Below are 115343 nucleotides of genomic sequence, written 5' to 3'. Positions count from 1 at the left end.
CTAACATCTTATTATTAAAACCGGTATCCCGTAAAAACTCTGAACGTCCTCGTTCAAAAAACTCAAGATAACGCGCATGATAAACTACACCGGAAAAATCTGTATCCGCAACATAAACGCGGACCTGAAAATTATGAAAAGCGTTTGTATGATTGCTCTTAAAAGGTGTTATTTCTGTCATCGACTTCATATCCCATAAAATCATCTAATATAGCAAATTATCTATCAATCAAAAGATTGAACACATTTTTGTGTTGAAGTTGTGAAAAGCAAAAAATTTTTAATAGTGCCAAACCTTTTTAGCCAGAATATGCTAAAAGAAGGCACGTCTCTTGTATTTTATGACCTTGCTATAAAATATTCACATAGTTTCTTTTAATAAAGAGAATGTCTTAATCATCTTCCCCATCCCATAAAGATGTCTGAAATGATGAATTCTCTTGAGCCTCAGAAAGTTGAGAACGCCTTTGTATAGACGTTGTAGAGGCTGGAGCAGAAAGCCCTAAATGGCTCCAAGCCTTTTCAGTTAGAATGCGTCCACGAGCGGTTCTATGAATAAACCCTTGTTGGAGCAAATACGGTTCAACAATATCTTCAATGGCATCGCGTGGTTCTGATAAAGCAGCAGCAATTGTTTCAATCCCCACCGGTCCCCCTAAAAAAGTTTCCGCAATCAGGAGCAAGTAGCGACGATCAAGCGGATCAAGACCAAGATGATCAACCTCAAGGCGCGAAAGCGCTTCATCGGCGATTTTTTGGTCAATTTGTTTTGCTTGTTTAACCAAAGCAAAATCACAAACACGCCGTAAAAGCCGTCCGGCAATACGAGGGGTCCCCCGTGCTCGGCGTGCAATTTCATGAGCACCATCATCACTGATCTTGACGGCAAAAAGTCGTGCATTACGCTGCACAATATATTCCAATTCTTCTATAGTATAAAAATTGAGACGAATTGGGATGCCAAAACGGTCTCTCAGCGGCGTGGTCAAAAGCCCCAAACGTGTGGTTGCCGCTACCAAAGTAAATTTAGCCAGATCAATTTTCACCGAGCGTGCGGCCGGCCCCTCCCCAATGATCAAATCAAGTTGATAATCTTCCATGGCTGGATAAAGAATTTCCTCAATCGCCGGATTTAAGCGATGAATTTCATCAATAAACAAGACATCACGTTCTTCAAGATTGGTCAAGAGAGCGGCTAAATCCCCTGCTTTAGCGATGACCGGCCCTGAAGTAGAGCGAAAATTAACGCCTAATTCTTTTGCCATAATCTGTGAAAGCGTTGTTTTTCCTAACCCCGGTGGTCCTACAAACAAAACGTGATCCAGCGCTTCTTGCCGTGTTTTTGCTGCTTCAATAAATATTTTTAAATTAGCCCGTGCCGCTTCTTGACCAATAAAGTCATCGAGAACTTGTGGCCTCAAGGAACGATCTGGATCGTTAGGAAGGGGGGCGGAACCCAGAAGGCGTTTATCTTCATCTTTATGCATTGTTACCTTGATTTTAAGTAGGAGAAGAAAGCAATTTGAGACTATGGCGGATCAGCAGGGCAGAAGAAACAGTTTCCCCCTCAAGAGCATTCATCGCAAGAGCAAGAGCACGGGATGCATGTTCTCGTTCAAACCCTAGCTTCATCAACGCGGAAAGCGCATCATGCGCAGGTTGATTGATCATATCACGCTGAGGCACCGAAACAGTCTTGACCACTTGTTCAAAGGGGAGTGTTTTACTTTTCAGTTCACCCACAATTCTTTCACTGACTTTTTTACCAACGCCTGGCGCTCGACTAATCATCGCAACATCATTTAAAGCAATAGCCTGTGCAAGTTCATCTGGCGATAAAGTACCCAAGATTGCCAAAGCAACCTTTGCCCCTACTCCAGGAACATTTTGTAGAAGACAAAACCACTCCTGTTCAGCTCTTGTAGCAAAACCAAAAAGGCGGATTGCATCTTCCCGAACATGCGTTTCAATAAAAAGGCTTAACGCCTCCCCAACCGAGGGTAAAGAAGGACGCAGACGATTTGACACAAAAACAACATACCCCACACCGTGAACATCAAGAAGGATATGATCATCAAAGATATGTTCAAGGGTGCCCTTTAATTTGCCAATCATGCTTTCACCCCAATCATATCGCCATCCTTGCCTGATAAGATCGGTCAACACTCTTACGATGCATACTATGACAAAGAGCAAGAGCAAGAGCATCAGCTGCATCACTGCTATCAAATTCAGCCCGTGGGAGGAGAACTTTGACCATCATATGGATTTGTTCTTTAGCCCCATGTCCAACACCAATAACCGATTTTTTCACTTTGTTGGGCGCATATTCAAAAACAGGAAGAGTTGCTTGCGCAGGAACCAGCAATGCAATTGCACGCGCTTGCCCAAGTTTTAAAGTTGCTGTAGCATCTTTGTTGACAAACACATGTTCTACAGCAGCTTCATGGGGCATAAATTGATGCACAACCTCTGAAAGACCTTTGTGGATCTGACATAGCCTGGAAGCCAGCTCACACTGTACATCAGAAGAAACCGTCCCTGCTGCAATAAACTGAAGACGATTACCCACAACATCGATAACGCCCCACCCTGTACGCCGTAATCCGGGATCAATGCCTATAATACGAATCGTCTCTGCCATAAACTACAGTCTATACACTTTTCCCCCTTGTGAATAAAGACAAGACCACAAAGAAAACAACAACCCAAGACAAAACCAGTAAAAAGATAATCATCCCCCCAAATTTATACAATTATAACACACAACGAACAGCATCTTTATGGAACACACTTTATGAAGCATAACTGAAATCAATCAAAACCATTCACACATTACAAGCAAGCACCCTCTAAAGCATAAAAATTCCCTTTCTATATCATACTAATGCCATAACGGTTAAACATCGCAAGCGAGCAAATAGAGAGTGCTGGATTGTACATTCATAAGTGTAAAGAGGCTATGCAATGGATGGTACACACTTTGCGAAAACTTTTTACATTATAGCATGACGCTACCATTATAAATCAACGCATTGATTTATAATGATAATTAATTATTTTGTATGTTGCATAAGAATCCAGAATATCCTAAGATTTTCTCATTACAAATCTGTTTATCTTGAATCAATCAAAACCATTCGCTTACATATGAAACGTGGGATTGCCGTATAGAGTGAAACTGTACAAGAAAGGACTAAAAATGCCTCTAATGAATTGTCTCAAGTGCCAAAGGCTGTTGCAACATTGGGGACTGGCAAAGATGATGATAGTGCCGGCTTTTTCCTTTGCAAGCGTAAAAATGAGAGAGGCTCAACGGATGTGAATAAGAACTGAGAGGTGTTTTTGAATATACTCATCACACCACAATGACATTACGTAAAGAGGAACATTGCATAGAGAGGGACATTGCATGGGGGCGCAAGGAACCCATGGGACATTCATTATATGGCACTTTGATTTTGGATATTTTATTTTACGCGAGGGAAATAACTTCCATTCAAAACAAAAGAAGCCCCAAAACTGCAACAATGTGTATTATCCTCATTAACACACATTTTACAGCAACTTTATAGGCATAAATTATAGAGCATAAATAAATTGATGTACAAGCCCCTGCTCTATCTAGCGTCTAATCATTATCAGAGCCAAAACAAAATCACACGATAGATCAACAGAAAGTGTTCTAGCTGCAATCAACCAAAGTCGATTTCCCACAAAGACCAACCATACCCTATTCCATGCCATAATTCAAAATCAATACCTATCCCTCTCTCAGCTATAAACTCAAGATATTTCCTACGCTCAAATAGAAATTAGGCAGAAAAAAGCACTCTAGATTGGTTTTAGTTGTGAAATTTTGGTTGTAAAAAATGGATATACTGCTCTAAATATCGCAAGAAAGAAGCAAGGCGCTATTCTTCTCAGAACGCCCAAAAGCTGTTTTCAGTAATTCGATTTATTTTCCCACTGGATTATCATCGTTCAAAATATAGCCGCCGCTTATTGACCAAAGCGCTTAAACTACAGCAGCATCTCTAAATGAAACAAAATGCACGCTTCTAAACGTAATGAATGAGAACAAATTGACGGAAAGTTTCTGGCAATTCATGCCAATGAGGGGGTTCAAGTTCCAATGTCGGTGTATGAAGTGACACTTTTACAATTTCTTTTTTTTATTTGTTCTGATGATATTTCCCCTTCGCACAAAACAAGGGGAGTACCTCTAAGAACGCGCAAAGGCTGTTTTGAGCAATTCGATTTGTTTTCCTACAGGGTTATCATCTTCTAGAGCACAGGAGTCCGTAGTTTCCCACCCAGCACGCATATACTGTATCCGCGCTTCTAAACGCAATGAATGAGAAACAAATTGGCGAAAAATTTCTGGCAATTCATGCCAATGAGGGGTTTCAAGTTCCAATGTCGGTGTATGAAGTGACACTTTTACAATTTCTTTTTTTATTTGTTCTGATGACATTTCCCCTTCACGCTCTGCGCGAAGAAGAAGGAGTTGAGAAGCGATTTGCATAAGTCGTGTACTTAAATACATAGCCTCTTTCGCATAGACTGCAGAAACCTCTGCCGAAAGAGAGCGTGCCACTAATTTCCCTTCTGAGTCAATATACGCTGCGGTTTTTTCAATCAGCGCCATTGTTTCTTCGTAGAGACGATTAAAAGCATTTTCAAAAGCATTATGCTCAATCATGATAATAGGTTCATCATATGGACGTTTATGTACACTCACGCTTTTATACTCCAAGTATCAGCACAAAATCATACCCCTCAACGAACAGAGTATTAAAAAGTTTCTTTTGTTGCTGTATAGAACGCTTTTTTTTAAAACTGCTACCTCTTTTAATTTTTTTGCGCAACGCACTTTTTATACTAAGGTTAACGTGCCCAACAAACACTATAGGAATGTTTTTTATAAACGGATCATTTTCCTTGAAAAGGACCACTGCCAAGATTGCCGTTTTTCACAATAATAAGCGACTCCAAATTGCAAAGCAATACCCGTTATTATTAAGAAGGTATCGGAAAAAACCGTTTCTGTCATCACTGTTTTTATAATTTGTCCAAACATCGCAAAAATGGTTCCCGTTACAAAGACCGGTAAACTATGTTTTCCTAAAATTGCTAAAGGATGTTTCTGAGAAACATAAAACCATTTATTGATGCGTGGCAAAGAAAGAATGAGAAAGGCTAATGCAAGAACATGGAGTAAACGTGGCAAGCTTAAAAAGGTTTTATTAAAGTTCACCAACGGGGAAGACCAGCCAAGCCACCCCAAAATGCCCCACCAGTTTAAGCGAACCCATAACAGCGCCAACAAGAGATACGCTGCCGCACAAACAATCCAAAAAGACTGAAAAGCGATTGTTTTTCCTTGTTTAAGCGCTAAAGTACTGGTCAATCCTATGACGAATAAGAATTGCCAAGACAAAGGGTTTAAAAACCACTTTCCTTCTAAAGGATAAGAAGGAGGAGCAATTTTATAAAATCCGCAGATAAGATACAGCGTAAACGAACCCAAAAGCAGCCACTTTGTCTGTTTACAACTCAAATAAAGGATAAAAGGCGCAAAAAACATCAAAACGATATAAAGAGGAAGAATATTATTATATCCCAATTGATGCCCAAAGCTTAAGGTACTCAAAAATGCGATACCAGGCTCTTTAAAAAAGAGTCCCACATTATTCATCGATAAAAGTTTTTCTGTTCGCCATAATAAAAAGGCAGCAAAAAAAAGGCTTAACGTGACAAAAGTAGTAAAAAGATATGCGCCATAGAGCTGCAGAGCTCTGTACCACAGTTTTCGGATGATAAAAGCAAAGGATTTTTGCTGTAACCGTCCATGAAAGCTTAACCCAAGAGCAATCCCTGAAAGCAAAACAAACACTTCTGCACAATCAGAAAAACCGAAATTTCTATGGGTAAAAGACTCATAGATCGTTCTGGGAATATGGTTGATGAAAATCGTCAATAAGGCTAAAGAACGAAAAACATCAATGCGTGTATCACGATGAGAAGGTTGAGTATTATGCTCAAGAATACCTTGGTATTTCATCAGTGGACTCCCACACGTTGCAACCCCCTTGAAGTCCCATAAAATGGTGCTTACCCTTATTGCCAACAAGCATGAACAGGATGAAATTTTAATTTTTAAGTATCAAGTTTCATTTTAAGCGTTTATTTTTTAAAAGGCAAAAGTTTTTTAAAGGCAAAAGAACGAAAAGCATCCATACGTGTATCACAGCAAAAAGGCGACATATTATGCTTAAAAACACTTTCATTTCTCATAAGCAGGCTCCCACACACCCACAAATCCTTTAAATTACGTGAAAATGGTAGTCACTTTCATCGCAAATAAGCATAATAGAATGAAACTTTAATTTTTAAGCGTTATTTTTTCTAAGAAACAGGGATTTGACATGACAGAACAAAAAAATAAACCAATTGATCCACCTCTTTTCCCTCAGTTGATTTTAACACTCGATGTTCGGCGCAACACCCCACACGCATTATTGCAGCAAATTTTGCAAACAAAGTCTTTTGCATGCGTCATCCTCTATGATTCTGAAAAGTTGAAAGATGATAGCTCTTTTTTACAACAACAAGCGCAAACTTACGCAGAAGATATTCAACATCATGACGCAGCCCTTCTCATCGCTGATGACAGCCGCATTGCTGGGCGCATAAAGGCTGATGGATTGCACATAGAAGATGATCTTAACGCTCTTGAAAGCTTCAAAAATCAGCAAAAGGAACAAAAAATTATAGGCTTTGGCAATCTACGCAATCGCCATAGTGCTATGCTTGCAGCGGAAACAGGTGTTGATTACCTGTTCTTTGGAAAACTCGGTGCTGATAAAAAAACCCAAGCGCACCCCCGCAATCTCCAGTTAGCAACATGGTGGGCAGAAATTATGGAAATCCCTGCTGTTGTGCAAGCAGGAAGCGATTTTTCAACCTTTGATGAAGTCTTAAAGACTGGATGTGAATTCATTGCTGTAGAAGAAGTCATTTTGGGAAACGACAACCCCTTAATACTGCTTAAAACAATGCAAGAAAAATGTGAAAACACCCCCTTGTAATACAGGAGGAGAATTTATAAATAAAGCGTTAATAAAAATCCAAATACTCACCACTATATTACTTATATAGAACACACAATAACAGATAAAGAGGATACCTCGAAACTCAATAAAATTGCTTAATAATTCAATCAAATTGATGAAAAATCTATCGTCTTGTTTTCATATAATATATAGAAAAAAGGATCATAAAAACTTTCTCGTTCGATGTCTTATAAAGACAAAGCATTATGATTGGGGAAAATGGTCATTTTCAATATTGGTACTGAATACCAATAGCTGACGATACAAATATGCAGGGGACATAAAAATGCAATATAGCGGAACACTTGAAGATCTTACAAACATAATTTGCAAAGCTGGATATCAAATCATAGAAAGTAAATTACTAAAACATGATTCCCCTGAAATATATCAGATCAAAACCTCCGAAGGAGGCATTATTAATTGGTATAAAAGCACAAGAAAACTTCAAGTTCAAGGCAAAGAAAACATAAAACAAAAGTTAATAGAAGATTTAGCAAAGCATCTAGAAGAAACATCAACGATTCCTTCCTCAAAAACTGCCTCCAATACCTCAAATAAAAAAATCTTTATCGTTCATGGTCATGATTGTTATGCCTTAAAGGAGCTTGAAAATGCTCTTCTCAAGCTTGATCTCGAACCATACATTTTACAAAATACGAGTGGTAATGGTTTAACCATCATTCAAACTTTGAAAAAAGAAATTTGTAACGGTTCTATAAAATTTGGTATTGTACTCCTCACGCATGATGACATGGGTTATGCTATATCTCAAGATGAAGAAAAAATTCAACCCCGTGCACGACAAAAGGTTGAAGAAAAAATTCAACCCCGTGCACGACAAAACGTTATTTTCGAAATGGGCATGTTAGCTGCCGCGCTTCCTCTTGAGAGGATTGCTATTCTACAAAAAGAAGGCATTGAAATGCCTTCAGATGTTGGTGGAGTTTACTACCTTTCTTTTAAAGAGCAGGTAAAAGAAACATTTCCCAAACTTATTAAGCGCTTACAAGAAGCTGATTTCTCTTTTAATATAAATGAAATTACTCATGCATTAAATTAAATTTGAATAATGCTTCCCTTTAACTTTTAAAGCGCACGCCCAAAACCAAAAGACACCCCACCACATTCCACAGACACACACATCCTATAGGCTCAAAGAAACGATCCACCCCCCACCCTTCTTCAAACAGCAAGCGATTGTGCAAATTTTAGTGAAGAGACCGCGTGTGTATTCATTACCGTGAAAGAAATCATTTTAGTCCCTTTAATAAACACGGGGATGTTGTCATGATTTTGGTAATCGTTCCAGAAAGGTTTAAGAGGCAGATAGCCTCTGATTAGATTAAAGAAAAATAGGAAATTCACGTCGGGCATGTACTACAGCTACAATTTCGATTTGATTTGCAGCTACTCGATACAATATAAGGTAATTTGGATGCGCTACAATTTCTCGTAATCCTAATACCTTCTCACTCTGTCTGTATAAATATGGATGTTCAGCCAATGGCAGTACGGATGCTTCCAAAAACCTTTTCATTCGGCGCGCAGCAGATGGATTTTCGCGAGCAATATAGGTAACATCTGACGCAAATTGTCGCGCGCCGAAGACAACCAAACAACCGGAAGCATCACTTGTCCTGTTCAGCTTCAAGCTGACTGATTATAACTTCCATTTCAGCCATAACCTCATCATGCGGAATAGGAGGATATGGATTTGCAAGACTGCTCGCTACCTTATCGCGCAGCCATGCAGTGTAGCTGCTTCCCTGTTCAACGGTTTCGAACTCTGAAATTAGCGGAGAAAGGGTGGTCTTCATAATATATGTCCTTTCTATTCCTGAATATTGAAGATAATTACTCTTGGCTATGTTGTCAATACTAGCGAATTGAAAATGTTTAACTTTTAAGCGTCCAAAGTTCTTTTGATCTTAAAACTTAAGGCTTTTTAACCCTCTCAAAAAACACGGATCTGATATCATGATTTTGGTAATCGTTCCAGAGAGGTTTAAGAGGCAGATAGCCTCTCATTAAAAAACAAATTTTGTAAGTAAAAAACTATTTTTATTGTAAATTTCCTAAAATTACTTTATGAATTAAAGGATGTTTTGGTCGCATACGCAACGACCAAAAGGGGCCTTGAAAACCCTAGATCCGAGCGTAAAANAGGATGTTTTGGTCGCATACGCAACGACCAAAAGGGGCCTTGAAAACCCTAGATCCGAGCGTAAAAATGAACCCACTTTGTGGGTATCCCGGAATTCCGGGAGTTTTTGCTATGTCCAGGTGCTTTAAGCACTAAAAGCAAAAAGGCTGACTCGGATTCAGTGTTTTCAAGCTCCCGGAATACTCATGCGAGGGCGCTCGCAACCGGCGGGGAAAAATGCAATCTCAAAATCTTAATATTGATCTTTTTATTGGCAAAAAAATTCGTTTGAGACGAAAAATGCTAAAAATGTCTCAAACAACTTTAGGGCACGCTTTAGGCGTCAGCTTCCAACAAATTCAAAAATATGAAAAAGGCTTAAATCGTGTCAGCGCAGGGCGTTTAATGGAAATTTCTGATATCTTGAATGTTCCTATTGCCTTTTTTTACGCGGATATCATTACAAAACACCAGCCCCCATACCACCATGATGAAATTGCATCAAGTACAGAGGAATACCTACTTTTAAAAAGATTTAGAGTTCTAACAACGGTAAAAAAGAAAGCCTTTTTACAGCTGATCTCTGATGAGAATGCAAGCTAACATAACGCGATAGCGTGCGCTATTCAAAGTCCCCTTTGTGAACACTTTATTGCTTGAATGCAAAACATGCCACCCCTCCATTTAAAAAAACGACACGTTAAGAGACACTATTTTAATTTTTATTGTAAATTTCCTAAAATTACTTTATGAATTTAAAGATGTTTTGGTCGCATACGCAACGACCAAGAGGGTCTTGAAAGCCCGAAAATCTAAGCATGAATTTACCCCACTTTGTGGGTATCCCGGAATTCCGGGAGTTTTTGCTATGTCCAGGTGCTTTAAGCACTAAAAGCAAAAAAAGCTGATTAGATTTCAGTACTTTCAAGCTCCCGGAATACTCATGCGAGGGCGCTCGCAACCGGCGGGGAAAAATGCAATCTCAAAATCTTAATATTGATCTTTTTATTGGCAAAAAAATTCGTTTGAGACGAAAAATGCTAAAAATGTCTCAAACAACTTTAGGACACGCTTTAGGTGTTACTTTCCAACAAATCCAGAAATATGAAAACGGCTTAAATCGTGTCAGCGCAGGGCGATTAAAAGAAATTTCTGATATCTTGAATGTTCCACTTTCCTTTTTTTATGCCGATATCTTAACAAAACAACAGCCCGCATACCTTCATGATGAAATCGCATCAAGCACAGAGGAATACCTGCTGCTCAAAAGATTTAGAACTCTCACAACGGTAAAAAAGAAAGCCTTTTTACAGCTGATCTCTGATGAGAATGCAAGCTAACATCACACGGATAGCGCACTATTCATAAGCATTCATACGTATTTTAAAAAGCAACCTCCATTGTAAGCATTTTTTCATTTTAAGAGGAGAAGCCCTTGATATAATAGAAGATAAGCATCTTTATATACGATAACCCTTCATCATTATTATTTTTAACAGAACTATTTTAAACAGTCTGTCTCTCGTCGACATTTATGCTACTTTTTTAACTTACCCAACCCTACCTTGAACCAAGACGAAAAACTGAGAGATAAAAAGTAATATAGAAATGAAATTCTTATACGGCTTGTAATGATGAAAAAAAAATGTGAAAATTCTGATCGGTAATGAGGAGAAAACACCATGATCAAGAGAAGCGTGAAGCTGCTTATCTTAGGCGTGATTGGGCTTGCAAGTTCTGCTGTAAGTTCAGCGGGAAACACTGAAGAAATCTCAAATTCTGAAAGCTCTTTCAATACGATTCAAGAAGCTTCAAACACTCAAGAACCTTTTCAGCCCTTAAAAGCTGGAGACTATGACCAAGCCTATGACTATTACATCCAAGGTTATTATTTAAAAGCTTTTCGTGAAGCACTCCGACGTGCTGAAAAAAATGATCCTTTTGCACAAACTCTTCTTGCCCGAATTTATATGGAAGGATGTGCTGTTCCTATTGACGGTGCGCGTGCTGCTTTATGGTTTGAACGCGCCGCAAAACAGGGGGAACCCCAAGCACAACTACGCTATGGACTTATGTTGTTTGATGGTCACTTTATAAAACAAAATCAAGAACTTGGTGCGCAATTCATTCAAAAAGCTGTCAAAGCAGGCGTCAAGGAAGCCTATTTTTATTATGGACAACTGCTTCTTTATAAAGCCTCACAGGAAAAACAAGCTCTCCCTGGTGTTTCTTCCCAAAGTCGTGAAAATGAAGCAATAGAGCAAGCCTTAAAATGGTACTTAAAAGGTGCTGCTCTTGGGGATGCTGAAGCGGCTTTTTCTGCTGCAAAAATTCTTTCCTTAGGCACATTAAAACGACCAAAAGATGATCACAATGCCCGCAAGCTCATGGAAGTAGCAGCTCAAAACAACCACTTAAAAGCTCAACTTCATTTAGCACAATGGCTTGTACAAGGGCGTGGAGGAGAAACAGATTTTCAGCGTGCTTTTCATTTACTTCACAGAAATGCCGTCAACATGATTGCACCAGCACAGATTTCCCTTGCAAGGCTTTATCGAGATGGCACAGGAACAAAAGGCGATACAATAATGGCAGCGGCATGGTATATGCTTGCAAAGGAGGCAAAAATGCAAGCTCCTGATCTTGAAATAATGCTCCAAGGCATGGACAAGACACAACTAGAAAAAGCGCACAAAGAAGCAATAAAGCTCCTTCCTGTTTTTTAAAATACTCCTCTCTGCTTCAAAAAGATAAAATTTATAGAAATTCCGGGAGATTTTGCTCTGTCCAGGTGCTTTAAGCACTAAAAGCAAAAAGGCTGATTCGGACTCAGTGTTTTTAACTCCCGGAATACCAACGCGAGGGCGCTCGCAACCGGCGGGGGCTTTAAAATGCGAGCCAAAAATCTTGATAACGACATTTTCATTGGCAAAAAAATTCGTTTGAGACGAAAAATGCTAAAAATGTCTCAAAAAACATTAGGTCAACATTTAGGTGTTACTTTCCAACAAATCCAGAAATATGAAACCGGCTTAAATCGTGTCAGCGCAAGGCGTTTAAAAGAAATTGCCGATATCTTAAATGTTCCACTTGTCTTTTTCTATGCGGACACCTCAGCAAAACAACAGCCCCCATACCCTCATGATGAAATCGCATCAAGTACAGAAGAATACCTGCTGCTCAAAAGATTTAGAGTTCTAACCTCGATAAAACAGAAAGCCTTTTTACAGCTGATCTCTGATGAGAATGCAAGCTAACATCACGCGATAGCGTACGCTATTCAAAGCCCCCTTGTGAACACTTTATTGCTTAAATGCAAAACATGCCACCCCTCCATTTTAAGAAACGACACGTTAAGAGACGCTATTTTAATTTTTATTGTAAATTTCCTGAAATTACTTTATGAATTAAAAGATGTTTTGGTCGCATACGCAACGACCAAAAGGGGCCTTGAAAACCCTAAGTTCTAGCGTAAAGATGAACCCACTTTGTGGGTATCCCGGAATTCCGGGAGTTTTTGCTATGTCCAGGTGCTTTAAGCACTAAAAGCAAAAAGGCTGACTAGAACTCAGTATTTTCAAGCTCCCGGAATACCAACGCGAGGGCGCTCGCAACCGGCGGGGGCTTTAAAATGCGAGCCAAAAATCTTGATAATGACATTTTCATTGGCAAAAAGATTCGTTTGAGACGAAAAATGCTAAAAATGTCTCAAAAAACATTAGGTCAACATTTAGGTGTTACTTTCCAACAAATCCAGAAATATGAAAACGGCTTAAATCGTGTCAGCGCAGGGCGTTTAAAAGAAATTGCCGATATCTTAAATGTTCCACTTGTCTTTTTCTATGCGGATATCTTAACAAAACAACAGCCCCCGTACTCTCATGATGAAATCGCATCAAGTACAGAGGAATACCTACTGCTCAAAAGATTTAGAGTTCTAACCTCGATAAAACAAAGAGCCATTTTACAATTACTCTCTGATCAAAATGAAAGCTTTTAACATCATAATATAGGGCGCTACACTCTCTATTCTTGACTTGCCTCCCACCCCTCAAAGGACAGAAGCCCCTTCCCTATCCAGTTGGGAAACAATCCGTCTTCTCAGAACAGAACTCTTTTAGCTTCCCATTTTATGTGGTTCATTTCACAAAATTATCCGGACAAGCTCTCCCTCAAATATTCACCACACACTCTCATAAAAACATCACATGTACAAAATTTGATGCCTTACAAACACCACACCTCAAACGATAGTATTTAAAAAAACAGAATAAACATTCATACGTATTTAAAAAAAGATAGCCCTTAAAAAGCAATGCTTGAAAATTTTTTTGGTCGATCTGGAACAGCACCTAACGCATCATTTTATAATAGTGATCGAGGATATGATCTTAACATGCAAACGCAAAAAATTGCTTTTTTATCATAATCACTAAAAGCAGCTGTTTATTAAAATATACGCCACCAGAAGCACTTCAAGCAGCCTTTACAGCTGAAACCATTATTCATCGATTAATTAACCGATTGATTAGATACCGATATGTTGTTAATGTGCTATAAGTAAAGTTGCTCTTATTTCTGGAAGAGGAGCTTCGCAAATAAAGAGCAACAATAAGTAAGGGGAATTAAAGATGTTAAAATATTTATTGCTGTCACCGGTTGTGTTGGTAGCTGGTTGCGCATCTGTAGGCAATTATTCATCAAATTATGTTGATCAAAGTCTTACAAAGCGTCAGGCACAATTAGTCGCTAACAAATTTATTAGCGGTAACAAAGGGTTTTTACCACCCGCTACAACCACACTTCTTATAAAGAAAAATAATACAGCAGACAACTTTACTCCTTTATTTATCAATCTGTTGCGACGGAATGGATATAATGTGATCTATACAGATCAACCTCAAAAGCAACAAAATATGGGTGTGATTTTGAGTTATAGAATAAGATTAAATAGTAGCACTATAGTGTCTCTTTTTCAGTATAACGTGAATGGAGAGCCGCGTTCTTATATAAATACTCATCCCAGATGAACCCGCTATTTAATGTAAACATTCTCTATATTTTACACGTAAAGACTTAAAAGCTCTTGTGAAAGCCAAAGAGATTTACACCTCAATAAAAAACCTCATTTTTAGCCAGAGTGGATAAATTTTATTATAGATTGTAACAATACAAAATAGTGTAAGTTATAGCTTTAAGATTTAAAGAAAGAAAAATACTAAAAATAATGAAAATGCCCCATACCCTAGCAAATTATTACGCGAAGATATAAATGCAAAACTTGGCTTATCTGTGATTGAAGCGGCTGAATAGCTTTCTATATCCTGTGTAGCATTTTCTAGGGTATTGGTAAAAATCCTTATAACGACATTTTCAATGGCAAATTCATTGGCAAAAAAGTTCGTTTGAGACGAAAAATGCTTAAAATGTCTCAAAAAACATTAGGTCAACATTTAGGTGCCACTTTCCAACAAATCCAGAAATATGAAAACGGCTTAAATCGTGTCAGCATAGGGCGTTTAAAATAAATTGCCGCTATCTCAAATGTTCTACTTTCCTTTTTCTATGCTGATATCTTAACAAAACAACAGCCCCCGTACTCTCATGATGAAATCGCATCAAGTACAGAAAAATACCTGCTGCTCAAAAAATTTAGAGTCCTAACCTCGATAAAACAAAGAGCCATTTTACAGCTCATCTCTGATGAGAATACAAACGAACACCCTGTGACAACACACCACGCTCTATCCCATGAGACACTATAATAAACTCCGTATTCACATATTCATCACATATTCTTAATTAAAAACACCTCATGGTTTTAGGGAACTTATATCATTGCCATCAATTATATTATTGCCATCAATGATGATATTTTACGACACAACGGGATAAATTTCCCCAAAAATTCTAAAAAATTTTTGTGCAAATTTTTAAAAAGCTTGCGTCTGAGCGCTTTTTATGGTCTTGCAAAGAACTGAAAAGCAAAAATACATAAAGGTCCTTTTTTACTTAAGCTTTTCTCTTTGCAAAAAGCAGGAGAAAGCCCATAAAGAGCACACAGGACCATGAGAGAGCAGCAAGGTTAATCAAAGGGATTTTAGCCCGAAAATAACAAAAGAGCTTGACTGTTAAAGGCAGCAAAGAAAAGCGCCATAAAGACAACAAGAGAGTTCTTTTTGCAAGAATAGAATTGGATAGAAACGATGAAAATTAATGGCAATGAAATTCGCCCTGGTAATGTGATCGAACATCAAGGAAGCTTATGGGTTGCTGTTAAATGCAACGCTGTAAAACCAGGAAAAGGTGGTGCATTTAACCAAGTTGAAATGAAAAATTTGATTGATGGTACAAAACTTAATGAGCGATTTCGCGCTGCTGAGACCGTTGAACGCGTGCGCCTTGAACAAAAAGATTTCACATTTCTTTATCAACAAGGGGATGCTTTGGTCTTTATGGATTCAGAATCTTATGAACAACTAGAACTTCAAAAGGATTTTGTTGGTGAACGTGCTGCTTTTCTCCAAGATGGGATGACTGTCACAGTTGAACTTTATCAAGAAAAGCCTATTGGCATCTCACTTCCTGATCAAGTTGCTGTCACAATTGCGGAAGCCGATCCTGCCATCAAAGGACAAACGGTTACCTCCTCTTATAAACCCGCCATTCTTGAAAACGGGATTCGTATTCTTGTTCCCCCCTTTATGAATGCTGGTGAACGTATCATTGTAGACACCAATGAGTTGATTTATTTGCGTCGCGCAAATGAAAAAGATAAATAAAGGAATAAAAAATGGCCCATTCTGCAGTCATGAATGTCATGGTGCAAGCTGCAATGAAAGCAGGACGCTCGTTGGTACGTGATTACGGTGAAGTGCAAAATTTGCAAGTGTCTTTGAAAGGACCAGCAGATTATGTCAGCCAAGCAGATCGCAAAGCGGAAAAAATTATTTTCAATGAATTAAGCAAAGCGCGCCCCAAATTTGGTTTTCTGATGGAAGAGTCAGAAGAAATCATTGGAGAAGATTCACAACACCGTTTTATTGTTGACCCTTTAGATGGCACCACAAATTTTCTCCATGGCATTCCTTTTTTTGCTGTTTCCATTGCCTTAGAAAGCCAAGGAAAAATCGTTGGTGGTGTCATTTACAATCCCGTGAATGATGAACTCTTCACCGCAGAACGCGGGTGTGGTGCTTTTTTCAATGACCGCCGCTGTCGCGTTTCTGCTCGACGCAGACTAGAAGATTGTGTCATTGCCACAGGAATGCCTCATTTTGGTCGCCCAAATCATGGAACCTACCTTATTGAATTACGTAATGTGATGGCAGAGGTTGCCGGACTTCGCCGTTTTGGTGCTGCTGCTCTTGATTTAGCTTATGTGGCTGCTGGAAGAACCGATGGCTTTTGGGAAGATAACCTGCAAATTTGGGATATGGCTGCTGGAATACTGATGGTTCGTGAAGCCGGTGGTTTTGTCACCGATAAAGAAGGCGGCAACAATATATTTCGCAAAAAAAATATCATTGCCGGCAATGAACACATTCGCCTAAAATTAGAAAAAACCCTCAAAAAAGGCATTTAGACCTCAGAAAAGATCTAGCAGATGACCTCAGCCAAGCAGATCGCAAAGCGGAAAAAATTATTTTCAATGAATTAAGCAAAGCGCGCCCCAAATTTGGTTTTCTGATGGAAGAGTCAGAAGAAATCATTGGAGAAGATTCACAACACCGTTTTATTGTTGACCCTTTGAGATGGCACCACAAATTTTCTCCATGGCATTCCTTTTTTTGCTGTTTCCATTGCTTTAGAAAGCCAAGGGAAAGTCGTTGCTGGTGTCATTTACAATCCCGTGAGTGATGAACTCTTCACCGCAGAACGCAGGTATGGTGCTTTTTTCAATAACCGACGCTGTCGCGTTTCTGCTCGACGCAGACTGGAAGATTGTGTCATTGCTACAAGCATGCCTCATTTTGGTCGCCCAGGTCATGGAACCTATCTTATTGAATTACGCAATATAATGATGGAAGTTGCCGGACTTCACCGTTTTGGTGCTGCTGCTCTTGATTTAGCTTATGTTGCTTCTGGCAGAACCGATGGCTTTTGGGAAGATAACCTGCAAATTTGGGATATGGCTGCTGGAATACTGATGGTTCGCAAAAACGGTGGTTTTGTCACCGATAAAGAAAGCGGCAGCGATATATTTCGCAAAAAAAAATATCATCACAACAAAACGCCCCAAGAAGCAACAACGACATCAGAAGCCAACATTCTCCCCTACTTCTCTTAAGAAATCACCGACTACACAGCAAAAAAGATTGACTATAATTTAAAATATCCCCTCTCTGCTAAGGGCTATCACATATGCCTCTCATAGTTTTCACCTCTACATGACAACAGAAATTTTAGCAAATCCATTGATTTATACAGCCATTCCCCCCCTTCATTTAACCATTATCTCAGATAGTCTATGAAATACTCTCGAGATTTATAGTAACAAAAATCTTTGTTTTCCAAAATTGCTTTCTGCATTTCACTTGCAAGCTGCTCTTTATCTTTTTCAACAACCTCTTTCAGCGCCTTTACCTTCTCATTACCGAAGATAATTTTTAATTTTTCTTTTAACTTTTTTTCCTCAACAAGCTTCTCCCAAAAGATCAATCGGTTATCGCATTTCTCATTTGATGATTTCATCCACTCTTTAACGCCTAATTTGTAAGCTTCTTCAAATGTTGGATTCCCTTCAACAATGGAAAGCTTTTTTGCTCTATTTGTGTCATTCTCTTTACAAGTATTGATTACATCTCTAACTGTGACAGAATGGCAACCATTATCAAAGGCAACATAGCCTTTTTTCACTGTTTTAATAAGCTTCTTATAGTAAATGAAAGTTTCTCTTGCCTCCTTATAATCACTGGAAATATCACACAACAACAACAACACATTCTTTTTACAATATAATAATAAAGTACACTCACCAGACCAAGATTCCGAAAGCTTTAGCATTTTCTCTATCTCTTTGTGTTCTATACTTATAGATATGTTGTCCCACAAAGTATCTGTAAATTTTTTCTTTTCATCCTCCCCTGTAAAGTTTTCCTTTTGGTGCTGTTTGCATTCAGCTGTAATCATATCATCAAGAACATATAACCACCAATGAAGTAATAACATCGTAGGTTGACTCCGTTTTTTGTTCGTAAGAGGATCTACAAACTTTTGCAGAGTTATTCCATTCTTGCTCATTAATCGCACTGCTTTTACAAAAAATTTCCTAAAATATGAGGTATCCAAGAGACTACATATTTTTTTGTAATGTTCATAAGTAAGTTTTTTTCCAAGTGCTTGCTTGTACAATAAACGCACTTTGTGATCCCCTCGAACACAAATATCCTTTACCAATGGAAGCCGATCTCCACTGAATTTCATATCTTCCCTAGGATTTTTTATCCCCAGTACGTCTCTTTCCCATAGCCTTACTCCCTCATCCCATTGTTTCAACCATTCCTGCGATATTTTTTGAGTTTTTTTAACAAGCCTTTGTTCCCCTTGTGCAATAATATCTTGATATCCAGCGCAATCTTGCTCTTTTTGCTCAAGTCGTTCAGTCAATTGAAGACACTTCTGTTCCCCTTGTGCAATAATATCTTTATGTCCAGCGCATTCTTGCTCTTTTTGCTCAAGTCGTTCAGTCAATTGAAGACACTTCTGTTCCCATTGTGCAATAATATCTTTATGTCCAGCGCATTCTTGCTCTTTTCGCTCAAGTTGTTCAGTCAATTGAAGACACTTCTGTTCCCATTGTGCAATAATAGCTTGATATCCAGCGCACTCTTGCTCTTTTTGCTCAAGTCGTTCAGTCAATTGAAGACACTTCTGTTCCCCTTGTGCAATAATATCTTTATGTCCAGCACATTCTTGCTCTTTTTGCTCAAGTTGTTTAGTTAAATGCTTGTTCTGATAAATTGCCAATGCAAGCATTAAGCTTCCCCCACAACACACTATCATTGCCAAACCGAACAAAAAATCCACTGAGTATCCCAAATACCACCACTTCCCCATCAATATGATGCAGAAAATCATAACGCCGCATCTTACACTCCCATATTTTTTCCCCCATTTCCAAATGACCTTAATTGTAGCTATTCTGAAAGCTATTGCCAATTTTATGTCTTCTTCCATTCTTGCTCTCTTCTATCCTCACCAACATTTAACGCAGCTCTTTTATCGATCCCTCGATATTGTATCATTATGTGTACATATGATTTAAAAATCACTACATATTATATTTTAATAAAAACAACACACAAAATATAGATATTTTTGTTTGTAAAATAAAACAATTTGTATTTAATAATGCTGTTTTAGTGATTTATGTACTTTAAAGAAAAGCCTTATAAGCCCTCAAAATGCATGATCCATGAAATATTGATTTTCAAAGTAATAAAAACCTTAACTCAACCAAACAGCAAAACAAACTGCGTGCTTTGTTCGCACTGTTTTATAACATCAATAAAAAGCGCCTCTCTGCCTATTTAGCAGTTCTTCTTTAAGTAGCCCAGCACCATCATACTCTTATGCCAGCGCCCCCCGTTGTGATAGCCCTTGAAACTTGAGACGATTCATAAAGAGGACTTATTCTTTCTAAAGTGTTTTATTCACGCGAGCTCTCTCTGCTTGCAGCATGCAAGAGACATGGTTTTGACTAATGCAACATAACCAAATTTGAAACGATAAATTCCATGTAAAATCTCTCATATAAAACAATGAATTATCCTTATAAATCAACGTGACAGTGCTGTTATGAAGAGAACTCCTTGCTCATCTTAATAGTCCATAGCGATTTAACTGGGTATTATTTTATATTTTGTACACAGAAGTGTCTTTATAAAAATACTTCATCTCAGGCAAAAAAAGAACAGCCTATTAAAAAAGAAAATCATCTCAATGCTTGCCTTTCTTTTTTCCATGAGAGTTTCAAATTAATAAGCCTGTCTGAAAAGAGTGCTGTTTACGCCCTTAAAGATACTGCTCTTGTATCAAGATTACTTACTCAGATGAGAATTGCAGTTTAGCCAAATGCGCATAAACATTATTTTTTATAATGAATTGTGTGTTCCTTCTTCCACAAAAGCGCCTTTATCCATCACGAGAATACGATCAGCTTTTAAAATTGTTGCCAAACGATGTGCAATGACCAGGATTTAGGATTTTGTATCAATCCTTCTAAGGTATCTTGCACCAACTTTTCACTGTTTGCATCTAAAGCAAATGTTACTTCATCAAGTAGCAACATTTTGATTTATAATAATAATTCATTGTTTTATATGTTGAATGAGAATCCCGAATACCGTAGGATTCTCTCATTTCAAACCATGTTCCATGGTGAACCAATCAAAACCATGCCTTTTGCACTTTACAAGTGGGGAGAGCTCGCGTGAATAAAAAAACTATTAAGAAAGGACTTAAAATGCCTATAATAAATTATCTCAAGTGCCAAGGGCTGTAGCAACATCCACGAGTTGGCAAATATAATGATGGTGCCGGCTTGCAACAAGAGGGCTGCATTTCTTAAAATCGCCAGTGCAATACCAATGCGTTGTTTTTGCCCCCCAGAAAGCATGGTACCACGTTCTTCTACTTGCGTATTCAAGCCATCTGGTAAAGCTTGAATAAATTCAAATGCATTGGCAGCTTTAGAAGCGGCCAAAATTTCCTCTCCATGGGTATGTTCAGTTCCAAAAAAAGAAGAAAAGTTTACAATTATTTTATTTCAAGTCTTTATACTCTAGGGAAGAAAGGATTTATGCATATATTCAAAATGATTTTTGAATTTAAAAACGCAACCACAATGATTTATAAGTGTTTAAGACCCATCTGTTTATGTCGGATGCGTTTTTGAATTAATATTTAAAGTGCACTCTTTGATAGGATAAAAAATCCATCCATTTGCAATCGATTTGTTTAAAACCTTTGTACCCCATAAAAAGGAGGCTTTTACATGCCAATATTACCAAAGCGATTTTTGAATTTAGAAAGACGACCACCGCGATCTACGAGTGTTTGGGAGCCACCTGTCCATGCCGGATGCGTTCTTGGATCAATATCTAGATTAAGAGTATCGCCTTCTTTTCCCCAAGTAGAGCGCGTCATATATTGGGTTCCATCCGTCATAACAACGGTAATTTTATGATAATTGGGGTGAATATTCGCTTTCATGCGTCAAACCTTTTGCGTTTATAGAATGAAATAGCACTTGCTTGTTTTTTTAAGTGCACTTCCTTTGTCTTTTTGATACATTGATTAAAGTATTTATTCCTATAACTGAGCACGCATCAAAAAACAAGTGTTCAAGATACATCATTGTATCAAGTGTTACAAATCCAATACAGTGAGCAAAATTTTATGACATTACGTTATCGTTCAGAAAAATCGACAAAGTCTTCCCCTAAAAAATCTTCATTCTCTTCGCTTGCAATTTTTGTTCCTTATCTTTTGCGCTATCGTTGGTTGTTTATCTTTGCTTTTCTAGCATTATCTGTTGCTGCTCTTGTCACATTAGCTTTGCCTGTGGCTATCCGCCAAATGTTTGATCATGGGTTTTCTACTTCAAGCCATGGACATATTAATTTTTACTTTGGAATTTTGTTTATCTTAGCCTTGTTTCTCGCATTTGCTTCAGCAGCCCGTTATTACTGTGTTATCACCTTAGGAGAACGGATTGTTGCCGATTTACGGCGTGATGTGTTTGTCCATATTATGAAACTTTCTCCTGCTTTTTTTGATCGATCACATTCAGGAGAGATTGTTTCAAGGCTTCTAACAGATACCACACAAATAAAATTAGCTGTGGGCTCTACCGCCTCTACCGCCTTGCGTCAGCTGATTATCGTGATCGGAGCCGTCGTAATGATGGTGATCACCAATGCTAAATTGTCTTTGTTGGTTTTAGCTGCTATTCCTGTTGTGGCCATTCCCTTGGTAGTCTTTGGACGTAAAGTTCGCTCTCGTACCCGCGCGGCGCAAGATCGTCTCGCAGATGCCAATGCTGTTGCTACAGAGCAGGTAAGTGCTATTCGCACTGTGCAAGCTTTTACCGCTGAAAAACTCGTTACAATACGTTTTTCACAATTGATAGAACGTGCTTTTCAAACAGCACGTGCTTCTGTAATCTTGCGCTCCTTTTTTACGGGGTTTGCAATTTTTTTGGTTTTTAGCAGTGTGGTTGCTGTTTTATGGATTGGATCGCGTGATGTTTTGAATGGAACGATGACAGGGGGAACCTTAGGGCAATTTGTCCTTTATGCGGTTTTTGGAGCTTCTACTTTTGCGCAATTATCGGAACTGGGAGCAGAATTAATCCAAGCAGCAGGCGCTGCTGAACGGCTTGCCGAATTGTTACAAGAACAACCTACTATTGTAGCTCCTAAAAATGCTTTATCATTGGCGCAACCTGTTCGAGGTGAACTTGTTTTTGATCAGGTTGATTTTACCTATCCTTCTAGACCACAAGAGAAAGTTTTACGCTCGCTTTCATTTTCTGTAAAAGCAGGCGAAACGGTTGCTTTTGTTGGGGCTTCCGGAGCAGGAAAAAGCAGTATTTTTTCTTTGATCCTTCGTTTTTATGATCCAATAAGTGGAACAATTCGGTTGGATGGCATGGAAATTAATCGCCTTTCTTTACAAGATTTACGCAGTGCAATTTCCTATGTTCCACAAGATGTCGCCATTTTTGATGGAACATTGCGTGATAATATTATTTTTGGAACTGAAAATACCCATGAAGAGGAAATCCTTGTTGCCGCTAAAGCGGCTAATGCACTTGAATTTATTCAAGCTTTACCAGATGGCTTGAATACGCAAGTAGGAGAACGCGGTACCATGCTTTCTGGGGGACAAAAACAACGCATTGGTATTGCGCGGGCAATTTTAAGAAATGCACCCCTCTTGCTGCTTGATGAAGCAACATCGGCTTTGGATGCAAACAGTGAAAAGTTGGTGCAAGACGCTTTAGAAGGATTGATGCAAAATCGTACAACCTTGGTCATTGCACATCGTTTAGCAACAATTTTAAAAGCAGATCGTATTCTTGTGATGGATAAAGGCGCCCTTGTTGAAGAAGGAACGCATGCTGAACTTGTGGCAAAAAATGGCGTTTACGCTTACCTCGCAAAACTCCAATTTTCACCTGAGTAAGTGATCATGATACAAGAGCCGTATCTTTAAGGGCATAAACAGTGCTCTTTTCAGACAGGCTTATCAATTTAAATCTCTCATGGAAAAAAGAAAGGCAAGCATTGAGATGTTTTTCTTTTTTCTGCGCAAGATAGAGCATTTTTATAAAGACACTTCTGTGTACAGAATGTAAAATGATACCAAGTTAATCTCTATGGACTATTAAGATGAGCAAGGAGTTCTCTTCATAACAGCGCCATAACGGTGATTTATAAGGATAATTCATTGTTTTTCATGAAAGATCATAAATACCATAGGATTTTCTCATGTCAAACCCTCATAGTAAGTCAAACAAAATCTCTTGCTTGCTCATCACAAGCAGAGTTGGCGTGTGAAGTGAAACGGTACAAGAAAGGAATAAAATACCTCTCTTGCCCCTTTACATTCTAAGGGCTGTCAAAACATTGGGGCGCTGACAAAAGAGTATACGCTGGCAAAAAGTATAATAGGTGCTCGCTTGCTTGAGACCCTTATGCGGCTCACACTTGATAGGGTTCTAGGGACACAAGCTCTATCCTAAAGACTGACCACACTCTTTAAAAAAACTGAATATTAAAAATTTGCCCTCTCTCACCGCTCTAAACAATAGTGTTTACCGAAAATCATGACAAATTGTAATTCACAAATACACTTCTCTATTGCAAGAGTATCCTTTTATTCTCTTTCAAAAACACGAACACTTTTTGAATATTGTTTACAGATCCGTCTTATTGAAAAAGAGCAAAGATTTTTTTAGCACTTTTGGGCTTCTTATAACTTTTGTGTGAGAGCACATGAGAAACAGCGTTTATAATAAACTGGCTTTTGGCAAAATCGTAAAATTTTATCAAATTTATTGTTTGTAAATATCACCACGACCACTGTTCTGCTCTTGCAGACACGCAACCTCAAAACGACGTTCTCTTTACTCACAAATCGTCTCTCCAGCTCTCTCTTTCAGTCATAGCCCATAAAAATAAGGATAGAGTACTTCGATTAAACACCATCTTCTCACCCCCTCCAAGAGCCCCATATATTTTACAGCTCTCAATTTTATAGCACCCCCTGTCGTGCTTTAAGAAGGCATTTTAACGATGATAAGAACATGTACAAAGAGGATATATCTTTAGGGTCTTTATGTTTTAAAGCTTGCACTAAATCATAATTTTTTTGTATAGCGAGCTAAGCGTATGCAGAACTGACACCCTAACCATTTCAAACCATTCAGCTGTTTCAGGAACAGATAAGCCAAGTTTTACGATTATATCTTCAACCACGAATTCACCGAAGTACGGAGGATTTTCATCATTTTTTAGCGCTCCCTCTTCAGTGATCCTCTAGATAATTAACTCATTCAGCATCTATACCAGAAAAGCGAAATATTACATGCTAATTTTCCTTTACATTCATTAGCCAAGCCCCCTCAAAATAACCTTTTAGTGAATAGAGCTAAAAGGATAAGTCTTCAAAACCATTTGGTGATATAGCTATATCAAGAGCACCTAAAATACGACTTAGTTGCTCAATATAGGCGATTTTCCCCTTTTTATCGTATCAGTCTTGTAGAAGACTTTAAGTCTTTTATGCTTAAATCAAAAAATTATAATTGGATTATATTGCATAAAGATGCTTTTTCTCATTTTTCCATTTAACGCACGATAAGTTACCATTTAGGCATGATGAGAAGCTTTCCCCTTATATCATACATGTTAAAAACAAAATAAGCCGTTTGGGTATCTTAAGGTCAAGGATGCAGTTAGGCGCAACTTGTAAAGGGTTGCCTTGAGGCTTAAGGAACCAAGGCTTGTTAGTCCATTCATTAAACACGGGTCTGATGTCATTATTTTGGAGAGCGATTATTAAGAATTTGAGAGGCAGACAGCCTCTCATTTTGATTTGTATGCAAACAAAGTGCACTCTATTTATTCAGGGAGAATAAGAACATACCCTGGAGATGCTAAACGGAACAAGAGAGCGTCGTAACCCCACGCAGCATACATGCAGCAAATAGAAAAAACGCCTTCACCAATTGCTAAGATTAATGTGAGCGATATACCGGCTTCATCTGCTGTTGCTTCGCGGCGTTGTAAGTAGTATCCGACAAAAAAGAAAAAGCACGCTAATCCACTCGCACCCGAAAAGAAGCTTAGTATGGCATGAACCGGTCCACGTATGTTGAACAGGATAAGAAAAATTATGAAAGTAAATACTGTAAATATCCCTTCGAATACCCCACGCACCATATTGCATAATTTTCGCATCATAATTGCAGAAAAGCTCTATTCTGCGTATCGATTTTTTCTTTTGATGCTTGTATTCTTAGAAGATATACTGTTATTTTTAGAAGATATACCGTCCACAACTCCCCCCGTTTTAAGCCAAGATGCTACGAAGTTAAACATTTGTAATTATATCATCAAAAAATACAAGAAAAATTTATCCATTTTAACGAAAAAATAGGTGTTTTATTGAGGTGCAAATCTATTTTCTTTCGCAAGAGTTATTCAATTCGTTCGCCAATAGAAAAACTACCCCCATTGAAGAGGAAGCTATCCTGACGCAGAAAAGCTTCATAAGCTGTATTCTAATCCGCTCAGAAATCGCAACTCTCTAATCTACCCGCTTAATCCACCTTTAAAACTGCAATCAAATAAATTCTGCTGATGACAAGTAATGATAACATGAAAAAGAAAAAATATCACAATATCAAACTCTTCAATACAGTATGACCTTTATGATTTTCACGCAAAAAGCAAGTACCACCTCATGAACGACACCATACTAAAGTGCTGTGCATTCACAAATTTCCTAGCATTATCCCCCTTCTCGAAATTGCACCTCTCCCGCAATCTTATCTCTCGATAGTACCCATTAAAGACTTTTAAAAGGTCCAAGGAAAAAACTCTCTGAGAAAGCTTTCAAGCCTAAAATGCCCCCGCCATTCTTATCATGATGAGGGCACCTAAAATTACGCAGAAACATGCAAACTCTCCCCGCATTTAAGAACAGAGCTTGTGCTTCAATCGCACGCTTTTTCTTGTTCTTTTGTCCATTGTCCCAAAGCCGCAAGATGGTTCATCCGAGCGCGATGACGAAATGCCTTCTGTGCAACAGCAATATTTTCATCTTTTCCTGCCCATGCTTTTAAGGCAGCTGCTTGCAATGCGCGTCCATAGGAAAAGGTCAATTTCCAAGGCAATACGCCCAAAGAATTCATAGCAGATAAATGCGCCGTTGCTTCCTGATCAGACTGCCCTCCAGAAAGAAAAGCAATTCCTGGAACAGCGGCAGGAACAGTCTGTTTAAGCACTTGGACGGTCTTTTCAGCAACTTCTTCAACAGAAGCCTTGCGAACATCCTTTCCATCAATCACCATATTGGGCTTTAAAATCATCCCCTCCAAAAGAACACGAGCTTCAAACAATTCTTTAAAGACAGCCTGCAAAACAGTGCGTGTCACCTCAAAGCAGCGTGTAATTGAATGCCCACACGATGGTCCATCCATCAACACTTCCGGCTCAACAATGGGCACAATATTGAACTCCTGACATAAGGCAGCATAGCGCGCAAGGGCTTGTGCATTTTGTCTTATGGCGCCTCTTGTTGGCAAAGTGTGTTCATCAATAGCAATTACCGCACGCCATTTAGCAAAACGTGCTCCCAAAGCATAATAATCTTTTAGCCGCTCACGAAGACCATCCAACCCTTCGGTAATTGTCTCTTGGGGAAAAGCAGCCAAGGGTTTTGCACCGGTATCAACTTTAATCCCTGACAAAGCGCCTGAATCCCGAATAAGATCCGTCAACATTTTCCCAGTTGATGCTTTTTGCCGAATGGTTTCATCAAATAAAATAACCCCAGAGATAGCGTTTTCCATCGCTTCTTTTGTACTAAAAAGCATTTCACGATAAGCACGGCGCTTATCTTCATTGGATTCAACACCAATGCTTTCAAAACGCTTTCCAATGGTCGCCGTACTTTCATCTGCCGCCAAAATACCTTTACCCGCATGCACCAAAGCAAGTGCAATATCTTCAAGCCGTTCATTCATAAAAAATTCCTCTTTATTTTGTCTTAATTTCTAAAAATGCGCAACACTATCAAAACACTCTACACGACTGTATAGTTTTTCTTTAACCTTCCCTTCAAAGAAGCCCTTTAAGCCTGCATAAGGGCAAGAATACCAGGAAGGGTCTTTCCTTCCATCCATTCCAAAAAAGCTCCTCCAGCAGTCGAAAGATAAGTAAAATCATTGGCAACACCGGCATGATTAAGGGCAAAAACCGTATCGCCCCCTCCCGCAATTGAAACCAACTTTCCCGTCAAACTACGTTCTGCTGCATGGCGTGCAACGGCAATGGTTCCCTTATCAAAGGGAGACATCTCAAAAACACCAAGGGGTCCATTCCACACAAGAGTAGCAGCTTCATCTATCGCAGCATTGATATGCGCAATAGAGCGCGTCCCAATATCCAATATCATGCCATCTTGTGGAATATCTTCAATGTCATAAAGACGATGCGGTGCATCTTTTTCAAAGCGAAATCCAACGACAGCATCCTGAGGAAGCAGAAGGGTACAGTGACACTCTTGCGCTTTTTTAATGATTTTTTTTATCGTTTCCATCAATGCATGTTCACACAGTGACTTACCAACAGACACACCTTGCGCTGCTAAAAAACTGTTAGCCATCCCCCCACCAATAATTAAGGAGTCAACTTTTTCCACCAAATGATTGAGCACAAAAAGCTTACTAGAAACCTTTGCTCCTCCCACAAGGGCAACCACAGGACGTGCTGGATTGCCAAGTCCTTTTTCTAATGCCTGCAATTCACCTTGCAAAGAGCGTCCTGCATAAGAAGGCAACAAATGCGTTATTCCCTCCACCGAAGCATGGGCACGATGAGAAACTGAAAAAGCATCATTAACATAGAGATCTCCATTATGAGCCAACGCTTCTGCAAAAGAACAATCATTCTTTTCTTCACCAGCATAAAAACGAACATTTTCAAGCAGTAAAACACCACCATTTTGTAATGACTCAACTGCAACCTGCACCGCCGAACCGATACAGTCAGGAGCAAAAGCAACCGACTGATTAATGATCTTTTCCAACACTTGCACAACAGGACGGAGTGAAAACTCTTGCTCTACCTTTCCTTTGGGGCGACCACAATGAGAAAGCAGAATAAGTTTAGCACCACGCTTTTGCAGTTCAACGAGTGTCTCTTTATGTCGTACAAGACGCGTCTCATCGCATACCTTACCTTGCGCCATAGGAACATTAAAATCTACGCGCACCAGAACACGTTTTCCAGTGACATCAACATCATCAAGTGTACGAAACCCCATCACTGCTTCCTCTTCACTTTCCATTGTTTCAAATAAAAACGCATCCAACAACCCTGCCCACTTTTCTTTCCACTTATCCCCCTCTTTGCTTTTACAAGAGATCCACGACAGCCTATCTCTCACCCTCTGTTTGAAAAGCAAAAGCTTTTATCGTCAAATGTACAAAAGCCCACCATTGCTCTTAATCTTCATATTCCATTGTGGCAAACAAATGCATTGGCTCAACTTGATCTCTATTAAAGCTTCCTTTTACTTCTAGGAAAAAGAGTTTACATCTCCTGTTTTCTAACGTTTTCTCAAAGGGTACCTCGTTCAGATCTTACTTTTTCAAAGTTTACTCTTTCATGCATCTTTTAAAAGCACGTATTGACACAGTATTAAAACAAAACACATCATCAATTTTTCAATAGCCTCTTCTCTCTAGCGCATGAGAACAACAGCCTCTATCTGTTTTTCTCAAAATTGCACAAAAATGAGACTTTTCCCTATAAAAAGAGGACCCTGAGGTCCTCTTATATTGTCTTAGCAAAAGCCACTGCCGTATCACTCATACGGTTAGAAAAGCCCCATTCATTATCATACCAAACCAGAACGCGACAGAGCTTACCATCAATCACTTTGGTTTGATCATTGTGGAAAATAGCTGAATGAGGATTATGATTAAAATCACAACTCACGAGTTTCTCTTCTGTAGTGTCCAAAACGCCCTTCAAAGAACCTTGTGCAGCAGTAGCAATAGCTGTATTAATTTCTTCGATTGTCGTGGAACGCTTAGCGATAAATGTCAAATCAACCACAGAAACATTAGGGGTCGGAACACGAATCGATACACCATCAAGCAATCCCTTTAATTCTGGCAAGACCAATCCCACAGCTTTTGCCGCTCCTGTTGAGGTAGGAATCATAGAAAGAGCTGCCGCACGTGCACGATAAAGGTCCCGATGCATTGTATCCAACACAGGTTGATCACCCGTATAAGAATGGATTGTTGTCATGAAGCCCTTTTCAATGCCCACTGTGTTGTGTAAAACTTGTGCAACAGGCGCCAAACAATTGGTTGTACAAGAAGCATTTGAAACAACGCGATGCTCGCTGCTTAAAGATTGATGATTAACCCCATAGACGACCGTAAGATCTGCTCCTTCAGAAGGCGCAGAAATAAGAACACGCTTTGCCCCCGCATCTAAATGAGCACTTGCTTTATCACGTGCCGTAAAAATACCCGTACATTCCAAAGCAATATCGATATCCAAATCTTTCCAAGGCAATTGAGCAGGATCACGCTCTGCGCATACCTTTATTAAACCACCTCCCACATCAATAGCATCCCCTATCACCTTAACGATCCCAGGAAAACGCCCATGAACTGAATCATAGCGTAATAAATGGGCATTTGTTTCCACCGATCCCAAATCATTAATTGCAACCACTTCAACATCTTGTCGTCCACTTTCCACAAGTGCACGTAAAATATTGCGACCAATACGACCAAACCCATTAATTGCAACACGAACTGTCATTTCACATGTTTCCTCATCAATTTTTAAAAGCACAACATTTAAAACACAATAAATGGGTATTTCACCAATCCAAAATCATTAATTCCCACATTGTCAATATCTTGATCACTCACTCACTTAATCCACAATAATGCACAAAATATGATGCCCTAAAACCACCCCATTCATGACAACACAAGCTGTCACTTTGTCTTTTCTTCTTTGATCTTTTCCAGTTCTTTTTCAACGGTGGCAACGACATTTTCCCAAGTAATACCAAAATGCGCATAAAGGGCATCAATTGTTCCACTTGCCCCAAAGCCCTCCATACCAATAAACACACCATCACAGCCAATAAAACGGTCCCATCCTTGGGCGACAGCAGCTTCAATGGCAACTTTAATCGGTGCATCTCCAATGAGAGCACGCTGATAGGAGAGAGATTGTTGAGAAAAAAGTTCAAAACAAGGCACAGAAACCACACGCGTTGGGATGCCTTTTTCTTCTAACACCGCATGTGCTTCCACTGCAATTTGCAATTCTGAACCAGAAGCAAACAGCGTCACTTGTGCATCATCGCTAGCTGTTAGAAATTCATAAGCACCAAGCATACAGAGATTTTCTTCTTCATACTCCTGACGCAAAAGCGGTAGATTTTGTCTACTTAAAGCCAAGGTAGAAGGTGTCCCGCGTGCTTTCAAAGCCAATTGCCAACACTCGACTGTCTCCATAGCATCGGCAGGACGGAACACAAAATGATTAGGCATTGCACGCAGGCAAGCCAAATGCTCCACGGGTTGATGGGTCGGACCATCCTCACCAAGACCAATAGAATCATGAGTCATGACATAAATCACCCGCAACCCCATGAGAGAAGACAAACGCATAGCAGGACGCATATAGTCAGAAAAGCATAAAAAGGTTCCCCCATAAGGAATAAAGCCGCCATAAAGGGCAAGACCATTCATCACAGCTCCCATTGCATGTTCACGAATTCCATAATGCAGATAGCGCCCTGAAAAATCTTCAGCAGAGATACTTTTCATCTGGCTACTTTTTGTATTATTAGATCCGGTTAAATCAGCCGAACCACCAATAGTCTCAACAACGACTTCATTGATCACTTCAAGAGCCATTTCCGAAGCTTTACGCGTAGCAACAACGGGGCGCTCTTCAACCAATTTCTGTTTATAAGTATCAATAGCGCCATCAAATCCGCCCACGAGATCGCCCCGCATCAATCTTTCAAACTCCACACGCTCTGAGACAGGAAGATCAGCAAATTTTTCTTCCCATTTTTGGCGTTTTTTAGCAGCATTGAGACTAGCCAAGCGCCAATTATCGAGAATATCGGCTGGAATAACGAAAGGCTCAGCATCCCACCCTAACGCGATACGGGTTTCAGTGATTTCTCGTGCGCCCAAAGGGGCTCCGTGAACTTTATTGGTACCCGCTTTATTGGGTGCTCCAAAGCCAATTGTTGTTTTACAAGCGATCAAAGTTGGTTTATCGGAATTTTGTGCCGCCTCAATAGCCCGCGCAATTGCTGCTTGATCATGCCCATTGACTTTATGTGTCTCCCAACCAGATGCCTTAAAACGCGCAATCTGATCTGTACTGTCAGCAAGGGAAATCTCTCCATCGATAGAAATATTATTATCGTCCCACAACACAATAAGCTTATTGAGTTTCAAATGACCGGCAAGGGAAAGTGCTTCTTGAGATATCCCTTCCATAAGGCATCCATCGCCTACCAACGCATAAGTGTAATGGTTGATAAGATCACCAAAACGGGCATTTTGCAAACGCTCTCCAAGAGCCATCCCCACGGCATTAGCCAACCCTTGTCCGAGAGGACCAGTCGTTGTTTCGATTCCTGCCACATGCCCATATTCTGGATGCCCAGCAAGCTTTGCTCCTAATTGGCGAAAATTTTTGAGATCTTCAATGCCAATATCTTCATAGCCAGAAAGATACAAAAGAGCATAAAGCAACATAGACCCATGTCCTGCTGATAACACAAAACGATCACGGTTAGGCCAGCGAGGTTTTTTGGGGTCGTGAGCAAGGAATCTTGTATAAAGAACCGTAGCAATATCGGCGGCTCCCATTGGCAAGCCCGGATGACCAGAATTTGCTTTTTCAATCGCATCAATAGCAAGAAAACGGATAGCATTGGCCATCTGATTCTGTTGGTGGGTGTTTGTCATGAATAATCGACCATTTCGTTAAATACGTTATTCTGTTGCTTTTTCCGTATTCTCTTAAAATTCTCAAGAAATACTATTTTCTAACCATTAGCGTGAGACTTTTTGCCACCACTTCAATAATATTAATAACATTCCCCTCACGCGTTCTGTATATCCATGTCATTTATGCCAATACGCGCAAAAAATCCAGCTTTTAATTTATATCTATCCCCTGCTTTGCTTGCTAAAATATCCTACATACTTAAAAATAAAATGCACACAACACAAGAATGAAAGTGATTCGTTTTTGCATAACACATTGATAAAGGATACAATTACCCAAAGGATAAAAGCAATGAACCAAGAGACTACAGTTCTACAAGATGCTTTAGAGCACCTAGAAAAGGCACTTAGAACTTTAGAGATCACCATAATAAACCGCAATGCCGTTATTGATAAAAATAACGAATGGGAAGAAGAAATCCAACGAATGAATGCTGACCGCAGCCATCTTGCCCAAGCGCTTGACAAAGCTGAAGCCCAAATTGAACGCTTAGAGTCCGTAAACAAAGAAGTTTCCAAACGTCTTATTAAAGCAATGGAAACAATTCGTGTTGTCATTGATAGATAAAGGTTTGAATGTATGGAAACTGTTTCCGTTACCATTGATGGTAAAATTTATCGCATGGCTTGTGACAAAGGACAAGAACGTCGTCTTATTGCGCTTGCTGCTCAATTAGATCAATATATCACACATTTAAAGAACAATTTTGGTGAAATTGGCGACCATCGTTTATCGGTTATGGCTGGCATAATGATTATTGATGAAATGGAAGAAATAAAACGAGAAAATAAAAAATTACAAGAAGACTACAATACTCTTTTACGACTCCACAACGAAAGAGACCGCACAATGGGGAAAATTATGCGTGACACCACACAACGCATTGAAAATCTCACCAACCAATTGCTCAAAGATGATCAAAACTGCACAAACATTCAAGAACAAGAACAGGAAGATTTCTAAAAAGTACATCAGCGCGTAATAAACCAGAGACTTGACTTGTCCGCCACATCTCACAGGATAAAAATTCTTAAACCCACACCAGTGTGTAAACAGTCTGGTTTTTTATAGGAAGGATTCCAGCTACTCACGACTTATGGGATTAACTTAAACCTCAACAAGAAAGCCCTACCCTGAATATTTCACCTCCGCACAAACGCTTCCTATATCAAGGAGACTGCCTTATATCACCACATTTCAAATGAGATGTCTTTTAACCGCGCAATAAGATAACAAAATCAACATCATTGTAAAAAAATCATATAAATGACAACAGCAACAAACAAATAAAGCACCCTTCGAAAAAAAGAGCTATATTCATGTTCCCTATGAATGCATGCCCAAAAATCCTTGCCCCTTAGATAATATCAAGCAGATTCAATATATATTAAAAAATAACCTTATCTATTATACCGTAAAACACCGCCACTTGATAATACAAGCACCATGGAGTCTTTGCACCTGAAATGTCCATCCGATGAAACCCACCGAAAAGAACCGTATCATTTATAAACCAGCGTGAATTAAGTATTTTCATCCTTTAGAGCAGGAAAAAAGTCAAACCCGAAGAGTATGTTAATCTCATACAAGCTCAAACATCATAAACAACAATAATAGCGCTTGAAAACATTCTCTACCGACATCTTTATCCTTATAACAAACAAACAATTCATCCATACCTCTCTCCCCACCCCTCAAAATCTCCAAGCTTAATAAAAGAAAGAGCAAATCGGCATCATCATTATAGTCAGCCCTCAATATTGCGATAGCCCCCTTGGCTCGTAAAACGATTCATAAGAGGTATTTTTGTACAGTTTTTACCCACATGTCCCACCCGCTTATGACGTACAAGCAAAGAGTTATGATTAACAAAACATAAATAAATTTAAGAGAATCTTACGGAATTCGGGGTTCTAATTCAAGTTTAATAACGATAAATTATCATTATAAATCAATATGTTGAAAATGCTTCGACAAAGCATATTTTAAAAACACATTCACCCATCACTTTTTCTCATAACATACCAGTACGATTTTTTAGGCACATAATTTTAACTTTATTCAATTCTGTTGGCAAAAGTTTAAAATGAGAACAATTTCAAGGCTCTTATCCAAAAAGAAAAAGAATAAATTCTCATTATCAATAAACATCTCGCTCGTATAAACATCAATAAAGCAATCCCCAATATGCCTCAATGAAATAAAAGGAGGAGCTCCCATTAAATGCCTACCGTAAAAGCAGCTTCCTCAGAACTAAAACAAAATCAACAGACAACATCACCGCATCTGCTCCCATCCCCAAACTGGACGACCTAACGCAATACCTTTCTATCTTACGATAGGAGATAAAAGAATAATGGGTCTATGGAGGCATTCACAAGAGGCGCACACCCGTTGTTTTTAAAGCCTGTTCAAAGGCGCATGAAAAAACACCATGCGTAAACGGCTCAAATCCCTTTCGTTCCATCTTGGGAGACAGAGGCAATACGCAAGAGATTTGTCGCACCGGGCGTTCCAAGGGGAACCCCAGCTGTCACAAGGAAGCGATCTCCCCCTTTGCAAAAACCTTCCTGAAATGCAATGGCTGCTGCACGATCAACCATATCCTCTAAACTCCGTGCATCTTGCGTGACCACACAATGAAGCCCCCAAACTAAAGCCAAACGCCGTGCTGTTTCCACAATGGGCGATAAAGCAATAATGGGTCTATTAGGGCGTTCACGAGAGGCGCGCACCCCGGTGGTTCCTGAAGCCGTATAAGCAATAATAGCGGATAGCGCAAGTGTTTCAGCAATCTGACGTGCAGCAAGAGAAATCGCATCCGTTCCTGTTGATTCTGGTGCTGGATGTTGTGCTCCAACCTGAGCGGCATAAGTGTGATCCTGTTCGATTTGTCGCGCGATTCGGTCCATCATAAGCACAGCTTCTTCAGGATAGCGACCAGAAGCAGATTCAGCAGACAACATCACCGCATCTGTTCCTGCATAAACTGCTGTAGCAACATCCGACACTTCTGCGCGTGTCGGAACAGGAGATGTAATCATTGATTCAAGCATCTGTGTTGCCACCACAACAGGCTTTCCTGCTAAACGACAAGCTTTTATGAGCTCCATCTGAAGTGCAGGGACCTTTTCCAAAGGCATTTCCACACCGAGATCACCCCGTGCAATCATAATACCATCGGAAATTTCAATAATCTTCTCTATATGCTCCAAGGCTTGAGGCTTTTCGATTTTAGCCATCAAAGACACCTTGCTTTTCATCAATCGACGCACCGCTATAATATCTTCTGGACGTTGAATAAAAGAAAGAGCAACCCAATCAACAGGCTGCTGTAAAAGAGCCTGAAGATCCTCCTTATCTTTTGACGTCATCGAATCAAAAGGCAAAATTGTATCGGGAAAACTGACACCCTTTCGATCAGAAATACGGGTTCCAGCAACCACGCGACACTGTATAGTATGACCATCACAAACTTGCGCACGCAGTTCCACCCTTCCATCATCAATCAACAACCGATCCCCTGGTTTAACAACCGAAAATACATCCTCATGAGGGAAAAAAACACGCTGTGCATCACCAAGAACATCGCGATTATCTAATGTAAAGCTTTGCCCAACACGCAAATCTTCTTGCCCCTTAGCAAAACGTCCCACACGCAGTTTTGGCCCCTGAAGATCCACCAAAATACCTATGGGGCGTCGAACTGTTTTTTCAACTTCTCGTATAGACTTGACCAAATCACCCAGCATATCACGATCAGTATGGCTCATATTAAGACGAAAAACGTCTGCCCCTGCCCTAAAAAGCTTCTCAATCATCAAACGAGAAAAAGAAGAAGGACCAAGAGTCGCAATAATTTTTACTTTACGTGCACGTTTCACGGTGGAGAATTTCCTGAAAGAGAAGGTATAACTGAATTGTTTAACAAAGACTCATCCGTCAACTGTACCATCCAACTGGTTTGATTTCCGGTATCGATCTCTTTAAATTCAGCCTTTTGATATCCTCGAGGGAAACAATCATGAACCCCTTGAATGGTAAATTGGCTATCTTGTACACACATGGTCACAGAGCCTGCCCAGTTCCCTTTTTTTTGTGCCCCTTCCGCATAAAAATAATAAAACCGTGAAGCAAGAGGCCCCTCAATTAAAGTTTTACATTCCGTCACTGGTACCGTCCACCAGCCTTCGCTCACCCACCCTGAAAATGTACGATATCCAAGAGCAACCCCTACAGACTGTTGGGTTGTATTACAAACTCTAAAGTCAGCTTTTGCAAAAACAACAAGGGGAAACAAGAGCAAAATGCTCAAGAGAAAAACTTTTAATCCTTTCTGAAGCACCCAATATCGCTTTTTTAAAATCACAAAACTTCCTCTATAATGCCAAATTCTCAAAACAAATTACACATTTCTTTTTTTAAAGCTTTTCAAATCTAAAACGTATATTTTTATATTTTTCTTTTTATAGCCCTTTTATCAATGCATATATCTTAAAAATTTTACAAAATATTTAAAGTCAATTTGTAAAAAAGCTGTGTAGCTTGATTTACTTTTTGTTTTCAAGCTTTTTTAACATAAATTCGTCGTCGAAAAACAACTTAAAATATATAACTTGGAGAAAAATACAATGAACGATACAGTAACCGATCAAACACACGCTATATCCGTAAACCAATTACGCTCTTTTATCGAACGTATTGAACGACTAGAAGAAGAGAAAAAAACCATTTCTGATGATATTAAAGACGTTTACACTGAACTTAAAGGCTCTGGTTTTGATAGTAAAGCTGTTCGAAGCATTATACGGCTGCGTAAAAAAGAAGAGCATGAAAGAATGGAAGAAGAAGCAATCATTGAACTTTATAAAAATGCGCTTGGTATGAATTAAAACCATTGATAACATTGGAAATTTTTTTAAGAAAAGAAAATACAAAAAAAATGGCAAAAAACAAATGAATGTATAAAAATTTCACCCAAACAATAAGCCGTTTGTGTAACTTGTAACGAGACTATCGATCACAGAATACACAATATTGCAACAGCCTTCACATTTAAAAGGATTTATACAGAGAATTTTTATTCTTGTTCTTCAATCATTTTTATCCACATAAACCCTCACTTGTATGCCAACCTATGCCAACCCAGTTTGTGATGTGCAAGAGAGGTGTTTTTATGATTAAACATCAATAAATTTGAAATGAGAAAGTCTTCCGATATTGAGGACTCTCTTCCTTCAAATTGAACAAAATGAATTATGATGATAAATCAATTCATTATCTACAAAAAGAAACATATGAAAGCGGTCAGCAGTTGAAATCCGCTAAATGAGAGTCTGAGCTGTTTACAAAAGAAGAGCTGGTTAAGGATCTTTATCTTTTAGGATAGGCAGAAATTCGGCATATTTACACATTTGATAAAAAGCCCCTTGATAGAACTTTTAATAAAACTTTATTCGAATCTATTAACCGACTCATACAGATCATTGATTCGAGAGGTTAGAATGTGATCTCTCCATTTTCCAGAAATCATCAAATAGTCTTTGGCATAGCCTTCTTTTTCAAAATGAAGGCGTTTTAATAAACGTTCGCTTTTTATGTTCTCAGGTCTATAATTTGCCATCACTCTATGCAGATGATAAACATGAAAGATATGCCGTATTAGAGCCGATAAACTCTCAAACATAAGACCTTTACCTTGTTGTTTTTCATCAAGAGAAAAACCAAGATGACAAGCTTGAAAAACACCCCGAACCACATTTGTAAAATTCACAACACCAATGACTGTGTTTTCATTTTTTAATCGTACGGCATATCGGTATGCTTGTCCTTGTGCACTTTCATAAGCAAATGCATTAGCTCGTGTTTCCCAAGCTGTTAGGCTGTGATAACCATCAGATCTAACAGGTTCAAAAGGACGCAGATGATTCGCATTACGGAGGGAATAAGAAGACAGTTCAGCTGCATCTTCTAAACCGATCAATGTAGAAATTGTTCACTTTGTTTTAATTGCTATCATTTTCTCCTCCTAGAAATGTTACAATAACACGTTGATTTATCCTAACAAATCATCATTTTTAAACTTAAATCATAACGTCGAATACAGTAAACTTTCCTCATCACAACACTTCTCACGTTAGAATCAATGAAGATCATTTGCTTTTCCGTCATAAGCAAGGTTGGTGTATTTAGGATATAAGGTAAAGATAAGGGAATGTTTCTTATGAATGCTCTCAAGTTCCAAGGGGGCTGTAGCAACATTGGGGACTGGCAAAGTATGCAATGGAACTGGCGTACTTCCATATACGAAATTTTGAAAAAACTCACGGCAAAGGTAGTTTTGTTTCTTTGCCTTGTAAACGAAGAGCATGCTTGTTTTGCGCTATCATATCACTGCTCCCCCGTATAGAAATCCCAATGACCATCACCTTGAAATGCTATATGTTACAGTGCAATCTAAAAAGTCTCTGCCATAACTCGTCAACAGCACTGTTCCCGCTAAATCAGCCACAAACTCTTGTAACAAATCAAAGAAAAGCGATGAGGCAATACAAATCTTTTAAAGTTTTTTAGATATTATCGTGAACACGCTTCCATTTCTTCGCGTAAAATTTCAAGTTCTAGCCATTCTTCTTGCTTTTGTGTGCAAGTATTTCTCTTTTTTTCCAACGCTGTTGATAAACGCTCAAAACGTTCTTTATCGCGGCAATAAAGGGTTGGATCAGAGAGCTCTTGCTCAATTTTTTTGATTTCGTCCTGTAAAACAGCAATTTCTTCAGGCAATTTTTCCAATGCATAAACCTGCTTATAAGACAATTTACTTCGTGTTTTTTTCTCTCGCCCTATCAAGCTATGATCTATTGATGTATCCTGTTTTGAAAGCTCTCCCGCATGAGATTTTGAAGGTGCTTTACGCTGCGATAATTCTGTTCTTTTGCGTTGTAAGCGAAGAGCATGCTGGTTTTGCGCCATCATATCACTATAGCCGCCCGCATACAAAACCCAATGACCATCACCTTGAGGTGCCAACATATGCGTTACAGTACGATCTAAAAAGTCTCTGTCATGGCTGACCAACAATACTGTCCCCGCAAAATCAGCAATAAATTCTTGCAACAAATCCAAAGTTTCCATATCCAAATCATTGGTCGGTTCATCAAGAATCAAAAAGTTTGCAGGACGAGAAAGAAGTCGTGCAAGCATGAGGCGTGCTCTTTCTCCCCCTGAAAATTCTTTAAGGGGAGTGCGAGCTTGTTCCGGTAAAAATAAAAAGTCTTTCATATAAGAAACGACATGCCGCTCCAGCCCATTGATCACAAGAGTATCACCTCTTCCTCCCGTTAAATAATGCGCTAAAGTTTCTTCTTCATTTAAAATACGTTGCTGATCAAGCAATGCCATAGAGAGGTTATAGCCATGCCTCACCGTTCCACCATCCACGGCTTCTTGCCCAATTAATACAGAAAGGAGCGTTGTCTTTCCGATACCATTGGGTCCTACCAACCCGATTCGATCACCACGCTGAATGCGCAAAGAGAAATCTTTCACGATAATGCGATCACCATAGGATTTTGAAATTTTCTTTGCTTCAAGCACCAATTGCCCAGACTCATGACTTTTCGCTGCTGTCAAAAGTGCATTTCCAGGCTGCCCTTTATAGGTTTGATGACGCTGTCTTAAGTTGTTTAATTCGCCTAAACGCCGTACGTTACGCTTACGCCGTGCACTTACGCCATAACGTAACCATTGCTCTTCACGAGCAATTTGGCGCCCCAATTTATGCTGCTCAATGGCTTCTTCTTGCAACGCCTTATCACGCCAACTTTCAAATTCTAAAAAACGCTTTTCCAGTCTTTTGGTTGTGCCACGATCAAGCCATACCGTTGACCGCGTAACATTTTCTAAAAATCGCCGATCATGGGAAATCACCACAATCGCTGAACGCAAAGAAGATAAAACAGCTTCCAGCCATTCAATGGTTGGTAAATCAAGATGATTGGTTGGTTCATCTAAGAACAAAATATCGGGTTTTGCAGCAATGGCCTGTAACAATGAAACACGCCGCTTTTCGCCTCCCGAAAGCGTTTCCAATTTTTCCGCCCCCGAAAACCCTAAATTTGTGCGAAGCGTATTGATCCACTGGACATCAGATATATCGTCCAGCCCCGCTTCCATATAAGCGTTAATATCTTCAAATCCTGAACAATCCGGATTTTGTGAAACATAACGGAGCGTCACTCGCGGGTGGCGAAAAATTTCGCCACCATGAGGCTCTAATATTCCCGCGGCAATTTTTAACAGAGTTGATTTTCCACAACCATTACGGCCGACCAGCGCAATACGCGCCCCTTGCTCAACCGATAAAGAAGCTTGATTGAGCAAAGGCGTTTTTCCAAAATTTAAGAAAATGCGGTCAAGCCGCAGAAGCGGCACCGCCATTAACGAACGCGGTGCGGACAAGGTGCTTTATACATCACCCCTCTTGCATCACGGTAAGCACACAATTGCCGTACAGGAACTCTCTGTCCACAAGGTGCTTGGTAAACATGCCCTCTACGACCGCGATACGTGCACAATTGTGATGCCTGTCTTTGTTGTTTTCTTTGATTTGCAGCTGCACCTGTTACTGTTCCAGCCAAAGCACCAAATGCTGCACCGGTAAGTGCTGCTCCAGGCGTACTTCCAGCAATAGCAGTTCCAGCCAAAGCACCGATTGCTGCTCCTCCTACGCCGTAACGTGCAACGCGTTCATCGTTTGTGGTACAAGCAACTGAACTGAAACCAATGGCTGAAACAACTGCCACTTTAAAAATTGATTTTAACATATCAAAACCTTTCCTTCTCAAGATCAATACATAATATATTGTTTATGTCGGCACTTATAATCACTAGTCCTCCCCCTGCCTTATTCAAAATATATTGGAAGAGCTTTATGGAATAGGCACAGACGCTAACAATATAGCTTTTCCAGAACCTAAATGGCAAGAAAAGGTTCCACAAATACGGTTAGAAAGTGTTAAAGAAGAGCCAAATGACACATTTTTGTCACAAACTGGCCATTTTACCCCTTTAAGAGTTAAACCTTTTAAATCAGAAAAACCGATAATACTAAACAAACATCCCTTAGGCAAATCATACGAACAAGGTTTTGACAAAACCGGCCAACCTTCTTCCAAACCGCTTGTCAACAACACTGAAATACCCCTTTCAGCCATCATCAACGCTTGCGTCATATGAGAAAGGCTATGATCACTTCGCTCCCCTCCCAAAGCACCGCACAAAATAAGCTTTTTAGCGCCATTTTGCAACGCTCTTTCACATGCCAGAGCACTATCTGTCATATCTTTATCAGAGGGAAAAACTTCACGCGGAACATGACTATATTGACGTATTAAGTTCTCATCTGATGAATCAAAGTCCCCTAACCACAACTCAGGCGTCACATTAAGCGCTGCCGCATGACGCATACCACCATCAGCAGCAATTACCCGACTGTTTTGAATTTGATTAAGCAAACGATCAGTGATATGAACATCCCCATTTAATAATATCGTAAATGTTGTCATGCCATACTTTGCCTTTCACAAAATTTTCTTTACAGTGCATCTTTTTATAAGTGAGAGTCATTTTTTATAAACAAAAAGCGTGATATAGCCAAACGAATCCTTATCCCTAATGCCTTTCTTAAAGAAACATACGATATAAAGATACAAATGCAATTTGCCAAATTACTCCGCAGAAATAATGTGCACCATGGTCCAACGCACCCCATTTTTCACCGCAATTTTCTTTTTCGCTCTTGCCTGTATAAAGCAACTTTCATAAGTTTAACGTTTCTCCTTTCAGCTTGCCATACACCCTTTTCTCAAAATGATAGGTTTTCTTCCACTTCTTCTAAAACGATCAAACGTACCAACAACCACAATATCTATGTCACATTAAGCGCTCTGCAACACCCACGTATTTTGCAAATGTATGGTGGCGCTTATCATGATGCAAAACTTGAACACCTTTTAGCAAAGATTGTCCGTAAACTGGCAGTTGCATCACATAGTTCTCATCAAAGCTATTCTGTAACAATTTTAAACTCAGAAACTATCAACGCTTTTGCGCTCCCCAACGGCTCGATCTACATCACTCGTGGTATGCTGGCATTAGCCAATGATTCTTCAGAAGTTGCAGCCATTTTAGCCCATGAGATAGCACATATCAGAGCCAATCATGGCATTTTACGCCTGCAAAAAGAAGCCCAATTAAAGATGACAAATCACATGTCTTCACGTCTTCTTTCTTCTATTGGCAAAAAACTTCATAACCCTATGCAAAACAAGCAACAACTCGCGCAATTTTCCCGCAATCAAGAGCTGGAAGCTGATTCCATTGCGCTCGAAATGCTCCAACAATCAGGATATGATCCTTTTGCTTCACCACGCTTTCTTCAAACAATGGAAGCCTATAGTGCTTTTCGTAATATCTCTGGCTCCCAAAATGCCTCTCTAGATTTTCTAGCCTCTCACCCAACTACCCCTCAACGCATTCGGCTTGCGATAAAAAAAGCGGGTAAAATCAGTAAAGGGAATAGTAAAATATCTGATCACGATTCTTTTCTCAAAAGCATTGATGGCATAATTTTTGGAGGAGGCTTTTATACAGGTTTTGTACGAGGCAACCAATTTATTCACCCACAATTGCGCATAGCTTTTTCTGTTCCAAACAATTTTACAATAGAACATTCAGCACATACTGTTTGGGCCAGTGGACCAGATAAAATTGCGATTCGTTTTGACGCTATTCCACATCCTGCTGAAATATCTGCGAGTGATTATTTGAAAAGTGGCTGGATTATCGGTCTAGACCAATCATCTATCCGCCCCATCACAATTCAAGGGCTCCCCAATCAAGAATTTATGCGTCAAGAATCCCAAAGCCAAAATTTACTTGGAGCAAGGGCCCATGCTACCAATGATCAATGGCAATTTGATGTGGTTGTCATTCCATTCAACAACCACATCTTTCGTTTTTTGACGGCCGCTCCACATAATTCTCGAAATTTTGCAGAGGTTGCCCAAAAAACGCTACAAAGCTTTCATTCTCTTTCATCTTCACAGTTAAAAAAATTGCAGCTCTTAAAAATCCGTGTTGTCCGTGTTAAACAAGGAGAAACCGTTGCAAATCTTGCAGATAAAATGCAATACACACCATATAAAGAAAAACTCTTTCGCATCCTCAACGCCCTCTCACCAACGCAAACTTTACCCGCAGGTACAAAAGTGAAAATTATTACAGAATAAGCCTTTCTTCTCATCTGTTACAGTTTTGATTCTTTTCTGTCTGTATCACGCCCTCCCCCTTAAAGCATATTCGAAAATAAAGAGGAACACTTTAAAATCCAACTTCATCATACCTTTATAGGTCTCCGTTTGATATATATTTCCTCCAACTAACAGCCCCCTATCTTCCTCTGTAGTAGCGCTCCCAAGGAGGCATATTTCTAAACAAATCCGGACATCCCCTAAAACTGACTTTATCATATTCTCATATGCCCCCACTTAATATATTCTCTTTCCCCCCAAAAAGCCTTTCACTGCTTATATATCGTAAGCATCTTCTGAATGAATCGTAAGGAGAGCAGAACGCAATTTTTGCAAAGCCCTAGCTTCAATTTGACGCACGCGCTCTTTCGAGATTCCTAACTTTTCACCCAAAACTTCGAGAGTCGCACCCTCTTCATTTAAGCGACGAAAGCGAATAATTTCCAACTCCCGTTCGTTGAGAATTTGCAACGCATCGTAAAGCCATTGTGTACGCCGTTGACCATCAATGACTTGCTCAATTAAAGCATCAGGAAGAGGACTATCATCCACCAAAACATCCATCTTAGCAATGGGATTATCACTGTTCTCAGAAACAGAAACACTCAAGGAATTATCAGAACTGGAAAAACGAAAATCCATCGTTTCAACATCGCGCACGGAAACACCGAGTTTTTCAGCGATTGTGCGAAAAATATCCTGTTTTGACAAAGCACTATCATCTTGTATCAGTTTTGCACGCAAACGCCGAAGATTAAAGAAAAGTGCTTTTTGCGAAGAACTCGTTCCCCCTCGAACGATTGACCAATTTCGCAAAATATAATCTTGAATAGAAGCGCGTATCCACCACGTTGCATATGTTGAAAAACGCACTTCCCGATCAGGTTCAAAACGTGCAGCTGCTTCCAATAGTCCCACATACCCTTCTTGTACCAAATCCCCCAATGGCATTTTGAAACGTTTAAAGCGATTAGCAATAGCAATCACTAAACGCATATGAGCCGCTGCAATTTGATGCATGGCGTCATCATCACGTTTGTCTTTCCACCGCAGAGCCAAATCATGCTCTTTTTGTCGTTCAAGATAAGGTGCTTGCATAGCAGAACGCATCATATTACGTCCTAAGCTTTTGTCTGCATCGCTATAATTTTTGCTGCTTTTATAAACAGCATTTGAAAGATTACCCATAATAACCCCTTGCGATTAAAATTATCAAAATTGATTTGGCAACGACATCATTGTTCTTCGCTTAAAAAGAACGCAAAAGTTGTTAACTTCTGTGACCACTACTTTAACGTGTAATTTTATAATCGCAATTGTTTTTTTTACTGTCATGGTAAAACTTCTTGTCATAAGACACAATTTCACCTGCAAAATGCCTTTACAATATGCCTTTTAGCCTATGAAATATTTGAAAAAACTTTCTCTTCACTTTTCATGACAAAACAGCAAAAAAATTAAAGTGATCATGCAAAAGAAATGCCGTTTTTTGATAATCGGTTCCGTTTCCTTTTAAATCGAAGAATTTATTTATGCTTTTAGCTTTACAATACAACTAATAAGTGTAATTTGCAAATATAAAGCATCCAAACTGAATGAAAACTGAATGAAAAAAGAATCATTCAAGTTTTAAAGGCGCAAAGAAACAGCAAAAAATGACAAGAGTGATTGAAGCAAACGCAACAAACGTGTTAAAGAAAGAGCACCATTATGAAATTGTCGCAAAAAGCTTTTGACCAGTGTCACACTGAGAAAGAAAATGATCATGGATAGCAAGATTGTTCAACAGAATGAGATTCTTCAAGATGATATTCTCATTGAAAAACACGGAAGGGGTAAATTTGAAGGTTTTCGTTTTTATGCCAACAAAAACAGTACCGATCAAATAGCTGAGAAGCAAATTTCAACAGAGAATGAGAATTTGATTCTTGCTTTTTCCAAACGCGCGACACGTTTTTGTGCTTGTGCAAATGGAGATTTTACCCTCAGTTCTGATGGAATTGTGCGCTGGATTGGTCAACCCGTAGGACAACTTGTAGCAACAGAAGATTTTTTCAAACCAAAACTAATTGTTTTAGCAGATGAACAACTCACGGAAGAATCCCGCAATAACGTTGTGAAACGATTAGAACGCTTTGTCACCTTTCATTTTGAAACGACTTTAAAACCCCTGTTTGATTTGCGCAATGCTGATAATTTAACAGATTCAATAAACAGTCTTGCTTTACAACTTTTTAACTCTTTAGGGATTTTACCACGCCGCGAAGTCTTAGACATTGTCAAAAACCTTGCGCAAGAATCACGTGCCGTTCTTCGGCGTCTAGGCGTGCGTTTTGGCGCTTTTCATATCTATGTTGCCGGAATGCTTAAACCTGCTCCGGTTCAAGCCATTACTCTCCTGTGGAATCTTCAAAATGCGGGACAAGATCAAACTGGTTTGGGTGAAATTTTTTCAGCATTATCTGCTGGTCGAACCTCTTTGATGGTTGACTCTACCTATAACCGCCAATTTTATCAATTAGCCGGCTACCGAATCTTAGGACAACGTGCTGTACGGATTGATATTTTAGAACGTCTTGCCAATCTCATCCGTCCCGCACTTCATTGGAAACAAGGAAGTGATCCCAAACCAGATGGCGCCTATGATGGAAAAAGTTTTTTTGTTACACCAGCCATGATGTCCATTCTTGGGGCCAATGGAAATGATATGGAAGAAATCCTCAAAGGACTTGGTTATCAATCGTACAGCATAAGCAATACTGTTTTTGAACAAAATCTCCTTGCACACCAAGCCTCTTCCCCTGTCAATGAGACAATGCAAGATGTTCCCGCAGCAGAATGCGTTGGAAGTCAATGGCAAACAATAAGCGATTTAGAAACAACACGAGAAGAAAAAAATATCTCATACCCAAACATTTCATCCTCTGGTATTGAAAAACATCTCCATAAAACCAATCGTTTACCAGAAGCTGAACCTATTGGGAATTTTGCCAAATCCCCTCGCTCTACAGAAGAAGATAAAGTTATTTTATTATGGCATTATAAGCATCAATTTCCCCACCATGCACAAAAAAAACGTGATAAATTAGGAAATAAATGGCAAAATAAATCGAAGAACGCTGTAAAAAAAGCGGAATACAAAAATGAAAATTCCCCTCAAAAAGCACCATCACAAGCAAAACGCTCTCATAAGTTCCACAAATCCCAAGGAAAACATGCAAATCATAAGCCCTTTCAAAAAGAAAAGCGCCTTAATCCTGATTCACCTTTTGCGAAACTAGCTGTACTACGCGATCAACTCACCAATCATAAAAACACGCACACACTTTCCTCTAAAGAGAATTAAAGTAACAAATGGAGTTCGATCTTGACCCACGTAGTAACCGACAACTGCATTCACTGCAAATATACGGATTGCGTTGAAGTCTGCCCAGTTGATTGTTTTTATGAAGGGGAAAATATGCTTGTTATTCACCCCGATGAATGCATCGATTGTGGTGTTTGCGTGCCAGAATGCCCAGCAGAAGCGATTTTACCTGATACAGAACCAGGATTAGAAAAGTGGTTAGAACTCAATCTTCATTATGCAAACAAATGGCCTAATCTAACCACCAAAAAAGATCCTCTTCCTCAAGCAAAAGAAATGGATGGTGTTCCAAATAAATTAGAAAAGTATTTTTCAGAAAATCCAGGAAGTGGCGAAGAGTAATGATAAAGTGTACACTCTCCTCCTTCAACGATTGAAAGACTTCTCTTGTAAAAATAAAAAATCCTTAAGCGAAATGATTGATTCTTTTAAATTTTGATGTTAGTGTTATTTTAACATGATCATCTTTCTAAGTATTTTTCTTTGCTTGTTATAGTAAAGCGGTGTATTTTTTTTTGATTTAAAAGTACTCGGCTTTTATGCTCACTTAATTGGTACAATATACTTGGTTAAAGAAAACTCAACCCTCAGGTTTATAACCTGTTTTCCGATACATTTGTTGATCATAAGGGAGTAAACTAAAATATGGCATCCCAACATGGAACGTCTTCCAAAACCAAAGAATTTGCAACCTCTGAATATATCGTCTACCCTACGCATGGAGTAGGACAAATTATAGCGATTGAAGATCAAGAAGTTGCAGGACATAAATTAAAACTTTTTGTCATTCATTTCGCGAAAGATAAGATGGATGTCAAAGTCCCCATTGCAAAAGCCCTTTCCGTTGGAATGCGTAAATTATCTGCTAGTGATTCTGTCGAACGTGCCTTAAAAGTTTTACGTGGAAAAGCACGCGTTAAACGGACCATGTGGTCACGTCGTGCACAAGAATATGATGCTAAAATCAACTCAGGAGATCTTATTTGTATCGCCGAAGTGGTCCGTGATCTTTTCCGCTCTAATCTACAGCCTGAACAATCTTACTCTGAGCGCCAACTTTATACAGCTGCTCTTGAAAGAATGGCCCGCGAAATTGCGGTTATCAATAGTCTTTCTGAAACAGAAGCTATCAATCTCATAGAGATGCATCTCTCCAACAAGCCGGAACGCGAGTTTAAAACTGAGAGAGAAGAAACAGATGAAAACAGTAAAGCTGTCTACGCTGCATAATACACTCTTTCATCATAATGATGATATTTCGATAAAACCAGCGAAAAGCTGGTTTTATTTTTTAACATCCTCTCTGCCCTTAAGGACAAAGTTTCTTAACCAACGCCAATCTATAAACAATCTAACTTTTCGACAAATTCCTCCTCCTTATTTTCTTTCTTCATAGATAACAAACTGATTAATCATCATAATCTAGCATTATTCATATTAAATTAGAATCTTGAATATGGTAAGATTTCTCATTTCAAATTTCTCTCATGTTGAATTAATCAAATCACTTGCTTGTCAATCACAAGCGGAGCTGATCTGTGGGTAAAAACTGTACAAAAAGAGCGAGACACTGTCTCAAGCACCAAAGGATATACCAACATTGGAATCTGGCAAGATGTGTAAGGGCGGGGCTTGCTTTTTTATTTAATCGTAAAGATCATAGTGCCGTTTATACACTACACCGAAACTTTACCATTTATCCCCTTCTACAAAACCATTGTAACATTCAAAAACACCGTCATAAAATGGATGCCACAAATATTGAAAAATATTGCTTTAAAAAAAATGCGTGACGGTACAACATAAGATATTTTGTCTTGGGCGCTCTATTTTGCATGAGAAGCATTCCCCATTAAAGAACGCGATAAAAAAAGCATGAACTAAAACCATCATCTCCATTCTGTAAAAGGCATTCCAAATACTTTTGAAAGCTGTAAAACTAACTTAAAAAATCACAATAAAAATGAACGTTGGCATTGCCCTTCCAATTTCATATTTTTCCCAAATGAGGTTTCTTATTTCAGAGGAGATATACGCAATATTCTTACTCCAATCGAACACAAAAAATCTAGAATGATTCATAGAACTCTTAAAAGTCTTAATCTCTGTTTCAAACAGACTGCTAAAGATTGGATATTCTCAGCAGGAATTGTCCAGTTATCATCTTCAATCTGATCTTCACGAATATGACGCAAAGGATTAGTACGAACGCCTATCAGGACAAGCAAACGCAAAGCCAGTTATGTTATGTTTTACAGAGTAACTGATAAAAGGCAAAAACATCTCTCCAATCCATTGCTGGTCTATGAGTGGTTTTATGACGTTGTTTGCCTAAGAGCGCGCGTACTTTTGCACTGCTTGTAAATCAACATCCACACCCAATGCAACCGCATGTTTAAGACAAAGATTAAGACGCTTCAGTGCTGTCTGAGCTGTTCCAGCTTTTGCATGCCAAATAGAGGCAAGGGTATTGCGTATCTCTGTTTGCGTAATCTCTGAAACAGGCAGACAGCCTAATTTGGGGAGAATATAAAGGTGTAAGGGTGAAAACCAATCACAAGCCTCACCATCATTTTTTAATTCAGCTTTACGGCTTTCAAAAGCATCCAACACGATATCTTTTAAATAATGGAGATTGCGCATTGCCTCACGCTTTTGTTTCTCACGTTCTTTAATGGGATCACGCCCCTCACGTAAAACAGCCCACCACCCAGTTGCCAATTCACGGGCTTGTTTAAAAAAAACATCTCGCAAGGCACCCAAGCCCATTTCACGGCGCCGACCATGAATGGTATAACGATAAAGCCATTGAGCACCACCATCTTTACGTTTGTGAAGAAGCAAGCCGGCACCATCATTATATTTGCTAGCCCCCAATGTTGTGACAACCCTTGGCTCTTAAGACTCTTCATAAGAACCATTTTTAGTTCTTTCTTATACAAATTTTATCCACACACTCATCCCACTTGTGACGTGCAAACGAGTGGTTTGGATTGATTCTAGATAGAGAGATTTGAAATGAGTGAATCTTACGTTATTCGGGGTTCTAATTCAATATGAAAAACAATTAATTATATATATAAATCAATATGTTGTCTAGTGATGAACAGATGACAAAAAAATCATAAACTTAGGTAAGAAACACTATAAAATCATTCATAAACCAGCTATGAACTGGAGAATCGTACCGGCTTTGATAAAATACTTTGCTCACCCCCACACATAACATATCTGGTTTTAAGTTTACTTATTTTTACACGCTGTTCGCAACAAATCCCTTATATTCACAAAAATACGAAAAATATATGGACAATTCTTAGTTCAAAAATATGAAAAGACAGCGTGATATTCATAGAAAAGTCTCATGCACTTTTATCATAAAAAGCACTAAAGATTATTGAATGTGTACACCTTCTGTCTTGTAACGGTTTTCTCTTTTCTGCTCATAAGAAAGCGCGCTGGCATCAGCATACACTTAACCCCAATGTTACAACAATTCTTACATTTGAAAATATTCATTATAAACATTTTTCCTTTTTTATAGAGTTTTCACCCACATGCCAGCCCCACTTGTGACCGAAAAGCAAGTGATTATCATTGATTCAACATAGGGAAAAATTTGAAATGAGAAAATCCTACGATAGGCCTTCCATTCAAGGCGCAAAACAACAAATGATCTTTATAAATCAATGTGATGTCGATCTCTATTTTTTTAAGGAGAATCACATGTCACAATATAAGCCTATAGACAAACCATTGCCTTAAATATTCTCATAAAAAACACCGGAAAACACCGATATGCTTAAATCCTTACATAGATCAACCGCCTTAAACGATGATATTTTACGGTCTAATAGGATTCTCTCTATAGTCAATAAAGATTAAGTGCGATACAAAATAATTCTATTACTGAGCTAACTTATATCAATACCCAAGCTCTTAACGAAGTCATCATAAAAGACACTGATACAAGTAGCCCTTTATAGCCTCTCAAGAAAACAAGAAAATCATCTCCCACAATAGAATCATTTCTCTACAGCACAACTTTATCCCATACATGTTCTCAAGAAAAAGTGAAAAACGCATCTTACCCAATGCATTCACTAATGAAACAAAAGAAGTTCACCACTGGAAAAGAAAGAAAATGCTAAAGTTTTAACCACTAAAACAGAACGCCCACGATACATTCCCTGTTTCACATCGATAGAAGACGACGCAAGGGAACCTCAACATTCATCTTAAAGCGAAAATGCACGCCCCAAGCGTGCATTGATCGACGAAATAAAAGAAGTTCACCACTGGAAAAGAAAGAAAACGCTAAAGTTTTAACCTCTAAAACGGAACGCCCACGATACATTCCCTGTTCCACATCGATAGAAGACGATGCAAGGGAACCTCAACATTCATCTTAAAGCGAAAATGCACGCCCCAAGCGTGCATTCACTAATGAAACAAAAGAAGTTCACCACTGGAAAAGAAAGAAAACGCTAAAGTTTTAACCACTAAAACAGAACGTCCACGATACATTCCCTGTTCCACATCGATAGAAGACGATGCAAGAGAACCTCAACATTCATCTTAAAGCGAAAATGCACACCCCCAAGCATGCATTGATCGATGCAATAAAAGAAGTTCACCTCTGGAAAAGAAAGAAAACGCTCAGTCTTTAACCACTAAAACGGAACGCCCACGATACATTCCCGTTTTCAAATCAATGTGATGAGGACGACGTAATTCACCAGAATTTTTATCTTCGATATAAGTCGGCGCCTTCAGAGCATCAGCCGAACGGCGCATGCCCCTCTTCGCTGGAGAGGTTTTTCGTTTAGGTACAGCCATAAAAAGACACTCCAAATCCATTAAAACAGAAAAAGCAATGTCAAAAATGACAATGCTTCATTTAAAACACCATAAAATTTGAGAATATTATACACTGATAAAAAAGAAGAGGCAATGTCAAAATGATCCTCCTCTTACCAAAAATGACCTTCCTGTTATCAAAAATGGTGTCACAATAATCAAATGAATATCAAAAACACTGCAAAATTTAAGAATTTTATACACCAATGAAAGCTTTTTTATAAGCCCTTCATTCAATTTTTATTTGGTTTAAAAAGGGATTTGCGCATACAGTAGAGATACGGATAAAAAGAGAAGTTGATTTTTAATAAAAAACGACGCCAATTTATGAAAACAAGAAAAAGCGACAACCTTTCTCTTTAAACTTCATAATTTCATTTTTGTAAAAACAAAGGAAGCAAGAATGCACGAATTTACCACCCTTCTTGCAAAACATAGAGACACCGTTGAAAAACGGCTTGATACCCTGTTAAGTGATCAAATCCAAAATGGTGAAATTTCACGCCCTAAAAACTTAATCAAAGCCATGCGCTATGGTGTGCTGAACGGTGGAAAACGCTTGCGTCCTTTTCTTGTAATTCAAAGTGCTGCACTTTTTGACGTCCCTGTAGAACATTCTCTTGATGTTGCATGTGCCTTAGAATGTATCCATTGTTATTCGCTCATTCATGATGATCTTCCCGCTATGGATAACGATATACTCCGGCGTGGAAAACCCACTGTCCATGTAGCATTTGATGAAGCAACAGCAATTCTAGCAGGCAATGCCCTCTTAACATTTGCCTTTGAAATCATTGCCCATAAAGCTAGTAATCTATCTACAGATATTAGAATCAAGCTGATCACGTCTCTTGCACAATCGGCAGGACTTGGCGGTATGTTAGGTGGACAAATGCTGGACCTTGAAGCTGAAAAAAGACCGCAAGAAAGTACTGACATCATCACTCTACAACACATGAAAACAGCAGCCCTGATAAGCTTTGCTTGCCAAGCAGGTGCCATCATTGGCAATGCATCTAAAGAATTAACCGAAAAGCTTACTGATTTTGGTACCTATCTTGGTTTAGCCTTTCAATTAACCGATGACCTTCTTGATGTCACCGCCAACACGCAAACCCTAGGAAAAACGGCTGGGAAAGATGAAACGGCACAAAAAGCCACTTTTGTTCATCTTTACGGCATTAAAGAAACCCAAAAAAAGCGAGATATACTCATCAGTAAAGCAGAAGCATTCTTACATCCTTTTGGCGCTAAAGCACTCCCCCTCCAACAAGCAGCACACTTTAGTGCAATACGCCAAAATTAAACTTCATCCACCCTATTGTACATAGTGTACACCGTCATATTTATTGAATGCATAATAGACTTTTCCAAGAAACGTTACTATTAATCTCCATTATAGTCCTTATCATGAAATGGGTACGACAAATCTTGAGAGGAATTTCATTAAAACAAGCCGCGTGAATTTATAACACAAATGCATTCTGGGTATCCTATTTTGCATGAAAAATGCCTTCCATTAAAGACTAAAAGAAACAAAATGTGAAAATGCGTAATAATCATGTTTTAAAAGATATTACAGTGGATGCTTTAAAGCCGATTCCACACATGCGATTCACTTAAACTAAAGACGCGATAAGCAAGACTTAAGAATATTCACCATGTACTTCTTAAAATACTTAATGTATCAAACAGGATACCTTCACCACCCCTCAAATGACAGTATGTTACGGCATAACAGGATAAATAAAGCCATTAATTTCAATAGAACGAAAGACCAAAGCAGTATTATTACTGATCTCTCTTTTCTTAAGCAGGAAAGATATAACACATTGATTTATAATCATAATTCTCGGTTGTTCAACTTGAATAAGAACCCTGAATACCGTAAGATTCTTTCATTTCAAATCTGTGTATATTGAATCAATAAAAATCACTTGCTTGCACCTCAAAAACAGAGAGAGCCGCGTAGGGCAAAACATCAAAGAAAAGACTAAAAAAATGCCTCTTATGAACCGTCTTAAAAGCCAAGGGCTGTCGCAACATTAGGGGCTAGCAAAGTGAATGATTGTGTCGGCATGCTCCTTCAAAAGCAGAAACATTTTTATTTACAAAAGTGTGTAATAACTTCAATTTAATAATAATCATGATCACTGTAGAACTTTAATTCATCACGCTCTTTATCTCGTTTATTCAATTCATCACACAAAAAGAGAATTGATAAGATTAAACAGAGAATGATCTTTGCAACAGAAAGATAAAAAAGTCCTTATTATTATTATTATATATAATAGCGCAATCTAATTTGTGATAAGTCGTTTTTTCAATCCAAGAGCAAATTTCCTCCTTTAAGTGCAATTTTCTTATTAAGATGAAAAGCATCATTGTAAGTGAACCTATGCCTGTTGCCAAAGCTGGAAAATATGTCCACCTTTTGAAGCCATAATAAAAAAACAAGCAACATGGCCAAGAAAATGCCGCAATTATCAAGAGTATTATAGCCATTTAATACCCTTCGAGAGAATTTTTCTCATTACCCATTCAATATCATTTGTAAATTCCTCTTGGTTTCATCATATCATATATCGTGTGGAGTTCTCTGCAAAAACGCGCTATTTGTTTAGTATTGTCATCATGACCAGCTCTCATACTAGACACAAGGTCAATAATTTGTGTTGTTGGGCTAATACCATTTCCACTTGAAGAATTAAGAAATTTTTTCGCATAATCAATCATGGGGTCGGTAGAATTCATAGACATATTATAAGCCCAGATAAAATCGCTTTCTCTCCAATTATAGTCATAACGCAAACTGCTTATGACATTGGGTAGCATTGCCCATGACATCTCCTCATTATAATCACCGTGTAATAAATTAACAAAGCGTCCACATAAAACAATAAGTATGTGTCGATGCCATATAATATCAAATTTGGGCGCTATATTTTGATAACCACGGCTATAGACGAAATTTCTTGCTTGTTCCTGCTTTTGAAAATGTTCAAAAGCCTCGTATTTTTCACTTATATATTCTTCGTAAAGTTTATTGTACTGCTCTAAACTATCTACACGTGTACATCCCAACAATACCAATACAGAAAAAAGAGTTATAAATGTTACAACACACGTTATGGATAACGATTTCATCGCTTTACCTTTATAATAACCATAATTTGTACGGCTTAACAGATTCCTATCAAATATATCAATATGTGCTGGTTTCTTGTGGCTTATTTGTAGCAAATTGTACTCAACAATATTTCTGTACTTGGTTTTATTCCCTCTCAAAGAGGGGGGGGATGTCATTCAAAGTTTCCATAGATAAGTTTATTATCTGGATCAGAAATTTTCTAACATCAGAAAATACAGAGCTAACGCCACAATCAAAGAGAAAATACTCAAAAATGAGAATGTACAACGTAAAAAATTATCTCAACAAGATAATTGATATTTTAAAGAAAACAGCAATAAAACGCGTTAAATATATCAACAATAAAATCAGTCATGAGGAAAGCCTATTTGAACAGGCTATAAATTGTCCGACTGCTTAAATTAGCTCTAATGAGATAAAGTGTTACCAGTAAGGAACCAATGAAAATGAGAAAACTGCTCCATCACCATTCCTTAATAAGTATATAATCCGGCACAATCATGTTCTTTATCAGCGTCCAATCTTGTCAGCAACCCTTTGTGTAATATTCATGAGCAGCATTTTTATTTCTTTTGTAATGATTGTTATGCCATTTTAATGATTATTATGCCAAGCCCACTTATAACGTACAAGCAGATGACTTTGATTGCTTCAACATACATAGATTTTAAATAAGAATAACTGACACTATTCAGCTTTCTCATTCAACATGCAAAAACAACGATGCGCCTTAATAAATCAAAGCCTTGCTCCACTATGAAACCCTATAAAACACGTATCGTAATAAGTTAATATTTTCACTGAACTTTTTTGAGAGTTCCTTCTAAAAAAAGTACTGACAACAAGTAAATCAATAAATAAATAGCAAAAATATAAACGAGTGAGAAAAAGCCAAATATATTGACCATATACGCACTCATGTAAAAAAATACCAATAAGCTAAATCTCCCAACGGTTGACAAGAAAGATTCATATGTAGCCCTGAAATGATCACTAATACTATCATGCAAAACAACTTCTACACGAAGATATGTATACTTAATGAGATAAAAAATCATACAGACTAAAATGACAGCCATTTCTTTTCTTGGTTCAAAGAAAGCAACGGTAAAAATCAGTGAAGCCGAAAGAAACAACAGTAAAATAAAATTCACTCTTTCACTTAGTTTTGTAAAGAGAAAACTAGCCAAAAGCTGAGAAAACAATATAAGTGAAAATGTCACACCAAGATCAAAATAAGTGACATTAATATTATGATCTTTAAATATCCACTGCCAATACTGCGAGAATATATTGAAAAAGATCAATGAAAAATAAAAGCATAAAGAGATATAAGGAACTTTAATAAAAATAGACAACATCTCCTTAGCTTCACAAATGAGAGAATTCGCTTTATTTGGTTTTTTCTCCCCCTTCAAGTCATCAAGAAAAAACAAACCAAATAGTGTCGTCATAAACATTAAAAACGCCGCGATATACCATATATATTGGCTAGAATAATCAGCAAAATATGCGCCGATTAAACTGAATATAAACATGCCGATGTAATTATATTGAGAACTCGATCCCAGCACCTTTTTAGTGGATGTCAATTTTGCTTTTGCATATTGAACAAGTAAAGCATTATAGGCTCCAGCAATTAATGTCAGCGATAAGGCATTAAAAGTTTCTGCCAAAAGAAAACCATAAAAGCTTGTAGAAAATCCCATGAGAAAGAGCCATGTGGCAGCAAAAGCCGCTGCCAAAACGATCGATATTTTATAACTTTTTCGATCGGAAAAATATCCCAGAGGAATATCGGTAACCATCATAATAAAAGCCTGAAATGACTTAATGATCCCAATATCAATAAGCGTTAAGCCTTTTTCAAGCATATAAAAGACAATAAAGGCGCCGGTTAAAATCCTTATACCGTTAAATAAAAAGCCAAACGCTAATATACTTGTCATGCACTCCCCCAATAACGCCAAAAAAGGCACCCGTATACATCATTTTATATCAATATAAAAGCTTACATTTTACGACAAATAGGACTATAATCGCTATAAGGATTTCCAATCCTATCAATTTGATACCCCAAAAAATGCTGGGAAAATGCCTGAAAAATCAATAAACAATGTTCTTTCTATAATTTGATATTTGAAGAATCCGTTAAATATTTTACTGTCTCAAGAGCAGCCAAAAAACCAGCAACAACATTTACGGATCTATTAAAGTATTCATATCGTTTTGCTTAATAGTCTTAACACACTCAAACTCATTAATATCTTTCATAAGCTTCTGATTCTAAAACAGGCATATCATCTGGTTTTACCTAAAATAATAAGCAACCAACAACAGTATTGACCATAGCTAAAGCAGCAGCATACAACAGCGCCATCTTCACATTGAAGACAGCTTGTTAAAAAAAACGACACACCATTTTTACTTCAACCTTATGCGATTTTTACCTCAACCTTGCCCAAAACGTGTATGAATATAATCACTCAAAAGTGCTTCAAATTCTTCAGCAATGTGATCACCCCGCAAAGTTTTTACCTTTTGTCCCTCAATAAAAACAGGTGCCGCAGGACTTTCCCCCACTCCAGGCAAAGATATTCCAATATCCGCATGCTTTGATTCCCCCGGTCCATTGACGATACATCCCATCACAGCAACCTTCAAACTTTCAACGCCAGGGTATTTTTTACGCCAAACAGGCATATTTTTGTATAAATCTGCTTCAATTTTTTGCGCCAATTGTTGAAAGACCGTTGAGGTTGTGCGCCCACAACCAGGACAAGCCGCAACAACAGGCAAAAATTGCCGAAAACCCATCACTTGCAAAAGTTCTTGCCCCACCTTTACTTCTCGTGTCCGATCACCACCAGGTTTTGGTGTTAAGGAAATTCGTATCGTATCGCCAATCCCTTGCTGTAATAAAATACCCAAAGCCACCGAAGAAGCAACAATGCCCTTTGTTCCCATCCCAGCTTCCGTTAATCCCAAATGAAGAGCATAATCACAACGCGCCGCCAAGGTGGTATAAACAGCAATAAGATCTTGGACATCACTCACTTTAGCAGAAAGAATAATTTTATCACGCCCCAACCCTAACTCTTCTGCTAAAGTAGCCGAAAGCAAAGCCGACTGCACAACTGTTTCCCGCATCACTTCAGCAACCGATAAAGGATTTTCTTGCTGTGCATTTTCATTCATAAGCCGTGTTAACAACGCATTATCAAGAGAGCCCCAATTCACGCCAATGCGAATAGGTTTATGATACCGACAAGCAATCTCAATAATTTCTGCAAATTGACGATCTTTTTTTGCACCAAAACCAACATTTCCAGGATTGATGCGATATTTTGCAAGCGCTTCAGCACACGCAGGATGCTCAAATAAAAGCTTATGACCAATATAATGAAAATCCCCAACCAATGGTACAAAAAATCCTAACCTCTCCAATCGCTCCCGTATTTTTGGTACAGCCGCCGCCGCTTCATCGCGATCAACAGTAATTCGAACCAATTGTGAGCCAGCTTGCCAAAGAGCAGCTACTTGAGAAACAGTTGCATCAACATCAGCGGTATCTGTATTGGTCATCGACTGTACAACTATCGGGCTCTGCCCCCCAATGATCACATCACCAACAGCAACACCAACAGATCGACGACGCTCAAGTGGTTTAGATAAAAAATAGGTCGTACTCATCAAGTCCTCAAATTTTTAAAACCTGCGCTATCAATCATTATTTACATTGATTTCCTCCGCGCTTCAAAGGACGAAAATTACACCGCCCACCAATCTTAACAGATTGCTCTCAAAAGGTTCGACCTACTAACACTGATGCAATACAACTCATAGGTGTATTCATTCTATAGACGTACCGGATAAGTTCTACTACTTCTGTTCAAGTTTATACTTCTACACTTGGTTGCTTCAAAAAGAAACTGAAACAAAACAGAGACAATACTGTATTTTTAAGTTGCATGCCGATACCTGACATCAATGTCATCACAAAACAGTGTTTTACAACACAACAAATAACACCCATCAAAGCGCCATTTTTAAAAATGCATGAAAGACATCACCAAATTAATCCAACATATTGATTTATAATAATCTATTTTTTACAAATTTGAATGGAAAACCCAAATATCATAAGATTTCATCATTTTAAATCTTCTTAATTGAATCAATCAATACCACTCCCTACAGCCACAAGAGAATAGGTAGATAAAAACTCCTTATAAACTATTTCAAGTGCCAAAAGCTATCCCAACACTTTAAACAAACAAAAAAATGAAGACATCGCCCACCATTTTTATGAATGAATCTTACACCATTTTGTAAAAATTTTTACCTTACATCCTTAACAAACACCATCACGAAATGAACTCGAGTACATTAAGAAATGCCTCATTAAACCCAAACTCTTAACTCTCATCTCACCCACGCACGGCATTATCAATGCAACCTTTCAATTTTCAAGCCGTTATAGCAAAACCCCAAACACAATTCCAACTGTCACACAACAATTTAACACATGAAGGAGTCAATAAATGTGTCTATTTTCACCCCATAGAAAAAATGCTAAAATTAAAAAACGTATAGCACAATTAAAAAGAGAGCTGGTCCCCGTAAATCATTGGAGTTTTCAAAATGATAGCTTTGAAAACATTTCTGAGCTGTTTAATACATGGAAACAAAAAGGCCGTCACGCACTTTATCACCTCAACGAACATGCTACAGAATTAAAGAAAAAAGCGAAAGAAAATCCTAAAAAAACCCTCGCATTAGCAGCAGGAGTCGTTTTAGTAAGCTTCTTGCTGATCCGTAAAAATTAATAACACAACCAATAACCTTCCCTTTTAATGCCCGACTCAAAGCGGGCATTTTTTATGGTTTACAAAATATAAACTTTACGTCTTCCTCCTAACTTTATGCCTTCTCCCAACAGGATAAGTTTCCCACCTATCCGAGCAGTCTATAATCCAGTTTTTTATCTGGCATCCCCCTACCCCCATCTTCCAAACATGCGGTGACACCACACCTCAAAGGACAGTGTTGTGCAAAACCACAGGCAAAGCTTCCAATACTCCATCCCCCTACTGAGTTAGTTCAAAAGAAATGGAAATGAGTAAAGATGCATGCGCTTTAATATTCTAAGGAACATTATTTTACATCATGACATAAAAGTATAAGAAGCCTAAGAGCTTTAAAACATGTAGTATAGCAAACCAAACGAAATCTTCCAACGTAAACAACCACTTGCTATAAGTAAATGACGCAAAAATTAAACTGAAAAAACCCAAAATTTCATCCTCCAGAATCGACTCGCTGCGAAGTATCTACATAGGTAACCACGGACATGCCAGGAATGAGTTTTTCAATCCCTTCCTGCCCAGGATCTAAAGCAATCCGTACTGAAATACGTTGCGCAATTTTGATAAAATTACCAATTGTCGTATCCGTTTTTAACAATGAAAATTCTGAGCCTGTAGCAGGTGCAAAACGAACCACACGCCCTGTTAACTTTTTGTTGTTCAATGCATCAACAGAAAAAACAACCGGTTGTCCCACACGCATCTGAGAAAGTTGCGTTTCCTTATAATTAGCAATAATCCAAATATCATCAGAAATAACAGAGACCAATTGTGTCCCCGGCATAACATATTGCCCTACCCTAGCGCCAACCAATCCAACATAGCCTGTTCTAGGAGATAAAATCTTTGTATGATCGAGATTAAGTTTTGCCAACTCAACACTCACCTTCGCTCCCGAAACTTCTGACTGTAAACTTTGCCGTTCAAGATTTAATTGTTTTTGCAATTGTCGTTTTGTTTCTAGGGCTGCCAAGAGTTGTGAAAGAGGGCGAGAAACAGAAACTGCCGCATCACCAAAGCCTAACTTTTTACTATCAGAAACAACATTAGAGAATGCTCGTGAACGCGCTAATTCCGCTTCTGCAACATTAACTTCTCCCTGTAAAATCTGAGCTTGCAATTCAATACTTGCCAGTTTTGCATTTTTTGAATCGAGAACAGCCTGTGCCCGTGCAAGCTGCTGACGAAAAAGAGAATCATCAAGCTCAAAGAGCAGCATTCCTTTTTCAACACGTTGATAATCTTGCACATAAATCCGTGCAATCACCCCAGAGATCTGTGAACTCACCAGAGTAACATTACCCTTAATGGAAGCATTATCCGTTATTTGAATGTTATTTACAAAAGGAGGAAGTCTCCAAGCCCACAAAATTAGCAAAACACCCGTAATGCCCGATAGGAATGCAACAATCGTAGCTTTTGACCGTAATGCTTTTATCATTTTTTGCACCCCTCTTCTATAACATCACTCTACTTTTCTAACGCACGCAAAGAGCATGACTTAACAACCATTGTAACAAGAAAAACAACGAATACAGCCATTGAAATATAAAAATAAAGCCGAAAAACGTCATCATAAGCAAAAATATTTGCTGTTAACTTAAATTTCTCTATCAACAGAGAAGTCGCCTGCTCACTTCCAAAGCCATGGGGAACAGAAGCACCATAAGAAGGCGAAAATAAAGTATTTATCTCACCAGAAATAAGCGGATCCGTCACAACAATATTTTGTGTTAAAGACTCAAAGTTCTTATGAGCAAAATAAAACTGTAGAGTGCCAAAAAAAGCCGATCCCATCAATCCCCCTGTCACTTGCGTTAGCAAAAAAACAGCAATAAAACTCAAAACATAACGCGGCCCTCGCTCACCAGCAATCACAAACCCTTTGAAAAGAGCAGGAGGCAAAAAAAGTGCATAACTAAAACTCACCAATCCTTGGCTCAACATCATATCTTGCGGACGCGTTAAATGATTGACACGACTATCTAAATAAGCGCCAAGTGCCAAACAACCCAAAGATAACAAATAAAAATAATCTTCACGCCCCGCCCGTAAAAAAAAGACACAAACAGCCCCCCCTAACAGAATCCCTAATGTCACCGCAAGATACATGGGCGCCATTTCACGATTGAGCAAACCAAAAAGATTAAAAAAACCGACGGGCAAATTGGATCGCTCCAACAAAAAAACATGAAAAATCAATAAAATAAAAACAGATTGTATCATTTCTTTACTGAAAATCCAACGGAGATCAATCAACGGTTTTTCTCTATTAAGCTCAATAATAATAGCAACAGCCAAAGAGAAAATAGCAAGTGCGAGCCCCCAACCAATCCATGGCGCTTCATACCACCAATACAATACACCAACAGACATGATCACAGCATTTAATCCAAGACCAAGAGCAATCAAACCATAGCTTATCCAATCTAATTTTTGAATAACCTTACTACGCACAACAGGAGTAAGAGGTAAAGTATAGATACAGACCAAGCTGATAAGAACCAACCCCATTTCCAGAGCGGAAAGGCTGGAAAAACCACCATTTTCCAGCAAATCAGGAGAAATCAAACGTGATAAAGGTGCTGCTAAAGCTGCATTCATATAATTCAAACTCAGAGCAACAGTAAACTTCTTTGCTGGAGCAAAAGCCTCCATCATATAAAGCAGCGCAAGCGAAGCCAAAGGCGCAGCAGCAATCCCAGCAAAAAAGCGAATAATTAGCGCAGAACGCAAATCCGTAACAAAGAGCTGCAACACACAAACCAAAACAAAGCCAAGGATTGACAGTTCAGCAAAAGCGCGCAGCCCAAATTGATAGCGGATTTTGATCAACATAATCGCTACACTCACATTTGGCGCCATATAAGCCGCTACCAGCCATGTCGTCTCGGCCAAAGTTGCATGAAAATCACCCGTAAGATGGACAATGTTAGACTGAACAATATTAGCCCCTAAACCATAAGCCCATTGCAAAATAAGAGAAGCAAAAATATAAACAAAGCACTTTGGCAAAGGTCCCGCAAAGACACGACCAGGATGAGGAAAAGGTTTTGCACTCCTTTTAGCAGACACAACCGTACTCTTTTTTCCGCTCATGTCATCTTTTCCTGTATACTCTGCTACGCTTCTATCAACACAACACCATCAGCTGACAACTGCTGAAAAAAAGCCTCTATTTTATGATTGTCCTCATCACTTGTCCCTCCTTCTAACGTCGCTTGAATCTGCAAAATCTGCTGTTCTAATACATCAAAAGAAAGATTCTCTACAGCCACAACGTGCTCTACCAATAAAGAGCAACCTGAAAAGGTAATATTTGCAACGCCCCCGCATACAACAAATAATTTTTCACCCAAAGAGGTGCGAACACGAACACTGCCCAACACAATACTTGCTACCAATGGCGCATGATGCGCCATAACTGTCAAATAACCTGAGGCTGAAGGAAGAACAACAGACACTACCTGCTCTGAAAACACAATTTTTTCAGGCGATACAAGCTCAAATAAAAAATGCTCTTCTCTATTGTTTTCCACAAAAGTCTCCACAATACCCGATATAAGGACTCTCCGTTTTCTCCAACGACTCGTCCTTTTTAACGAAAAATACCCATGACAGTTTTCTCTTGAATAAGAAGCTTCTTACTAAGAAGCCTCTGCCATGAGACGCTTTCCTTTTTCAAGTGCTTCATCAATCGAACCAACCATATAAAAAGCAGCTTCTGGCAAATCATCGTAATCGCCAGCACAAAGCCCCTTAAAGCCTTTGATTGTATCTTCCAAAGGAACGAGTTTCCCCGGCGAACCAGTAAAGGCTTCCGCAACATGGAAAGGTTGCGAAAGGAAACGTTCAATTTTACGCGCCCGCCCCACCAGCAATTTGTCATCTTCAGAAAGTTCATCCATTCCAAGAATAGCAATAATATCCTGAAGCGCTCTATAACGTTGTAAAATGGTTTGCACTTGACAAGCAACAGTGTAATGCTCTTCCCCCACAATCAATGGATCCAACATACGCGAGAAAGAGTCAAGCGGATCAACCGCTGGATAAATCCCCTTTTCCGCAATAGAGCGCGAAAGAACAGTTGTTGCATCCAAATGAGCAAAAGATGCTGCCGGCGCCGGATCCGTCAAGTCATCTGCCGGAACATAAATTGCCTGAACGGAAGTAATAGAGCCTGTTTTTGTACTGGTAATACGTTCTTGCAACGCCCCCATATCCGTTGCCAAGGTAGGCTGATACCCAACAGCAGAAGGAATACGCCCTAAAAGAGCAGATACCTCAGCTCCTGCTTGCGTAAAACGGAAAATATTATCCACAAAGAAGAGAACATCTTGTCCTTCATCACGGAAACTTTCCGCAATTGTCAATCCTGAAAGAGCCACACGCGCACGCGCTCCTGGTGGTTCATTCATTTGCCCGTAAACAAGGGCACACTTTGACCCTTCCGTTGAACCATTATTCTCTTTTGGATTCACATTCACGCGGCTTTCGATCATTTCATAATAAAGATCATTTCCTTCACGTGTACGTTCTCCCACACCAGCAAATACAGAATAGCCACCATGTGCCTTTGCAATATTGTTTATAAGCTCCATAATGAGAACGGTTTTTCCAACACCAGCACCACCAAACAAGCCAATTTTACCCCCTTTAGAATAAGGGGCTAACAAATCCACGACTTTAATACCGGTTACGAGAATTTCCGAAACAGTCGATTGCTCAACATATTCAGGTGCCTCTTGGTGAATAGAACGTGTTTTGGTTGAAGCGATTGGTCCCACATTATCCACCGGTTCCCCAATCACATTCATAATACGTCCCAACGTTGCTTCTCCTACAGGAACGCTAATTTGTGTGCCTGTATCCACAACCTTTTGGCCCCGCATCAAACCATCAGTCGTATCCATAGCAATCGTACGCACGGTATTTTCACCCAAATGCTGCGCAACTTCTAATACCAAGCGATTGCCTAAATTCTCTGTTTCCAAAGCGTTGAGAATATTTGGCAATTCACCTTCAAATTGCACATCAACGACAGCACCAATAATCTGCTTGATTTCACCAACAGCGCCTTTTGCATGCTCTTCTTTTTTTGCGGATGTATCTTTTTTTACAGGTGTATCTTTAGCTGCATCACGCGCAGGTACAGAGGAAGCCTTTACATCCACTTGAGATTTCGAAGCGGCTTTTTTCACGCCGGAACGAGCAGCTGGTTTCTTTTTTTCACCTTTTTCTGTTCCTTTGCTTGAGGTTACTGCTTTTACCATCAATCCTTACCTTCTCCATTTAAAGCGCTTCAGCGCCCGCAATAATTTCGATCAATTCTGTCGTAATCTGTGCTTGACGTTGACGATTATAAGCCACCGTCAATTTACTAATCATTTCACCCGCATTGCGCGATGCATTATCCATAGCTGTCATCTTGGCGCCCATTTCACCAGCAACATTTTCTAGCAAAGCCCGAAAGATTTGCACCGAAAGATTACGTGGTACAAGAGCCTCTAAAAGAGACGCAGCATCAGGTTCATATTCATAAACAATCGATTGTGAACCTTTGTTATGATCGGTTTGCTCCACAATATCTATTGCCCCAACAGCTGCTTTTGGAGCAACCATTGGAATCAAATCCAAAGCTGTTGGACGCTGATTAATTACGGAAACAAATTCAGAATAAAACAGCGTACAAACATCAAAAGCACCTTCATTGAATAAATCAACAATCCGTTGACTAATCATCACTGCCTCTGCAAAACCAATTCGCTTTACAGCATGCAAATCGATATGATCAATTATCAAGCCTTTGTAATCACGCGATAAAATATCCGCGCCTTTTTTACCCACAGTGATAATTTTTACTATTTTATCAGCCGCCAACAATGCCTTAATCTGTTCACGTGCACGACGAGCAATTTGCACGTTAAAAGCACCACACAAACCGCGCTCAGCAGTACACACCACCAAAAGATGCACATCATCGCGCCCCGTACCACGCATAAGAGTAGGCGCATCAACACCATCTACATCAGCAGCAACACTGGTCAAAATATCAGCCATTCTCTTCGCATAAGGGCGTGCAGACTGCGCTGCCTCTTGAGCACGATGCAACCTTGCCGCTGCAACCATTTGCATAGCTTTGGTAATCTTTTGTGTTGCTTTAACCGAAGCGATACGGTCTCTAAGATCTTTTAGTGAAGCCATTCAAGCATTCCATCAATTCATCACGAGAAATTTTTCGCATAAGTATTAAGAACAGTTATCAACTTATCTTTCAGCTCATCTGTTATTTGCTTTTGCTCAGCAATTGCCTTTAAGAGATCTTGATAATCACTACGCAAAAGCACCAAAAGTCCCTGCTCAAACCGCGCAACATCAGAAACCGCCAAAGCATCAAGATAGCCATTCACACCCGCGAAAATAACCACCACCTGTTCTTCTGTTTTGAGTGGAGAAAATTGCGGCTGCTTCAACAGCTCTGTCAAGCGCGCACCCCGATTTAACAGACGCTGAGTTGACGCATCCAAATCAGAGCCAAACTGCGCAAAAGCTGCCATTTCACGATATTGCGCCAATTCACCTTTAATCGAGCCAGCAACTTGCTTCATCGCTTTAATTTGTGCGGCAGAACCAACACGCGACACAGAAAGACCAACATTTACAGCAGGACGAATTCCTTGATAAAATAAATTAGTCTCTAGAAAAATTTGCCCATCAGTAATCGAAATCACATTTGTAGGAATATAGGCAGAAACATCATTTGCTTGCGTTTCAATAACCGGCAAAGCTGTCAATGACCCAGATCCATTTTCCGCATTCAACTTCGCAGCCCGCTCTAAAAGACGCGAATGAAGATAGAAAACATCTCCCGGATAAGCTTCACGACCTGGAGGACGACGCAATAAAAGAGACATTTGACGATACGCCACCGCCTGTTTTGACAAGTCATCATAACCAATCAAAGCATGTTGCCCATTATCACGGAAATACTCACCCATAGCACACCCAGCAAGAGGTGCAATAAATTGCAGTGGTGCTGGATCAGAAGCGGTCGCTGCAACAATAATAGAATATTCCAGCGCTCCACGTTCTTCTAAAACTTTAACGAATTGTGCCACCGTCGAACGTTTTTGACCGATAGCCACATAAATACAATAAACTTTGTCTTGCTCTCGTCCAGCCCCTTTTTCATGAAAAGGTTTTTGATTTAAAAATGTATCGAGCAAAATTGCTGTTTTTCCTGTTTGGCGATCACCAATCACCAATTCACGCTGCCCCCGTCCAATAGGAATAAGTGCGTCAATCGCTTTCAATCCGGTCGACATCGGTTCATGCACTGACTGACGCGGAATAATCCCTGGCGCCTTAACATCAACACGACGACGCTCCGTTGCTTTAATGGGACCCTTCCCATCGATAGGGTTTCCCAACGCATCAACCACACGTCCCAGCAAAGCGGGGCCCACAGGAACATCGACGATAGCGCCTAACCGCTTTACACAATCACCTTCACGAATATCACGATCTGAGCCAAAAATGACCACACCAACATTATCAACTTCCAAATTGAGTGCCATACCACGCACACCGTTTGGAAAAGCGACCATTTCCCCTGCTTGGACATTATCCAAACCATAAACGCGAGCAATACCATCCCCTACAGAGAGAACCCAACCAATTTCTGAAACCTCAGCCTTTTGGTCAAAGTTTTTGATTTGCTCTTTTAGAATTTTTGAAATTTCAGATGGTCTAATATCCATCAGCTGACCTCTTTTTTCAATGCAAGCTTAAGTGAAGACAATTTTGTGAGAAGAGACGTATCAATTTGAGACGACCCCACACGAACGATTAATCCACCAAGAATTGTTGGATCCACAATGATGTGCAGCAAGACTTTTCCTCCAACAACACCTTCCAAAGCCTCACACAACTCTTGTCTTTGTTGAGAACTTAAGGGGCGCGCAGAAACAATTTGCGCAGTAACCTGCCTACGAGCGCGTGCAACACAATGCTGGAAAGCACGTAAAATACCAAATACGGCACTAAGCCTACGGTTTGTTGCAATAACGCGTAAAAAATTACCAATGACCTGCCCTGCGTTTTTATCAGCAAATTTGATGTTTGCACAAACAGATTGCATCACCTTAATTTGCTCTTTAACTGAAAAGAATGGACTAAGCACAAAGCGTTTTAAATCCTTATGCTCCAAAACAAGCAAAAGATCCTCTACTGCCTTTTCAACCTTTTCAACGTTTCCAGCTTCTTGAACGCAATCAAAAAGCGCTTGCGCATAGCGTTGATCTACCAACGGCAGCGGTATGAGAGAAAATGAATCCGACACGAAATACCGCCTCTTTCCCTTGAGCGACTCTCTGATAGTTATCAGATGAAATGAAACAGACATTCTCAATCTTAAGAATCTTTTTCTTAAAACCTAGAACAAAAATCACTTGGTTTCTAGCATAGACATAGCCGACTCGCAACACCACAAATCGCTGCTTTTTAAAAATTTTAATAAAATATTCAAAATATTTTTGAAAAGCATTTTTTTTAGATATACAGGATGGCATCACAGTTTTTTTATGCCTCTTTTTGACATTCTCTGAGCGATTTTTTCACTCTCTTTGATTTTTCTTCAAATGCCCTTGCCACCATAATAAAACACTTCTTCTCTAAAAAACACTCCCTTTATCACCACAAGACCTTTAATGAGATGCAGCTGCGATTGAAAAAGTCTATTATTTCAAACTGATAAGAAAGAAAAAAACAATGAATATCCTCCTAAAAATTAAAGAAAACATTGATCTTTTTTCTTCAAATACCCACTCCTTTTAAAAAATTTCACCAAGTAATATTTTCTTGTAAGCACACTATTTAAATATACAAAACATTGATTTATAATGATAATATATCATTTTTCATACCGGATAAGCTTCAAATATCGACAAATTCTCTCTTTTCAAATTTTTTTATCAAAATCACGCCCTTCATTAAGCCCGCGTAGCTTCACTTTATATGGCACTATATTGCACTGATTTTAGAAGAAGTATAGATCAATATTAATTTGAACCCGAATAGAATTGGATACTTTTGGTGTACAGCTAAGCATTTTCAGCCCTTATAAAAAGAATCCGCCTATCAAAAGAATACTGTCCCTAACACAAAAAAGGAGTAAAAGCCGAAATGATAGCGCCCTCGAAGAAGAGAGGCGCTTCTGCTAGTTCTATCACAAAGATATTTTTTCCCGTGGCTCTACTTAATGCAATGTACATATATCATATTTTGCTGCCTGGATGCTTATTCTGAATAATACTAAGAGTTCAAGTAAAGCACCTTAAGCAAAGAGATCTTTACTTTATGCGATACTGGTTTTAGAAAAAACTTTGCGGATCAATATCAATTTGAACCCGAACGGAACTGGGCATTTTGGGTGTACCGCTAAGCATTGCATGTATAAACCCTTGTATATCAAAAGAACGCTGTCCCTGCAACAAAAGCCGAAAACGATAACGCCCCCGAACCAAAGCCAAAGGCGCTTCTGCTGGTCCCATAACCGAGATATTTTTTTCCCGTGGCGCTGCCTGACGCAATGCGCGCGCATAATGTTCTGCTGCTTGGCGCTGTTGTGCAGAAACAATCAAAGAGGCAAGCCGCCCATAGGGGGGCAAATGATAATGCTGACGTGCTGCAATCTCACGTGTGTAAAAATCTTCTGGCTGGCATGCAAGTAAGGCTTTGATGACCGGATGATCTGGTTGATAAGTTTGCAATAATCCTAAACTTTTCAATCCCACACGCCCTGCTCTTCCGGTAACTTGAGAAAGCAGCTGATAGGTACGTTCACTTGCGCGTAAATCGCCATTGGCAAGACCAAGATCAGCATCAATAACACCAACCAGAGAGAGCTTGGGAAAATGATGTCCTTTAGCGACCAACTGTGTTCCAATAATAATGTCCACATCGCCATTGGCAATGGCTTGTAATTCGCTTCGCAACTGCCCAATCCCTCCTTTGAGATCCGTTGAAAGGATCAATGATCGCGCTTGAGGAAAAAGCATTTGTGTTTCTTCTGCAATTCTTTCCACACCCGGTCCACAAGCTACGAGATGATCTAATGTCCCGCATTCAGGACAGGCTTGAGGAAGTGGTTCATGATATCCACAATGATGACATTTCAGTTGCCCTTGCGCACGATGTTCTACCAACCAACTTGAACAATCAGTACAATGAAAACGATGTCCGCAAATTCGGCATAAAGTTAAAGGTGCATAACCACGACGATTAAGAAAAAGAAGAGCTTGTTCGCCCTTATCAAGCGTTTGTTTTAAAGCCCTTTCAAGAGCAAAGGAAATAAAGCGCCCCTTTTGCACCCCTCCTTGGCGCATATCAACCACCCGCAACTGTGGAAGTGCTACTTCTTTAAAACGGGAAGGTAAATGTACCTTTTGATAACGCCCTCTTAAAACATTGGCTTGGCTTTCAATCGACGGTGTTGCTGAAGATAAGATAACAGGAAAACGCTCAAAAGAGCCCCGTGCAACAGCCATATCACGCGCATGGTAAAAAATGCGCTCTTCTTGTTTATAAGCGCTATCATGTTCTTCATCGACAACAATCAAGCCAAGCTCATGAAAGGGAAGAAAAAGCGCTGAACGAGCCCCCGCAACGACACGCACCCGCCCTTCTGCAACTTGCCGCCAAACGCGTTCTCTACGACGTGGCGTCAAATCAGAATGCCATTCTGCTGCCGCAGCTCCAAAGCGTGCATAAAAACGATCTAAAAACTGCTGTGTTAAAGCAATTTCCGGCAATAAAATTAAAACCTGCTTGCCCCCTTTGAAGGCTTGAGCGACCGCTTCAAAATAAACCTCTGTCTTTCCTGATCCCGTAACACCATCAAGCAAAAAAACTTGAAACTGAGAAGATAAAACACCTTCCCGCAACATTGTTGCTGCTTCATTTTGCGCTCCCTGCAACTGAGGGGGACAAAAATCAGGATCAGGCATGCCCACAAGATCAGGAGCAGGAATCTTAACATCTTCAAAAATTCCTAGCGCTTTTAAACCTTCAACAACAGAAACCGAAGTTCCAGCCGCATGTGCCAGACCAGAACGTGTCCATATCTTCTCACTGCGCACCAATTCCAAAACCCGTGACCGCGCTGGTGTGAGACGTTCTACATTTCCACCACAATATCGCAAACCCAGCATCTGCGCTTCCGGCTCTAAAGCAGCTGGTACAGACAAAACCAATCGTGCAACAAGACCAAAAGGCGCCATTGTATAGCGACTAACAAAACGCAAAAATGTGATCATTTCTGCCTTTAATGGGGGGCAATCAAAAACATGAAGCAGAGAGCGTAATTTTTCACGCGCCACCAAACCAGACCTTTGCCCATCTGCTGTCTTCTCTCCAACATCCACAACAAAACCGCAAAGCTCACGCCCCATCACCGGAACCCGAACAAAGGAACCAACGTTCACCTCCATAGAAGAGGGAACTTTATAACTATAAGCGTGAGCAACAGGAAGAGGAACCAATACAGATACAATCTCTTCCTCTATCACGTTTGAATGCATCTTTTAAACCAATCTACGACCTCTTGAGCACCAACAGGTCTACACCTTATCTTTAAACACTCTTATAAAATTCATTGCAGGATTCAATCTCTCCCCCCTATCACAACATTTTTCTCACAAAAATTCTTTTTAATACTCATTTCATCACCAAAGTGCCAATAAAAGAACCAATCTCATCGTCTATAATAAAAAACTCTATAGCAAAAAAACAGCGCCATTCTTCTGTGCAAATAAAGCTCATCACTATAAGCATTCAACATGATATTGTAAGTGCGCTCTTCAACAAAGCTATCCCATAGTGTAACTTCTTCCCAACACACACGTTTATTTTTTACCGCCTCATATCTCAATTTATCTTCAACAAACTGATTTATAAAGATACAATCATCATTTTACCTATTGTAATAAAACCCTCAATACGATGAATTTTTCTCATTTCAACCCCATCGAGGAACATTTGTAAATCCTTATTAATGAGAGAGTCTCCCATGATTTTAATTACAGGGAGAATAATATCGCAAATGGAACCGTTACAATATTCACCTTGGCTTTGTGCCAAAACGTGGAAACACATGCGTACATCTTTCAGCTTGATTGAGAATCAAGCAACAATACAAGTAGCACAAAAGCGTATTGTTGAAGAATGGGTAACACAGAATAAATCAATGTATTGACCATAAAAAAACACTTCATGTGTAAAATTTACATGCCTTCTTCAATGGTGTTTTACGATAAAATAAATCCATTCGCTTCTATCAAAAATGAGGTTAAATGTCCCCCCCTGAAAAAGGGAGGTATCTTATGATGCTCTCTCAAATATCAAGAGCAATCGCAAATAGGAAATGAGCAAAGTGTTTGATAATGCTAGCTTATTTCCATAAATATAAAAACACCGCTACGCAAAGATGCCAATACGCAAAAATGTTGATACGCAATGAATTCTATGCCTTATCACGAGTAACACTATGAAATGGGTGTGGAAACGATAAATCATATTTCTTTACCGAAAACGGGTACATGATTAACACCATAGCATTCTTGTTCTTTACACAGATATTAATTCTTTCTCTTGCTTTTACAGTCAACAATAGCGCATAACAAAAAATAAGATAAACGCTAAAAAGAAGAGGTTAGATATGAAGTTTTTTGTGGATAGCGCCAATATCGAAGAAATTCAAGAGTTACAGAATTTAAGCCTTGTTGATGGTGTTACCACCAATCCCTCTCTTATCCTAAAATCAGGACGCAATATTCTTGATGTTACAAAAGAAATTTGTGCTCTCGTTAGCGGACCTGTTTCTGCTGAAGTTGCAGCAACAGAATTTGAAAGCATCATGAAAGAAGCAGCTGTTTTAGCAAAGGTTGCCGACAATATTTGTATCAAGCTTCCTTTAACACTCGATGGATTAAAAGCCTGTAAAGCCCTCACAAAAGAAGGACTAAAAACAAATCTCACACTTTGTTTTTCTGCCAATCAAGCCTTATTAGCCGCCAAAGCAGGTGCAACATTCGTTTCACCTTTTATTGGTAGACTTGATGATTGTGGAAATGATGGAAGTGAACTGCTTCATGAAATTCGCACAATTTATGATAACTATAACTTTAAAACACAAATCTTGGCCGCTTCAATCCGCACCGTTAATCATGTCAAAGAAGCAGCACTCAGTGGTGCTGACATTGCAACAGTTCCACCAGCAATCTTAAAAGCACTGGTCAAACACCCTCTCACCGACAAAGGGTTGCAAATATTCCTCGACGACTGGAAAAAAACAGGTCAAAATATTGCTTAATATCTAGAATTTTTATTGTAAAGATCTTTTGAAAGGAATAAAAGGATCTGTTCAGCCAACTCTTCCGCAACACGTTTTTTTGCATCTTCTTCTGCTTGCAGCGTTGCATATTCTTGACGAAGTCGCTCAAAAGATGCATTCATCATTGCTGTTCCTTTTGCAACAAGAGTATTTTTCATATCCTGCAAAGTGTAAGAAGCTCTGCTCATAACAGTTCCAACAGAAGGTCGTCCCTTTCTCTTTTTCTCGAAATCAACCTCTATCTGCATCGATTCTCTTGTAAAGACGGATATCTGCAATGCTAATCGATAAGCAGGTAGAGAAGGTTTACCACCATTTCCATACAAAAGAAACAGCAGATGATTGCGCACCATTTGACCAAAACGATCCGAAGGTTCTTCCACAACAATAGAAGCAAGCTTTTGCGCTAACCCCAAAGAAAATTGTTCAGAAGAGTGCCCAGAAGCAGAATTCATTGTCATTGCACTCTGCAACTCTTGACGGTAAAGCGGTTCAACTTTGCATCCACACAACAGTGTAAAGACACAAGCTAAAACAACAAGCAGAAAACTTTTAAAGAACGACATTCACAATCCTTTTTGGAACAACAATGATTTTTTTCATAGGCTTTTCAAGCAGCTGCGCCTTTACAAAGTCTAAAACCAAAACTGCTTCTTTAATCATCGCCTCATCGGCAGTTGCAGCAATAGTTACCTCACCACGTTTTTTACCATTAATTTGTACCGGCAAAGTATAGCATTCTTCAACAGTTAACGTGGGATCATAAACAGGCCAAGCAAGCGCAGATATTAATTTTTTCCCCCCTAAAGCAGCATGACATTCTTCTGCTAAATGGGGCATCATTGGTGCAATCATAGCAAGAAAAAAATCCATGGCTTGACGTAAAGAAGCTTTCATTTCATCGTCAACACTTTCTATCCTATTTAACAACGGCGCCATAATATTCAAGAATTCATAAAGGCGTGCAATAGCCCGATTAAAAGCGAATTTTTCCAAATCATCTTCTACAGCGCAAAGCGTGCGATGTGCAACCTTTGAGAGTTCCAAAGCTGCTCCCTGATGCCCTGCACAAGGCGCCACATCCTTTAAAATAGAAGCACTCACAGCTACATGGCGCCAAACACGCTGTACAAAGCGATGTGCACCTTCAACACCAGATTCTGTCCAAATGACATCCCGCTCGGGGGGAGAATCTGACAACACAAACCAGCGCACAGTATCAGCGCCATAGGATGCGATAATATCATCAGGATCAACGACATTCTTTTTTGATTTTGACATTTTCTCAATCGAACCAATTGTCACTTCACTTTGATCGGTTAATTTATAAGCACACCGCTTTCCATCTTTTTCAACAATGGAAATATCCGCTGGAGAAACCCACCCTTGATCATCTCGATAGGTTTCATGCACCACCATCCCTTGGGTAAAAAGCCCCTTAAAAGGCTCATCTACCGTCACATGACCGACCAATTTCATAGCACGCATAAAAAAGCGCGCATAAAGAAGATGCAAAATCGCGTGCTCAATTCCACCAATATATTGTTGCACAGGCAACCATTCAGCTGTTGCTTGTTTATCAACAGGTTCCTGCGCAAAAGGAGCCGTAAAGCGTGCATAATACCAAGAAGAGTCAACAAATGTGTCCATGGTATCGGTTTCGCGTTTGGCCGGTTGACCACAGGAAGGACAAGTAACATTTTGCCATGTTTCATGCCGTGCAAGAGGATTTCCTGGTTGATCAAAAGTAACATCATCAGGCAACACAACCGGTAAATTAGCACGTGGAACAGGGACAACCCCACAAGTTGTACAATGGATCATCGGAATGGGGCACCCCCAATAACGTTGACGTGAAATCCCCCAATCACGCAAACGAAATTGCACTGTTTTCTTCCCTTGCGGTTGCCCATTGAGCATTTGTTTTTCAAGCTTTTTAGCAGCTTCTTCAAAAGCTTGTTGGGGTGTTAAACCATCCAAAAAACTGGAATTGATCATCACCCCATCACCCGTATAAGGTGTTTCAGTAATAACAAAATCTTCTGCTTCCTCTCCTTTTGGTAAAACCACCGGTTTTATTGGAAGATCATATTTACGCGCAAAATCGAAATCTCTCTGATCATGAGCTGGACAACCAAAAACAACCCCTGTTCCATAGTCCATAAGCACAAAATTCGCGATATAAACGGGAATATGTACTGTTGAATCGAAAGGATGAACAGCCAAAAGGGGCGTGAGAAACCCTTGTTTTTCAGCTGTTTCAAGTGCTGCCGTTGTCGTTCCACCACACCGACAATTTTCAATAAAAGCACTCAACGCTTTGTCTTTTTTTGCCAAAGCTTGTGCAATAGGATGATCAACAGACAAAGCCAAAAAGGAGGCACCAAACAGTGTATCAGGACGCGTTGAATAACAAACAACCTCATCAAATTTCTCACAAACATCATCAGCATCACCCGCCGACTTTAAAGCCCAACGAATCAGCAAACCTTGTGATTTTCCAATCCAGTTTTTTTGCATGGTGCGAACTTTTTCCGGCCATTGGTTCAGCTCTTCAAGCCCTGCCAAGAGATCTTCACTAAAGTCGCTAATTTTGAAAAACCACTGCGTCAACTCACGTTGTTCCACCAACGCACCAGAACGCCATCCCCGCCCATCAACAACCTGTTCATTGGCCAAAACAGTATGATCAACAGGGTCCCAATTCACCTTAGCCACTTTACGTGCTACCAACCCCTTTTGATAGAAATCAAGGAACAACATTTGTTGGCGGTGGTAATATTCCACATCACAAGTTGCAAATTCACGCGCCCAATCTAATGAGAGTCCTAATTGTTTTAATTGCCCGCGCATTACCGCAATATTTTGATAGGTCCAAGTTTTAGGATGCACTTTACTTTGCAGAGCAGCATTTTCAGCCGGCATACCAAAAGCATCCCACCCCATGGGATGAAGCACATTAAATCCCTTTGCGCGTTTATAGCGTGCAACCACATCCCCCATGGCATAATTGCGCACATGCCCCATGTGAATACGGCCAGAAGGATAAGGAAACATTTCTAAAACATAATATTTTTCACGAGCATCTTCTTGAAGAGTCTGAAAAATTTTCTTTTCATCCCAAATTTCTTGCCATTTTTTTTCTCTCACACGTGGATTATAGCGTTCGCCTATATTATAATGTCCAATTGTCATTCCCATTATACTCTTTTAATAAAACAGAACCAAAAACTTGTTTTATTATGCTTGACCATGGATTAACCTCATCGTCAACATTTTCGTGAAATATTTCCCTAGTATTTTATAAAACTTTAAAAAAACGACCAACTCTTGAACAAAAAAGGTAAAGCACAAAAATATGAATACACAAACGCCCCTCGATGCCCCTTCCATTGAAGCATGGCAAAACCTTCAAAAAGACATTGCAGCAATATGCCAAGAGTTACAACGCCCTGTAGAAGAAATTGAACTTATCGCTGTTTCAAAAACTGTTTCTGCCGCTGATATACGTCCCTTTTTGCAAGCAGGACAATCTTTGTTTGCAGAAAACCGCGTACAAGAAGCGGCACAAAAATGGCTCGAGTTACGTCGACAATTTGAAAATATTAAACTCCATCTCATCGGTCCCCTACAATCAAATAAAACGGCAGAGGCGGTAAAACTTTTTGATGTCATCCAAACGGTTGACCGTGAAAAAATAGCCAAAATTTTATCCGAAGAAATGGAAAAACAAAAAAGGCATCTTCCTTGCTATGTTCAGGTCAATATTGGATTAGAACCGCAAAAAAGTGGTATCTCACCGCAAGAAGCGACATCTTTTGTCAACCAATGCAAAAACAACTATGGACTTAATATCATCGGTCTTATGGGCATCCCCCCTGTCGATGAAAACCCCGGACCCTATTTCGCGCTCTTAGCAAAATTAACAAAACAAGCAGGTCTTTCAAAGCTTTCCATGGGTATGTCCAGTGACTTCAAAACCGCTCTACAGTTTGGCTCTAACGTCCTTCGCATTGGCTCTGCTTTATTTGGAAAACGCCCTGTGTAAAGCAATTTCCCCTCATATAAATTCATTCCCCCTTATATAAATTCCCATTGAAGATTCTACGAACAAGCCAAAAACAGCAGAAATGAGAAAAAATATTTCCTTCAATATCAATAAAAGAGCAATTCTAGCAAAAAAGATTTCAGTCCCTCTTTCATCCTGTTAGCAAAATAAGCAAAAAAGCTGGTCTTCTCAAAATTCTCACCGGCACATCCTCAACACGTACAATAGATTTAAGATAGCATTGCAATTTGGCTCTCATATTCTCGCACATTGGTTCTACTTCACCTCCCCTCTGACCGCCTCTCCAGCAAAAGCAACGTAAAAAATAAATCCTTATATAAAGGCAAAATGATAAGAGAGGCGTTGCGCATGAATGAAAAAACTATCGCGAAATAAATAATTGCAAAAGAATATTCAATACGATTATCGCAATGATTTCCATTAAAAATCATGAATTCTCTTAAACTTCTCTAACACGCGTAAACAATTTCCCCACATGCAAATGGCGTAAAGCAGGCAAAAAGAGGCTTATGGCTGCATAATACAGTAACAAAACTCTTTCATGTAAGCCACTTGAGCAAAATAAACATCTTAAATGCTCAATAGAGCACCAAGAACCGCGCTAAACAACATGAATAGCAATCTATAAAGTCCAACGATAGCATAAAGGCTTTCTATGCTCTACAAAGCGTAACATACGATCAATATTCGCCTGAAACATAAAAGAACAAATCCCAAGCATATGCGCATAATACATGCAGGCAAAACAATGGCAATGAGATAGATCCCAATAACGATATTTCTTTATCGTTCTCGTAAACAAAGAGAAAAACTTCAACTTTTCATATACGCAATTTTTCTAAATTTAAACTTTAATTAAGAAAAAATATGGTGTAATTTCTTATATTTTAAAATATTGAAAATAATCTTATTATATTTTTAAGAAAAAATTTCATATATACATAATATAGTTATTATTTATACAGTATTTTTATTGTTATTTTTAAAGTTTATCTTTGATATTTCTCTAAAAATACGTGATACCAATTTGAAATGTATCATTGTGATACTACTTTTAATGTAGATAATTAAGGAGAATTAATATGTTTGGTTCATTCAACACATTCGGTCATATGGCGACAAAGCCTTCTTTTGGTCATTCGCACAATTCAAGACCTTTTCATGGAAATGCATGCAGTCCTAATGCTTTTCTTTCTCACATGAATGCACAAGGTTTTGACTATGCAGTTGCAGGAGGGATAACCGGAGCAGCATTGGGAGCTGCAACTGGTCCAGGTGTACTTATGGGTGGACTTACTGGTGCCACGACTGGTTTCTTCGGAGGTTTTGGTTTAGGGTTCGTACAGAAAGTTCATGAGTGTTGGTTCTAATTTTTAGAGAGCAACTATAAAGATATCTCTGAAGTTAATAATTTGTAATTTTTTTCGAAAAATATCTAAATTATATTATCTACAATTATTATTGAGACGGACTTCAGAGATATTTATAATTTATAATTTATAATTTATATTATAATTTGGATTGCGTGATGACAGATCTTATCTCTAAAATTATTGAAACGCTTATAGCAACATTTTTTTTTGGTTTAATATATCTTTTTTATTATAATTTTATTTCTTATAGTTGGAAAGATTCTCTAAAAAAATCATTATTAATAAGCTCAATATTCTTTCTTGTTAGTCTTTTATTTAAATATATTGGTTTATATCAAATTCTGAGAAATATTTTATAATAGACATTTTTAAAATGTCTTAGTGTTTTTATAAAAAGCTCTATACCGCAATAGGTTTTGCTATATTTGAGTATCCTAAAAACATAGAATACCTTCTTTAATATCATCACATCAGATTTAAAAATTGACTATTCTAATCTTTGTCATTTAGTCTAACCTCACAATGAAAAGCTTTTGGAATAACTCTGCCAAAATATAAAAATACAATGGCTGATTTTTCTAAAAAATAAAAAGAGGGAAACATGACTGAAAAAATTTATCCAATATCAGAAGAGATCAAAAAAAATACTTTACTTGATGAAGAAACTTATCAACAATGGTATCGAGAAAGCATCAATGATCCAGAAAGCTTCTGGGCAAAACACGGTCAACGCATTGAATGGTTTAAACCTTTTACAAAAGTAAAAAACACTTCTTTTAACGGAGATGTCTCCATTCAATGGTACGAAGATGGGATAACAAATGTTACCTATAATTGCATTGATCGCCACCTGAAAACCCATGGAGACAAAATCGCGCTCATTTGGGAAGGAGATAATCCTTATCATGATAAAAAAATAACCTATAACGAGCTTTATGAACATGTTTGTCGTTTTGCCAATCTTTTGAAAAGTCGTGGCATTAAGAAAGGCGATAAAGTAACCATTTATCTTCCTATGATTCCCGAAGCAGCCTATGCTATGCTTGCTTGTGCTCGCATTGGAGCCATTCATTCGGTTATTTTTGCAGGCTTTTCTGCTGAAGCAATAGCAGGACGCCTTGTTGACTGTGAATCAACCTTTATGATTACCGCTGATCACGGCTTGCGTGGCGGCAAACGGATTAACTTAAAAGACAACGTTGACCATGCTATTGAGATAGCAGCGCGCCAAAACGTGCATGTGGACCAAGTCATGGTTATACGGCGGACTTGTGGACCCATTCAATGGATAGAGGGACGTGATTTTTGGTACCACGAAGAGATAGCTCATGCCAAAACAGCTTGTCCACCAGAACCAATGAACGCTGAAGATCCGCTTTTTATTCTTTATACTTCAGGCTCAACCGGCAAACCCAAAGGTGTTTTGCATACCACAGCAGGCTATCTTGTTTTTGCCGCGATGACACATCAATACGTTTTTGATTACCACCCCGATGAAGTTTACTGGTGTACAGCTGATATTGGTTGGATTACCGGTCATTCTTACTTGGTTTATGGACCTTTATGCAATGGTGCGACCACTTTAATGTTTGAAGGCACACCAACCTTTCCTGACAAAGGAAGATTTTGGCAAATTGTCGACAAGCATCAAGTCAATACACTCTATACCGCACCAACAGCTATCCGCGCCTTAATGGGAGCAGGAAATTCGTTTGTTGAACACTCAGACAGAACGTCGTTGCGTCTTTTAGGCACGGTAGGCGAACCGATTAACCCAGAAGCATGGGAATGGTTTTATCATATAATTGGAAATGACCGTTGTCCGATTCTCGATACATGGTGGCAAACGGAAACAGGAGGGCATATGATCACGCCCTTGCCTGGTGCAACCCCCCTCAAAGCAGGATCAGCCACACGTCCTTTTTTTGGTGTTCAACCCCAAATTGTTGATGCCCAAGGCAATATTTTAGAAGGTGAAGCAGAAGGCAATCTTTGTATCAGTGATTCATGGCCAGGACAAATGCGCACGCTTTATAAAGATCATGAGCGCTTTATTCAAACTTATTTTTCCTCCTATAAAGGAAGATATTTTACAGGCGATGGTTGTAGGCGCGATAGTGACGGCTATTACTGGATTACAGGGCGGGTTGATGACATTCTCAATGTCTCGGGACACAGGTTAGGAACTGCTGAAATTGAATCAGCCCTTGTTTCTCATCCCGCTGTATCAGAAGCAGCTATTGTGGGTTACCCGCATCCCATTAAAGGACAAGGAATTTATAGTTTTATCACCTTAATGGAAGGGACAGCGCCGAGTGAAGAGTTACAAAAAGAGCTTATTAAACATGTAAGACAAGAAATAGGTTCTATTGCCATATTGGATAAAATTCAATTTTCCCCACAGCTTCCCAAAACGCGATCAGGAAAAATTATGAGACGTATTTTACGAAAAATCGCCGAAAACGATTTTGATACTCTCGGAGATATCTCAACTCTTGCCGAACCACAAGTTGTTGAAGATCTGATTGCTAACCGACAAAATTAAAGAACCCACGAAGAAATATAACATACGGTGGTTTTTGTTTTTTTTTGCTAAAATTATCTCAGCATTATTACGAAAACCACCGAGGAGAATAAAAAACAAAACAATTCATGAAAAGCTCAATCATTCTAACAACAAACGCTTTTCTTCATGAGAGGTAAGAAATAATTTAAGCAAAAACCTCAGGATTGGGATACGAACAAGAATAAGAAAGTAAGATAAAAAGAGCAACATAGCTTTTTAAAATCACCTAATGTCCACTCAATGCAAAAAAAGCCTCTGAGTAAGAAGGAAAAATAGTTCTGATGTTTATGCTAGAATCCCTTTGAAATTCCTGCTAAAATCATAAATAAGGCTAAAAAAAGAAAGTATAAGTGATAATATTCTTGAGCAAAAATATTTATCTATAACGAGGGTGTATAAAAAATATTGAAAACCATGAAATCTAAAATAAACAAGCTTACAACAAAAATCTAAAGCAATGAAAGTAAGAGTTATTAGAATAAATGATGCAATATAAAATCAGGAGTAATAATAAAAAGTGATTCATTTTGAAAATGTCGGCCTACGCTATGGAATGGGCCCTGAGGTCCTTCGTGATATTAGCTTTCATATTCCTCCTGGATCATTTCAATTTCTCACAGGTGCCTCTGGAGCAGGGAAAACGTCGCTGATGCGTCTTATGTTTTTAGCACTCAAACCCACCCGCGGTCATATTGATCTCTTTGGAACAGACACAGCATTACTCAAACGACAAGAGCTCCCTGCGCTGCGACAACGTATCGGGGTGGTTTTTCAAGATTTTCGTTTACTCGACCACATGACCACTTATGAAAATGTTTCCTTACCTTTACGCATTAAAGGACAAGAAGAAGCAACCTATCGCAGTGAAGTGGAAGATCTTCTCTGTTGGGTAGGTCTTGGAGATCATATTCATGTTTTACCACCGGTTCTTTCCGGTGGGGAAAAACAAAGGGTAGCCATTGCACGCGCACTCATTGATCAACCTGAAATTCTACTTGCCGATGAACCCACCGGAAATGTCGATCCGCCCTTGGCAAAACGCCTCCTGCGTTTGTTTATTGAATTAAACCGTTTTGGAACGGCTGTTATCATTGCCACCCATGATATTGCCTTAATGGAACAAGTTGCAGCACGGCGTATGCTTCTCCATAACGGACGGATGACGATTCATGAATAAATTTTTCTCCGTTTTTACCAGCAATAAAAAAAATACAACAGCGATTATTCCCAGTGGTAATATTTCTGGAAAAGCATTGGTTGCCGTGATTGCTATTATGACATTTCTTTCAAGCCTCACCTTAATCGGAGTTGATTTGGTCCAACGTGCCGCCGAAAATTGGAGTAATCAGATTAGCTATGAAGCAACAATACAGATACGCCCCATTGACAATGTTGATATCAACAAAGCACTCCGTGATGCCGTAGAATTGGTTAAAACCTTTTCTGGTGTACAAGATGCAAAAATTGTTGACCAAAAAGCCACTGAAAAGTTACTGGAGCCATGGCTTGGAACAGGCTTCAATGTCAATGAACTACCCCTTCCCCGCCTCATCATTGTGACCCTGAAGAGAAATGAAAAAATCAATTTTGCAGCCATTAATCACGCCATTAAAACCCAAATTCCAGGAGGTCAATTTGATGATCACCGTGTTTGGGTTCATCGTTTTGCGACCATGGCACACACCACTGTTTTCATTGGTTTTTCAATTTTAGCATTGGTTTTAGGCTCTCTTATCCTCACCATCATTTTTGCCACCCGCAATGCATTGGCAGAAAATACACATATTATCAATGTCTTATATTTCCTTGGTACTGAAACTCTTTTCATTGCTCGCCAATTTGACTGGCATTTTTTTAAAACTGCGCTGCGTGGTGCTTTATATGGTGGTCTCACAAGCATCTTTCTGTTTTCAGCCTTTTGTCTCTGGACGAATTATAACCTAGGAAGAGCAGAAGCCAGCCAAATAACGGCTTTATTAGGACATATTTCCATAAGTTCCATTCCTTATGGCAAAATCACTCTGCTTATTATTTTTGTTTCTTTTCTCACCACCCTTACCAACCGCATGACTATTTTAGCGCAACTGAAAAAAATCGATCAATGTGAAAACGGTTTATTTTAATTTTATGACTTACAACAGCCCCAACTCATTGATGCAAAAAAATTTAGACCGCTCTATTCCAAAACGTCCCCACTATAGTTGGTCTCCCCGCTGCTTATTTCGCTATTTTCCACCCACAACACTGACTCTTGTAGTCATTGTTTTCATTTTTTGGGGTGGTTTTATTATTTTTTCTGAAAAAACCGAACGACTTGTCCCCCCAACGCCTCTTCCCAAAGCCGATGCTATCATTGTGCTTACAGGTGGAGAACACCGAATAGAGACAGGACTTCATCTCTTACAAAAGGGGCTTGGTTCACGACTCCTCATCAGTGGCGTAAATACCTCAACAAACCTGAAGAGTTTCATGCATAACATGCATATTAACCCACAGCTTATCTCCTGTTGTATTGACATTGGGCATCAAGCGATTAACACCAGAGGAAACGCCGAAGAAAGCGCTGCTTGGATCGAAAAGCATCACTATAAAACCCTTTATATCGTCACCCATGATTACCACATATGGCGCTCGATGCGTGAACTTAAATATCTCATGCCTGATATCCATTTCATTGCTTATCCTGTGAAGAAGAGCAAAGCTGAAAGCACAATACAACAGATCAAGCAAGCCCGTATTCTCATATTCCAATATATTAAAACACTGCAAGTCTATATCAGAACCGCCTTCTGACCTTTCTCCCTGATCTTTATTCTTATGACTTTAAACCTTGCTACCCTCTGACTGCTTTACCCTTCTCTCCATACCTTTCCACACGAATTACCGCCATAAAAGCCCGCCAGAACTTCCCCCCATACAAAGCACAACGCCCCGATACACGTGTCACTGTCTCGCACGTTCACCCAAAACATCTCTTACATCCCAAACATATCTCACAACACGTGATCTATCTAATGCCATCCCCAATATAGAAGACAGCTCTTGTAAATAAATCTTCCCAGATAGCTATAAGATCAAACTTGTCATAAAAATCTATTTACACCACTGTCTTACCCTTCATAAAAAATGCAAACCGCCCCACCCTATATTTTGCCACCCCCAAGTATTACGATAGCTCTTACGCCACTTGGGATGATTGGTAAGAGAAATGCTTTACGCCTTTCTTAAACACGCACATACCAACCTCATATGACATGCAAAGAAGTAATTTTAATAGATTTAAAATAAGAAAATTTATAATACTTAGATTTCTCATTTAACAGAGAGAACATTAAACTATCATTATAAATCAATATATTAGTAACTACTTCTTCATTCTACAAAGCATCTTCATAAGAGCATTTTAGATCACAGATAGGAATAAGCTCAAAACGCACACCGCGACAAATACCCTACATTTTTTATCGCAATCTTTTTTGAAATCATTTCGCTCTCTAAGATCACTTTTTGTCGGGTTTCCTCCCCAAAAAAGAACGAAAATTTTTAAACTCTATTGATCTGTAAACAATAATAACTCAGCTTCTTGTCTAACGCGTTCTCCCTGCTCACTTCAATATCAGAACACCTCAAAGGACAGATTTCATGAGAATTGTCATGTCCTCTCAACATCTCAAAGGACGATGATTCCTATCAGCAACGATTTGTAAACAGTTCACTTTCTCTGGACAAGTTCCACTCAGCTTCCCCATTTATATGGTTTACTTACATAAAGCTCGACAAGAAAACCCTGCCTGAGAATATTCATCACTGCCGCTAAAGCTCATGCGTCATAATTTTAGCGACCTCACTGCCTAAGGTGCTTTATCACATACAATATATTGATTTATAATGAAAATTTATTACGCTTCAACTTGAATGAGAGCTCTCAATATCATCAGATTCTCTCATTTCAAATCTGCTCTCTATTGAATCAATCAAAACCATTTTCTTGCACATCACATAGGACTTGCACATCACAAAGGAAGAGAGCCTGCGCAGCGTAAAACTGTACAAGAAAGGCACGCCTCTTATGGACTGTCTCAAGTGTCGAGGGCTTATCGCAAAACCCACGAACGAGCAAAGTATATGAGAGTGCCAGCTTGTTACGACTCGAGACTATTTTACCGCACGATGGATAATTTAACCCTTTCAGTTTCTCTCACTTCCAATTTTGGAAGATTACGCACAATTTTCATCGTTTCTAAACTTACCGTAATAACCCGTTGAAACAATTCCAATGGATAAGCTGGATTACCCACCGTTTCAACAGCATAGCGATTAGCATCATTAACAAGTCCATTCGCTTTATCCGTTTTGACAACCTGCCGCTCCATCACCCATTCAAGAGCAGACCTGCCATTGACCACATACTCATAAGCTTCAAGAGGAATATTCTGTATCGTGATATGCGCATTATAAACCACTGTGCTCTTATCAATAGCACCACGCTTACCAGCAAATTTCATCGCTTCAACACGATAGAAACTCTTCTCATCAGAAATCACCCAAGTTCTTGGATCACCCTGTTTATAGGTAACGGGATAGGGTTCAACCTCTTCATAATTCATATGCAAATCACCAAGCTTGCGCCCCGCTGTAACAAAAGCCCAAAAATCTTCTACTCTTTTGACCGTTGGAATACGCGGCAATTGTTTAGATAAATTATGCGCATAACGAGCACGATAATCTTCAGAATGCAAAATCCCATAAACATAATAAAACAAATCATCCTTTGTTATCATTTCACCAGGATAAGCTGCCTTAAAATAAGCCAATCCTTCATCCGTGAGAGCATCACGCCGCTCTAAACCAGTTTCTTTGCTTTCCTCTGCAAAATTTGCAAACAAATGAACCTGATTCCCTTTTTTAGCTCCCAAGGACACAGCATCTTCATAAACATACCGTGGAAAACATTGGCCTTTCTCCATTGCATCCAAGCTAGGCAAGCCCCTACTCATCAGAACAGAAAATCCACTGCTTGCTCCAACTCCCGTAACTTGTATCACCTTATTTTCAGCCGCCTTTTCTAAAGGAAAGATACGTGGCATTTGGTATACTCTCTCATTAAAAACACGATTATAATAAAGCCACTGTTGTGTAAAAGGACGATAAAGGCTCTGAGTAATATACGTATCTTTAAATTTAAAAGCCTTTCCCCTTATTAATTCTTCTTTAAGGCTACTACTCCAACTAATCTTTTTAGCATCTGTATTGACAAAATTGTTCACAGCATTTGCACGCATCTTGCGATCAGAATGCGCATAAGCATTATTAAAATGTTCTACTTCACTGTTATAGAAAGCAATCATATTGCGCATATTTTTTGCTAAAGATTCACGGCTTGAATTATATGCCCAAGCATCACGATTGGTTTTTAAACCACAAGAAAAATTTTCAAAGAGCTTTTTATCACTGCCCTTCTTATCACCTAAGGCTAGAAATTTTTCAAAATCACCATTACGTTGATCTAACCAATCGCCATGCTCATCTGGTGCAATCATCTGCCAACCGTGTTCACGCTTGATACCGTCAACACTGTCTAATCGCTTAAGTTCAGAGAGTTTCTCTTTTGTCGTGAGATTATCCCCAATATCATGATAGTAAATTTTACAAGGCTCAGAAACATTTGGATTTTTAACAAACAGTGTCACAGCAATTCCTGTCATACTTCCACTTCCAAAAATATTTTGCCCTTCTTGAGCACGTCCTTTACTCATCATATTTTTACGAATATCACCTCGTAAATTGAAAACATAAATACTTGAAAATTCTTCATTCAATTCTTTTCGTAAGCCATTCATAGAATATCCACTGATAAAACCCGCATTTGTCACAAAACCAATAACACCACAGTCTTTTATGCGATCACTTGCCCAACGAATGGCACGGATATAACTGTCATAAAGTCCATTAACATTATTCGCTTTGGACTGAGCAGCATAAGTTTCACGGATACGACGATCCAATTTAGGATAGCTAATATTCTGCGCATTATCGTTTTCATTTTTTTGCCCAGAAGAATAAGGGGGATTGCCAACAATAACACGAATATCCAGTTCCTTCTGGCGTGAGCGACGAGTGCTGTTATCCACCAACAAATCACTGATCAGGTCTTTTTCTTGCTCATAAAGCTGGAATGTATCGGTTAAACAAATTCCCTCAAACGGAACATAACCTCCCCCCATCAGACCATGATAGGTTGTCTCAATATTAATAGCTGCAATATAATAGGCTAAAAGCATGATCTCATTGGCATGGATTTCATGACAAAATTTGTGTTTCATCTCCTCTGGTTTTATCAAACCCGATTGTAAAAGCCGCGTGATAAAAGTCCCCGTTCCAGTAAAGGGATCAATAATGTGAATACCCGATGAGCCAAGTGTTTGCCCAAATTCATTTTGCAAGACATCATTGACAGAGTTCAAAATAAAATCCACCACCTCAACGGGCGTATAAACAATCCCTAATTTTTCGACCGTACGTGGAAAAGCATAACGGAAAAATTTATCGTAAAGATCTACAATTAATCTCTGCTTGGCTTTTGGATCCGTAATGCCACTGGCGCGTAATTTTACACTTGCGTAAAATTTTTCCAGATCTTTGGATTCCTTATCAAGATTTGCCTCATCAAGCACATCAAGCATACGCTGCATAGCACACGAAACAGGGTTCTCACGTGTGAACTGATAGCCTTCAAACAACACCTGAAAGACAGGACGCGTGATAATATGCTGTGCCAACATCTCAATCGCATCAGCTTCTGTAACAGCATCATTTAAATCATCACGCAGTTCTGCCACAAACCTGTCAAAGGCTTGACGCGCCTTAGTATCTGGCTTTGCCAGAATACCTGTTAAGCGTGCAATATGATTCTTAGCAATTTCCGCAATATTGCTCGCCCAATCCTCCCAATAATCTCGTGTCCCACACTTTTTGACAATCTTTGCCATGATGGCACGCGAAATCTCATCCACAGGGAAAGCAAGCTCCCCTTGTCCATCTGTAAAAAGGACATCACGCTCCGCTGTACCAATGCCCAATCGTGCTGGTTGTGCGCGTAGTGGAAGATTGTCTACAACAGCCGTAATAGCCTTTAATTCAGTGCTCTGTGTGACACCAATAATCTCAATCACATTGCTAATATCTTGCCCGAGGGATGCCTTATTAATCGTTGCATCAAAACGATCATCATGTGCACGCAAAGCATTTAAAATTTGCCAGATAACCCGATATTTATCATTGTTGTTCAAAGCCTGTTCCGCTGGAGTATCAGGAGGAATACCAATTGGCAAAATGACATATCCCATCTTTTTACCCTCAGAGCGACGCATCACCCGCCCAACCGCTTGCACAACATCAATCTGGCTCTTGCGTGGATTTAAAAACATGATCGCATCAAGAGCCGGAACATCCACCCCCTCAGACAAACACCTTGCATTGGTTAAAATACGACAAATATCATCCCCACTATCAGCTTTCAGCCAATCAAGTAATGCACCACGATCCTTTGCATTGAAAGTGCCATCAACATGCTCAATTTCACACTTCAGAAAATGCTCATTTTCTGTATCCTCTTTCGTATAATCAAGATATTCTCTAACAACCGTAGAAAACTCATCACGCACAAGTTCAGAACTTTTAATAGTTTTACAAAATGCTAAAGCACGATGCATAGGATATGAATCCGTACCAACATCAGCCTTCATATTTTGTTTTGTCAAAGCCTTATAACAGCCAATAATCTTTGTTGCATCATCAAGAATAAGCTCAGAATCGCTATCACTAAGGCGCTTCTGAACAGCGGAACTGACCAATTTTTCGTCCATTGCTAAGACAATAACCTTATAATCTGTTAAAAGATCATTTTGTACTGCCCATGAAAAACTCCGATAAAAAAGTGTTTTACCAAAAAGCTTTTCATCATCCATAGAAGCAAGAACAGCATTAACTTCATTCGCGCGACTTTTTGCGTTATCACCAAAAATGCGTGGTGTCGCTGTCATATAAAGGCGTTTCTTGGCGCAAATAACATCATTAGAATGCACCTTAACAAAATTGGATTCACCCTCGCCCACCAGCGTTGCCCCTGTTGTACGGTGCGCTTCATCACAAATGATAAGATCAAATGTTGGCAAACCATAGTTTTTCTGAGCATCAGCAATCACCTGAATAGATTGATAGGTTGCAAACACCACGGTCATCTTATCTGCAACACTCTTCGCCACCTGTTCTGCAAGTTTAGCAGCATCGGTTGTCGCCGGAAAAGCAAGATCAAACACATCAATTTCAGCAACATCATCACTATTTTTACGACGCTTTCCCACTTGTGTATCTGAACAAACAGCAAAGGATCTCAATCCGATTTCTGCATCCGTTGTCCATTCACGGACCGTCTGTGACATCAGTGCCAAGGAAGGAACAAGAAACAAAACAAACTTGCCTTCACCCGCCAAATCCTCAGCAATTTTAAGACTGGTAAATGTCTTACCAGTCCCACAAGCCATAATAAGCTTCCCCCGATCTGCTTGAGCAAGCCCAGCACGCACATCAAGCAATGCTTCCAATTGATGTGGACGCAACTTCTTTTTATCCTCCAAAACAACTTTGCCCTGGGCTGCAAAAATTTCCCAACAGACCGGACTTTGTTGCATATCGGAAAGATTAATTCGTATAACAGGAATATCCTGCCCCCGTATCATTGTTTCAGCGTTATCACTCCAAGCACTTTCAGTACTATCTATAATAACACGCCGCTTGAATGGAGCTTTCCCTGATGCCGAAATAAAACTATCAATATCTGCTTTTTTAATTCGATAGGCTGCATCATAAAATTTACATTGGATTGCTGCAAACCCCTCTTCATCACGAAGCTTTGCCACAAGATCAATACCGGTATCCCGACCATCCCAACCATTTTCATGAGCCCAATCTTTAAAGGTTTGAACCTTTTCATAACACCCAAACTGAAGAGGATCATATATTAGATAAGCAAGAGCAAAACGCTCAAAATATGTACCTTTATCTCGTTCGGTACGCGCTTCATCACGATATGTCTGTAAAAGCGATTGCAGCGTCGTCATGCTTCCCCCCAATGAAAAATACCTTCAATTATCGAATCTAAACCAATTCGTCAATGCCTCTTGTTCTACCCAAAAAACTTAAAAAAGCTTAAAATTGCTTGATTTTAAGACATTTCTTCTATGCTTAATTAAATCAACAATAGAGAATCTTTTGATCCTTTTGAGTATCCCCCAAATCATATGATGCATTTATTGATGTCTATATCCCTATGGAAATAAACGGTAAGGCGTGATGATTTTGAAAATATTTTTTGCCTTTTGTTAAGAATACAAAATAAAGTGCGCAATAATTTTAGGATTTAGCTTAGGAATGAGAGGGGGGAAATGGATACGACACCTGCGAACACACAAGACACCAAGGAAGAAACTCCACACACAAAACAGCGCATTTTACGAACGATCATGCATATAATTTTACTATAATACGCAAAATATTAATCGTGATATTCAAAATATTGATTTTTAAAATATTTCTTTATCTTTTGTTCTTTCGTAGACTAATTATTCGCTTCTTATACTTTATAGCGGGTGGCTTTAGAATTCTTTTTATCTGTATCGGACTTGTAGCAGGAGGGAGAATACCATACCAACTAGACATACCATTGCTCATCACTAGCGCCATTATGTTCTTTAGCAGCATAACTGCAGCTTGGTATTACGATGTTCTCTTACTTCATCTCATACCTGCTGAATATGAGCTTATTCTTTTTCAATGAATGAAAACCCTTTTCATTCATACATCATTCAAAATAAGAAGCGATCCGCCTCTCAAACTTTTTGTCGTCCTCACCAAACTCATGAAATCAAACCCGCATCTCACGGTATTAGTTCTTAAGATCGCGCCCCCTACCGAGTATCTGACGGCATCCTTACCCTAGAAACTCAAATGGCTTGTTTATCCTTCAGCTCCAAAATCATGAGATAAGGCAGAAAAAAGCGATGCCTTAAACAAAATATTCTAAAGAAGCTACGTTACTCAAATAAAGGAACAGAAAATGACAGTGTCTTAGGTCACATTTTAAAACTTGAGCAAGATCATAATTTTATTTGCATAAACCTAAACACCTATAATTTGCACCACCCTCTGCAAAACCAAAAGTGAGAAATCCACATAACCTCTTTTCCGAAAATCTTAAAAAGACTAAACGAAACCTCTTAAACTGCTCAGCTATCTCGATACCAGTTCATTTTTTTGGAAGAACGGAGGTTTAAGCTGTTTTTGGCATCAACCTTCTTTTTTGTTCTTTTGTTTGTTAGCAGATATACTATTCACTACCCCGCCTCTTTTTAAATTAAATCTTAAGAATCGTCGCGCAATATATTTCATTTGTCCTCCTCTTCATATCTCAGAAGACGAAGATTTTTAACAAAATTCAGTCTGCAAGCAATCTCATTCTAACGGGTTCCATTTAACTTCTCCTTAATAGGATTTACTTCCATAATACTTGACAAGAAAGATTTAAAAATATTCATCATGCATTCTCAAAACATTTAATGCCTCAAGAAGGCTTATATGCCTACCACATCTCACATGATGTGGTGCGCTATAAGAAACGTTCACCTCTAGTGGTACGCTCCACTTAACGAACAAAGCGTTTTCTAAAATAGAGCAGCAAATAATGCTAAACTTTTCCCATTCATGTTTTGCTTCATAAACGCTTCATCCAAGTGGAAAGCATCACGAACAAACATGCCCAAATTGATAAAGTCTAATCGCGTGAAAGAGCGACAACAGGGTCAAGCCGTGAAGCTTGCCGCGCTGGAGAAAAGCCAAAACATATTCCTATGAGGGTTGAAAAAGTAAGAGACATAATGATCGATTCAATGGTATAGATAAGATGGATAGGTGCCTTAAACAGAAGGAACAAGCCACCGATAGAAAGCCCAAGCAAGATCCCCAAACCACCACCAATGACACAAACCAACACCGCTTCAATGAGAAACTGCTGCAAAATATCACTTTGGCGTGCACCAACTGCCATACGCACACCAATTTCATTGATCCGCTCAGAAACGGTGACCAGCATAATATTCATCACCCCAATACCACCTACAATCAGGGAAATCGCTGCAATTGAAGAAATTAAAAGTGTTAAGATATGTGTACTCTCCATGATACGTTCACGAAAGAATTCTGAATTTCTAATGAAAAAATCTTCTCCACCATGCCGCATAATGAGAAAACGTTTCACCATGTTTTCCGCTAAATGTGAATCGACATCATCAGCAATCCTAACAGTAATTGCACGAACTTCTGTTGTACCAAGAAAACGCGTTTGCACTGTTGTATAGGGCAAATAAAGCTGTAATGTATTTGATGTGTTTCCATTTGCGTGATTTTGCGAATCAACAACACCAATAATACGCGCTGGAACATTACCCACATGCACCACTTTGCCAAGAGGGCTTTCATGGCTATGGGGAAAAAGAACAGACAATGCTTCTTTTTCAATCACGAGATCAACCGCCCGATCATGCACACTTTTTTGATCAAAAAACTGTCCTTTGAAAACTTTAAGCCCCTGTGTCTGAAAGAATTGTTCTCCCACCCCCACAATGACAGCATTGACTTCAACTGCACCAAAACGCACTTTTGAGCTTGTTGAAATCTGAGGTGTTACACCAGAAACATAAGGTAACCCAGACAAGGCTTCTGCATCAGCTTCAACCAAACTGGTTATTTTTTCTGCTTGTGGATCAGAAAAACTTTTGCCAGGAAAAATGGTTAATGTATTAGCACCCAAACTTTTAAAATTTTCCAGAATTTTCTCTCGTGTACCATTCCCTAAAGCCACCATAGCAATAATCGCCCCAATACCGATAATCACCCCAAGCATTGTTAGAAAAGTCCGCATGCGATGTGCATTCATTGCCAACAGAGCCATCACAAACGCCTCACGGAATCGCTCAACAAAAGAACGAAAAAAGCCCAGTTTTTGTTGGCCTTTTAGATTTTGTTGTTCCTGAAGAGATTTTCTACCAACTTTTGTTTTTGCAACCCTTGACCGCTTATCAGCAATAATTTCCCCATCACTGATTTCGATAATACGCTCTGCTCTTTCAGCCACCTGCATATCATGGGTTACAATGATAATAGTACGTCCCTCTTGATGAAGTTCATCCAAAATATGCAATACTTCTTGCCCACTCTTTTTGTCCAATGCACCAGTTGGTTCATCTGCAAGAATGACCTCCGCATTATTCATGAGCGCCCGAGCAATAGAAACACGTTGTTGCTGACCACCGGACAGCTGATTTGGACGATGATTTATCCGATCACCCATGCCCAAACGTGTTAAAAGATCCTGTGCCCGCTTTTTCCTTGCTTCCACGGCACTTCCCGCATAAATAGCCGGAATTTCAACATTACCAAGAGCTGTCAATTCATTCAACAAATGGTAACGCTGAAAAATAAAACCAAAATGATTACGTCGCAAAGCCGACAATTCATTCGCAGAAAGGGAAGCTATTTCTTTACCAGAGATCCAATAACGGCCAGAAGTTGGACGGTCAAGACAGCCTAAAATATTCATCAAGGTAGATTTACCTGAACCGGAAGCACCTACAATTGCCACCATTTCACCACGTTTAATGGTAAGATTGATGTTTTTCAAAACGGTAACAAACGCTTCGCCCGCAGGAAATTTGCGCACAATATTTTCCAAGACGAAGACAGCATCTGCTTGATTTGTGCTCATGCTTTAACTCTCGTCTTCGCTATGCATGTTAGAAGACTCGGGCATCACTCCATCAGACGAACTGGTGACGACGACATCACCCTCGTTAAGTCCTGAAATAATCTCTGCCATAACCTTATTATTCAACCCAACGCTCACCTGTTTAGTAACCAACTTATTTTCCCCCACCAAAACAGAAACCCATGCTTTACGCTCTCTTGTCTCATCGCGTAAAGCATTACTTGGAACCAACAAGACATTCTGTGCGCGCCCTAAGATAATATGAACTTGAGCAGTCATATAGGTTCGCAAAAAATTGTCCGCATTATCAACATGTAGAATTCCGTTATAATAAATAGCCGATGAGATTAAAGCACTAGAACCACTCACCATACCAGGATTAATACTCACATCAGCACGAATTGTTTCAGGAGCCGGCTCTACTTTTTCTAAAACGCCTTCATAACGACGCTGTGAATTACCTAGAACTGTAAAATAAAGTGGTTGTCCAGCTCGGACTTTAAGAACATCTGCTTCTGAGATTTGCGCCTTGATCGTCATCTTTGATAAATCACCCAAAATAACAATTGTTGGCGCCGACTGAACCGCATTCACATTCTGCCCTTCTTCCACAACTGTTGCCAAAACCGTTCCCGCTGAAGGGGCAGTGATGCGTGTATAACCTAAATTAACCTCTGCACTCTCCACATCAATTTGTGCTTGCACAATCTGCTGACGAAGTTGTTCAATTTGCGCCTCGCGTATTTTCACCTGTGTCATAGCCTCATCGAGGTTCGCACGTGAAACCGCACGTGTTTCAATCATTTTTTTCTGACGCTCTAAATTTTTCTGTGCAAGAGAAAGATAGGCTTCTTGTTCTACCAAACTCGCATAATAATGCGATAATGCTGCTTTTTTTCTTTTTAAATCATTTTCCTGATCTGTAGGATCAATTTCTGCCAAGAGATCGCCTTCTTTCACAACACTCCCAGGGGAAACATGCATTGACACCACACGCCCTGTTGCTCGCGCACCAACAGCCACCAACCGGTAAGGACGTACAAGACCAGAAGCTAAAACACTTTCCTCAATATCCCCACGCTTCACCACCGCTGTTATATAAGTTGGAGTAGATGTTCCAAAAAAAACAGAACGCAACCATAAAAACAAGAGAATGAGAAATATAGCAGTTAAAAAGAAGGAAAGTTTTTTGTGTTTTGTAATGAAATTTTTGAGTAAGTTTTTTTTCATTTCCCTACCTTTGCACGCAAACGAGGTGCACCATCAACGACTTCCGGACGTGATACATCAACAACGCCATCCCAGCCCCCGCCCAATGCTTTCATCAACGTGATATATTGTGTAACCAAAGAAACACGGCTATCTTTAAGCGCCATTTGTGCAGAATAATAAGAGCGATCAGCATTTAACAATTCAAGAAAACTGGTATTTCCATTCTCAAAAAGACTCCGTGAAAGTTTTAAGGAATGAAGAGAAGCTTTATTCGCAATGATTAGCTTTTCTAAGCGTTGATGTTCTTTAGTTAATCTTACCAACGCATTTTCTACATCTTCTAAAGCTCCCAAAACAGCAGCTCGATAAGTAATAAAAGCTTGATCACGCTGTGCACGCGCGACAGCAATAGAAGCCTCAACCTGACCTCCATTAAAAAAAGGAAAACGCAGACCAGGTCCAAAAGACCAGCCAATCGTTGAATTTTTCCATAACTGATCTATCGCCGTTGCGGCTGTCGAAATATTACCTGTTAAAGTAAGTGATGGATAGCGATCTGCTTCACGTTGACCAATCCGCGCTGTCGCTTGCGCATATTGACGCTCTGCCCGTCGTAAATCCGGACGTGTTAACAAAATATCAGCTGGAATTCCTGCTGGTATCGGCCAGCGCGGTTGTGGAATCTTTGCATACTTAGCATTTTTTTGTAAAAGAGCCTTCAATGCCGTAGGCACACGACCAGTTAAGACAGAAAGGCGATGAACGCTCATTGCTAAATTCGCTTCCATCTGTGATATATCTGCTTCTGTATTTGCCATTTGTGCTTGCGCATTTGAAACATCGAGCTCAGAAACATCACCAGCTGTTAATCTAGCACGCATCAATTCATAGGTTTTACGTTGTGATACAGCAATTTGACGCACAATCAACAATTTCTGTTGCCAACCACGCATTTGTACATAATTTGTTGCCACATCTCCTAGCAATGTCACCATGGTAGCACGCATATCTTCCACAACCGCATCAAGACCATAACGCGCTGCTTCAACCGCTCGTTTATGCCCACCAAAAAAATCAAGCTCCCAGCTTGCATCAAAACCACTACGGTATTGGTTTAACAATGCATCAGACTGTGCAGAATGACTACGGGTTCCTGAAATTGAATTGGACACATTTGGCAAAAGAGTTCCCACAACCTGTCCTAAACTCGCACGCGCCTCACGTACCCGAGCTTTGGCAACAGCAACATTATTATTTCCAGAAATCGCATAATCCATTAATGCATCTAGAACAGGGTCATTCAAACGCCGCCACCATCCGGCAAGCGCAACTGGCTGTCCAGCAGTCTGTGCAGATTTTTCTCCCCAAACTGCTGGAACACGAAAAGATGTTTTCTGGTAATTGGGACCAACCATACATCCTGACAAAAGCAACCACAACAAGACACTAGAAAGTAATCCACGAGAAGCGCCCCTTTTGAGATTTCTGATATACATCTAGTCTCCCGCATTCTTTCAGAATCATTATTTAATATTAATACTTTATTTACCTCTTATTTCAAACTTGACGTGAAAAATCAAATACAGTTTGCACAGGAATATGATCTGAAGGACGTTCCCATCCGCGCGCATCACGAAAAATCGAAAGATCTACAACAAAAGGTGCTAAATCAGGAGAAGACCAAACATGATCAAGCCGCCGCCCATAATCGGTAAATGCCCAATCGCGTGCACGATAACTCCACCATGTATAAAGCTTGGTAGGAGCAGGAATATGCAACCGCATCAGATCAACCCATCCACCTTGACAACACAAATCCTGTAAACGCTCGGTTTCAATAGGAGTATGGCTTACAACCTTCAACAATTGCTGATGAGACCAAACATCCTCTGCCAAAGGAGCAATATTTAAATCGCCCACCAAAAGAGAAGAAAGACCATCTCCTTGATCCGCACGTATGGAAGACATTTCTTCTAAAAAATCAAGCTTATGACGAAATTTTTCATTCACATCAGCATCTGGAATATCTCCCCCAGCAGGAACATAAAAATTATGAATCCGCAAGCTTCTCCCATGGGCTTCCACAATAACTGAGATATAGCGACAATCTTGGTTTTGGCAAAAAAAACGCTTTTCTACCTTTTTAAAAGGCAAACGAGAAGCAATAGCCACCCCGTTATAAGATTTTTGTCCACTCAATGCGATATGCTTATAACCCGCTGCTTCAAAAGCCTCCACTGGAAATAAAGCATCTGGACATTTTGTTTCCTGTAGACACAAAACATCTACGGAAAAGAGATCCAAATACTGAAAAACCTGTGCAAGACGCAAACGAATAGAATTAATATTCCAAGTTGCAATACGAAAGAACATTTGTTTTAATCCCAATGACGTAACACTCTTTCTTCATTTCTTCGAAGGAAGTGTGAACATCCCATTAGCGAACCGGACGTCTGTCCGCACATTCATAATCTGCACAGTAGTTTCCAAATTTTGTTGGTCAACAATTGTCCACTGTCGCAAAGCAGAGCCTTTAGAATCAAAAACCATCCTTATTTGCCCTGCCCCAATCGTTTTATCATGCAGAACAATCGTTACAGCCCCTGGATCTTCGCGAAATGCGAACAAGCGCCCAGAAGATACATCAATTTTATCATCCAACAAAAATTTCATTGGCGTTTGCGAAAGTTGTGAAAAGTTCCAAGTATTCAAAGCCCGATTGTTAATACCTACAAATTGGCCATCTGAAATAATCTGTAAAGGCATTTTTTTGTAAATGAAACGAATTTTCCCTGGGCGCTCTAAATAAAATGTCCCCTGAGACATTTTTCCCTTTGGACTAAACTGAATAAAATCACCTGTCATTGTTTTGATTGCCGCAAAGTGATTCACAACATTTTGCGCCTTTATCACTTTATTAGATGCTTGCGAAAAAACAGGAACAGTTAAACACCAAAAGATAATAATTCCCACCAACCCAAAGACTCTTCTTTGCGGTAAAAAAGACGTTTTCATAAAAAATGCTCCCAAGCAATACTTAATTGACTTTATAATTCATAACTTAAGTGATCAACGACGAATAAATACCCTTCTTTATAAGATAAAGATATTGTTTGAAAAAAATATCAAAAGATTTTTAAAAGTATTCTTCTTCGACAATCTCCAACACTTTTCGCTTACCCATATCATTAGCTGGACTAATGATGCCTTCTTCTTCTATCCTTTCGATCAATGTGGCGGCACGGTTATAACCAATGCCTAAACGACATTGAATATAAAAAGTTGAAGCCTTACGATCACGAAGCATAATAGCAACAGCTTGACAATAGGAATCATCTGCTAAAGAAAAAGCTAAAGAAACATCCTTTTTTATTTTTTGCGGTATCGTTTCCAAATAATCAGTCTGCGTTTAAGTTTCCGAAAGCATCCAAATTTCCTGCTTTTCTAAACGCATAATATATTCTTTTCCACCCCTAATCTATGAAGCAACATAAATTATAGTCAAGACATAATGGATTAAGGACTAAACATATTACTCGCAAACCTGAAAGCTCTTTTAAGTATCAAAAATACTTTTTTGACTTCCTTCTCACCCAAAAGAATAAAAATTTTCACCACAACCGCTCTGTAAACAGTTTGGAGTTTAGCAAATTTCACTTAGCTTCCCACCCCATATAATTCATTTATATTAAGACTCGACAGATCAGCCTTGCCCTAAATATTTAGAGCGCACTTAAAAAGACACTTAAATATCAAGTCTTACATGCTTTTACACCCCTACATTCGCAATAACATTATTTTATACCAAGATATTGATTTATAATAATTTATCTTTTTAACTTAAATCATAACGCCAAATACAATAAGATTCTTTCATCACATACTCTCTCATATTGAATTAACTCAAATCATTTGCTTGCACATTACAAGCAAGGTTGGTGTGTGGATAAAAGTTATATAAGATAAAGAATCCCCTTATAAAGAGTTCCAAGTGCCAAGGAGCTATCGCAAATCGAGAACTGGTGTATGAAAATGCAGACTTTCTACGATACAGTAAACAAACACTTGTTTTATAAGATATTATAAAAAACAACTATAAAGATTTTTCAAAAGCGCTCTTCTTCAGCAGGCACTAAAATTTCTCGTTTCCCTGCGTGATTTGCTGGACTAATGATACCTTCTTCTTCCATCCTCTCAATCAGTGTCGCAGCACGATTATAACCAATGCCTAAACGGCGTTGAATATAAGAAGTCGAAGCCTTACGATCACGAAGCACAATAGCAACAGCTTGACTATAGGGATCATCTTCTGAAGGAGAAGCCAAAGAAACATCAGCACCATCCTCTTCAACTTCTTGCGTAATTGTTTCCAAATAATCAGGTCGTGCTTGCGCTTTGAGATGCGCAACAACCTGCTCCACTTCATCATCCGCAACAAAAGGACCATGCACACGTTGAATACGTCCTCCTCCCATCATAAAGAGCATATCTCCTTGTCCCAATAATTGCTCGGCCCCCTGTTCACCTAAAATTGTTCGGCTATCAATTTTTGAACTCACAGAAAAAGAAATACGTGTAGGAAAATTGGCTTTGATCGTCCCAGTAATAACATCGACGGAAGGACGCTGTGTCGCCATAATCACGTGGATACCGGCAGCACGTGCCATTTGTGCCAAGCGTTGAACCGCGCCTTCAATGTCTTTACCAGCAACCATCATCAAATCAGCCATTTCATCAATAATGACAACAATATAGGGCATAGGACTAAAATCAAGTGTTTCCGTTTCATAAAGAGGCTCACCGGTCTCGCGATCAAATCCAACTTGAATTGTCCGCACCATTGTCTCTCCCTGACTTGCAGCTTCCCTAAGACGTGCATTAAACCCATCAATATTACGAACGCCTAGTTTTGACATTTTACTATAGCGTTCTTCCATTTCACGAACAGCCCACTTTAAAGCAATCACGGCTTTTTTAGGATCTGTCACCACGGGTGTTAATAAATGGGGAATGCCATCATAAACCGAAAGCTCAAGCATTTTCGGGTCCACCATAATGAGACGACATTGTTCAGGTGTCATACGATAAAGCAATGATAAAATCATTGTATTGATAGCAACAGACTTTCCCGATCCTGTTGTACCAGCAACCAAAAGATGGGGCATTTTTGCTAAATCTGCAACAACAGCTTCCCCCCCGATTGTCTTACCCAAAGCAAGTCCTAGCTTGGCTTTGCTGTCAATAAATTCTTGCGCCTGCAACATTTCTCGTAAATAAACCATCTCACGCTTTGCATTAGGCAATTCTATTCCAATAACATTACGTCCTGGAACCACCGCAACACGCGCCGAAATCGCACGCATCGAGCGTGCAATATCATCTGCCAAACCAATGATACGGGAAGACTTAATGCCTGCAGCCGGTTCAAATTCATACAAAGTTACCACCGGTCCAGGACAAGCATCTATAATTTTTCCTTTGACCCCAAAATCTAACAAAACCCCTTCAAGCTCCTGAGAATTTGCTCTTAAAATAGCAGGAGAAAGTTTTGCATCCTTAACAGACGGTGGTGGAACCGAAAGATAATCTACAAGAGGAAGAACAAAACCACCCTTTGAAGAAGCTGTTAAAGACTTTCGATTTTTAACAGGAGAAATATAGGCTTTATTTTGATTTTCCTCACACTTTACTTTTTCACCTAAAAAAGTTGGCTCAATCCGATCAAATGGCTTTCCTTGCCCTTTACTCTGAAAACGCCTTTTGAAACAGAATAAACGAAAAAAACGCGCTTGAAAAAAATAAAAAAGATGCAAAAGAGCGCCACAAGTTGTCGCAAAAAAACCATGATTTTCACGATCCTCCTCTGCGGCATATTCCGTATCTTCTTCCAACTCAAAGACTGGATTAACGATTTCGTCTTTGGGAATGCTTTTTTCTTTTCTTTTCTTTGTTCGACGCCGCCATATCACATTACCAGCAAAAGCAGCGGTGAAAAAACCTAAAAGAATAAAAACAACACTGAAAAACACCGTGTAAGGAGGAGAAAGAAAAAGAGGAAAGACTGAAGAAGCAACACTTAAAACTTTATCTCCTAAAACCCCTCCTAATCCCATTGGCAATGGCCAATAAGTAAAAGAAGCAACAGGTGACATAAGGGCAAAAGCAATTAAAAAACAAATCGTTGATAGCACCCATAAAAAAAAGCGCAAAGTCAAATTGTAGATATTCTTTTGCGCCAACAAGAGAAAAGACCAAAATAACGGTGGCAACAAAACAGAAAGACTTGCCAAGCCAAAAAACTGCATAATAAAATCTGAAAAAATTGCCCCCATCCACCCCATAAGGTTTGTAACCTCATTTGTACTTGCATGGGTTAAAGATGGATCCTCAACATTCCACGTCGCCAAAGCAAACACACAAAAAATAATAAAGCCTAAAAGCCCAAGCCCAATAAATACCCCTATCTGACGTAAAAACATCTCAATAAGACGCGAACCTTGAGAATTTCGCACTTCTAATGAATCATAAGGAGAAGAACTTCGGTGCATCTATCAATTCCAAATACAAAACTTTCATATTTTAAAGAGTTATAACTCCCTCTCTCTCTTAAAAAAGGATGAAGCTTAAAACTCTGTACCGATCTGTAAACAAATAGCCTGTAAACAATCCGACGTCTTATCTAGCGCGTTCTACCTTCTAACCACTTCATATCACTCATATATCACCACCCTAAGAGACTATCCTTCATAAGGCACACAAAAAGCTCTCCCAAGATATTTATCACACGATCAACCAAAAAACACCTCATGTGTTAAAATGTCACATGGGTCCTATAGGCACCTTCCTAAACAAATAATATTTTTTATGCTACATCATGATAACGGCAAAATATGAATACTGTTTTAACCATCACGAATGACAACAATTTTTTATCTATCATACTAACTAAATATCCCCCTTCAGGACAGGCATACTGAAGTAACTCACACAACTTAAAAAATACACGACCATCTTTGTTTATTTTTAGTTTTCTTTTTTATCAACCAAGTGTAAAAAGAATTGAAGAGGAATATTCAAAAAAGCTTATCCGATAAATCTGTAAGATGAATCACATAAATGATTAAGCAGAAAAACTCTGAAAAACCAATCCGTCATCAGATTGGCGCCAAAAGAAACCTCGTTCTTGTAAAGCAGAGAGAAAAGTAAAAGTTAAGATATTTTAGGCAATGTAAAAAGATATTCTTTTTAAAAGAAAGCAAACTATAAACAATGGAAGAAGTATTGTGTGTTCTAATCGCAATAAAGATGTACAACCCAATAAAAAAATTAAATCTCATAAAACTAAACAATGTGATCTGCTCATTGCAGGGGGGGCAGCTGTCGGTTTAACCCTAGCGATAGCACTCAAGCAAACAGCCCCTAATCTGAAAATAAAAATCGTTGATGCTGCGCCACAAGGCGATACCCCTGCTTCTAACATACGAACCATTGCCCTTGCTGCTGCTTCTATTCGTATGTTAAAACAATTACAATGTTGGGAACCTATAAAACCCTATGCGCAACCCATTCATTCAATGATCATCACAGATACAAGCACAAATGATCCTGTCAAACCCACTCTTTTAACCTTTGAAGGCGACATTAATCCCGGCGAGCCCTTTGCTGCTATGGTAGAGCATAGAAAACTCATCAACACTTTAAAAAAACGTGTCAAAGATCTCAATATCCCTGTTATTACAAACACCCGTGTCATTGATTTTCATCAAGAAGACCAACATACAACCGTCACTTTAAATAATGAAGAGGTTTGGCAAACAAAATTGCTTATTGCAGCTGACGGAGCCCATTCGAAATTACGCCAAAAAGCAGATCTTAAAAACTTTTCTCATCCCTATAAACAAACAGCAATCATCTGCACAGTTGAACATGAAAAACCCCATAATGGTCAAGCAATTCAACATTTTTTACCTGCCGGTCCTTTTGCTCTTCTCCCTCTCAAAGGCAACCGATCCGCCATTGTGTGGAATGAAGATCATAAAACTGCGCAATATTATCTCAAAGCTGATGCACTTATTTTTGAAACAGAACTCGAAAGACGCATTGGCCATCGATTAGGCAAACTCTCTTGGGATGGCGAACGTCAAGCTTTTCCTTTGAGTCTTTCTTTAACACGTCAATGCGTTAAACCACGTTTTGCTCTCGTTGGCGATGCCGCCCATACCATCCACCCCATTGCAGGACAAGGACTCAATTTAGGATTACGCGATAGCGCTGCGCTGGCTGAAGTGATTATTGAAACAGCACGACTAGGTCTTGACATTGGCTCCCTCACGGCTTTAGAGCGCTATCAAAGCTGGAGACGTTTTGAAATTGTCCGTATGGCTTTAAGCAATGATTGGCTTAATAAACTCTTTTCTAATGATAGCCTTCTTTTACGGATGCTCCGCGATACCGGACTTGGAATCATTAATCAAGCACCAAAAATAAAAAAATACTTCATTCAAGAAGCTGCCGGACTCACTCCAAATGCCCCACGTCTTCTACACGGCTTCCCACTTTAAGAAAAAATTCATACTATTTTACAACCTTTCCCTTCCTCCTTCAAAGAACAAAAAATTCCTATCTCATCCAATCTGTTTACAAACCGGATTCCTGTCGAGTAATTTTTTCTTGACTTCCTCCTCCCATATTTCACTTAACATAAAACTCGACAAGCAAGCTACATTATGAGAGTATTCACTACGCACTGAAAAAAACGTTTAATATCTCAGAGAGGTTGTTGCTTTATATCACCACACCTTAAAAGAAGCCATTTCACGGCATAATAAAATAAACAAGACTTTTTAGCACACAACACTTTTATTTATAATAATAAGTTCATTGTTCTCATATTGAGTGAGAAATCTAAAGATCATAAAATACCCTTATTTCAAATCTCTCTCATGTTGAAGCAATCAAAATCATTCGCTTGCACATCACAAGCGAAAGTGTCGTATAAATAAAACAATTAAACAAAGCGACAAAAGCCTCCCTCTCTCAAGAACTAAGGACTTTAGCAATATTGGAGGCGAGTAAAGTATATAATGGCACCGGCTTATACTTTTTATTGAAGTAAAAATGGTGGTGTACAATGGATTTTATATGCTCATAGAGACTTTTACGTTATACTATTCACGAGAAGCGCTATAAAATAAGCTTAGTTGCATTGAAAAATTTTCTTTTAAAAAAGCGCGTAAATTGGAAACATAAATGTATTCCGTTTGGGGCATTCTGCTTCTCAGACAAACTCTTTAACTTATTGTGGAATACCACACAATTTTAGAAAAAATATTCCGATATATAACAAAGTGTTCCGCACTCTATACCATCACACACAATTGTAAACCTGCATACCCCCCTATTTCACACCATAAAAGAAGATAAACCGCAATAGAAATGATCCAATCCTTTTATTTTCAAATACACTCTTTATTCATTATTCATAAACGCTCATAAATGAATTTTAATCACAAACGCTCAGAAATATGTCATAAATTCTATAAAACCCATAACAGCCATAGAAATTTTCCATTTTTCTACACACTCACTCATCTCAACTAAACGAACGATAAATAAAGTAAATGCCTCATATATAATCTTACAGAAAAAAGACCAAACAAAATCTATAACATCAGGCTTGTTCTACAGAACAGTATTTCAAAAATATAAGTATGCTAATTTATTAACATATTAATTGATAAAATTATCATTTTACATATTGAGTTAAAATCCCTATGCAATAAATTATTCTCATTTCGACCATTTTTGTAAATAATCAATAAAACTATTTATTTACATAGACTAAAAAGAGCAACGTTAATGAAACGATAAAAAGAAGTAAAATATCCCCCCTCTCTCACATGCCAAAAGCAATTACAATATTCCAATCTGGCATCATCATTATGCTTGCCAGATTATGACAACAAGACCTTTTGCATTTAAATAAATTGTTCACGCTCCCTATCATTGTATTTGGTAACTCAATACTTTAATATATTCGTTCAGTATATTTATACAATTAAATTACCCAAAAGAGCATACTTCTTGCATTTACATTCCTTGGTATTCCCTTATCTTGTAAAGATCGCACACGTGTTACGTTACTTCGAGTTCATCAAGTGTATACCCATTCTCCAACCACTCTTTAATCCACTTAGGTCTACGTCCACGCCCATTCCATAATTCCCATTGGTTATTGGGATTTCTATAATGGCGCTCTTTGCTCACAAGATCAGCGATATCAATTCCATGGGCATTAGCAATTTCAAGAATTTTTCGTCGCGCATTTTGCTTTTCCTTTGCTTGCCGTTTTTTTAATTCCACATCGATTTGTGTACGCATCTCTTGTAGTTCATCAAAATTCATATTTTTGAGATCATTCACCTTAATTACTCCCCTTGCAAAAAAGAATTTCTTTTTGACATATTTTAAACACAATTATAGACAATTTCTGTCTATTTATTATCGAAATTAAAATTACGATACATATATCACTTTGACGGAGATGTGCTTTGAGCCACAAAGAACTGTTTATTGGTATATCAATTACCGCCACTGCATCTTTTTTCAGCTCAATCGCTGGAACTGCTAAATGCAGTGCTCAAACACCATCACACCTCTCTGACTCTTATGAAACAGTAGTCAAAAGTAAATATAAATCGTCACTCTATAAGTTATGGCAATACGCAACAAAGAACAAGCCCTCTCTGTATAATGATAGTGTAGTTCATTATGACAAGAAAACCTCCCCTCATACACAACGGCTTTTTACTTCGTATAAATTTTTTTTGAAAAGATTTTTGCAACTAGAGAATTATATAAAACAAGCAGCTTCAATACAGTATCAAAGATTATTATTTTTTAAAAGCAGCGCCTTTCTTCGTGATTCCAATAATATTGGTTGGCGTAATATGCTCTATTTTATTCCACACTTTTATCTTGTTGGTTGGATATTCGCATATGTTAAAAGTATTCTTAGAAGGGAACAAAACAATAATCACAAGGAATATTCTAAGCTAAACAATCTCATTCTGCAAATTTATAAAATCAAAAGACAACGAGAAAAAGCACAACACAGAATTAGCATTTGTATTAATAAAATTCTTCATAATAAGGTGTATTGCTAATGATTGTTCCAGATTTCACATTTTTTGCTGCTGCATACATATCCAATACGCCCCCCATAGCATTTTCAGTTATCGCCAAACAAGAAGCGCGGGACAATGTCTATGTAACAGATAATAAAGATAACTTCTTCTATCAAACATCTCAGCTTAAGGAAACAATCGCAACAGCTGAACAGAGTGAACATAATTTTAACATAATTTTAGGGCAAATTGGTGTTGGAAATGTGAAATTGTTTTATCTTTTTGATGCATTTGATTTTTGCAGAAATCTTACAGCTGCACAAAGCGCTTTAACTTACTGCTATGAACAAACAACATCAAAGTGCATCTTTGAAAAAGCGACTTTGCAGTCTGTGCTGAATTTTTACAATACAGAAAACTCAAACCACGCCCATATGCAAAAAATTACTTCATATATTGGAGTAAAAGCTGCTGTACGAGGAAATGAAGGCTTGCAGGAGCCTATAAAGCTTAAAAAAGAAGAACCAGAACAGACAACTAAAGTAGATTCTCTTTCTCTCTCTTCAAAAGGAGAAGAAGATGCATTTACACATAAAGAAAGTAGCGCCAGAGATGCTTTTTCAGCTGAAGATTTTCTTCATCGAGAAGATCACTGAGTGATGACTGATATTTTCACGAAAACCCAGAATTTTGATAGGATATTATAATGAAAGGTAGATAAGAAAATGTTAAAGCTCTAATTAGTAAGATTGAACAAAATCTCTTCTAATTGAGGGCAAAGATAATGAAAATGATAGAACAAAACAGCGTTGATATAGCATTTAGTCAAAAAGCAGCACGTGAGATTACAGTCGTGATGCTTTCAGAGAGGGAATGGTATTTCACGTTTATTTCCGATGATCCAATCACCGGAAAGCAAAATAAATATGCGTTACTTACACAAAGAGGAAAACTAAGAACTTGGGCTGATCCAAAATATCTTTTTAAGTTTCTTCATGAAAGAGGGGTCATTTGTGGGAGTTTTAATCTTAATCAGGATAAAGAACATGAAACAATTAAATATTCTTCACACAACAGCTCGTAATAAAATTGCTGCGTTTTCTGCAGCTTTAACTGTATTTTTTATGACCAATCCTGTACCCGCCCAAACAGCGGGTTTAGCTCCTGCAAAAAAAGCTTTAGAGGGACTCCAAACAGATTTAAAAACGATTATCCCTATCGCTGCTGCCGTTATACTTTTGTGCTTAGCAATTGGTTATGCAGGGCGCTACATCGGAAAAGACACATTTGTACGGTGGGCAATCGGTGTTGTTATCGCTGGTTCAGCAGCTGAACTTGCCAATTTATTATTTAAATCCAACTGATAAATCTATTTAAACATAAAATGTTTCTTTCATGAAATAAGAAACTTAGATTTCTGTATTTTTATTTAGCACAATAAAAACTATATCGAAAAAAGAGTTTATTTATACTAACTGTAATCTAAATTGGAATAAGCAATATGAAACAATTAAAAACTCTTCAAACAATAATTTGGAATAAAATTACTAAAGCCTCTGCAGCTTTAACTGTATTTTATATGGCCAATCCTGTGTTAGCCCAAGCAGTAGTTTTAACTCCTGCAGACAACGCTTTAAAAGCGCTCCAAAAAGACTTGAAAGATATTATCCCCATTGCTGCTGCCGTTATACTTTTGTGCTTAGCAATTGGTTATGCAGGGCGCTATATCGGAAAAGATACATTTGTACGGTGGGCAATTGGTGTCGTTATCGCTGGTTCAGCAGCTGAACTTGCCGGTTTATTATTTAAAACTGCATAAATTTTCATGAAAGAAAATTTAGATTTCAGTATTTTCATTGTATTCAATAAAAAACATATTGAAGAAAAGAGATTACTCATACCAATGTGATATAAATTGAGATAAAAATATGAAACAATTAAATATCCTTCAAAGAATAATTCATAATAAAACTATTAAAAACTTTGCAGTTTCAGCTGTATTTTTTATCGCTAATCCTGTGTTAGCCCAAGCAGTAGTTTTAGAGCCTGCAAACAAAGCTTTAACTGCACTCCAAACAGACTTAAAAACGATTATCCCCATTGCTGCTGCCGTGATACTTTTGTGCTTAGCAATTGGTTATGCAGGGCGCTACATCGGAAAAGATACATTCGTACGGTGGGCAATTGGTGTCGTTATCGCTGGTTCAGCAACCCAACTTGCAAATATGTTATTCACAGGCGCGTAATGAGAATGAATATTAAGTCATTCAGTATAAAATATCTTTTTATTCTAAAGAGAAATCTAAATTGAGACAAACAATATGAGACAACTAAATACCCTTCAAACAATAGTTAGAAATAAAAATATTAAAATTTCTGCAACTTTAATTATATTTTTTATGAGCAATTCTGTATATGCTCAAGTAAAATTAACAAATGCAAAAACTGCTTTGGAGGCTTTACAGAACGACCTCATTAAAAACATTATCCCTATTGCTGCTGCTGTTATACTTTTATGCCTAGCCATTCTCTATGCAGGGCGTTACATCGAAAAGGATACATTTATACGATGGGCAATCGGTGTTGTTATCGCTGGCTCAGCAACCCAGCTAGCTAAGCTTTTATTCACAGGTGCAGTTAATTAAAATTAAAGATGATAGCTATAATACAAAATGTTATCTATAATCTTAGTGAGAGAAATATGCAAAAACTAATTAGTTTCCAATCAAAGAATAATAACAAAATCATCACACTTTCGGCAGCTATAACTGTATTTTTTATAACACATCCCGTATGGGCCCAAGCAAACGGTTTAGCTCCTGCAAAAACAGCTTTAGAAGAACTCCAAAAAGATCTTAATACTAATATTATTCCTGTCGCTGCTGCTGTTATACTTTTATGCTTAGCAATTGGTTATGCTGGACGCTACATCGGAAAAGATACATTTATACGATGGGCAATCGGCGTTGTCGTCGCTGGCTCAGCAACCCAACTTGCGAGCCTGTTATTCAAGGGGCAAGCGTAAGTCTATATAATGCATAATATTTTTATCATAAGGTTTTATATCTAATTATTATACACATATAAAAATCTCATATGTTTTATAATAATAAATACAAAGTATTAATAAGAGCATTAATTAAGAGTAAAATATGAAAAAATTAATTGATTTCCGATTTAAAAATAACAACAGAATCACAGCAATTTCTTCGGCTATAAGTGTATTTTTTATAGTACATCCTGCGTATGCAAAACTAAAAGCTGAAGATGCTTTAAAAACTCTGCAAACAGATCTTACTACTAATATTATTCCTGTTGCTGCTGCCGTTATCCTTTTATGCTTAGCAATTGGTTATGCTGGACGTTACATCGGAAAAGATACATTTGTACGGTGGGCAATCGGTGTTATCGTCGCTGGCTCAGCAACCCAACTTGCGAGCCTGTTATTCAAGGGGCAAGTGTGAGTCTTTATAATACATAATGTTTCTAATGTGAGAGTTTATGTTTGATAAATTTAAAAATATTATGTGATATTTCGTTTATATTAAGAATATACAAAGTATTGATAAGAGTAAAATATGAAAAAATTAATTAATCTCAAATTAAAAAATAATAACAAAATTATCGTAATTTCTGCAGCTCTAAGTGCCTTTTTTATAACGAATCCCGTATATGCAAATGTAAAATTAGATCCTGCAAAAAAGGCGTTAGATGCACTCCAAAATGACTTAAAAACGATTATCCCTCTCGCCGCTGCTGTTATACTTTTGTGTTTAGCAATTGCCTATGCAGGGCGCTACATTGGAAAAGATACGTTTGTACGGTGGGCGATCGGCGTTGTCATCGCTGGCTCAGCAACACAGCTTTCTACACTGTTATTTACAGGTAAGTAATGAACTGGTATAATACATAATGTTTTTAATTAAGAGTTTATATTTGCTAATTGTAACATATAAAGATAGTAATTTGTTTATGTTAAAAAATATAAAATATTCATGAAAATTTAATGAAAGTAAAATATGCGAAAATTAATTAATGTCCAAACACAAAATAACAACAGAATCATAGTAATTTCTACAGCTATAATTGCATTTTTTATAACACAGTCTGCATATGCAAATGCAAAATTAGCTCCTGCTGAAAAAGCTCTAGATGCTCTAAAAAAAGATCTTATTGATCACATTATTCCTGTTGCTGCTGCCGTGATACTTTTGTGCTTAGCAATTGGTTACGCAGGCCGCTATATAGGAAAAGATACGTTTGTACGGTGGGCAATCGGCGTTGTCATTGCTGGCTCGGCAACCCAACTTGCTAAACTGCTATTTACAGGTCAAGCATAAATTAGTATAATACGTAATGTTTTTAATGTTCGTTGATTATAGATTTGTACCAGTAATAATATCGCTCATACTACGAAAAAAGGAATATTATTTATAGCAACTTTAATTAAAAGGGGATAAAAGATATGAAACAATTAAATACGCTTCAATCAAAAATATGTAAGATTAGTACTATTTTTATAACTTTGATTATGTTATTAATAACTCAATCTGCATATGCTCAAACGGAAACAAAGAGTTTAAATGTTTTCATAGGGATGCAATATGGATTAAGTATAATTATTCCTATCGTTGCTGCTATCATTCTTTTATTACTTTTGCTTATTTATATATTTCGCATTATCGCAAGAGCTACATTTATGCGATGGGCATTCAGTATCATTATTGCTGGTGCAGCTTTTTATATTAGCCACATATTATTTCACCTCCAGTGACGAGAACATTCCATGAAATCGCAAGAAAAAAAAGAATTCCCCCTATTCAAGGGAGCAACACGTGTTCCAACGATATGGGGTGTCCCCATGATGCCATTTATCGTTATGGTTATGGGGGTTGCTGTTATTGCTATGACAGTAAGTATCTTTTTGTGGATTATAGCACCTCCATTATGGTTTATTATGGTGCAAATTACTAAAAACGATGATAAGGCGTTTCGTATCTGGTGGTTATGGATCGATACTAAATTTCGCAATCGCAACAAAGGTTTTTGGGGCGCATCAAGTTATAGTCCCTCTGATTATAGTAAAAGGAGATAAACATGACAGCTGTTGAAAGCAGCAAACGCCTTGCATCAGAGGCACCTGTAAGCCTGTTTCTGCCTTATTCACATCATATTACAGATACGATTATTTCTACTAAAAATGCGGAATATTTGTCAATTTGGAAAATTGATGGGCGTTCGCATCAAAGCGCTTCAGAAGAAGATATTTTTCAATGGATAAAAGAGCTTAACAATACTCTACGGGGTCTTGCATCAGCCAATTTATCATTTTGGACGCATATTGTGCGCCGCCGTGTTTATGAATATCCTGATTCAACATTTGATCAAATGTTTTGCTATCAGCTTGATGAAAAATATCGACAAAGCTTTACTGGTTATAATTTGATGGTCAATGATTTATATCTGACTGTCATTTTTCAACCGATAGCGGATAAAATTATGTCGTTCTTTTCTAAACATGAACGTGAAACGCTTGATCAAAAAAAGATGCGACAAGACACATGTATCAAAGAACTCAATGACATCAATCGTACTTTAGGCCAATCTTTAAACCGTTACGGTGCAGAACTTCTTGGTGCTTATGAAAAAAATGGGCATGCTTATTCTTCTGCACTTGAATTCCTTGGAATGCTTGTCAATGGTGAATATCGCCCTATGCCAATTTGCCATGACCGTTTTGCTGACTATATGTCTGTCAATCGACCTTTTTTCTCAAAATGGGGCGCTCTTGGTGAACTGCGAACAACCAGTGGAATGCGTCGATTTGGAATGCTTGAAATTAAAGAATATGATGCAACAACCAAACCAGGACAATTAAATGTTTTGTTGGAAAGTGACTTCGAGTTCGTATTGACGCAGAGCTTTTCAGTTCTCTCCCGACATGCTGCTAAAGATTATTTACAACGGCATCAGCGTAATCTTATTGATGCACGAGATGTGGCAACGAGCCAAATTGAACAAATTGACGAAGCACTAAACCAGCTTATCAGTGGGCATTTTGTCATGGGAGAACATCACTGCACATTGACGATCTATGGTGATACAATTCAACAAGTTCGCGACCATATGGCCAAAGCAAGTGCAGCATTACTAGACGTTGCGGTACTGCCTAAACCTGTAGACTTAGCGATAGAGGCTGGCTATTGGGCACAACTTCCTGGCAATTGGAAATGGAGACCACGTCCTGCTCCGATTACATCATTGAACTTTTTATCATTTTCATCTTTTCATAATTTTATGTCAGGAAAACCCACTGGCAACCCATGGGGACCAGCCGTCACAATTCTTAAAACAACCAGTAAAACACCGCTTTATTTCAATTTTCATGCCTCCAAACTTGAAGAGGACTCGACAGATAAACGTTTACTTGGTAATACCGCACTTATCGGACAATCTGGTTCCGGTAAAACCGTGTTACTCGGCTTTTTGTTAGCACAAGCACAAAAATTTAAGCCGACAACTGTTGTTTTTGATAAAGATCGTGGTATGGAAATTGCCATTCGGGCGATGGGTGGAAAATATTTAACATTCAAGCCAGGCAGAAAAAGTGGTTTCAATCCTTTCCAACTCCCACCCACACAAGAAAATCTTATTTTTCTGAAACAATTTGTTAAAAAATTGGCAGAAGCTGGTGGTGAAGTCACGCATCACGATGAGGAAGAAATTAACAAAGCTGTTATGTCTGTTATGAGTGCTAACATTGACCAATCACTCCGTCGTTTGTCCTTTCTGGTACAATTTTTACCAAATCCACGTTTAAGTGATTATAATGCTCACCCATCTGTTCATGCTCGCTTACTAAAATGGTGTGAAGGTGGTGATTATGGATGGTTGTTTGATAATCCCCACGATGCTCTTGATCTCTTAACACATCAAATTTACGGCTTTGATATCACGGAATTTTTAGATAATTTTGAAACTCGCACTCCAGTGATGATGTATTTGCTTTACCGCACAGAAGGCATGATTAGCGGACAGCGATTTATGTATATCTTTGACGAGTTTTGGAAGCCTTTGCAAGATCCGTACTTTGAAGATTTAGCGAAAAATAAACAAAAGACTATCCGTAAACAAAATGGTATTTTTGTTTATGCAACACAAGAGCCTAGCGATGCCTTGGAAAGTAATATTGCCAAAACACTCATTCAACAGTGTGCAACTTACATTTTTCTAGCCAATCCCAAAGCAAATTATGAAGATTATACAAAAGGCTTTAAACTAACAGATGCCGAATTTGAACTCGTTAAAGGACTCGGTGAGTTTAGTCGCCAATTCCTCATTAAGCAGGGTGATCAATCTGCGCTTGCAGAACTGAATCTTGGTAAATTCCATCTGACACGCGATGGAAAAACCATCGAACACGACTTTAGTGACGAGCTCTTAGTGTTATCAGGAACGCCTGATAACGCAGAGTTAGCCGAAAGCATTATCGCAGAAGTTGGTGATGATCCGGCAATATGGTTACCAATTTTCTTACAGCACGCAAAAAATGACAGGAGGGAAACATGAAAAAAAAGGTCATTTCAATAGTAGTTGTAATAACTTTAGGGATTTCAAACCCAGCGATGGCTTGGGTTTGGGGCGCTGGGGCGGCGGATTTATCGGCATCCGTTCCAACGAAGTGGCCCAATTTTTTTGGAAGTTCATCTTCAAATACATCAAAGTCTAAAAAAACTCCACAGCAAAAGAAAGCGCCACCTGATGCCCAACTTCTCGATATGCTAAAAAAACACCTTGAGGAAGTAAAAAAGATACACGAGTCTATAACGGGAAGCCAAAAATTCGATACTAAAAAACTTAAAAATGTAAAAACAGATCACAGTAGTTTTTTTCTCAAAAATCCAGAGAATCTCTACAATAGAAATAAACCTTCTGCTCTATCTACATCACTTGAAAATATTTTAAAAGAAGAAGAAATTCCTGTCACTATCCATGAATCTAGCAGTTTTATCAACAAGCGTATCCAATATGCAGCCATCACTGATAAAGCCGTAAGTTTAAAAACTTTTCAAGAAGCAAACAATCGTTTTCAGCAAATTGAAGAACTATTAAACGAAATCACAACAACAAAAGATCTAAAAAGTATTACCGAGTTACAAGCACATATAATTGGAATGCTTGCTATGCTACAAAATGAAACAGCAAAACTACAAATGGTTACACATTTACGCAATGCTGAACATACACTTATCAAACAACAGAAAGATAAACATAACATAAAAATTTTGAATAGTAAAAACACGAAAATGCCTACCATAAGATTTATTAGATAAAGCTTTTTGTAACAATATTTTGTATAGTAAAAAGAAAAAGTTAATGCGTAATACTCAATTCTCTCTCATAGATCGAAAAGGTCTACAAAGTTTCATTTTATCCTTAAAAAATTCAACGAAAAATGCTTAAAAAGCATATAAAAAGTTGAAAATTTGTTAAAGAGAAATTCCATGGACTTTACAGTTTTCACGCAACTTTTCAATAAAATTGATCAGATAACAAAAACATATGTCACGGATATTTCCTCAAAAGCAATTGTTACAATTACACCCTTTGTATCAATCGGTATCACAATCGCTTTCATCATCTACGGATGGCT

General features: G+C 38.8%; 91 protein-coding genes and 7 pseudogenes (1 of these 98 running past the window's edge). 46 read left to right on the top strand and 52 right to left on the bottom strand.

Translation table 11 applies throughout. The annotated features are described in order from the left end of the window. From ybgC to ACFIL2_RS03985, 7 genes and pseudogenes are all read right to left on the bottom strand, one after another. Positions 1 to 181 carry the start of a tol-pal system-associated acyl-CoA thioesterase gene (ybgC, locus tag ACFIL2_RS04015; protein WP_375611759.1) on the bottom strand. It extends 260 nt beyond the left edge of the window, so 181 of the gene's 441 nt are visible here — the first part of the coding sequence; its start codon is at positions 179 to 181; its stop codon lies off the left edge, out of view. A 211-nt stretch (positions 182 to 392) separates the two neighbouring features. Further along, entirely contained in the window at positions 393 to 1487 is a 1095-nt protein-coding gene (gene ruvB, locus ACFIL2_RS04010; protein WP_375633422.1) for a Holliday junction branch migration DNA helicase RuvB, read from the bottom strand. Positions 1488 to 1500: 13 nt separating this feature from the next. Further along, positions 1501 to 2115 carry a Holliday junction branch migration protein RuvA gene (gene ruvA, locus ACFIL2_RS04005; RefSeq protein ID WP_375633423.1) on the bottom strand — a complete coding sequence of 205 codons (615 nt, stop codon included), beginning with the start codon at positions 2113 to 2115 and terminating at the stop codon, positions 1501 to 1503. A 13-nt stretch (positions 2116 to 2128) separates the two neighbouring features. After that, entirely contained in the window at positions 2129 to 2644 is a 516-nt protein-coding gene (gene ruvC, locus ACFIL2_RS04000; protein ID WP_375633424.1) for a crossover junction endodeoxyribonuclease RuvC, read from the bottom strand. A gap of 1314 nt (positions 2645 to 3958) precedes the next feature. Next, positions 3959 to 4203, bottom strand: a pseudogene (locus ACFIL2_RS03995) (DUF1465 domain-containing protein); the annotation flags it as partial. Positions 4204 to 4225: 22 nt separating this feature from the next. Beyond that, complete coding sequence (locus ACFIL2_RS03990; RefSeq protein WP_375676986.1) at positions 4226 to 4744, bottom strand: DUF1465 family protein; 519 nt, start codon at positions 4742 to 4744, stop codon at positions 4226 to 4228. A 180-nt stretch (positions 4745 to 4924) separates the two neighbouring features. Continuing rightward, entirely contained in the window at positions 4925 to 6067 is a 1143-nt protein-coding gene (locus ACFIL2_RS03985; protein WP_375642894.1) for an OpgC family protein, read from the bottom strand. Between the two features lie 364 nt (positions 6068 to 6431). Here ACFIL2_RS03985 and ACFIL2_RS03980 point away from each other — a divergent pair, with 364 nt between their 5' ends. Continuing rightward, positions 6432 to 7094, top strand: coding sequence for a thiamine phosphate synthase (locus ACFIL2_RS03980; RefSeq protein ID WP_375642895.1), 663 nt, complete (start codon positions 6432 to 6434; stop codon positions 7092 to 7094). A gap of 310 nt (positions 7095 to 7404) precedes the next feature. Then, complete coding sequence (locus tag ACFIL2_RS03975; RefSeq protein ID WP_375633428.1) at positions 7405 to 8181, top strand: TIR domain-containing protein; 777 nt, start codon at positions 7405 to 7407, stop codon at positions 8179 to 8181. A 282-nt stretch (positions 8182 to 8463) separates the two neighbouring features. Here ACFIL2_RS03975 and ACFIL2_RS03970 read toward each other — a convergent pair whose 3' ends face one another. Next, entirely contained in the window at positions 8464 to 8772 is a 309-nt protein-coding gene (locus ACFIL2_RS03970; protein WP_375627984.1) for a type II toxin-antitoxin system RelE/ParE family toxin, read from the bottom strand. Further along, positions 8750 to 8938, bottom strand: coding sequence for an antitoxin (locus ACFIL2_RS03965; RefSeq protein ID WP_375640363.1), 189 nt, complete (start codon positions 8936 to 8938; stop codon positions 8750 to 8752). Before ACFIL2_RS03965 ends, ACFIL2_RS03970 begins: the two co-directional genes overlap by 23 nt. 563 nt (positions 8939 to 9501) lie before the next feature. On the opposite strand from ACFIL2_RS03965, the gene ACFIL2_RS03960 reads away from it, so the two are divergent. The 10 genes and pseudogenes from ACFIL2_RS03960 to ACFIL2_RS03915 all read left to right on the top strand — a co-directional run. Then, on the top strand, positions 9502 to 9867 hold the full coding sequence (locus ACFIL2_RS03960) for a helix-turn-helix domain-containing protein (RefSeq protein ID WP_375680196.1): 366 nt from the start codon (positions 9502 to 9504) through the stop codon (positions 9865 to 9867). Between the two features lie 371 nt (positions 9868 to 10238). Further along, positions 10239 to 10604: a helix-turn-helix domain-containing protein gene (locus ACFIL2_RS03955; protein ID WP_375617863.1), complete on the top strand. Its 366-nt coding sequence runs from the start codon at positions 10239 to 10241 to the stop codon at positions 10602 to 10604. Between the two features lie 342 nt (positions 10605 to 10946). Next, complete coding sequence (locus tag ACFIL2_RS03950; protein WP_375676984.1) at positions 10947 to 11990, top strand: tetratricopeptide repeat protein; 1044 nt, start codon at positions 10947 to 10949, stop codon at positions 11988 to 11990. Between the two features lie 165 nt (positions 11991 to 12155). Further along, positions 12156 to 12521: a helix-turn-helix domain-containing protein gene (locus tag ACFIL2_RS03945; protein WP_375680195.1), complete on the top strand. Its 366-nt coding sequence runs from the start codon at positions 12156 to 12158 to the stop codon at positions 12519 to 12521. A gap of 374 nt (positions 12522 to 12895) precedes the next feature. Next, positions 12896 to 13264 carry a helix-turn-helix domain-containing protein gene (locus ACFIL2_RS03940; protein WP_375638272.1) on the top strand — a complete coding sequence of 123 codons (369 nt, stop codon included), beginning with the start codon at positions 12896 to 12898 and terminating at the stop codon, positions 13262 to 13264. A gap of 631 nt (positions 13265 to 13895) precedes the next feature. Beyond that, positions 13896 to 14294 carry a hypothetical protein gene (locus tag ACFIL2_RS03935; RefSeq protein ID WP_375634416.1) on the top strand — a complete coding sequence of 133 codons (399 nt, stop codon included), beginning with the start codon at positions 13896 to 13898 and terminating at the stop codon, positions 14292 to 14294. A 315-nt stretch (positions 14295 to 14609) separates the two neighbouring features. Continuing rightward, positions 14610 to 15029, top strand: a pseudogene (locus ACFIL2_RS03930) (helix-turn-helix domain-containing protein). A gap of 441 nt (positions 15030 to 15470) precedes the next feature. Beyond that, the gene (gene efp / locus ACFIL2_RS03925; protein ID WP_015856958.1) at positions 15471 to 16046 is read left to right on the top strand and encodes an elongation factor P; all 576 of its coding nucleotides are present in this window, start codon (positions 15471 to 15473) and stop codon (positions 16044 to 16046) included. An 11-nt stretch (positions 16047 to 16057) separates the two neighbouring features. Next, positions 16058 to 16849, top strand: a complete 792-nt coding sequence (locus ACFIL2_RS03920) for an inositol monophosphatase family protein (protein WP_375620999.1) — start codon at positions 16058 to 16060, stop codon at positions 16847 to 16849. An 8-nt stretch (positions 16850 to 16857) separates the two neighbouring features. Then, positions 16858 to 17554: pseudogene (locus tag ACFIL2_RS03915) on the top strand (inositol monophosphatase family protein); the annotation flags it as partial. 164 nt (positions 17555 to 17718) lie between these two features. On the opposite strand, the gene ACFIL2_RS03910 reads toward ACFIL2_RS03915, so the two are convergent. The 5 genes and pseudogenes from ACFIL2_RS03910 to rpmE form a co-directional block, all read right to left on the bottom strand. After that, on the bottom strand, positions 17719 to 19041 hold the full coding sequence (locus ACFIL2_RS03910; RefSeq protein WP_375680194.1) for a hypothetical protein: 1323 nt from the start codon (positions 19039 to 19041) through the stop codon (positions 17719 to 17721). Between the two features lie 160 nt (positions 19042 to 19201). Further along, positions 19202 to 19354 carry a hypothetical protein gene (locus tag ACFIL2_RS03905; RefSeq protein ID WP_375680193.1) on the bottom strand — a complete coding sequence of 51 codons (153 nt, stop codon included), beginning with the start codon at positions 19352 to 19354 and terminating at the stop codon, positions 19202 to 19204. 956 nt (positions 19355 to 20310) lie between these two features. Continuing rightward, positions 20311 to 20557, bottom strand: a pseudogene (locus ACFIL2_RS03900) (ABC transporter); the annotation flags it as partial. 120 nt (positions 20558 to 20677) lie between these two features. Next, a complete protein-coding gene (locus ACFIL2_RS03895; RefSeq protein ID WP_375642901.1) occupies positions 20678 to 20971 on the bottom strand; it encodes an ATP-binding cassette domain-containing protein in 294 nt (97 codons plus the stop codon). A 287-nt stretch (positions 20972 to 21258) separates the two neighbouring features. Then, on the bottom strand, positions 21259 to 21480 hold the full coding sequence (gene rpmE / locus ACFIL2_RS03890) for a 50S ribosomal protein L31 (protein WP_375633439.1): 222 nt from the start codon (positions 21478 to 21480) through the stop codon (positions 21259 to 21261). A gap of 186 nt (positions 21481 to 21666) precedes the next feature. Between rpmE and ACFIL2_RS03885 the strand changes: the two genes are divergently transcribed. After that, positions 21667 to 23457: an ABC transporter transmembrane domain-containing protein gene (locus ACFIL2_RS03885; protein ID WP_375640370.1), complete on the top strand. Its 1791-nt coding sequence runs from the start codon at positions 21667 to 21669 to the stop codon at positions 23455 to 23457. Positions 23458 to 25397: 1940 nt separating this feature from the next. Here the strand turns inward: ACFIL2_RS03885 and ACFIL2_RS03880 are convergent. From ACFIL2_RS03880 to tkt, 5 genes are all read right to left on the bottom strand, one after another. After that, positions 25398 to 25739, bottom strand: coding sequence for a hypothetical protein (locus ACFIL2_RS03880; RefSeq protein ID WP_375680192.1), 342 nt, complete (start codon positions 25737 to 25739; stop codon positions 25398 to 25400). A 755-nt stretch (positions 25740 to 26494) separates the two neighbouring features. Next, positions 26495 to 27526 (bottom strand): class I fructose-bisphosphate aldolase, encoded by a 1032-nt coding sequence (locus ACFIL2_RS03875; protein ID WP_375680191.1) that lies wholly within the window; start codon positions 27524 to 27526, stop codon positions 26495 to 26497. Between the two features lie 107 nt (positions 27527 to 27633). Beyond that, entirely contained in the window at positions 27634 to 28827 is a 1194-nt protein-coding gene (locus ACFIL2_RS03870) for a phosphoglycerate kinase (protein ID WP_375680201.1), read from the bottom strand. Positions 28828 to 29339: 512 nt separating this feature from the next. Continuing rightward, positions 29340 to 30347, bottom strand: a complete 1008-nt coding sequence (gene gap, locus ACFIL2_RS03865) for a type I glyceraldehyde-3-phosphate dehydrogenase (protein ID WP_375640373.1) — start codon at positions 30345 to 30347, stop codon at positions 29340 to 29342. Between the two features lie 182 nt (positions 30348 to 30529). Then, a complete protein-coding gene (gene tkt, locus ACFIL2_RS03860) occupies positions 30530 to 32536 on the bottom strand; it encodes a transketolase (protein ID WP_375680190.1) in 2007 nt (668 codons plus the stop codon). 334 nt (positions 32537 to 32870) lie between these two features. On the opposite strand from tkt, the gene ACFIL2_RS03855 reads away from it, so the two are divergent. Both ACFIL2_RS03855 and ACFIL2_RS03850 read left to right on the top strand, forming a co-directional pair. Beyond that, on the top strand, positions 32871 to 33146 hold the full coding sequence (locus ACFIL2_RS03855; RefSeq protein WP_005774573.1) for a DUF4164 domain-containing protein: 276 nt from the start codon (positions 32871 to 32873) through the stop codon (positions 33144 to 33146). Between the two features lie 12 nt (positions 33147 to 33158). Then, positions 33159 to 33542: a cell division protein ZapA gene (locus ACFIL2_RS03850; protein ID WP_375606565.1), complete on the top strand. Its 384-nt coding sequence runs from the start codon at positions 33159 to 33161 to the stop codon at positions 33540 to 33542. Positions 33543 to 35026: 1484 nt separating this feature from the next. On the opposite strand, the gene pyk is transcribed toward ACFIL2_RS03850, so the two are convergent. Both pyk and ACFIL2_RS03840 read right to left on the bottom strand, forming a co-directional pair. Next, positions 35027 to 36463, bottom strand: coding sequence for a pyruvate kinase (gene pyk / locus ACFIL2_RS03845; protein WP_375680189.1), 1437 nt, complete (start codon positions 36461 to 36463; stop codon positions 35027 to 35029). Then, on the bottom strand, positions 36460 to 36948 hold the full coding sequence (locus ACFIL2_RS03840; protein ID WP_375640606.1) for a DUF1036 domain-containing protein: 489 nt from the start codon (positions 36946 to 36948) through the stop codon (positions 36460 to 36462). The genes pyk and ACFIL2_RS03840 overlap by 4 nt, the downstream gene beginning before the upstream one ends. A 262-nt stretch (positions 36949 to 37210) precedes the next feature. On the opposite strand from ACFIL2_RS03840, the gene ACFIL2_RS03835 reads away from it, so the two are divergent. Next, positions 37211 to 37471: a DUF2312 domain-containing protein gene (locus tag ACFIL2_RS03835; RefSeq protein WP_005774567.1), complete on the top strand. Its 261-nt coding sequence runs from the start codon at positions 37211 to 37213 to the stop codon at positions 37469 to 37471. Between the two features lie 560 nt (positions 37472 to 38031). Here ACFIL2_RS03835 and ACFIL2_RS03830 read toward each other — a convergent pair. The 4 genes from ACFIL2_RS03830 to ACFIL2_RS03815 form a co-directional block, all read right to left on the bottom strand. Further along, a complete protein-coding gene (locus ACFIL2_RS03830; RefSeq protein WP_375680200.1) occupies positions 38032 to 38571 on the bottom strand; it encodes a GNAT family N-acetyltransferase in 540 nt (179 codons plus the stop codon). 584 nt (positions 38572 to 39155) lie between these two features. Continuing rightward, a complete protein-coding gene (locus ACFIL2_RS03825) occupies positions 39156 to 41018 on the bottom strand; it encodes an ABC-F family ATP-binding cassette domain-containing protein (RefSeq protein WP_375636571.1) in 1863 nt (620 codons plus the stop codon). Further along, positions 41018 to 41404, bottom strand: a complete 387-nt coding sequence (locus tag ACFIL2_RS03820) for a hypothetical protein (RefSeq protein WP_375633448.1) — start codon at positions 41402 to 41404, stop codon at positions 41018 to 41020. Before ACFIL2_RS03820 ends, ACFIL2_RS03825 begins: the two co-directional genes overlap by 1 nt. A 105-nt stretch (positions 41405 to 41509) precedes the next feature. Beyond that, positions 41510 to 42145, bottom strand: a complete 636-nt coding sequence (locus tag ACFIL2_RS03815; RefSeq protein WP_375617849.1) for a thiamine diphosphokinase — start codon at positions 42143 to 42145, stop codon at positions 41510 to 41512. A 147-nt stretch (positions 42146 to 42292) separates the two neighbouring features. Here ACFIL2_RS03815 and ACFIL2_RS03810 point away from each other — a divergent pair, with 147 nt between their 5' ends. Continuing rightward, the gene (locus tag ACFIL2_RS03810) at positions 42293 to 43870 is read left to right on the top strand and encodes a M48 family metalloprotease (RefSeq protein ID WP_375680188.1); all 1578 of its coding nucleotides are present in this window, start codon (positions 42293 to 42295) and stop codon (positions 43868 to 43870) included. Between the two features lie 297 nt (positions 43871 to 44167). Here the strand turns inward: ACFIL2_RS03810 and ACFIL2_RS03805 are convergent, their stop codons facing one another. Beyond that, a complete protein-coding gene (locus ACFIL2_RS03805; RefSeq protein WP_375613183.1) occupies positions 44168 to 45079 on the bottom strand; it encodes an RNA polymerase factor sigma-32 in 912 nt (303 codons plus the stop codon). 577 nt (positions 45080 to 45656) lie between these two features. Here ACFIL2_RS03805 and ACFIL2_RS03800 point away from each other — a divergent pair. From ACFIL2_RS03800 to ACFIL2_RS03790, 3 genes are all read left to right on the top strand, one after another. Continuing rightward, positions 45657 to 47237: a hypothetical protein gene (locus ACFIL2_RS03800; RefSeq protein ID WP_375680187.1), complete on the top strand. Its 1581-nt coding sequence runs from the start codon at positions 45657 to 45659 to the stop codon at positions 47235 to 47237. A 21-nt stretch (positions 47238 to 47258) separates the two neighbouring features. Next, on the top strand, positions 47259 to 47600 hold the full coding sequence (fdxA, locus tag ACFIL2_RS03795) for a ferredoxin FdxA (protein WP_015856977.1): 342 nt from the start codon (positions 47259 to 47261) through the stop codon (positions 47598 to 47600). Between the two features lie 303 nt (positions 47601 to 47903). After that, on the top strand, positions 47904 to 48488 hold the full coding sequence (locus ACFIL2_RS03790; RefSeq protein ID WP_273790499.1) for a CarD family transcriptional regulator: 585 nt from the start codon (positions 47904 to 47906) through the stop codon (positions 48486 to 48488). A gap of 899 nt (positions 48489 to 49387) precedes the next feature. Here ACFIL2_RS03790 and ACFIL2_RS03785 read toward each other — a convergent pair. The 3 genes and pseudogenes from ACFIL2_RS03785 to rpmF all read right to left on the bottom strand — a co-directional run. Continuing rightward, positions 49388 to 50135 (bottom strand): annotated as a pseudogene (locus ACFIL2_RS03785) (tyrosine-type recombinase/integrase); the annotation flags it as partial. 1318 nt (positions 50136 to 51453) lie between these two features. Beyond that, positions 51454 to 51615, bottom strand: a complete 162-nt coding sequence (locus ACFIL2_RS03780; protein WP_375680186.1) for a hypothetical protein — start codon at positions 51613 to 51615, stop codon at positions 51454 to 51456. A 302-nt stretch (positions 51616 to 51917) separates the two neighbouring features. Beyond that, on the bottom strand, positions 51918 to 52097 hold the full coding sequence (rpmF, locus tag ACFIL2_RS03775) for a 50S ribosomal protein L32 (protein ID WP_005774555.1): 180 nt from the start codon (positions 52095 to 52097) through the stop codon (positions 51918 to 51920). A gap of 424 nt (positions 52098 to 52521) precedes the next feature. Here rpmF and ACFIL2_RS03770 point away from each other — a divergent pair, with 424 nt between their 5' ends. Further along, positions 52522 to 53424, top strand: a complete 903-nt coding sequence (locus ACFIL2_RS03770; RefSeq protein ID WP_375633452.1) for a polyprenyl synthetase family protein — start codon at positions 52522 to 52524, stop codon at positions 53422 to 53424. 1241 nt (positions 53425 to 54665) lie between these two features. Here ACFIL2_RS03770 and ACFIL2_RS03765 read toward each other — a convergent pair. From ACFIL2_RS03765 to ispG, 3 genes are all read right to left on the bottom strand, one after another. Then, positions 54666 to 55265, bottom strand: a complete 600-nt coding sequence (locus tag ACFIL2_RS03765; protein ID WP_375680185.1) for a hypothetical protein — start codon at positions 55263 to 55265, stop codon at positions 54666 to 54668. Between the two features lie 801 nt (positions 55266 to 56066). Continuing rightward, the gene (locus ACFIL2_RS03760) at positions 56067 to 57218 is read right to left on the bottom strand and encodes an MFS transporter (protein ID WP_375680184.1); all 1152 of its coding nucleotides are present in this window, start codon (positions 57216 to 57218) and stop codon (positions 56067 to 56069) included. 502 nt (positions 57219 to 57720) lie between these two features. Continuing rightward, the gene (ispG, locus tag ACFIL2_RS03755; RefSeq protein ID WP_375680183.1) at positions 57721 to 58962 is read right to left on the bottom strand and encodes a flavodoxin-dependent (E)-4-hydroxy-3-methylbut-2-enyl-diphosphate synthase; all 1242 of its coding nucleotides are present in this window, start codon (positions 58960 to 58962) and stop codon (positions 57721 to 57723) included. 851 nt (positions 58963 to 59813) lie between these two features. Here ispG and ACFIL2_RS03750 point away from each other — a divergent pair. Then, positions 59814 to 60098, top strand: a complete 285-nt coding sequence (locus ACFIL2_RS03750; protein WP_375611728.1) for a hypothetical protein — start codon at positions 59814 to 59816, stop codon at positions 60096 to 60098. Positions 60099 to 60570: 472 nt separating this feature from the next. Here the strand turns inward: ACFIL2_RS03750 and ACFIL2_RS03745 are convergent, their stop codons facing one another. The 9 genes from ACFIL2_RS03745 to ACFIL2_RS03705 form a co-directional block, all read right to left on the bottom strand. Then, positions 60571 to 61578 (bottom strand): HlyD family secretion protein, encoded by a 1008-nt coding sequence (locus ACFIL2_RS03745; RefSeq protein ID WP_375680182.1) that lies wholly within the window; start codon positions 61576 to 61578, stop codon positions 60571 to 60573. Between the two features lie 29 nt (positions 61579 to 61607). Continuing rightward, on the bottom strand, positions 61608 to 63236 hold the full coding sequence (locus ACFIL2_RS03740) for an MFS transporter (RefSeq protein ID WP_375633455.1): 1629 nt from the start codon (positions 63234 to 63236) through the stop codon (positions 61608 to 61610). 23 nt (positions 63237 to 63259) lie between these two features. Then, positions 63260 to 63676 carry an ATP synthase F1 subunit epsilon gene (gene atpC / locus ACFIL2_RS03735; protein ID WP_375633456.1) on the bottom strand — a complete coding sequence of 139 codons (417 nt, stop codon included), beginning with the start codon at positions 63674 to 63676 and terminating at the stop codon, positions 63260 to 63262. 108 nt (positions 63677 to 63784) lie between these two features. Further along, entirely contained in the window at positions 63785 to 65410 is a 1626-nt protein-coding gene (gene atpD / locus ACFIL2_RS03730; RefSeq protein ID WP_375633457.1) for a F0F1 ATP synthase subunit beta, read from the bottom strand. 19 nt (positions 65411 to 65429) lie between these two features. Then, positions 65430 to 66341, bottom strand: a complete 912-nt coding sequence (locus ACFIL2_RS03725; RefSeq protein ID WP_375628700.1) for a F0F1 ATP synthase subunit gamma — start codon at positions 66339 to 66341, stop codon at positions 65430 to 65432. Positions 66342 to 66361: 20 nt separating this feature from the next. Then, complete coding sequence (gene atpA / locus ACFIL2_RS03720; RefSeq protein WP_026500438.1) at positions 66362 to 67897, bottom strand: F0F1 ATP synthase subunit alpha; 1536 nt, start codon at positions 67895 to 67897, stop codon at positions 66362 to 66364. Further along, the gene (gene atpH, locus ACFIL2_RS03715; RefSeq protein WP_375621019.1) at positions 67897 to 68478 is read right to left on the bottom strand and encodes an ATP synthase F1 subunit delta; all 582 of its coding nucleotides are present in this window, start codon (positions 68476 to 68478) and stop codon (positions 67897 to 67899) included. The genes atpA and atpH overlap by 1 nt, the downstream gene beginning before the upstream one ends. 1030 nt (positions 68479 to 69508) lie before the next feature. Next, positions 69509 to 71716 carry a primosomal protein N' gene (locus ACFIL2_RS03710; RefSeq protein ID WP_375680181.1) on the bottom strand — a complete coding sequence of 736 codons (2208 nt, stop codon included), beginning with the start codon at positions 71714 to 71716 and terminating at the stop codon, positions 69509 to 69511. A gap of 370 nt (positions 71717 to 72086) precedes the next feature. Then, positions 72087 to 72290: a hypothetical protein gene (locus ACFIL2_RS03705; RefSeq protein WP_375680180.1), complete on the bottom strand. Its 204-nt coding sequence runs from the start codon at positions 72288 to 72290 to the stop codon at positions 72087 to 72089. A gap of 562 nt (positions 72291 to 72852) precedes the next feature. Here ACFIL2_RS03705 and fsa point away from each other — a divergent pair. Further along, positions 72853 to 73506: a fructose-6-phosphate aldolase gene (fsa, locus tag ACFIL2_RS03700; protein WP_375680179.1), complete on the top strand. Its 654-nt coding sequence runs from the start codon at positions 72853 to 72855 to the stop codon at positions 73504 to 73506. Here fsa and ACFIL2_RS03695 read toward each other — a convergent pair. Then, positions 73503 to 74093, bottom strand: a complete 591-nt coding sequence (locus ACFIL2_RS03695; RefSeq protein ID WP_375680178.1) for a hypothetical protein — start codon at positions 74091 to 74093, stop codon at positions 73503 to 73505. The two genes, fsa and ACFIL2_RS03695, sit on opposite strands and share 4 nt — an antisense overlap. Further along, positions 74080 to 76722 (bottom strand): leucine--tRNA ligase, encoded by a 2643-nt coding sequence (gene leuS / locus ACFIL2_RS03690; RefSeq protein WP_375680177.1) that lies wholly within the window; start codon positions 76720 to 76722, stop codon positions 74080 to 74082. The genes ACFIL2_RS03695 and leuS overlap by 14 nt, the downstream gene beginning before the upstream one ends. A gap of 163 nt (positions 76723 to 76885) precedes the next feature. Here leuS and ACFIL2_RS03685 point away from each other — a divergent pair, with 163 nt between their 5' ends. From ACFIL2_RS03685 to ACFIL2_RS03660, 6 genes are all read left to right on the top strand, one after another. After that, positions 76886 to 77575: a YggS family pyridoxal phosphate-dependent enzyme gene (locus ACFIL2_RS03685; protein ID WP_375640384.1), complete on the top strand. Its 690-nt coding sequence runs from the start codon at positions 76886 to 76888 to the stop codon at positions 77573 to 77575. A gap of 1103 nt (positions 77576 to 78678) precedes the next feature. After that, entirely contained in the window at positions 78679 to 78966 is a 288-nt protein-coding gene (locus ACFIL2_RS03680) for a hypothetical protein (RefSeq protein WP_375680176.1), read from the top strand. Between the two features lie 604 nt (positions 78967 to 79570). Continuing rightward, on the top strand, positions 79571 to 81514 hold the full coding sequence (gene acs, locus ACFIL2_RS03675; protein WP_375640385.1) for an acetate--CoA ligase: 1944 nt from the start codon (positions 79571 to 79573) through the stop codon (positions 81512 to 81514). A 538-nt stretch (positions 81515 to 82052) separates the two neighbouring features. Next, positions 82053 to 82712, top strand: coding sequence for a cell division ATP-binding protein FtsE (gene ftsE, locus ACFIL2_RS03670; RefSeq protein WP_273723097.1), 660 nt, complete (start codon positions 82053 to 82055; stop codon positions 82710 to 82712). Further along, a complete protein-coding gene (locus tag ACFIL2_RS03665) occupies positions 82705 to 83658 on the top strand; it encodes a cell division protein FtsX (protein ID WP_375617826.1) in 954 nt (317 codons plus the stop codon). The genes ftsE and ACFIL2_RS03665 overlap by 8 nt, the downstream gene beginning before the upstream one ends. A gap of 4 nt (positions 83659 to 83662) precedes the next feature. Continuing rightward, positions 83663 to 84328, top strand: a complete 666-nt coding sequence (locus ACFIL2_RS03660; RefSeq protein ID WP_375617825.1) for a YdcF family protein — start codon at positions 83663 to 83665, stop codon at positions 84326 to 84328. A gap of 1367 nt (positions 84329 to 85695) precedes the next feature. Here ACFIL2_RS03660 and ACFIL2_RS03655 read toward each other — a convergent pair. The 8 genes and pseudogenes from ACFIL2_RS03655 to ACFIL2_RS03620 all read right to left on the bottom strand — a co-directional run bounded on the left by ACFIL2_RS03655 (position 85696) and on the right by ACFIL2_RS03620 (position 102112). Beyond that, complete coding sequence (locus tag ACFIL2_RS03655; RefSeq protein WP_375680175.1) at positions 85696 to 90654, bottom strand: DEAD/DEAH box helicase; 4959 nt, start codon at positions 90652 to 90654, stop codon at positions 85696 to 85698. 1709 nt (positions 90655 to 92363) lie between these two features. Further along, on the bottom strand, positions 92364 to 94352 hold the full coding sequence (locus ACFIL2_RS03650) for a MacB family efflux pump subunit (protein ID WP_375680174.1): 1989 nt from the start codon (positions 94350 to 94352) through the stop codon (positions 92364 to 92366). A 3-nt stretch (positions 94353 to 94355) separates the two neighbouring features. Next, positions 94356 to 95582, bottom strand: a complete 1227-nt coding sequence (locus ACFIL2_RS03645) for an efflux RND transporter periplasmic adaptor subunit (RefSeq protein WP_375617822.1) — start codon at positions 95580 to 95582, stop codon at positions 94356 to 94358. Continuing rightward, positions 95579 to 97060 carry an efflux transporter outer membrane subunit gene (locus ACFIL2_RS03640; RefSeq protein WP_375640389.1) on the bottom strand — a complete coding sequence of 494 codons (1482 nt, stop codon included), beginning with the start codon at positions 97058 to 97060 and terminating at the stop codon, positions 95579 to 95581. Before ACFIL2_RS03640 ends, ACFIL2_RS03645 begins: the two co-directional genes overlap by 4 nt. Before the next feature lie 61 nt (positions 97061 to 97121). Then, positions 97122 to 97937, bottom strand: a complete 816-nt coding sequence (locus tag ACFIL2_RS03635) for an exodeoxyribonuclease III (protein WP_375680173.1) — start codon at positions 97935 to 97937, stop codon at positions 97122 to 97124. A gap of 33 nt (positions 97938 to 97970) precedes the next feature. Continuing rightward, on the bottom strand, positions 97971 to 98579 hold the full coding sequence (locus ACFIL2_RS03630) for an outer membrane lipoprotein carrier protein LolA (RefSeq protein ID WP_375633473.1): 609 nt from the start codon (positions 98577 to 98579) through the stop codon (positions 97971 to 97973). A gap of 121 nt (positions 98580 to 98700) precedes the next feature. Beyond that, positions 98701 to 98964, bottom strand: a pseudogene (locus ACFIL2_RS03625) (DNA translocase FtsK); the annotation flags it as partial. A gap of 706 nt (positions 98965 to 99670) precedes the next feature. Further along, on the bottom strand, positions 99671 to 102112 hold the full coding sequence (locus ACFIL2_RS03620) for a DNA translocase FtsK 4TM domain-containing protein (RefSeq protein WP_375633474.1): 2442 nt from the start codon (positions 102110 to 102112) through the stop codon (positions 99671 to 99673). Positions 102113 to 102847: 735 nt separating this feature from the next. On the opposite strand from ACFIL2_RS03620, the gene ACFIL2_RS03615 reads away from it, so the two are divergent. Further along, positions 102848 to 104125, top strand: coding sequence for a ubiquinone biosynthesis hydroxylase (locus ACFIL2_RS03615; protein ID WP_375680172.1), 1278 nt, complete (start codon positions 102848 to 102850; stop codon positions 104123 to 104125). Between the two features lie 1573 nt (positions 104126 to 105698). Here ACFIL2_RS03615 and ACFIL2_RS03610 read toward each other — a convergent pair. Continuing rightward, positions 105699 to 105986, bottom strand: a complete 288-nt coding sequence (locus ACFIL2_RS03610) for an H-NS family nucleoid-associated regulatory protein (protein ID WP_015857007.1) — start codon at positions 105984 to 105986, stop codon at positions 105699 to 105701. Between the two features lie 128 nt (positions 105987 to 106114). On the opposite strand from ACFIL2_RS03610, the gene ACFIL2_RS03605 reads away from it, so the two are divergent. The 16 genes and pseudogenes from ACFIL2_RS03605 to ACFIL2_RS03530 all read left to right on the top strand — a co-directional run. Continuing rightward, entirely contained in the window at positions 106115 to 106729 is a 615-nt protein-coding gene (locus tag ACFIL2_RS03605) for a hypothetical protein (protein ID WP_375676974.1), read from the top strand. Then, positions 106729 to 107346, top strand: coding sequence for a TrwN protein (locus tag ACFIL2_RS03600; RefSeq protein ID WP_375676973.1), 618 nt, complete (start codon positions 106729 to 106731; stop codon positions 107344 to 107346). The genes ACFIL2_RS03605 and ACFIL2_RS03600 overlap by 1 nt, the downstream gene beginning before the upstream one ends. A 128-nt stretch (positions 107347 to 107474) precedes the next feature. Beyond that, positions 107475 to 107774 (top strand): KorA family transcriptional regulator, encoded by a 300-nt coding sequence (gene korA / locus ACFIL2_RS03595; RefSeq protein WP_375676972.1) that lies wholly within the window; start codon positions 107475 to 107477, stop codon positions 107772 to 107774. Further along, positions 107737 to 108054 (top strand): VirB2 family type IV secretion system major pilin TrwL, encoded by a 318-nt coding sequence (trwL, locus tag ACFIL2_RS03590; RefSeq protein ID WP_375676971.1) that lies wholly within the window; start codon positions 107737 to 107739, stop codon positions 108052 to 108054. Before korA ends, trwL (ACFIL2_RS03590) begins: the two co-directional genes overlap by 38 nt. Positions 108055 to 108191: 137 nt before the next feature. After that, positions 108192 to 108509, top strand: a complete 318-nt coding sequence (gene trwL, locus ACFIL2_RS03585; protein WP_375676970.1) for a VirB2 family type IV secretion system major pilin TrwL — start codon at positions 108192 to 108194, stop codon at positions 108507 to 108509. A gap of 109 nt (positions 108510 to 108618) precedes the next feature. Next, a complete protein-coding gene (gene trwL / locus ACFIL2_RS03580) occupies positions 108619 to 108936 on the top strand; it encodes a VirB2 family type IV secretion system major pilin TrwL (protein ID WP_375676969.1) in 318 nt (105 codons plus the stop codon). A gap of 75 nt (positions 108937 to 109011) precedes the next feature. Further along, on the top strand, positions 109012 to 109335 hold the full coding sequence (gene trwL, locus ACFIL2_RS03575) for a VirB2 family type IV secretion system major pilin TrwL (RefSeq protein ID WP_375676968.1): 324 nt from the start codon (positions 109012 to 109014) through the stop codon (positions 109333 to 109335). Between the two features lie 56 nt (positions 109336 to 109391). After that, complete coding sequence (gene trwL, locus ACFIL2_RS03570; protein ID WP_375676967.1) at positions 109392 to 109715, top strand: VirB2 family type IV secretion system major pilin TrwL; 324 nt, start codon at positions 109392 to 109394, stop codon at positions 109713 to 109715. Between the two features lie 127 nt (positions 109716 to 109842). After that, positions 109843 to 110154 (top strand): VirB2 family type IV secretion system major pilin TrwL, encoded by a 312-nt coding sequence (gene trwL / locus ACFIL2_RS03565; protein WP_375676966.1) that lies wholly within the window; start codon positions 109843 to 109845, stop codon positions 110152 to 110154. 114 nt (positions 110155 to 110268) lie between these two features. Continuing rightward, positions 110269 to 110583 carry a VirB2 family type IV secretion system major pilin TrwL gene (trwL, locus tag ACFIL2_RS03560; RefSeq protein ID WP_375676965.1) on the top strand — a complete coding sequence of 105 codons (315 nt, stop codon included), beginning with the start codon at positions 110269 to 110271 and terminating at the stop codon, positions 110581 to 110583. Between the two features lie 126 nt (positions 110584 to 110709). Beyond that, positions 110710 to 111030, top strand: a complete 321-nt coding sequence (gene trwL / locus ACFIL2_RS03555) for a VirB2 family type IV secretion system major pilin TrwL (RefSeq protein ID WP_375676964.1) — start codon at positions 110710 to 110712, stop codon at positions 111028 to 111030. 125 nt (positions 111031 to 111155) lie between these two features. Next, on the top strand, positions 111156 to 111464 hold the full coding sequence (locus tag ACFIL2_RS03550) for a conjugal transfer protein (RefSeq protein ID WP_375676963.1): 309 nt from the start codon (positions 111156 to 111158) through the stop codon (positions 111462 to 111464). A 12-nt stretch (positions 111465 to 111476) separates the two neighbouring features. Continuing rightward, a complete protein-coding gene (locus ACFIL2_RS03545) occupies positions 111477 to 111785 on the top strand; it encodes a type IV secretion system protein VirB3 (protein WP_375613868.1) in 309 nt (102 codons plus the stop codon). A 2-nt stretch (positions 111786 to 111787) separates the two neighbouring features. Continuing rightward, the gene (locus tag ACFIL2_RS03540) at positions 111788 to 114259 is read left to right on the top strand and encodes a VirB4 family type IV secretion/conjugal transfer ATPase (RefSeq protein WP_375676962.1); all 2472 of its coding nucleotides are present in this window, start codon (positions 111788 to 111790) and stop codon (positions 114257 to 114259) included. After that, on the top strand, positions 114256 to 115023 hold the full coding sequence (locus ACFIL2_RS03535) for a type IV secretion system protein (RefSeq protein ID WP_375676961.1): 768 nt from the start codon (positions 114256 to 114258) through the stop codon (positions 115021 to 115023). Before ACFIL2_RS03540 ends, ACFIL2_RS03535 begins: the two co-directional genes overlap by 4 nt. A 171-nt stretch (positions 115024 to 115194) precedes the next feature. Continuing rightward, positions 115195 to 115343, top strand: a pseudogene (locus ACFIL2_RS03530) (trwi protein); the annotation flags it as partial.

The sequence above is a fragment of the Bartonella sp. AP30XZML genome (assembly GCF_042195945.1).
Taxonomy (GTDB): Bacteria; Pseudomonadota; Alphaproteobacteria; order Rhizobiales; family Rhizobiaceae; genus Bartonella.
The sequence above is the reverse complement of the archived record's forward strand: the minus strand, read 5'-3'. Positions and strand labels throughout refer to the sequence as shown.

Coding starts and splice junctions, on each gene's coding strand:
- ACFIL2_RS03725 (WP_375628700.1), bottom strand. CDS start 66,341: ATGGCTTCACTAAAAGATCTTAGAGACCGTATCGCTTCGGTTAAAGCA.
- ACFIL2_RS03850 (WP_375606565.1), top strand. CDS start 33,159: ATGGAAACTGTTTCCGTTACCATTGATGGTAAAATTTATCGCATGGCT.
- ACFIL2_RS03600 (WP_375676973.1), top strand. CDS start 106,729: ATGATTGTTCCAGATTTCACATTTTTTGCTGCTGCATACATATCCAAT.
- fsa (WP_375680179.1), top strand. CDS start 72,853: ATGAAGTTTTTTGTGGATAGCGCCAATATCGAAGAAATTCAAGAGTTA.
- ACFIL2_RS03540 (WP_375676962.1), top strand. CDS start 111,788: ATGACAGCTGTTGAAAGCAGCAAACGCCTTGCATCAGAGGCACCTGTA.
- ispG (WP_375680183.1), bottom strand. CDS start 58,962: ATGAGTACGACCTATTTTTTATCTAAACCACTTGAGCGTCGTCGATCT.
- ACFIL2_RS03760 (WP_375680184.1), bottom strand. CDS start 57,218: ATGACAAGTATATTAGCGTTTGGCTTTTTATTTAACGGTATAAGGATT.
- ACFIL2_RS03940 (WP_375638272.1), top strand. CDS start 12,896: ATGCGAGCCAAAAATCTTGATAATGACATTTTCATTGGCAAAAAGATT.
- trwL (WP_375676965.1), top strand. CDS start 110,269: ATGAAAAAATTAATTAATCTCAAATTAAAAAATAATAACAAAATTATC.
- ACFIL2_RS03705 (WP_375680180.1), bottom strand. CDS start 72,290: ATGTGTTTCCACGTTTTGGCACAAAGCCAAGGTGAATATTGTAACGGT.
- ACFIL2_RS03740 (WP_375633455.1), bottom strand. CDS start 63,236: ATGAGCGGAAAAAAGAGTACGGTTGTGTCTGCTAAAAGGAGTGCAAAA.
- ACFIL2_RS03655 (WP_375680175.1), bottom strand. CDS start 90,654: ATGACGACGCTGCAATCGCTTTTACAGACATATCGTGATGAAGCGCGT.
- ACFIL2_RS03815 (WP_375617849.1), bottom strand. CDS start 42,145: ATGACAACATTTACGATATTATTAAATGGGGATGTTCATATCACTGAT.
- ACFIL2_RS03975 (WP_375633428.1), top strand. CDS start 7,405: ATGCAATATAGCGGAACACTTGAAGATCTTACAAACATAATTTGCAAA.
- leuS (WP_375680177.1), bottom strand. CDS start 76,722: ATGACAATTGGACATTATAATATAGGCGAACGCTATAATCCACGTGTG.
- ACFIL2_RS03650 (WP_375680174.1), bottom strand. CDS start 94,352: ATGAGCACAAATCAAGCAGATGCTGTCTTCGTCTTGGAAAATATTGTG.
- ACFIL2_RS03810 (WP_375680188.1), top strand. CDS start 42,293: ATGCAATTTGCCAAATTACTCCGCAGAAATAATGTGCACCATGGTCCA.
- ACFIL2_RS03880 (WP_375680192.1), bottom strand. CDS start 25,739: ATGATGCGAAAATTATGCAATATGGTGCGTGGGGTATTCGAAGGGATA.
- ACFIL2_RS03780 (WP_375680186.1), bottom strand. CDS start 51,615: ATGTATCGTGGGCGTTCCGTTTTAGAGGTTAAAACTTTAGCGTTTTCT.
- ACFIL2_RS03680 (WP_375680176.1), top strand. CDS start 78,679: ATGTTTGGTTCATTCAACACATTCGGTCATATGGCGACAAAGCCTTCT.
- ACFIL2_RS03630 (WP_375633473.1), bottom strand. CDS start 98,579: ATGAAAACGTCTTTTTTACCGCAAAGAAGAGTCTTTGGGTTGGTGGGA.
- ACFIL2_RS03825 (WP_375636571.1), bottom strand. CDS start 41,018: ATGGCGGTGCCGCTTCTGCGGCTTGACCGCATTTTCTTAAATTTTGGA.
- trwL (WP_375676970.1), top strand. CDS start 108,192: ATGAAACAATTAAAAACTCTTCAAACAATAATTTGGAATAAAATTACT.
- ACFIL2_RS03885 (WP_375640370.1), top strand. CDS start 21,667: ATGACATTACGTTATCGTTCAGAAAAATCGACAAAGTCTTCCCCTAAA.
- ACFIL2_RS03665 (WP_375617826.1), top strand. CDS start 82,705: ATGAATAAATTTTTCTCCGTTTTTACCAGCAATAAAAAAAATACAACA.
- gap (WP_375640373.1), bottom strand. CDS start 30,347: ATGACAGTTCGTGTTGCAATTAATGGGTTTGGTCGTATTGGTCGCAAT.
- trwL (WP_375676969.1), top strand. CDS start 108,619: ATGAAACAATTAAATATCCTTCAAAGAATAATTCATAATAAAACTATT.
- ACFIL2_RS03660 (WP_375617825.1), top strand. CDS start 83,663: ATGACTTACAACAGCCCCAACTCATTGATGCAAAAAAATTTAGACCGC.
- ACFIL2_RS03920 (WP_375620999.1), top strand. CDS start 16,058: ATGGCCCATTCTGCAGTCATGAATGTCATGGTGCAAGCTGCAATGAAA.
- ACFIL2_RS03820 (WP_375633448.1), bottom strand. CDS start 41,404: ATGTTAAAATCAATTTTTAAAGTGGCAGTTGTTTCAGCCATTGGTTTC.
- acs (WP_375640385.1), top strand. CDS start 79,571: ATGACTGAAAAAATTTATCCAATATCAGAAGAGATCAAAAAAAATACT.
- trwL (WP_375676964.1), top strand. CDS start 110,710: ATGCGAAAATTAATTAATGTCCAAACACAAAATAACAACAGAATCATA.
- ACFIL2_RS03695 (WP_375680178.1), bottom strand. CDS start 74,093: ATGTCGTTCTTTAAAAGTTTTCTGCTTGTTGTTTTAGCTTGTGTCTTT.
- ruvB (WP_375633422.1), bottom strand. CDS start 1,487: ATGCATAAAGATGAAGATAAACGCCTTCTGGGTTCCGCCCCCCTTCCT.
- ACFIL2_RS03800 (WP_375680187.1), top strand. CDS start 45,657: ATGGATAGCAAGATTGTTCAACAGAATGAGATTCTTCAAGATGATATT.
- ACFIL2_RS03545 (WP_375613868.1), top strand. CDS start 111,477: ATGAAATCGCAAGAAAAAAAAGAATTCCCCCTATTCAAGGGAGCAACA.
- ACFIL2_RS03750 (WP_375611728.1), top strand. CDS start 59,814: ATGTGTCTATTTTCACCCCATAGAAAAAATGCTAAAATTAAAAAACGT.
- tkt (WP_375680190.1), bottom strand. CDS start 32,536: ATGACAAACACCCACCAACAGAATCAGATGGCCAATGCTATCCGTTTT.
- ACFIL2_RS03875 (WP_375680191.1), bottom strand. CDS start 27,526: ATGAATGAACGGCTTGAAGATATTGCACTTGCTTTGGTGCATGCGGGT.
- ACFIL2_RS03955 (WP_375617863.1), top strand. CDS start 10,239: ATGCAATCTCAAAATCTTAATATTGATCTTTTTATTGGCAAAAAAATT.
- ACFIL2_RS03640 (WP_375640389.1), bottom strand. CDS start 97,060: ATGTATATCAGAAATCTCAAAAGGGGCGCTTCTCGTGGATTACTTTCT.
- ACFIL2_RS03945 (WP_375680195.1), top strand. CDS start 12,156: ATGCGAGCCAAAAATCTTGATAACGACATTTTCATTGGCAAAAAAATT.
- ruvC (WP_375633424.1), bottom strand. CDS start 2,644: ATGGCAGAGACGATTCGTATTATAGGCATTGATCCCGGATTACGGCGT.
- ACFIL2_RS03535 (WP_375676961.1), top strand. CDS start 114,256: ATGAAAAAAAAGGTCATTTCAATAGTAGTTGTAATAACTTTAGGGATT.
- korA (WP_375676972.1), top strand. CDS start 107,475: ATGAAAATGATAGAACAAAACAGCGTTGATATAGCATTTAGTCAAAAA.
- ACFIL2_RS03765 (WP_375680185.1), bottom strand. CDS start 55,265: ATGAAATCGTTATCCATAACGTGTGTTGTAACATTTATAACTCTTTTT.
- ACFIL2_RS03965 (WP_375640363.1), bottom strand. CDS start 8,938: ATGAAGACCACCCTTTCTCCGCTAATTTCAGAGTTCGAAACCGTTGAA.
- ACFIL2_RS03935 (WP_375634416.1), top strand. CDS start 13,896: ATGTTAAAATATTTATTGCTGTCACCGGTTGTGTTGGTAGCTGGTTGC.
- ruvA (WP_375633423.1), bottom strand. CDS start 2,115: ATGATTGGCAAATTAAAGGGCACCCTTGAACATATCTTTGATGATCAT.
- atpA (WP_026500438.1), bottom strand. CDS start 67,897: ATGGATATTAGACCATCTGAAATTTCAAAAATTCTAAAAGAGCAAATC.
- ACFIL2_RS03790 (WP_273790499.1), top strand. CDS start 47,904: ATGGCATCCCAACATGGAACGTCTTCCAAAACCAAAGAATTTGCAACC.
- ACFIL2_RS03550 (WP_375676963.1), top strand. CDS start 111,156: ATGAAACAATTAAATACGCTTCAATCAAAAATATGTAAGATTAGTACT.
- ACFIL2_RS03835 (WP_005774567.1), top strand. CDS start 37,211: ATGAACGATACAGTAACCGATCAAACACACGCTATATCCGTAAACCAA.
- ACFIL2_RS03770 (WP_375633452.1), top strand. CDS start 52,522: ATGCACGAATTTACCACCCTTCTTGCAAAACATAGAGACACCGTTGAA.
- ACFIL2_RS03620 (WP_375633474.1), bottom strand. CDS start 102,112: ATGCACCGAAGTTCTTCTCCTTATGATTCATTAGAAGTGCGAAATTCT.
- rpmF (WP_005774555.1), bottom strand. CDS start 52,097: ATGGCTGTACCTAAACGAAAAACCTCTCCAGCGAAGAGGGGCATGCGC.
- ACFIL2_RS03710 (WP_375680181.1), bottom strand. CDS start 71,716: ATGCATTCAAACGTGATAGAGGAAGAGATTGTATCTGTATTGGTTCCT.
- trwL (WP_375676967.1), top strand. CDS start 109,392: ATGCAAAAACTAATTAGTTTCCAATCAAAGAATAATAACAAAATCATC.
- ACFIL2_RS03905 (WP_375680193.1), bottom strand. CDS start 19,354: ATGCGGCGTTATGATTTTCTGCATCATATTGATGGGGAAGTGGTGGTA.
- trwL (WP_375676971.1), top strand. CDS start 107,737: ATGAAACAATTAAATATTCTTCACACAACAGCTCGTAATAAAATTGCT.
- ACFIL2_RS03635 (WP_375680173.1), bottom strand. CDS start 97,937: ATGTTCTTTCGTATTGCAACTTGGAATATTAATTCTATTCGTTTGCGT.
- ACFIL2_RS03960 (WP_375680196.1), top strand. CDS start 9,502: ATGCAATCTCAAAATCTTAATATTGATCTTTTTATTGGCAAAAAAATT.
- atpD (WP_375633457.1), bottom strand. CDS start 65,410: ATGGTAAAAGCAGTAACCTCAAGCAAAGGAACAGAAAAAGGTGAAAAA.
- ACFIL2_RS03745 (WP_375680182.1), bottom strand. CDS start 61,578: ATGATAAAAGCATTACGGTCAAAAGCTACGATTGTTGCATTCCTATCG.
- trwL (WP_375676968.1), top strand. CDS start 109,012: ATGAGACAACTAAATACCCTTCAAACAATAGTTAGAAATAAAAATATT.
- ACFIL2_RS03805 (WP_375613183.1), bottom strand. CDS start 45,079: ATGGGTAATCTTTCAAATGCTGTTTATAAAAGCAGCAAAAATTATAGC.
- efp (WP_015856958.1), top strand. CDS start 15,471: ATGAAAATTAATGGCAATGAAATTCGCCCTGGTAATGTGATCGAACAT.
- ACFIL2_RS03950 (WP_375676984.1), top strand. CDS start 10,947: ATGATCAAGAGAAGCGTGAAGCTGCTTATCTTAGGCGTGATTGGGCTT.
- ACFIL2_RS03685 (WP_375640384.1), top strand. CDS start 76,886: ATGAATACACAAACGCCCCTCGATGCCCCTTCCATTGAAGCATGGCAA.
- ACFIL2_RS03870 (WP_375680201.1), bottom strand. CDS start 28,827: ATGGGGTTTCGTACACTTGATGATGTTGATGTCACTGGAAAACGTGTT.
- ACFIL2_RS03985 (WP_375642894.1), bottom strand. CDS start 6,067: ATGAAATACCAAGGTATTCTTGAGCATAATACTCAACCTTCTCATCGT.
- rpmE (WP_375633439.1), bottom strand. CDS start 21,480: ATGAAAGCGAATATTCACCCCAATTATCATAAAATTACCGTTGTTATG.
- ACFIL2_RS03855 (WP_005774573.1), top strand. CDS start 32,871: ATGAACCAAGAGACTACAGTTCTACAAGATGCTTTAGAGCACCTAGAA.
- trwL (WP_375676966.1), top strand. CDS start 109,843: ATGAAAAAATTAATTGATTTCCGATTTAAAAATAACAACAGAATCACA.
- ACFIL2_RS03645 (WP_375617822.1), bottom strand. CDS start 95,582: ATGAAAAAAAACTTACTCAAAAATTTCATTACAAAACACAAAAAACTT.
- ACFIL2_RS03980 (WP_375642895.1), top strand. CDS start 6,432: ATGACAGAACAAAAAAATAAACCAATTGATCCACCTCTTTTCCCTCAG.